Consider the following 115,343-nt stretch of genomic DNA (forward strand, 5'->3'; position numbering starts at 1 on the left):
AGATCGCCCTGGCCACGCCGTCCAGCGCGCTGGCCTACGCCGGCGGCCACCTGCACCTGACCGTGCAGGACGATGCGCACCTGGCGGCCGGGCAGACCGTGGCCGGCGTGAGCGGCGCGCACCTGGCGCTGTTCGCGCAGAAGGGCCCGCTGCGCGCCATCGCCGCCAACGGCCCACTGAGCCTACAGGCCCACGCCGGCACGCTGGAACTGCTGGCCGACCAGAGCGTCACCGTCACCGCGACCGACCAGCGCATCGACGTGATGGCCAGCAAGAAGATCGTGCTGCAGGCCGGCCAGACCCAGGTCACCCTGGAAGGCGGCGACATCACGTTCGCCTGCCCCGGCAACTTCACCGTCAAGGCCAGCGAACAGCCGTTCAAGGGTCCGCAATCCAATCCCGCGATTCCGCCGCACCTGCCGCACGAAACCGTCGTGCTGCCCGAGCACTTCGCCGTCCGCCTGAAGGAACAGTTCGGCCAGGCGTTCGTGTCTGGCAAGCCGTACAAGCTGGAGCTGGGCGGGGAGACCTTCGAGGGCAACATCCCGAGCGACGGCGTGATCTCGCACCCGATCCCGAAGGGCGTCAAGAAGGGAAAGCTGACGACCTATCCGTTCGGCGAAGAGAACGGCCCGTGGACCTGGGACCTCGACGTCCGCGCGCAAAGCAAGACCGACAAGCACGACGGTCTGCAGTCCAGGCTCAAGAACCTGGGCTTCTATCACGGTGCGATCGACGGCGATTTTGGCCCCAAGAGCCGCGCCGCGCTGCAGCGCTTCCATCGCGCCGTCGGCATCGCAGGACAGAACGAGCCGAGCGCCGAAGGAATGGGCGAGATCGGCAGCACGCACGACGTCTAGGACGACAACTCGATGCTCTATGGAAACCATAACCTCCAGCGCGGTGACAGCGATGGCAACCCGGCCGCCAATCAGCCTCCGCGCTGGGGTGCAGTAGTCAATCCGCCACCGCCGGCCGGTGCCGCGCAGACGCCGCAGAACCAGGGCGGCGCCACGATCGCCATTCCCCAGCACGTTCGTCAGCTGCAGGACGATTTGCGCACGCTGGGGTTTCTCTGCGGGGGCACGCCCGATGGCGGCTTCGGCCGGGGCACCGAATGGGCGGTGAAGGAATTCCAGATCTACGCCAGCATGACCCACGTCGCGCGCCTCAACACGCAGCGCTTCCGGCAATGGCAGCCCAACGGCGGACTCACCGCGCCGGAGATCGGCGCGCTGGGCACGCGACCCAACTCGACCCCGCCGGAGAGCTACTACGTCGGCTCGCTCGACCAGGCCGCAAACACCGCCCGCTACACCGGCCCGATCAGCGGCGTGGTCAACCAGCGCACGCGTGATGCCATCGAACACTGGCTCGACCAGAACTACCGCTGCCCGGTGGTGGTGGAGGCGTGGCTGGTCAGTCGCCAGACGACACAACGCACGGCGGTGTTCACCAACGGCGTCAACGTCTGGCAGTTCAACCAGATCACCCAGGGCACTGTGCGCAACGCGCAAAACCAGGTGGTCAGCTATGTGCGGATGTTCTACCGCGACTTCTCGACCTACTACACCTATCCGGCCGGGCGGGTTGCCACCGAGTACCACGTGCTGGGCGGCTACACGAACTACATGACGTACGGCGGACCGGTGAGCATGGTGCCGACGCACACGTGGTCGCAGGCCGAGATGACCCCGGAGCGCCTGATCGGCCCCGCCACCACCCTGGCGACACTGCAGGCGAACCTCAACGGCGCGACGACGTCCACGTACCGCGTGGTGCGCGCGACCGCCGAGCAGGAGTGCATGGGGTTCTTCGACTCGATCAACGCCTACGACGATGCGCTGATCTCGCTCGGGCCGTGCCACTGGACGATGGGCCTGTACCCGGCCAACGGCTACGACAATGGCGAGTTGCCGGGGTTCCTGGCCTACGTGCTGCACAGCAACCGGGCGTCCTACCTCACCGCCTACGGCAACTTCGGCCTGTACCCGTCCAGCGCCTGGGTCGGAAACAACGCGGGCCCGCTGTGGAACCAGGGCCAGCGCAAGTACGTGGGCTGGATCCGCAACCACATCGACTCCACCGATCCCGCGACGGCCGCGACCGCCATCCCGCAACTGGCCGAGGTCGATCGCGCGACCATCGAGGCCAACTACTACAAGACCTGGCACTGGTTCTTCCGCTGGGTGATGGCCGGTCGCACCATCCCGGCCGTCCAGCAGGCGATGTGGGGCATGGTGCGCATGCGCCTGCGCGACGTGCTGGGCATCGCGGTCAACGTCCAAGCCGGCAACATCCACGTCACCGGAACACTGGGTACGGTGTTCACGTCGGAGAAGGCCGCGGCGATCCTGTTGCGCTGGCACATCTTCCGCCCGGGCCACGTGACCGGCACCTCGGTGCGCAACTCCATCCGCAACGCGATCCAGAACAATCCCAACGTCACGTGGACGCTACCGCTGGCGCAATGGACGAACGCGCACGAAACCGCGGTGACCGATCAGTTGCTGGCCGATGCAACCGTCGTCAATGCAACCCAGGCCCATCTCGCGGCGTGGCCGACCTATCCCGGCCGCACCGGTCGCGGCTATGTTGTTGGCAACGAGCTGGGCACGCTGCGCACTGCCCGCAATTCCTTCGTCCTCGATGCGGCCGGAATCTGACCATGAAGCACGCCCCCTTGTTTGCCGCGCTGGTCGCCACGATGAGTGCCAACGGTTGTGCCAGTAGCGCCCCCGCGGGTAACGCCACCGGCGCGGATCTGGCGCGGCACTGCGCCAGCGTCGACGGCAACGAGCGGGTCGCCATCAAGGTCTACGACGGCAAGGCCGTCAGCGTCTGCCCGCCGGGTGGCGAGACGGACTGCCTGTACTCGCAGGAGGCCGGGAAGACCTTCCGGTACGCCACGCCCGACCTCAACGCAGACGGCAAGGCCGACGCGGTGATCAAGGACTTCACCGGCGCGTACGGCCAGCACGACGTCGTCCACGTCATGGCGTTCGCGCAATGCGGCGACGGCAACTACGTCAAGGTGGCCGACGACATGCTGCAGGACGTGTCGGTGGCACCGTCGGCCAGTGCGGGATGGGCCGACCTGCAGGTGACGCGCAGCTGCTACAACGAGGCGCTTGGCGACAACCAGACGCGTCGCTTCCGGCTCACCTTCGACGCAGGCCGGTTCCGTTACGGCCCACCGGACAACGATCCGGAACTGGCCGAGTTCTGCAGCGCGAAGGAACTGTCACTGCCTGCCGACCCGGCGGCGCCGTCCAGCACGGACTGAGTCCGCGGCGAGCGCGCTCGACGCACGCGGCCACTTCACTGTCGACACGGCCCGTGTCGACACCGCCCAGCGACACCGGGCTGGCTTCGCGCCAACCTCGTGCCTTGCCGGGCGCGTCCGCTCTCCGATGCAACCCTGCGCCGGAGCCTCGCGCTCCGGCGATGCCAGCGCCTGGCCTCAGATCGAGCCGGGACGCATCCGCACCGAGCGGACCACGCCGTCCCACAACTCCAGGGCCTGCTCGTCGTTGGTGAACGCCGGGCGGTACGGGTTGTCGTCGCCGACCCGGTTCTGCTTGAGCACCATCAGCTCGACGGTGATGTTCGGCTCCGCCACCGACTCGGCCTTGCCCGGCACTTCCCAGGCAAACGTGTACAGGCGTTGGCCGTCATCGCTGCCAGCAACCAAGTACTCCTCGCCGTCGATGGCCGTATCGCGGGTCTTGCCCTTGCGCAGGGTGCCGATGCCCGGCCGCGCGGCCAGCAGCGCGCCGATGCCGCCAGTACGATCCAGCAGCGACGGTTCGACCTGGTTCTGCGTGGTCGACGAAATGATCAGGCTGGCACCGGGGTGCGAGGGCAGCTTCACATGCACCTGGAAGGATTCCGGCCAGTACTCGTTGCCGGCGATGAAACCACCGTCGATGCAGAAGCCGGTGCCGGTCGGCACCTCGCTGCCGCGCGCACTGAAACCCCGTGCGAGCCCGCCTTCCTGCTCATCGGCACGGTCGGCCAGCGACGGCGACACCAGCCCGCGGCGCATGAACACGTTGCTGCCACTGACCAGGTAGGTGTCGTGCTTCCACGTGTACTCCTGGCCCGGCTGGTCCCACGACAACAGCATCGCCGAGCCACCCGCGAAGTCGGCCCGGCGCAGGAACATGCTGCCTTTGGTGGTGTGCTTCTGGGCGCGCAGTTCGCGCTCGCGCCCGTCGATGTAGCCGGCGGCATTGCCCTGCGCGGTCGCCGGCGCCTTCTCGATTGGGGCACCGCGCATCTCGTACTTGCCGTTGATGGTGGCCGCGGCGGGCAGGTCGACCAGCAACCGTCCGAAGCAGTGTGTCTTCCAACCGGTTTTTTGCATTGCGAGCGTCCTGGAGTTGCTGCACGACATCGGGGCCATGCAAAGAATGAGCACAAGCCAGTGGCTGGCCAGCCTAGGCATGCCAGTCGGCGTCCTGCGCGATCATGACGATGCCGTAGAGCGCGGCCCATTTGCTGCGCTCGTCCAGATAGCTTCCCTGGTGGTCGTAGCCCTTGGGTTCGGCCGACTCCTTGCCGTCGGGATTGCCGTGCTTGAACGAACCCTTGACCGACGCCTTGCCCGGCGCTTCGCCCGACAGGTACGACACGGTGCCGTCGCCCGCGCCGGTGGCCGGCTGGAACGACATGCCCTTGAGGGTATGCGCCGAACGCCCGGCGGCCACCGTGGCGACGTAGTCACCATTGCCGTCATCGTGGAAGACCGGCGTGGCCGTAGGCGCAAGCTGCGCCGGATCGCCTTGCCAGACGATCGTCACGAACGAACCGCGCGCACCCTCGGCGCCGTAGTGCGAGTAGGTCTGCGGGTGGTACTTGCGTTCGATATCGAGATGGAACGCCTGCACCGTGGCGATGTTGCGGATGAATTTGGCGCGGATGTCCACCGCGATCTTGTTGCTGTGCTTGAAGTCGAGGTAGCTGGAATTGTGCTGCGGCACCAGCCCGTACCATTCCGGGCTCATGTAGATCTCGTTGTAGGCATCGCCCTTGGCAGGGAACCCCAGCATCGGAGCGGCGTTCTTGTCCTTGCGCACCATCAGCCACGGCTTGCCGCTGTCGTAGTCGCGGGTGGGCAGCAACTCGAGCGCGCCCGGCGCATTGGCCACCACCGCGGTCACCTGCGCCGCGTTGCGCCCAAGGATCAGCTGCGAAGGCCCTTCGTAGCCGCAACGCATGTGGTGGTAGATGGTGGGCGCGCCCAGCGAGGGCTGGACGCCGTGGATCACGCCGAGCACCTTGTCGTACTTGTGGATCTCGGTGAGCGCGCGCGACACCAGGCCGCCCATCGAGTGGGTCACCAAGATGACCTTCTCGGCCGGCACGCCGAGCTTGCGGTAGTGCGCCAGCACGACGTCGTCGATGTAGGTGCGGATTTCGGCCGCCGACTCGCGGTTGGATTGCGGCCAGCGGTAGCCGCCCGCCCACACGTCGTAGCTGTAGTTGGCGGCGTGGCGGCGGTGCTTGTCACTCAATGACGGCAACGCGCCGCTTTCATCGCCGTACTGTTTGGGCGCGTGCATGCCGTACGTGCCCCACCAGGGTTCGGCCTTGTCGCGCTTGAGGATGTTGTTGAGCTTGACCTGCAGGTCGGCCATGAAGGGGTGGTAGCTGCCCTTCATCACGCCGCCCCAGCCGCGCTCGTAGGCCAGGTCCTTGGACAGGCCGGAGTCGGCGACGTCGATGGGTCCCTCGATATCGAGCTCGACGTTGTCCGGGCTCAGGATCTCCTGGCGCTTCTTCGCGCCGCGGAAACCCCAGGTCGCCAGCGACGAGATCACCTCGCCAATGCCGGCGAACGACAGCTCGGCGTTGGGCGGACGCCACGCCGGGTCGTCGGTTCCCTTGGTCTTGAGGTTGCTGCCCATGATGCCGGGCAGGAACACGATCGGGATCACCGCGGGCACCTTCAGCAGCACCGTCTTGTCGCGGCCGTCGGACTCGGGGGTCAGTATCGCCTCGGCCACGGTCTGACCGGTTTTCGGATCCATCCTGCCAGTCAGCACGACGTCCTTTTCGTTGCCTTGGCTCATCCCTTCGCCCCCTTCGCCTTGCCCATCACGCGCATCACCACGCGATCCATCCATTCGCTCTTCTGTTGCGGCAGACGACCCTGTGCATCGGTCACCAGCTGCATCTTCGCGCCGTCGGCGCGGGTGAGCTCCACCATCACGTTGGCCAGCGGCTCATCGGTGACTTCGTTCCTGAGCACGTAGGTGTCGTTGAAGCGGGTCTGCGGCCAGGTGTTCATCTCGCGCGACAGCTGGGTCGCAGGCAGGAAGCTCTTCTTGCCGGCATGCACGGTGATGTTGCCGGGGCAGGCGACGACGATGTTGCCGCCTTCGATCGTGATGCTGGCGCCGCCGGCCGTGGCCAGGTGCACCGTCTTGCCCGCCGCCAGTTCCACCTGCGCGTTCGCGCTCACCACCTTCAACGCATCCCGGCTCTGCAGCGTCGCGCTGTCGTGCTGCGCCTCAAACTCCAGCTTGCCCTCGCCCGCCACCAGCGCCAGCGCGTGCGCCGCGCCACCGCCCTCCTTGGCCTCCACCGCGTTCGCCAGCCATCCGATCGCCTGGCCCGCGTGGATCCGCAGGTTGCCCGCCACCGCCGTGTTCGCCGATTGGCCGCTCGCCACGCTCAGCGTCTCGCCCACCAGCCACTGCACCGACTGGCCCGCCACCATCCCGATCCCCGCCGGTGCCGCCAGACCCAGCAGCGCGTCGCCGCTGTGCGGCACCCGGCCGCTACCGCCAGCCGCACTGCGCTCCGGCGCGGCCGACTGCGCCTGCCCCAGCTCGCTGCCCGGTACCGTCGTCGATGCGCTCTTCAGCAGCGCCGCCAGCGGCGCCGCATCGGCCACCAATTGCGATTGATTTGCCCGGCTTGCGCCTTCGTGCGCGGCCAGCTTCACCGTCTTGTGCGTGCCCGCCACCTGGCTGAACGTCTTCGCCAGCGCGGTGGCCTGCTTCAGCAGCGCCGTCGCCGCCACCGCATCGCCCGCGCCGGTGTCGTCTCCGATTGCGTACGCGCTCAGCCACAACCCCGCCTGCGCCCGCACCGCGCCCCATTGGTCGCTGCGCAGCTCGAACCCTTCGCCGCGGAAACTGCCGCGGAAGTTGTCCGCCTGGTGGATCAGGTGCCCCAGGTTGAGCTGGGTGGCCGCGTGCGTGGTGGCCAGCTGCAGCCGCAACTGGCCGTCGCTGTCGTCCAGCACCAGCCGGTTGTGGCCCTCGCCACCAAACTCCTTGGACTTGATGCCCACCAGCGCCGCCGCGTTGCGGTGACCCTGCGCATCGGCGCTGCTGCCGTGCCACGGCGGCGCGTGACCGCCGGCCAGGTTGGCCTGCGCGCTGGGGCGGTGGTCGCCGGCCTGCGTGTAGGCCGTCGCCTCGCCCGCGCTGGCCGCCTTGCCCGGGCTGGGCGCGATGCCGGCTTCGCCGTGCCCGTTGTACAGCGCGCCCACCACCATCGGCCGGTCGATGTCGCCGTCCAGGAACGCCACCAGCACCTCCTGCCCGATCCGCGGCAGGAACTGGCTGCCCACGCCCGGACCGGCGTACCGCTGCGCCACGCGCAGCCAGCAGCTGTCCGCCGCTTCGCCATCGCCGGCCGACTGCTGGAAGTGGAAGCGCACGCGCACCCGGCCGAGCCGGTCGCAGTGCAACTCGTGGCTGCCGTTCGGGCTGTCGCTGGCTTCCGGGCCGACCACGATCGCGGTCTGGTAGCCCGGCGCGGTCGGCCGCGGGTTGATCCGCGCGCCGGTGCCGTCGTGCAGCACCGGGCGCCACGGCTGGTCACGCGGCACCGCGGTGAACGCGTTCGCGTAACCCACCGCCGCCGCGCGTTCGCGCACCGCCTGCCACTGCACCGACGGCAACGCCGGCGCCGCGCCATTGGCGAACGCAGGGGCCGCGCCGAGCGCGTGCTCGACGCCCTCGCGCACTGCCGCCGGCAGGTTGTTGACGCCGGCCTGGTGCACGCTGACCAGCAACACCTCATCGGGCGTGCCGTCGGCCAGCGGCGCGTTGCGCAGCGCGAACCAGCTGCCCGCGCGGAAGCTGCGCACGCAGCCCTGGCCCAGCCAGTGCCGGCGCGGCGTCTGCCGCGCCTGCGCCAGCAACCCGGCGTAGTGGTCGGCCTCGTTGCGATCGGCAAACGCGTACGCGCCGACCGGGTCGTAATCTTCCAGCGTCGCGGCGTGATCCCCGCCCGACAGCGGCACGTTCGCCGACTGCACCGACACCGCCTTGTAGTCGTCGCTCAGCACCGTCACCGCCGCCGACCCCAGCCGGCGCACCAGGCCGAACGCCTGCACCGTGTCGCTGGCTTCGGTCGCGTCGCTGCGGTGGTAGCGGATCCCGCCGCCGCTTTCGGCCGCCGCATCCTGCGGACCCTGCCCCGACTCGGCGAACACCACGATCCGGTGCCCGGCCGGCGCATCGGGCGCTTCCTCGATCCGCCAGCCCAGCCCTTCTTCGGCCAGCAGCCGTGACACGAAGGCCAGGTCGCTCTCGCGGTACTGCACGCAGTAGCTGCGCGGGCGACGCGCGTCCAGGAACGGACCGACCTCGTCGCCGAACTGCCACGCCGCCAGTGGCGCGTAGCCGGCAAACACCGATGCGACGATCTCGCTGACGCTGCGTTCCTGGAACACCCGGCTATGACGGCCCTGGCCGAGCAGCCACGTCCACGGCACCAGGCACACCCGGTAGCGCGCCAGACCGCCGTCGCCGCCGATGCACTGCGCCTCGCGGATCAACCCCGTGCGCGTGGACTGGCTACCGTCGGCGCTGCGCGTGAGCAGGCCCAGCCGTTGCCCCAGCAGACGATCCAGCGGCGCGCCGGCGTTGGTCGACAAGGCGTCGATCCACCACTCGAAGCCACCCGACAGACCGTCGGACGTGCCGCCGGGCGACAACGTCTCCCAGCCCTGCCAGCGCTCGACCACCCAATCCGTCGCACCGCCCTCGCCCCAGGCCAGGTCGTACAGCCGCTGCGCGCCGGTGTAGCGCGCCAGACCCGCCAGTGCGCTCGACACCGCCTGTGCCAGGCCCGGCGCACGCGCCAACGCGGCGCCCGGGAGGGCCGTTGCCAACCCCGCCTCCGTCGACCAGTCCGCCACCGCCTGCAAGCCCGCGCTCGTTGCGCTGGTGCGCAACGTCCCCCCCATTCCCATCCCTGCCACCACGCCCATTCCTCCATGAAAGGCCTGCGCCGACGGCTTTGCCGGGAAAACCGGACCGTCGCGCGGGTACATGCCTGACTAAAGCTAGCAGAACCTGCGTGACAGTGCTGGAGGGTATGGCGGCGGGTTCAGCAAGGGGACGGGGCGGAAACGGGACGGCCTTCAAGGAACCCGCAGAGCGGCGGCTTGGGCAACTCGGGTTTGAAGGTGTTCGGGCAGGACGATGCGGGGCCGGCTTAGGGTCGGGAGGAGTTCGGAAGATCGGGAGTGCAAGTCGGGGGCGGGGCGAGGCTTATCCGTGGTGGGTCGTGACTCCTCGATGGCACGGTGCGGAGGAACGAGAGACTTCGAACAATCGGGCACCACATCCATCAGCTGCACGCAAAACTCGTGGCTGGTGTCACGTCGCGCGGCTTCCAGCATTTCCACACTTGGACCGCTGTGGTCACCACCGTCGACGCGGCGCGCGGCCTCGACATTCTCCAGGCGCCAAAACCCCCTGCGACTGGCAGCGGAGCGTTGAGGCCCCTCCGAGGTGGCAAGCCATCCCAAGAGACAAGTGTGGAGAGGGTCAGAGGGACTTCGAAGTCGGGCCGCACTCACTCACCAGCAACACACCGACTCCCTCAAGAAGTCTCGGTTTTCGGTTTTCGGCTCTCAGATGGTCTCAGGATCAGAGGATCAGAGGAACGCCATTGGGGCCAAAGCGGATGTTCCGTATTGCCGCCTTCGCGGCCGCTTCGTGTGCCTGCACCGCTGCCTCGTGCGCGCGACGCGCCTCATCTTGCAGCCGCTCTCGCGCCCGGAAGGATTCGCCGCCCGGAAAACTCGTCCGCCAACGCAGAAACCCGAAGAGTTCGTAGGGCTCACGGCCGCTCCGCTCCTCGGGCAGGTCTCGGCCACCGGAACGGCGATACGCCTGCAGAGCTTGCTTGTCCTCTGCGCTTATCGAGGGCGGTGGCGGCGACCTCGCCGCGAACCCCGGGCTTCTAAGCGCCTGCTGCTTCCACGACTGCCAGGCGGCGTCACGGCGTTCCAACTCCACCATGCGCTCCCCCTGCTCCTGGATCCAGGCCGCTTCACTGGCGGCACCCAGCACCTTGAACCACGCGCGCGAGTCGTGCACGTAGTCGTCGAAGAGCCGCACGATGCGCGAATCCAGCGGCTGCGTTTCGTTCCAGTAAGGCTTCACCTCGAGCCATCGACGCAGCCTCTGTTGCAGCACCCACGTCGCGGCAGTCCGGTAGGCGTGAAGCTTCAGTATCGTTTGTACCAACACATTTTGTGCCGCGACCGCGAGCCCAACTCGCTCGAGCGTGACCAGGAACTGCCACTCGGAAATCAGCTCGCGATTCGCGCGAACCAGGTCTTCGTAGTCCTGTTGCTTGAACGCCTTGGCCCGGGCAACGAACGGCTGGTTGGCAAACAGCTCGGCGCCGTCCTGCATCCGCAAACGCCGCCAACGCAGGAACAGTCCGTAGTGACCCTGGACCAGCTCCCGGGTGCTCGCGCCACGCACCGACTGGCTCGCCCTGACGTAGCCGTTGAAGGCGGCGATGAGTTGCGGAGCGATGTTGAAAGCGGCCGTTGCCTTATCGGTTGCAGCATCGAGATCCAGCGGCACGCCGGCCTTGACCGCCTCCCGGTACATGTGCGCCAACGGAATCTGGGAGAGCTTGGCGGCATCACTGGCCTTGCCATCCACGTAGCCCTTTCCCTGCTCTCCCGGCCGATAGCCGCCGCCCACGTCCGAGTGCACGCCCGGGTACACCACCTCCTCGCAGTTCGAATCCCACGCGGTATCGAGCGGGAAGGAGGCACGCACCTCGTGCGCCGCAACCAGATGCAGGCAACGCTTCACATAGTCCGGGATGCGAAGGTCCGCTTCCTGCGCGTAGTTGCCGTGCCCGTCGAACACGGTGGTGATCTTGGCCACCCCGACCGATGCCACGGTGTCGAAGATGCCGAGAAAGTCGAACTCGATGGGAATGCCACACAAGTTAAGACCACCGCCGGGGGCGGGATCGCAGGCCTCGCGCAGCCAGTTGCAGAAGACCCGTGCCTCGGTTGCCCCGCGCGAGAAGCCGAACACCGAAAGCCGGATGCGCCCGATCTCGGGTTTGATCCGGGCCGCATGGCGTTGTTCCATCTGCTTCTCCAAGAGCATCCGCCGCTCGGCCAGCACCCGGCGGCGCCCTGCGTGATTGGGATCCGCGTTTGCGGTGTCGTAGGTGGCCGCGACAGATGCCGCCATGCCAACCGAGCGCAGCATCCGGATCGCCTGCGCCTCATCCGTGGCCATCTGTTCAAGCTGGTATCGGGGCAGCCCGATATCCGTGGCCATCGTGCGAACTGTTGTCGGGTCGGGTTGGCCGAGGATCTCACCCAGTTCGCGCTGGCAGAGGAATCGACTCAGATTGTCGAGAAATTTCAACAGCGCCCAGCACAGCCGTGCTTCACCGCCCCAACCGGCGGCTAGCCCCGCTTTCTGTTGCGCGCCCTGGCCTCGGTCGCCAATTTGCTTGTTGAATTCGGTACCAACCCCTGCGATGTACCGGCGCAAACGAGTCTCGTCTCGAGTTTCCGAGAAGACCTCGTGCAGACGCGCAACGTTGCTGTGTGTGAAATCTGGCGCATCACGCTTCAGGTTGTTGTTGGTGCCGTCGAAGAAGAAGCCCCAATGCAGATCGATCTCGCACTGCGCCGTTGCGCCAACCAGCGCATTGCACAATGCATCGCTGCGACCTTGAATGGAAAGGTTGGTTGGTTGCGACGAACATTCGGGAGCCGAACGAATGCGCATCAGTAGTGCCCCTCTCTAGGCAGGCGCTTTGCGTGAATGGGATTGCTTTCCCACCACTCAGTGCAGCCGGGCTGCTGCCTGCAAAAGTCCACGGGCGGGGGGAAGTCCTTTGGGGCGCCAGCCCCTCCCGGAAGATAGCTACTTGCTCGTACCCTGACCTTGCCGCCTGGCTCGAACGCGATCAGCAGGAAGCCTGCGTATATCCGTTCATACTTTGGCACCTCGAGTACCACCTCGCGCAGCGAGTTCGGATCCTTGCGCCACATGATGTCGTCCTGCCAACTCACCTTGACCTTCAGACCCGGACGCCACTTGAACGGCAGGCCAATCGCTCCGGCACTGGAATGCCCTCCCAAGTACGGCATAACCCCTCCTCCCCACTGGTCGTCGACATAGAACGTTGCGATCGGCACATCGGTGTAATTTAGGCCCTGCATGTCGAAACCGATCATGTCGTCGGCGGAGGCGCTGAACGGAATGTTCTGCTCGGGCTCCGGTCGCGAGCAGCCGCTACTGTTCGCCAGCAGCAGGCCAAGAAGCGCTGCGGTCGACAATTTCATCCAGTGCATTTCGATCTGCTCCTTGATCGGAACCGACGCGCCTCGGAATCGTTCTCGTAGATCCGCATCAGTAGTGCCCCTCTCTCGGCACGCGCTCGGAGTGAATGGGATTGCTTTCCCACCACTCAGTGCAGCCGGGCTGCTGTTGGCAAAACTCCACGGGAGGGGGAAAGTCTGGCGGCGAGTCTGGCCCTCCCGGGAGGTAATCACTTGCTCGCACCCTTACCTTCCCCCCGGGCTCAAACGCGATCAGCAGGAATCCTGCGTATATCCGTTCGTACTTTGGTACCTCGAGCTCCACTTCGCGCAACGAGTTCGGGTCCTTCTTCCACATGATGTCGTCTTGCCAACTCACCTTGACCTTCAGACCCGGACGCCACTTGAACGGCAGGCCAATCGCGCCCGTGCTGGAATACCCTCCCAGGTACGGCATAACCCCTCCACCCCACTGGCCGTCGACATAGAACGTTGCGATCGGCACATCGGTGTAGTTCAAGCCACGCATGTCGAAACCGATCATGTCGTCATCGGCGGCGCTGAACGGTATGTTCTGTTCGGGCTCGGGTCGCGAGCAGCCGCTGCTGTTCGCCAGCAGCAGGCCCAGAAGCGCTGCGGTCGATAATTTCATCCAGTGCATTTCGATCTGCTCCTTGATCGGAACCGACGCGCCTCGGAATCGCTCTCGCAGACTCATCAGTAGTGTCCCTCCCTCGGTACGCGCTCCGACAGGATGGGATTGCTGTCCCACCATTCGGGACAGCCGGGCTGCATCTGATAGAGGTGCTGGAGAGGGGAAGTCCTTCACTGTCTGCACCGAATGACCCCCGATATCAGAGGGTAGTTTGCGCAGAAATTTTGCGGGCAAACGAACTCTTCTATCTTCGCCTCACCGGCAAAAATTACCTCAGGAGTCCCGTCGTAACCCTTTGGGCACAGCTCAGTGGCGCGCTGCGACCAATATTGCCTATTGAGCTCCAAGTTGTAGTTGTAGCCGCCAATGTGCGAGTACTCAACGATGTAGCTTCCAGGCGCGAACTGCCTATCAAGATAGCCTGTGCGCCCGCCGTAAAAGGACATATCTGCCTTCTTGTACGGAGCAGCGGCACAGCCAACGAGCATGCACACTAAGCAGAGCATCAAGATTCTCAGCACCCCATAGTCTCCATGTGAATCCCAACTATTTATTTGCTCGCCCTGACTCGGTGTAGTTCAAACCGCTGTTCACCAGTAGCAAGGGGAGAAGAGCTGCGGTCGACAACTTCATCCGGTGCATTTCGATTCGTTCCTTCACTCGCCTAGGGCGCGTTGGTGCCGACGCACCTGGGCAGCGATCCCGCTTGGGTAGGCGATCGGATGGGAGCGAGCTCGCTTTCTGGAAGTTGGGGAAACCGACGACGTTCTTGCTGCAGGCGGTGCGGGGGATGGGAAGTCCGATGGGGATCCGTCCATGCCCGGTGGGTAGCTGCTCGCCCGAATGCGCACCTTGCCACCGGGCTCGAATGCCACCAGCAGGAAGCCGACGTAGATCCGTTCATAGGGGGGAACCTCCAGCTCCGCTTCGTGCAATGCGTTGGGCGCGGTTCGTCGCAGGGTGTCGTCCTGCCAGCGCACCTTGACCTTCAGGCCTGGGCGCCATTTGAACGGCAAACCGATCGAGCCGGCACTGGAACTTCCTCCGGTGTGGGGCATGACGTCACCACCCCACTCGTCGTCGACGAAGTAGGTCGCGATGGGCACGTCGGTGTAGTTCAAGGCCCGCAGCTCAAAGCCGATCGATTCATCATCGCTGACCTCGGGAGCGGGCTCTGGCGCTGGCGCGCAGCCACTGCCTTGAACGACCAACACGGCGAGCAGCGACGCCAACAGCAGTCTCATCCATCTCATCACTCTGGTTCCTCCATGAACCTTTTGCATCCTTGCATCCGCCGCCGTCATGGCGCGTCGCCTGCGTCTGGCACCACGGCGACCGATTCCTCCTGATCCGGCACTTCGAGCAGACCAGCGTCTTCCAGTGAGTGCAACATCCGACGATAGGTGTCTGCCGTGATCGCACTATCGGTATCGGAAGATTCCAGCAGGATCTTCTCCGCCGTGGCATGGACCACAGAGGGCAGTCCCGACAAGCGTCCGAACACGCGCGAGCGTGCGCGCAGGTAGTCGAGAACCGTGTCTGCCATGGCGGAGCGCTGCAGTCGGCGGATTTGTTCCCACGTCAGGCGGTAGGCCAGATCGTGATGGCCGGGACTGACGGTTGTTTCCAGTGGCAGCGATTGCAGCTGGCCGCAGCGGTCGAAGTAGAGCCAGGCGTCGATGCCGGCGGTGAAGTGCGCGCGTTGCGCATCGTCCAGCACCGCGACCCAGCTTGCGAGGCAACGCGTGTCGGCCCATCGTGCAACGAAGTGTTCGCCCGGAGGGCTGGCTGCCTCCATTCGCTGCTGAAGGTGCCGCACGAGTTCATCACGCGACAGGGCGGTCACGATGAAGGCGAGCATTGGCTGGCCTCGGCACGCATCGAGGATCGCGGACAGCCAACGCTCACTTTCGACGGGGTCTGTCGGGAGCTCGCACAAGCTCGGGGAGATTTCCGTCAGCCCTTCGCCGTTGTAGCGACCTTCGTACAGGGAGGTCAGCGCATGAAGGAAGATCGTGCGCTTCCAACGGCGCGGATCTGCGAGGCCGGATTCGAACAGGGCGTACACGCGTTGCCCAGTTTTCGCCCGCTGTCGGAGGCTGGCGTCGAGCGTCGCCGCAGCCACGCATGCCGGGTCGATCAATGCCGCGCGACACCTGCCTGGCACGTCCGTCGCGCGCACGCAGCGGCGGCACGGCTCGCCTCCAGACGGTCGCATCAGCATGCGGCGGCTGGGTATCATCGGCAGCCTGCCCTACTGCAATGGACTGCCATGCTCGAGTTGGATGCGCTGCTGGCCCCGATCCCCGGGACCGCCCCCGCCGGCGAGGACCTTTCGTTCTCGTCCGAATACGACACGATCCTGGAGGCGCGTCGCTCCGACGATCCGACCCTGGAACAAGGCGACTGGGTCACCGACCTGAAGTCCGCCGACTGGCAGGGCGTCGCCGCCCAGACCAGCCAGCTGCTGCGCGACCGCAGCAAGGACCTGCGCCTGGCTGTCTGGTGGGCCGAAGCGCACACGCAGCTGCACGGGTTTACGGGACTGGCACGCGGCTACCGGCTGGTTGCCGGGCTGTGCGACCTGCACTGGGACGATGTGCATCCGCAAGTGGAGGACGGCGACCTCGAGCAGCGCATCGGCAACCTCAGCTGGTTGCTTACCCACTCGGCCGACTGGCTGCGCAAGCTGCCGCTGGTACAGGCACCGCAGGGGCGTTTCGGCCTCGCGGACTTCGAGGCTGCGCGCGCGCGCCGTGTCGACGGTGGCGACCACAGCGGTCCGAGCCTGGAAATGCTGGAAGCCGCGCGACGCGACACCAGCCACGAGTTCTACGTGCAGCTGATGGATGTGGTGCCCGATTGCCGGTTGGCGCTGCAGGAGCTCGAACAGGCAGTCGACGCACGACTCGGCCAGGACGGACCCAGCTTTACCGCCGTGCGCGATCAGCTCGACCACATCAACGATGTCGTGCGGCGCTTCGCTCGCGAGGCCGGCGTGCTGGTCGACGGCGTCGCCGAGGACAGCCCCAGCTTGCCGATCACGCCCGGCGTTGGCGGCAGCGAGCCAGCCAACGCGGCACCGGCCGGAAACGGCGCGATCACCACGCGAAAGGAAGCCATCGCACAGCTGCGCCGGGTCGCAGATTTCTTCCGACGCACCGAACCACACAGCCCGGTCGCCTACCTCGCCGACAAGGCCGCTCGCTGGGGCGAGATGCCGCTGCATGTCTGGCTCAAGCGCGTGATCAAGGACGACAACACGCTGACCCAGATGCAGGAGCTGCTCGACATCGGCGACGCCGACAGCAGCAACGACTGAGCGGGTCCGGAACGCTGAGCGGACGGGCCGGGAAGGGCTGTCCGCCGGCTTCTTGTTGCGCTGCCTGACGTGGCCGGCGAACGGTCCGCGCGCGCCGGCATCGCGTGGCGAAGGACCAGCGCGTCGCGTCGCGTTCGTCGTGGGCAAGTGTTTCCATGCGCTTGCGCGCATACCGATCGCTATACCGACGCGCGCGCCTGGCAGCGCGACGGCACATTTTTACCTGTCTGACGTGACCGGCGACTGGCCCGCACGCGTCTGAATCACGCGGCGAAACGCCAGCGCGTCGCGTCGCGTCGCGTTCGTCGTGGGCGGTGTTTCCTTACGTATGCGCGCGTACCGATCGCCAGACCGACGCGCGCGACTGGCAGCGCGACGGCACTTTGTTACCTGTCTGACGTGACCGGCGACTGGCCCGCACGCGTCCGCATCACGCGGCGAAGCGCCAGCGCGTCGCGTCGCGTCGCGTTCGTCGTGGGCGGTGTTTCCTTACGTATGCGCGCGTACCGATCGCCAGACCGACGCGCGCGCGACTGGCAGCACGATGGCACTTTGTTGCTGGCCTGACGTGACCGGCGACTGGCCCGCACGCGTCCGCGGCGAAACGCCAGCGAGTCGCGACGCGTTCGTCGTGACCAACTGCTGGCCTACGCTTGCGCGCAGCACCCACGCCAGTCCGAGGCACGGCTGCTAGCACAGTGGCACTGAGCCCCTACCGATGGGCTGTCGTTGAAGCCCCCAAACGCAGCGGCAGCCGCCGCGCCCGCACCGAAATCGAAATCGAAATCGTGGGAGCGATTGCGCTGCCATCGCCCCCCTAGGGGACGACGATCAGAAGGCGCGATCCATCACCGGCGACGCGATCGGTGCGCGTCGCCGGTGGCAGTGACAATGGCATGAGAGGCGTTGCGGCCGCGGCGGCCACGACAGCCTCGACCGCATGCCGAATGTTCGATCAAAGCACCTTGAACTCGATCCGGCGGTTGCGTGCGCGGCCTTCCGGCGTGGCGTTGTCGGCGACCGGCTGATCGGGGCCGAGGCCCTGCACGCTGAGGCTGGTGGAGGCGATGCCGGACTGCTCGAGGTAGGCCTTCACCGCGGTGGCGCGCGACATGCTCAGCGCGACGTTGCTGGTGCGAACGCCGACGCTGTCGGTGTGGCCGATGATTTCGACGCGCTTGTTGCCGATCTTCTTCAGCGCCGCGGCCATCTCGTCGAGGATCGCAGTGCCCTGCGGAGTGAGGATCGAGCTGCCGCTCTGGAACTCGATGATTCGGCCCGCCAGCGCCTGGTCGAGCACGACCTGCTGGGTGGCGGCGATCTTGAGCGCGTTGGTCACGCGGTAGTTGTCGTTGAGCGCGGTCGACAACCGGCTGGCGACCTGTTGGCGCTGCGCCTCGTTGCCGACGTTGCCGCTGACGCGCACGTTGTTGCCGGCGATCTCCAGTTGGCCGCCGGTGACCTGCTGCAGGTCGGGGGTCAGCATGCCGAGTACGTGCTCACTCCAATTGGCCGGCGCGACCACGCTGGCAACCTCGATGCGGTCGACCACGCGGGCGGCGCCGTACAACTCGCGCAGGCGCGCCAGCACGGCGGCCTTGGTGGCCTCGTCGGGCACGGTGCCCGACGCGATCACCGGCTTTTCGGCCGGCGTGCCGATCGCGGCGGTGTTGCCCGCCGGCGCTATTGGCGCCACTGCCACCGGCGCGGACGCGGGCAACGGCGTTACCGCCGTCTGGGCGTGGGCGCCCAGCAGGGTCAGGCCGAAGCCGGTAGCAAGGAGGAAACGCAGACTCGTACGCATGACTCAGGACCCAAGGAAGGTTTCGGCGAAGGCCCGGCGGGCCACGCGCAGCGACAGCTCGTCGCGTTCGATGTAGCTGACGAGCTTGTTGAGGGCGTAGTCGCTGGCGACTTGTTCCTCGACCCATTCGGCATCGTCGACACGGATGATGTGTTCGGTCGCGAACTGCGGATCGAGCGCGGCCTGCAGGGTTCGGCCGTCCGCACCATTGAAGCCGATCAGCAGTTGCGGGTTGGCGTCGTCCTTGAGCAGGATCGCCAGTTCGTACTCGGCGCGCGCGAGGAAGCCGCTGATCAGGTCGAGCCAGAACGCGGCCACCAGCGGGCGGTACAGCGCATCACGCGGCAGCGGCAAGGCGAGCGCCTTGTCGATGCGCGCGCCGCCGCCAACCACCGGCTGCAACAGCAGGCCCAGGGCCGGCAACAGCCAGCGCAGGCGCAGTTGCGGGTGGCCGGACTGGCGCAGCAGTTCCTGCAACGAGCCGATGTCCTGCAGGTCGAGGAAATCGGCGAACGGCGCCTCGTACACGCCCGGATCGGGGCTGACTGCGACGCGGCTTTCGGCGATTTCGCGAAGCACCGGGGTAGCGTCCTCTGCCGCCACGGCCTGGCGGCCCTGGCGCGCGAGCACCGTCCACAAGCGCGACATGGCCAGCGGGCTGCGGGCGATGAACGGTAACGGCTGCGTGACCTCGAAACGGCTCGCTGCCAGGAACGGGAAGCGCCGCTCGGACGCGTCGCGGCTGGGCAGGAAATGGCCGCCGATCGCGAGCCGGCTGCGCGAGCCCAGGAACGCGAAATGGATCGGCGGCGCCCCGTCGTAGTACTGCTTCCAGCCCGGATCCTGGGCGAGCAGCTCAAGCCCGCTGCCGGCCCAGCGATCCAGCAGCAGCATCAGCTGGTGGTTGTCGGTGGTCCGCACGAAGTCACCCCGCGAGGGCAACTTGCCGAAATAGCTGACCGGCAAACCGGCGTCGACGGCTAGCATCAGTTGGCTCCCGCGGTCGACGGCGTGGCGGCGGGAGCCGGGGCGGCGGCTGCGGTGCCGGTGGCCTCGGCCGGCACGCCGCCCGGTGCGGTGGCGGCCACCGGCCCGGCGACCACGGCCGGCAGTTGCAGGCCCTTGTGGCTCTGGCCGCCTGCGCCCGTCGCGCCACCGGCGACCGGCCGGCTGACGATGCGCATCTGCACGGAGGCGGACGCACCGTCGGCGGACCAGTTCATCTGATAGAGGTTCTCGCCGATCTTGCGGCCGCCGCCCTTGGAGAACATTTCGCCGAGCGCGTCGGTGCCGGGCTGGTTCATGAGCTCGACGGTGCGGCCGTCGGTGGTGATGGCGCGGATCTGCACGCCCGGCGGGTTCGGCGGGTTCGGCACCTGGAAGGTCATCCACTGCGGCGGCGTGTTGCGATAGCGCAGTGTCTGGCCGTCGATGGTGATGCTGTACTCCAGGCCCTCGGCCGGACCCGGCATCAGTTCGAGCACGGTGCTCGACTGCGTGGCCGCGCCATTGCCGCCCACCCAGTTGGCATAGCCGCCCAGCAGTTCCGGACGCAGGTTCACGCCGATGTCGGCCCAGCGCGCGGGGTCGAGCACGGTGCCACGACGCGTGACCAGGCTGCCAAGCGCGTCACTGGCGAACTTGGCGATCGCGCCGTTCGGGCCGAAGATCGCGTCGCGGTCGGCCTGCGCGGCCTGCACCGTGGCCGTGGTGTTGTACGGCGCCATCTGGCCGATGCCGCTGCGGAAGGGCTCGTACACCTGCGCGGTCCAGACGCGGTTGATCTCGCCCTCGGTCGGACGCACCAGCGCCTGGAAGGTCTGCATCAGCGGGCGCACCAGCAGCGGGCGCAACGCCTGGCGCTGACTGTCGTTGAGGCCGTTGAGCATCTGCTCATCGACCAGACGCTGCGCGTCGGCGAGTTCGGAACCCGTGCCTTCGAGGGTTTCCTGCATGAGCTTGCGCGCGCCCGGACCCGGGTCACCCTGGGTCTTGATCGCGTTGAGTCGCGTGCGCACCTTGCCCAGCGCCTCGAAGTAGGCGTTGAGCAAGGGCGGGTTGCCTTCGCGCACGGCCATCAGGCGCGCCAGGCCTTCGAACTCCTTGCCGATCGGACCCAGCCCGACCGGCACCTGCTTGCCGGTATCGGGATTGATCTCGACGGCGAACTGGGTGGGGTTGCGACGCATGATCACGCGGTTGAACCATGCCACGAAGCCCTTCTGCGCCGCGGCGCCGAGCTGGCTGGCGGCAGCCGGGTTGTCCCAGATGGTTTCGCGGTTGACCGCCTCGAGCAGCTTGCGCAGCGGCGAGTTGGCCGGATCGCCGAGACCGTTCATCTGCGTCACGGTCTGGTCGAACGTGCCGAAGTCGGACACCGTCACGCCCTGCAGGAACTTGCGCCACTCGCGCGCGTAGTCGGCCTTGTACAGCGCCACCAGCTCGCGCTGGATGTGCTCGGGGCTACCGGCCAGGGTGAGGTCGTTCTGCACGGTCGCTTCGAGCACCCAGTCGGTGCTGCTCAGCTCGCTGTTGGCCGCTTCCTTGATGGCGTCCTTGACGTAACCCTCCCAGGCCGCGCGCGAGAACGTGCCCGAAACCTGGTAGCTGCCGGCGACTGCGGTCTTGCCGGCGTCGTCGCCGAGCAGCTTGGCGACCGTGGTCGGCGCGTACTGCACGGCGGCCTTCTGCTTGATCAGCGCATAGACGCGATCACGCGCGGGCGTGCCCTTCATGACCTGGCGCAGCGCCTGTCGGCTGTCGTCGACGAGGCTGAACTTCGGATCAAGCTGCGGCCAGGCCGGGTCGGTGGCCTGGGCGACGTAGAAGCTCATCAGGCGTTCGGCCGAACGCAGCAGTTGCTCGCGCGACATCTGCCCGCGGTTGTCCTCGAGCCAGCCTCGCCAGAAGCGGGTGAGCTGGTCGTTGAGGTGACTGCTCTCGGCGCGGCTGCGATCGCCGAGCATGAGATAGGTCTTGAGTGCGTTGTAGGCATCCTCGGCATCGGTCGGCGAGGCGTCCTGGTAGAGCTTGTCCGTGGCGGCGGGCTTGTCGGCGGCCTGCGCGGCGGCATCGCCGTTGCCGGCGGCGAACGGATCGGCCGGCGAGCCGGCGCCGGCGATCGCCACCGGGCGGATTTCACCGCGGCGGGCGATGACCTGGCTGAGGTAGGACTCGAGCTTGGCGCCCACCGGATCGAGCATCAGCTGGCGCATGCCGTTGAAGTACTCAGTGCGCAGCTTCTGTTCGATGCGATCACCCTGGTACAGGCCCAGGCCGAGTTGCAGCGGGTGCTCCTTGCGGTAGCGCTGGAGTTCTTCCATGCGGTCCTGCAGCAGCAGCAGCGCATCGATGCGCGATTGCAGGTCGACGCGACCCTTCTGCAGGCCGATTGCCTTGTCCAGGTCTCGGCCCACATTCTCGACCAGCTGGCGGTTGCCGGTGTACGACCAGGTCCAGCCGGTCAGCGCAACGCCCAGCGCGATCACCGCGCCAAGAAACGCGGCATAGCGCAGCTTGTTGCGCGATGGACTGGAGTACTGCTTGACCAGCTGGCGGTCGGCGAAGATCACCTTGCGGAACAGGCCCAGCAGGAAGTGCCCGCCGTCCGAGATCGGACCACGCTCGCCAGCCGCGGCACGCCCTTGCAGACCGAACTGGCGCGCCACGCGCTCCGACGCCGGCTGCACCGACACGCCTTCCTGCAGCGCGCTGGTGAAATAGAAACCACGGAACACCGGCTTGAACTGGTACGGGTTTTCTTCGAACAACGTGGCGATGAACGTGCGCAGCGCCGGCTTGATGCCGGTGAACTCCATCGGCAGGGTCAGCAGGCCCGGCGACACCTCGCGCCCGCGCTGCATCGCCATCTGCGTCAGGCTCATTTCCTTGAGGCCTTCGGAGAGCTGGTCGAAATGGCCATCGAACGCGGCCAGCGCATCGGTGCCGCCATTCGGGTCGTACGGCAGGGTGGCGCCCCACACGTTCTCGCGCTCGGAGGGATCGAGATTGCGGAAGAACTCGGCGAAGCCGGAGATCAGGTCGGCCTTGGTGAACACCACGTACACCGGCGCGAACACTTCCAACCGCTCGGTGAGCTCCTGCACGCGCTGGCGCAGGTTCTTGGCCAGGTCGATCGCGAACTCGGGCTTGCTGCCGGACAGCTCGGCGATCGAGGCGGCGATGATGATGCCGTTGATCGGCGCGCGCGGGCGGTTCTTCTTGAGCAGGTCGAGGAAGGTCAGCCACTCCAGGCGGTCCTCGGCGCTGACCGTGTAGCGGCCGGCGGTGTCGAGCACGATGCCTTCGGTGGTGAAGTACCAGTCGCAGTTGCGCGTGCCGCCCAGACCGTGGATGACGTTGCTGCGGTTGTCCTCGAACGGGAAACGCAGGCCCGAGTTGAGGATCGCGGTGCTCTTGCCGGCGGCCGGGTTGCCGATGATCACGTACCACGGCAACTCGTAGAGCGCCGCGTTGCCCTTCATCAGGCCCAGCTTGGAGGTCTTGATCGCCTTGACAGCCTCGGCCATGCGCTCGCGCAGCACCTCGGCGTCCGCGCGCGCGGCCGGAGCCGCACTGGCGACGGCATGGTCGGCCTGCTGCTGCACCATCGCGTCGAGCTGCCGGGCGGCCCGCCTCGATTGCATCTTGCGCACTATCCAGACGATCAGCCACACCAGCAGCGCGAACAGCGCGATGGCAACCATCCAGGCGCCGGCGCTCTTCAGCTTCTCAGCGCCGAAATACGCAAACGCGGCAACGGCCAACAAGCCGATTGCGGCCTGCACCCGGAAATCCATCAGCCAATAGCGGAGACTGCTCATTCAGACCACTTCCATACGTCGTTAGGCGGCACCCGCCGGCGCTTCGGCCGTCGGGTCGGGAGAATCAATCGGGGGTGGGGGCGACACCACGACAGCGGCGCGCGCCGCGTGGTCGGCAACGCCAAGCACGAGCACCGGCGTCTGGCCTTCGCCCACCTGGGCGGCAGCCACCGCCAGCAACGCCAGCGGCGTGACATGCGCGCCGTCGCCACAGGCCACGCCCAGGTGCAGGCATTGGCTGGACGGATCGAGTTCGGGCAACGTCGCGGCCACCGCGCCGGCGGCCTCGACCGCGCGACTGGGGCGATGGTCGGCGTCGCTGAAGACGGTGGTGATGCGATCGGGCGTGTGCACGGCGCTGGCCAGTGCGCGCTCGAGCAGGCGCGCGGCGTCGCGCGCGGCGCCACGACCGCTGCCGGCCTGGCCGTGGACGATGCGATGCAGGCGTTGCGGTTTTGCTTCGGGGTCGATGGCGCGCGACGGGCAGGCAAGCAACAGGCCGGCGGCGCCTTCGCCCGGGATCATGCCTTCGGGTCGCCCGGAGCCCAGCAGCCGCGCGGCGGCCGCGAGGTGGCTGACGCTCTCTTCGCCCAGTTGGGAGTGCGCCGCCAGCAGCAATTGCAGGTCCGGATCCGGCTGGCGCGCCTGTGCCTGGGCGAGCTGGTCGACCAGGCGCCAGACCTCGCCGGCCCCGTGCACCGCCATGACCTCGACCGTTACCTGTGCCGGAACGTGCCCGATGGCAACGGCCTTGGCCTGCAGCCAGTCCCCGCCGGTCTGGCGCGCGGCGGCAGGCCACGAGGCCGGCAACAGCAGGCGGATGCGCAGCACCGGCTCGACGGTCACCACACGCTTGCGCGCCGCATGCGCTTGCCAGGTTTCGAGCTCTTCTTCCGCCGCTGCCGGTGGCAGCGCGCGCAGCAACAGTTCGTCGGCCACCGGATCCAGTGCCGCGATCGCACGCAGGCGTTCTTCGGGGAACAGCCGCTCGAACGGTTCTTCGCTGGTGTGCGCGGCGCGCAACGGCGCCTGCACGGATTGCGCATCGACGTCCTCGACGGGTGCCGCAAACACCGGCAGACCCGCGGCGTCCTTGAGCGTGGCGTGCAACGACGGGCGCTTGGGTTCAACCAGCGCCGCGGCAACCGCCACCGGGTCGCTGCCGGCAGGCAGCATCACCGCGCTGGCCAGCAGCTGCAGTTGCATGTCGACGGGCACGCCGTCATCGACAGCACCGGGCGCGTCGCCCGCGGGCGCATCGCCGGCCGCGGGTGCAGCGGCGGCACGCGCCTTCGATCTGGCGACGGCCCAGCGTGTGATCCAGTAGCCGCCAATCAGCGCCAGCGGCAACCCGACCAGCCAGCCGGCGAGGTCGCCAGCGCTGGGGCTGATGTCCTCGACTTGCCAGTAGAACACCACAACGGCGCCAACCAGCAGGAACACGCCGATCGCGCCAATCGCGCGGCGCGCGAACGTCGCAATGTTCATTCGTTGCATCCTGCGTCCATATTCCCTTGTCGTCTCAGCTCGCATCCATTTGTCGCGAGGCACTCACATCGCCACGTCAGGCGGGGACTCAGCGACGTGGTTTCAGTGGCCGCCACCTGGTCCATCAACTCCCATGCACGACCTCGATGTCAATTTGCGATACACGCCATTGTTGCTCAGCCGTTCTGCCCAGCCGGGCCACATAGAACAACCTCGTTGGCGTTGGTGGTGGGCGACGCACCAGGACAATCTGATGTTTCCGCACGCCCAGCTCCCAGGGTCCGATGTGCGCCACTCCACCATCGAACCAGACTGCCACGACAGCCAGCTCGGCGATCAGCGGGGAAAAGTCGGTGGGATTGGCTTCTGCGCGATCTGAGAGCGCGGAGTGCAGCGCCAGCTTGATCGCTTCCATATCCCGCGCTGACACAGCAGAAGAACCTTCCGGCAGCATCAGTTTGGCCGTTTCGGCTTCACCTTGCGCTTGCATGGTTCCGCTTTCCACGTGCGCCATCGCGGAGCCAATCAGCCCCATGCACACACAGAAGGCCCAAGCGAATCTACCGGTCACGGCTGCCGCCTTCGTCCAACGATCGAGCATCGCGGGCCGCAGGTGCGGACATCGCCGATTTCACGCCCCCCCTCCTTGCCATCACGCCTTCAACGCTCCCTGTCCTTTGCGCATTCTGCATCGACGTCGCACCGAGCCCCAGGACCCGGCACGCACATCAACGTGCCGAAACCTTCTCGATGGAGACGCCCTGGACCTGCCAGATGCCACCGTCGTAGGACACTCGAGCGACGTGGAACAACATCATGGGTGCCCGCGGCATCTGTTGCCTGACCAGCACCGCCTCCCCTCTGCGGACGCCAAGCTGCCACGCGCCGATGTGACCACTCCCACCGGCGATGAAGCACTTGGCGTCGCCCAGCTCGTCTGCCAGTGCGCCGAAGTCGGCCGGGTTCGCCCTGCGCAACGCCAGCAGCAATTGCGCCTTCAGTTGCTCCAGCTCAGGCAGTCCAACCGCCACCTCGTCATTGGCCAGCGCCAGCGTGACCACGGGCCGCTCGTCATCCAGATTCGTATTCATTGGTTCCTTTCCAGCCCAAGCGGCGCATCCCGACAGCAGCAACGCAACCAGGGCAATGGTGATTGTCGACAGCGCGTTCATCACTCGTCGGCGCTGCGGAGGTCGTGTCATGTTCATTCGGACCTGCACTTCGGATCACGGCCCCGGGCATTTCCAGGCGGATTTTGGAATGGTGCGCTCGCCCTCGGTCACCTGTGGGCCGGGAATGCTGTCTCCCAGCTTTGGCGCACGGGAGCTGCCATCGCTCAGCACGACATTTCCGGCGCCATCGATAGCGGTCGGAATCGGACCCGACGGCCCTTGGGGAACCGGGTACTTTGCGCGGACGAACTTCTCAATCGCGGATTTGTCCGCGGCCCAATCGCCCGTACTGGTGCGCTGGCGGAGGTCGTCTCCTTGCTGTCCCGGTAGTCCACGACCGATCGTCCATTGCTCCGTTTTCAGGTAAGCATCGACTTCCTTTTCGGTCCAACTCATGGAGTTGGGTTGAACTTCGTGCACGATCTCATGGTAGAGCGTGGTGACAGCGGTATCGCGCGATTCGCCGCTGAGCACGGTGATCACGCCGCCGGATGACGTTCCGCCCGCTTCAAACCGTTTGGTCTGCCATTTCTTGCCGTCATAGTGCTGGTCGTCGAAGTAGACCCGGTCGACCACCACCACATCGGTCTTGGCGAGTTGATCCACCACGGCCTTGTCCTGCGGGCACAGCTCCTTGAGGACATCGGCGACCTTCCAGCCGCCGCGCGCCGAGGCGCCGCGTGCGCGTTCGATCTCGGCCATCCGCGCCGTCGCCGTTTCGGTTCCGGATTCGACTGCCGAGTTCAGGGCACCAGCCACCTGCGCGGGAGCAGCCGCCAGGGCCGCGCCCACGGCGCTGGCCACACCGGCGGCACCGCCCGAAGACGAGGCATTGCCACCGGACGGACTGCTGCTGGACTTCGCTGGCGCACCACCGCCACCGCCCCCACCGCCTCCGCCGCCGCCCGCCGAAACGTGCACTTGGGCCTGGCTGGAAATCAGGGTTGCGCCGCACGCGGTCTTGTCGCCATGCCGCGCGACGGCCTGCCCGTCGATGATCAGCGTGGCGTCGCCAGCGGCAATCGGGAAAACCCCCTTGCAGCGAGGGCACATGACTTTGTCACCCACCCTGGAGACCGGAATGCCGGCGATGTCCGTCTGCGCGGAAGCGGTAAGGACCACACCGCCGTGATCGGTCTTGTCCCCCAGGACGATGAACGGTTTCGACATTGCCTTGCTCCATGCTGGCTGGCCGAGCGGGTGGTATTCCCGCAGCATCGACGACGATATCAGGAGTTCCGCCGCGTTATCACCCTGAAGTGCGGAGATTGGCGAACGGAATGGGGAATGGTCGCGCAACCGGGGCCTCTGCCGCATTCCCCGACGACTTGGCGAGGTAATTCCCTACCCGGGTCGGGGATCCCGGCGGGGCCATGAGGGCGTCGCCGCCGCGTTGCCCGTGGCCGTCAGCGCCCCGCGGCGCGGCGTGCCGAACGGCAGGCATCCTTCATCTCCAGGTGGACGTAGTCCTTGATGCTGCGCCAGTTGCCGCCCCACTCCAGGCCGGCCTGCTGGGCCAGCTCGCCGTAGAGGAAATAGCCGCGGCGGGTCCACGGATCCTCCATGTTCCATTGCAGCTTGCCGTCGCGCATCGGCGCGCTGTCCACCGCCAGCCCGTACTGGTGACAGCTCTGACCGGCGCCGGCACGCGTCGCCTTGCCGCCGGCCGCCAGCCGCGCCTGGCGCTCGGGACTGCGATAGCCCTCGACCAGCACCATTTCGTAGCCGTGCTGGCGCATGACCTGGTAGATCGCGAGCACGCGCTGCTGGAAGTCCGGATCGATGTTGTTCCAGCGGCGATCGGCGCTGGCGATCTTCTCCGGAGCGATCACCACCTCGCCGGTGCGCTGCTGCACCGCTTCAACCTCGGCCTCGGCGGCGATGAACACTTCCGGCGGCAATTCGGGCGGCGGCACCAGGCGCTCGCCGCGCAGCAGTTCGAGGATCTGCGGATTGGAGGCGAGCATCGGCGCGTCGTCGACCGAACCCAGCGCCACGCGCTGGCGCAGCGCCAGGGTCAGCAACGGTGGCACGAGCACCAGCAGCAACGACGCGATCAGCAGCCAGCGGTGCCGCGATACCTTGCCCGCGACCCGGCCACTGGCGGCGCGCACGGCCTGCGAGGAATCCTGGGCGCGGCTGCTGGCGCCGTCCTGCCAACGGCTGAGGACTGATCCCAGCGCCGCGGCAATGCGCCCGGCGCGGTCGAACACCGCCTCGCGTGCGGTGTCGAACAGCACCAGCCACACCAGCACCGATACCACGGCGAACACCAACGCCATCCACAGCACGATCACCGCAAACACCTTCCCTGGCTGGCGGGCCGCCGTCCGCGATCAAGCGGCAAGGCGAAACCGTATTGAATTGACGGGCCGCAAACTGCGACTCAGAATCCGGGCTTGCGCGCATCCGGCCATCGCCGGATCCGGAAAGGAGTCCTAGTGGAACGGCAAGATGCCAAGCCGAACCGCCCCAGCTTGCTGGCGGGTGGTAGCAACACCGCCACGGCCACCCCTGCGCCGCCGCGAATCCTAGCAGACATGGAAAGCCGCCCGAGCGCCGCGGTGCCGCGGCCCGGGCGTGTGGCGCCGGCGCGTCTGGCATTGGGTGCACTGGTGCTCGGTCTGGTGGTGGGGACCTGGCTGATGTTCGGCTCCGGAAGTGCCAAGCACGACCCCGCGACGGCATTCGCGGCCAGTACTGCAAACCCCGACGCGATGTCGGAAACACCAGGCAGCGCGCCGGCCACCATCGTCGACGAGATCGACGGAGACCAGGCCAATCCGCTGGCCGCGGCAGCAGCGGCCGAAGACAGCCCGTTCGCATTGGCCGAGGAGCACGACCCGAGCGAACCTGCGGCCGCGATGGCCAGCCCGTTCGGACCGTTTGCATCCAACCCATCGAACACCGTCGCGAGCGCGCCGCGCCGCGCCGCGTCGGCACGTCCGGCCGGCACCGCCGCGCCGCGTGCGAACAGCAACGAACCCGACCTGCTGGCCACCCTGCTGCGCAACATCGAGCAGGGGGAGACACGCGAGCGCTCGCAGGACAACGCCGCCCTCGATGCGCTCATCGAGCGTCTGCGTGACCCCGCGGTGGCCGGCGCCAGTGGCGGCACCGCCGGCGGGTCGCCGGTGAGAACCGTCGCCGCGGCGCCTGCCGGCAGCGCTCGGACCGCCGCGCCCACGCGCTCGGAGCAATTGCAGGCGCAGCTGCGCGAATGCCCGCGCGCCAACACCACCAACGGCATCGATTGCCGTCAGCGGGTCTGCGCGAAACACGCGGGAAAAGATCCGGCCTGCCCGGCACCTTGATCGCTTCCCGTCGCTCCGGTCACAACCACGGAATCCGGCCCGCCTGAGCCGGGCGACGCGATCTCTCGCAGTTTTCGACGCGTCACTTCCGACCCACGCGCCAGCCCCTTTGCGCGCCAGGCGATGACTACACCCCGTGCTCCCGCCGGAGGCTGCGGTCGGACGCTCCCGACGCGCGCTTCAGGCAAACCGTTGCAACGGGGGCAGGCAGGTGGGTTCGCGCTGCCCGCGTTATCGGGTGCGGCGCAGCGCCCATTCAGATCGACGCATCGGACCGGGCGCCGCGTCGAATCGTCGAATCGTCGAATCGTCGAATCGTCGAATCGTCGAATCGTCGAATCGTCGAATCGTCGAATCGGGTGACGCGAACCGCCAGGCGCACACTCCGGGCCAGAACCCGCTCCACCAACAACAGAAGGCCCGCTTTCGCGGGCCTTCCGTGCAAAGCGGGCGGACAACCGGCGCTTACGCCGACACCGCGAATCGCCAGCGCCTTACCAGACGACTTCCGCCATCGAGCAGTTCAAGCCCGAGCCGATGCCGAGCAGCGCAACCCGGTCGCCCTTCTTGAGGCGGCCCATCTCGCGCAGCTTGCTGAGCACGATCGGCACCGACGCCGGACCGATGTTGCCGTGCTCGCCGAAGATCGTCAGCACCTTCTTCGGGTCGATGCCGAAGGCCTTGATGAAGGCCTGGGTGTGGACCTGGCTGACCTGGTGGATCACGAATTCGTCGAGTTCCTCGACCACCCAGCCCAACGCGCCGCGCGCGGCGATCCAGGTGCGCTGGGCGAGCTTGAGGCCTTCGCTGAGCAGCATCTTGGTGTCGGTGACCATGCGGTCGAGGTTGCCGCGGCACAGGCCGTTCCACTGGGTGGCCGCGCGCGTGACGCCGCCACGGTAACGCGGTGCGCCCGGGGCCAGCTCGGTGCGGGCCATGACCATCGCCGCCGCGCCGCAGCCCAGCGTCAGGGTGGCCAGCTCGTTGCGGAACTGCTCTTCGGTGGCTTCGGGCGAGGTCAGGCGCTCGAGCGTCTTCTCGTAGGCCAGCCCGGCGGTTTCGCCGTCGACGACCAGCGCGTAGTCGATCTCGCCGCGCTCGATCATGCGCGCCGCGATGTCCATGCCGTTGATGAAGGCCAGGCAGGCGTTGGTGACGTCGAAGTTCTGGCACGTCTCGGACAGGCCGAGGTTGCCGCTGACGATGCTGGCCGTGGACGGCTCGAGGAAATCGCGGCTGACCGAGGTGTTGACCAGCAGACCGACGCGATCGGGCTCGATCCCGGCGTCGGCCAGGGCCTTCACGGCGGCCAGGGTGGCGGCGTCGGAGGCCTGTACTTCACCGTCCCACAGGCGACGGGCGTGGATGCCGGCAATGTCCTTGAGCACGTCGACCTTGATGCCCAGGCGATCGAGGGTGGGCTTGAGCCGCACATTGATCTCGTCCGAGCTGAGGCGATGGGGAGCATCGATGTGGGCGAGGCCCGCGATGGCGACGTGTTGGAACAGCATGGGCATGAGACCGGCAACGTAGAACCATCTAGATTAACGCGTTCGCGCGGCCACTGCACCCGGGTTCGCTGCCTCAGGACGCGCCGGATCCAGGCGGGATGGCCAAGGTCGGCGGCCACCCCAGCCGGGCGCCAGACCGCCACCGCGCGCGGCGGCGGGCCCGCTGCCGGCGTCGATGTGGGCTCGGGGTGTCACAACCACGCCCAGCAACAAGGCAGTCGTGCCCAGCATCGAGAACGCCCTGGCCGATCATCCGGGCCAGGATGGCCCCTCAGAACGGCCCGTCAGAGTCCGCTCAGCGCGACCGAATCAGCGCGAAGTGCCCCCGCAGCGGTACGCCGCAAACCGCTGCGAGCCATCGCGCGGCACATCCAGCGGCTGGATCGTGTCGGCCGACAGACCCGGACCCTCATTGCGTGCCAGGGTTTCCAGCTCCTCGCGCACACGCAGGTCGTTGCGCTCATAGAAGCCCAGCCGGTCCTTGACCGACACCGAGATCTCGCCGCGCTTCTCGCAACTGGACGGAGCCGCGCCCGCGCCCAGGACGCGTACCGAGCTCGCCCCCGGCGCCATGTGCACCCAGGTGCACCCGCTGGCGAAAACGGCGGAGACAACGGCAATGGCGAACAGATGGCGCATGGCAACTCCTTGTAACGGACGGTTCGCGGCGCGCGCAGGGCAATCGCCAGCAACGAAAAGGCGGCCCGGATTGTGGCCCGGACCGCCGCTATTGAGAACGCTCGCGATGAATCGCTGGTGACCCGTCCTTGGATCGGCGCCGCGCCCCGGTCCGTCAGCGCGGACCAGGGGCGGGCGACGCAGGCCCTTACTGCCCCGCCGCCTGACCCGCCGAGGTCGACGCCGAAACCGGCTTGCCGTCTGCGTCGAGCACCTGCAGCTGGCCCAGGTCCAGCGCGCGCACCTTCTCCTGGATCTGCTTCAGATCGCCCACCACCACCCAGGTAAACGCCGCCGGATCGATGGCCTTGGCCGCTTCGGCCAGCTGCGCCGGGGTCATCGATTCGACCTCGGCATTGCGGCGGAGGATGTAGTCGTCCGGACGGCCGTAACGCACGTTGCTGGCGATGCTGCTGGCCACGGCCGCCGCCGTCTCGAACGCACCCGGCAGGCTGCGGATCTCGTTGGCCTGGATCTTGGCCACTTCCTCGGCGGTCGGCGGTGCCTTGCCGGAGGCGTAGTCGGTGACCTCGCGACGGATCTCCTGCAGCGACTCGGCGGTCTTGTCGATCTGCACCGGTGCCACCGCCAGCCACGGGCGCTGGCCCTGGGCGTCGGTGAGGATCGAACGCGAACCGTACGACCACTTCTTGTCTTCGCGCAGATTCATGTTGAGGCGCGCGGTGAACGAACCGCCGATGACCTCGTTGGCGATCTCCAGGCGCGTCGCGCCCGGGTCGCGGGTCGAGGGCATGAGTTCGCCGACAAACAGATTGGCCTGCACGGCGCCGGGCTGGTCGATCAGGAACACGCGCGGCTGCGTCGGACGAGCGACCGCGGCCACGGCCTTGCCGGCCGCCGGCGCGGCGCCGTTGCCCTTCCAGTCGCCCAGGTGCTTCTCGAGCAACGGCACCACCTCGGCGAGCGTGGTGTCACCGACCACGACCAGGGTGGCGCTTTCCGGACGCACCCAGGACCGGTGGAACGCGACCAGATCGTCGCGCGTCAGCGAATCGATCGACGCCTCGGTGCCGCTACCGCTGAAGGGGATGGCGTACGGATGGCCCTCGCCGTACAGCAGCGGCGGCAGCACGCGCAGCGCGGCGGAGTTCGGACGCGCCTTCTCCTGCTTGATGCCGGCGATCCAGCTGGCCTTGACGCGATCGATCTCGGCCTGCTCGAAGCGCGGACGCTCGAGCATGTCGGCAAACAGCCCCAACGACGGGTCAAGCTGGTCCTTGAGCGCCGACAGATACGCCGAACCGCCATCGAGCGAGGCGCCGGCGCCGAGGTTGGCGCCCAGCGACTCGGCGCGGTTGCCGAACGCCAGCGAGCTGTAGTCGCCCGCGCCTTCGTCGAGCATGCCCATCGCGAAACTCGAGGTGCCCAGCTTGGCGCCCTGATCGGCCTTGAACCCGCCGTCGAGCAGCAGGTTGAACTGCACCACCGGCACGTCATGGCGTTCGGCCAGGATGACCTTTGCCCCGTTGCTCAGGGTTGCGCGCTGCAACTGCGCCAGCTTGAGCTGCGGGAACTGCGTCGGCATGGGCACGCCGGCGCTGCGGTCGAGCGCGCTGGCGGCGGTGACGTACTTGGCATCGACCGGCGGCAGGTTGAACGGCGGCGGCGTCACCGCCGGCTCCTCGGCCAGTGCCACGCGCTCGCCCGGGAGCACGACCAGGGTGTGGTCGCCCACGCCCAGCCACTGGCTGCCGACGGCCTTGATGTCGTCGATGTTGCTGCCGGCGATGGTCGCCAGGCTGTCGCGGAAGCAACCGGCGTCGCCGGAGTAGGTGGCGCATTCGGCCAGCGCATCGGCCTTGCCGCCGAATCCGCCGATGCGTTCGATGCCACGGATGAAGCCGGCGCGGATCACGTTCTTGGCCTGGGCCAGCTCGACCGCGGTCGGGCCCTGCGCGACCAGCTTTTTGAGCTCTTCGTCGATGATCGCTTCGACCTTTGCCACGTCGACACCCTGCTTGACGTCGGCGGTGATCAGGAAGTTGGAGCCGAGCTGCGAGCCATAGGCCGCCGCGCTGACGCTGTCGACCAGCTTGTCGCCGTGCAGCAGGCGGCTGTCCAGGCGCGAGCTCTTGCTGCCACCCAGCACCTGCGCCAGCAGCTGCAGGCGATCGAGGTCGGGCGTGCCCGTCTGGGCCACGTTCCACACGCGGTAGATGCGCGATTGCGGGACCTTGTCCTGCATCGTCTCGCGGGTGGACTGGCTGCGCTTGGCGACGTCGACAGCCGGCTGGGCCATGGTCGGCGTGGCCGGGATGTCGCCGAAGTACTTGGCGACCTTCTCGCGGGCGGTGGCCACGTCGATGTCGCCGGCCAGCACCAGCACCGCATTGTTGGGGCCGTACCAGGTGCGGAACCAGGTCTTCACGTCGTCCAGCGACGCCGCGTTGAGGTCGGCCATCGAGCCGATCACGCTGTGGTGGTACGGGTGGCCCGCGGGGTACATGGCCTGGCCGAGCTTGTCCCAGACCTGGCCGTAGGGCTGGTTCTCGCTCTGGCGCTTCTCGTTCTGCACCACGCCGCGCTGCTCGTCGAGCGTGGCCTGGTCGATCGCACCCAGCAGGTGGCCCATGCGGTCCGACTCCATCCACAGCGCCATGTCCAGCGCGGTGGTCGGCACGTTCTGGAAGTAGTTGGTGCGGTCGGAGTTGGTGGTGCCGTTCATGTCGGTCGCGCCGACCCGTTCGAAGGGCTCGAAGTATTCGCCCGTGTGGTTCTCCGAGCCGTTGAACATCAGGTGTTCGAACAGGTGGGCGAAGCCGCTGCGGCCCGCCGGCTCGTCCTTGCTGCCGACGTGGTACCAGATGTTGACCGCCACGATCGGCGCCTTGCGGTCGGTGTGCACGATCACGCGCAGGCCATTGGGGAGGGTGAATTCCTCGTGGGCGATGTCGACCGTCGCCGCCGGGGCGGCAACGGCGGTCACCGGCGCGAATCCGACGCTGCCGATGGCGGTGGCAAGGGCCAGGGCGAGCACGCCCCGGTTGAACACGGTGGCGCGCGGGCGGGCGGAAGTGGACATAGGAAGACTCCAGGAAGGGATCGGCCGGCGGCCGGCGAAGGGCACGGCACGGGCACGCAGACGACTCTTGATCCTAACCAGCCGGGCGTTGCAGGGCACTAGGCCACAAGTCTGGGTAGGGAGGTGGGCGGGACGACGAATCGAGACGGCGGGCGGGCCGGTCCGGCCACCGCCCTTTGCCCCTCGCGCGCCCTACACTGGCCCTTCGCCCTGCCAGGGAGGCCCGCCAGATGACCAGACCCCCGCAGCAACCGCGCCGCTGCGTGGTCACGGGCGCCAACCGCGGATTGGGACTCGAATTCACGCGCCAGCTGCTGGCCCGCGGTGACCGTGTGGTTGCCACCTGCCGACATCCAGGCAAGGCGCAGGCGCTCAACCGGTTGGCCGGCGAACACCCCGGCCGGCTGCACGTGCTGCCGCTCGATGTCGCCGAACCGAAATCGGTGGCACAGCTCGCGCGCGAGTTGCCGCTTCTGGCAGGCCTCGACGGCGAGGACGACGGCGCTCGCATCGACCTGCTGATCAACAACGCCGGCGTCCTGCATTCGGGCGAGCGCTTCGGCCAGGTTCCCGCGGCAAACCTCGATGACAGCCTGCGCAGCAACGCCACCGGCCCGTTCCTGCTGACTCAGGCTCTGGCGCCATTGCTGGTCGATGGCGATACGACGCGTCGCGGCGCCACGGTCGCCAACCTCTCCTCCGGCTGGGGCTCGATCGGTCTGCTCGAGGCGTTCCGCACGCCCAGCTACGCCATTTCCAAGGCGGCGCTCAACATGGCCACCGCGCTGCTTGCGCACGGCTTGCGCGATCGCGGCATCACCGTGCTGGCGCTCAATCCAGGGTGGGTGCGCACCGACATGGGCGGGAGCGATGCCGACCTCGGCGCCGACGAGGCGGTGGCCGCGCTGCTGGCCGTGATCGACGCATCCACGCTCGCCGACAGCGGCCGGTTTCTCGATCGTCGGGGCGGCACGGTGGCGTGGTGAGCACCGCTCGGGCGGCATGCCGGCTGCGGCAGGCGTCGCCTCGCCCCGCATAATGGCGCGATGTTCGACGTCATCCTGTTCCAGCCCGAAATCCCGCCCAACACAGGCAACGTGATTCGCCTGTGCGCGAACACCGGCGCACGCCTGCACCTGATCCGGCCGCTGGGGTTCGAACTCGAAGACCGCCAGCTGCGCCGCGCCGGCCTGGACTACCACGAGTACGCGCGCCTGCAGGTGCACGACGACCTGCCCACCGCATTGGCCGCGATTGCCGACGCCAACCGGGCCCGCGGCGATGCCCCACCGCGTGTGTTCGCGCTCAGCACGCGCGGCCAGGTGCGCTTCGATGGCCCTGCCTATCGCCCCGGCGACGCTTTCCTGTTTGGCCCGGAAACGCGCGGCCTGCCGGCCGATGTCCTGGAGTCGCTGCCCGAGGCGCACCGCCTGCGCCTGCCGATGCAGCCCGACAATCGCAGCCTCAACCTCTCCAACACCGTCGCCGTGGTCGTGTTCGAAGCCTGGCGACAGCACGGGTACATGGGCGGCAGCTGATCGCTTTCGCCGGTTGCGGCAAGGGCGCCAGCTTCTGTCCGGAGTCGCCCGAAATTGGGCCGGCGTTCGGACGAATTGTCAGGTGTTGCCGGGCACATTGATGGTGGCCTGCATGACCGCAATGGTCTCGCGCCGCGTGCCTTGCTCGCCGATCACCTCGCCCTGACACACCGTCAAGGTCTTGCCCGCCTTCGTCACCTTGCCGATCGCCACAGATCGATCGGCAACCGCGGGCCGGACGAAATTGATCTTGAACTCGACGGTAAGGACGTCCGCGCCCCTGGGCGGCGAAGCTTGCGGAGATGCGCTGTTGCATATCAGGCACCTGGCTTCTCCGCGTAGCACTCATCGCCGAATCCAGCCAAGCCACGAAGCGGCCTCGGGCTTGAATGGAGGATTAGACGCCGCCGCGCCAAAACTGCGGAACCCCGGGGCAGCGGTAGCTTCCGGATGGATAGAACTTCTTGATCGTTGTGTCACTCAAGAGCAGAGGCTGGCGAACCAAAATAAAGCTCAGCGCGGCGGCTATCAGAATGCATAGCGATACTTTGCGTTTGAAAAATGCATTCTCGCCCGAGTAAACGTGATCGATGATCAGGGCCGTGCAGACTACAGCCACCTGCAGTGCCATCGCGAAACCAAGACGGGGCCAGTCGATCGGAGGGCTGCTTTCGCATCGAAGTGACAAAAGCCAGCCATCCATACCCACCATGAGAACGAGAGCAATTAATGCAGCAAGGCGAATGGACATTTCTTAGGTCTAACTCCCGGATGACGCTAAGCCGTGAAGCAGCTTCAAAAATTATGACTGGCTACGTGAAATGCCGCATACGGTACTCAAGGGCATCTTCTCCGACAACCTCGAATCCCAGCCTCTCATACAGCCTCCTGGCCGGATTGGCTTTGAGTACGCCAAGCGAGACGTCCGCGCCGGCAGCGGCCGCGTCGGCGAGCAATTCTTCAAGCAACGCGCGGCCAATACCCTGACCCTGAAAGTCCCGGCTCAGTTGGATTTGTATGATCTGCCACTCATCGGGGAATCGCTGCAATTTGAGCAGCCCCACTGGGTGTCCATTGCGGGTCAAAACCTCAGCGCAATCGAAGTGGTACATGAGCCGAGCGAGATGGGCCTCCTCGGTGGTGCTGCCACCGCTCGCCATCAGATGGCCATCCATCGTCTCCCGCCGCAGCGAAAGCAGAAAAGGAATGTCACCTTCGCTGGCAGGGCGTCTATCAAGTCGCATGATGGCTCCTATGCCGCCAAACGCCGAATAAAACCGAGTCGCGAAGCGATTTCGGCCTGCAGGCTTCGGCTTGGACAAACTGCTAAACCACACGCGAGCGAGTGAAAGCTGCGTAGCCGACATACGACCAGAAACAAATGACCATGCCCAACCATACGAAGCTGACTTTGAAGCAGCTGGCGGCAAATTGGATGAAGCTGAATGAGTTTCCAGGGTGCTCGCCCCGCAAAAGTGGCCACCCCTCGATCTGCCAGAACGTCAGGTAGATATCCACTCCCATCCAAAGCGGCACAAGCCATCCAGCGGAAAGGACGGCTACCGCTACGGGGAAAAATCTATGTCGTGTCATTTGCAGGCTACCACCTGAATTTGAACCGATCCCCCGAAGCGGTTCGGGCTGGAAGAACTGTCAGTCGCCAACTGCAGCGCCATGCCATTTGTACAGCAAGGCATTCGCGCGCGGCGTAGCCAGCAACCCAGTCTTGTGCAGATGCCAGACCAGGTGGATCCCAAGCAGTTGCATTTCACCAAACGCGAAGAGGTCTCTTTGCGAGGTAAATGCGTCCAACGTGTGCCTGACGGGTGGATAATCGAGATTGCCCGCGTCGGATGTGCGAATCCAGGGTTCAAGCCCCACGTTTGCGCCGAGGGCCATGCGCTGCAGCGCCTCCGTTGTCGCGACACTGCCGACCATGATCTCGATGCACGCGTAGCCGTCGCCCAGCTCGCTGCCTAGAACCTCAACCTCGGGAAGTTCTCCCAGCAGGCCGCAAACCTGCTCGAGTGTTTGCTGACAGCCGTCTTTCGCGGCCCGGCCAGCATCTATGCGTTGAAATGTTTGAGGGTCCAGCGGAAACGTCTCCAATTGTACGTCAGATGCTTCAATCACCCAGCGCGCCTCCTTGTCGAGCGAGCCTGCCCATTCGATCTCGTGGATCACGTTGCCCTTGTCGCTGAGTCGGATCTCGCTGTACCGCCAGTCAAAATGACCCGCCACCGAGCAGGGGTTGGTCATGGCGTAGGAGAAGACCTGCGGGTAGAACAACTCTATGAATCGATCGTGGTAGGCGCCCAGCAGGCGAACCCGAAGGCTCAATGACCTGATCTCATCACGCTCGCCCTCCGCGGCCTCCTCGAATTTTGCCCACTCGAGCCAGCCGTCGTGAGGGCATCGAGGATCGTTTGCGTTGAGCAACAGACCGGATGACGCCAGTCTGTACGCAGCAGTTGGAAATCTTGGGCGGTTCCGCCTCAAGTACTCCGTGTACCGCTGAAACGGGATGCTTGGGTCGCCTTCGGTGTCGGTGTCGAGCTGCTCAGAGAGTACGTACATGAGGTCTTGGTCCGATTTGAGGCGAGCCTCTGAGCGCTAGCCGGAAGGAATTGTCAGGGCCCATTGAGCGCCACCGAAATCGCCTGCCTTAGGAGTTTCTCATCGTCCACAAGCTGACGATAGCCGGCGTGCGATAGCTGGCCGTCGTTGACTTGCCGCTCAATGAACAGTGCCAGGCGCCGCTCATCCGGGTCCGGCTTATCAAAGTCTAAATCAATACCTCCGACATCCGGTGACTTGAAAATGTCCACGCCAATGCCGTGTGGCCGAACAAACCAGCATGTGTTTGGAATGGCCTGGAAGTGGCGCTCCCCGCTAAGAATGTCCTGAGGCTCCGCCAGTCCGAATGAGCGAACAAGAAGTTGCTTGGCCCAGGCCACGTTGGCGTACCAGAGTGGGATGGCTTGTCTTCACTCTCACTGCTCATCCTCCGGACGCAGCGGAGAATACCGCCAGTCGAACCGGTCGATGAGTTGCCGGGCCAGGGGATCGAGCGCCGCATGATAGTGGTGGGTGTGAGGCGCAGGCACCACGGGCTCACCGGGCCCGAATCCAAGTGACCTGAGCCCAGCGGCGAAACATTCAAGGTGGCCGTACGCGTGCAGAAGGTTGTGGCGATCCCAAACGAGGGTGGCTCGTTGTTTGGGAGAGTAGACCCACAAGTCAAACCGGGCGTCGGCCGACAGGAATGAGCTGAACTCCGCGAAGAAGCCTTCGACTTCTTGCAGAGAAAGCTCCGGGCTCTGGTAGCGCCCGAGCTCGGCTTCACCTCCGCTGGTATGAAGGACATAAAGCAGGACCAGCGGCCCCTCCAGACAGCGCGTCAGGCGCAGCAGAACGTCTGGATCGGAGCCTGGAATGCCGGCGAGAATTCGTTGATATGGCGCTTCCGGCGCTGGCATAAGAAAGACGCGCGGGTGTGAGTATTCCGCCTCCTGCGCGTCAATGAAGTGCCCGAGTCTGTACATGCCACCAACCTGAACTTGGGGGCGCCGCGAGCGGTCGCCGTTTGGCCACGCCGGCGGCTCAAGACGCGCAGTACGCGCCACCGGTATCGCAGCGCAGCATCCGCATCACAGATGAAGAGCCGAGCGTGCCGTCGGCTGCAGCTGCATCGATTGCGTGGCGCCGGCAAGACGAGGCTCAAGTGTAGGGGAGACTTCCTGATCCCACGAGCCGCCGTTGACGAAGGTTTCGTAATGCACGGCATCGCGGAATACGGCGATGCCTACGAGCACGTACTCCCCAGTGCGGACGGGCAATTTGGGGAAGTTGTTCGCAGTTTCCTCGGTGATGTACCAGGCGATATCGTGCGCACCGCCACGGGCGAGCGCTGCCGTCATGGAATCCCTGCAAAAGGCGAGCAGCTTTTCGTCGGCAGGGCCGGCCAAGGGGAAAACCGTGATGTCGACGAGACCCGGCGGAATCGCCGAGGCTCCGTGCCCGGCGCGACGATCTTTTGCTAAGCGGAGGCCGGATCCGGCCCAGGCCGGGCGCAACAGCAGCACGTTATCGGAGTCGACCATGGTGGCATTGGCCTCGTTCCGGTGCGTCTGCCATATCGGGCCGGTGTAGAAGCCCGCTAGCGCCGCCGGGCGCGCCGACATGTCCGCGAATCCTCGCAGCCAGACGAACATGTCCGGATTGTCGGGAATGCGGAATTGCCCAAACAGGGCCATGCCCAGCGCTTCCTGGGACTCCACGAACGCTCGATCGAACAACTCGATCAAGACGTCGCGCATTCCCGGATGGAGGGTGTATTGCCGAAGTTCGACGACGCTGCATTCATTCGCGGCATCGCTTCCGCAGGAATCGGGGCCGACGGGCAGGGCGTCGGGGATGGAGGTGTTGTTCATGTTGGATCCTGCAATGGAAGTGGATTGGGCGGCTGAGGCCATGGGCTGCCATCACCAACGTCAGGCAGGCCAACAGGCGGAGGGAGTCATTCAAGGGCCTGAGTGGCCCGCCGGCAGGCTAATTTCCATCCAGGACAAGATCCGCCCTGTATCGGCGCGGGCTCTGCGGATGGAAGCCACTACGTGGATATGCAGGGCGGGTTTCAAAACCCGCGTCTCGCGAGTTGTCCCAAACCCACGCGCCGTGGCGACCGCGCCGTCGCGACTTAGTTCCTGAACTTTGCAGTTCACAATTCAGGCCGGATTGGGAGTCGCCGCGGATACTGCGACGCACCGGGGCACCGGCACTCCGTGCCAGGCACCGGCCCGATACCGAAAAATAACGAGAGGCCTAGACCTTATGAAGCGCTCCCTGCTCGCCCTTACCCTGATGGCTGCCCTGCCCTTCACGGCCTCCGCGGCCGAAGGCATTTCCTACAACTACATCGAAGGCGGTTACGCCGCGACCAACACCGACGGCGGCGACGCTGACGGCTGGGCGCTGGCGGGCTCGGGCGCGATCGCGCCGAACTTCCACATCTTCGGCAACTTCAGCAAGCAGGAGATCGACGACACCAACATCGATTTCGACCAGTACCGCGTCGGCATTGGCTACAACCACGAGCTGAATTCGAAGGTCGATCTGCTGACCCGCGTTGCCTACGAGAAGTTCGACGCCGGCGCTGGCGCTGACTTCGACGGCTACAGCGTCGAGGCGGGCGTGCGTGGCGCGATGGCCCCGAGCTTCGAAGGCTATGCGCTGGCCGGCTACGAGGATGGCAGCGACTACGACGGCGACTTCTACGGCCGCCTGGGCGCCACCGTGAAGTTCAACAAGACCTGGGGCATCAACGGCGACGTGAAGTTCGCCGACGGCGACACCCAGTGGTTCGTCGGCCCGCGAATTACGTTCTAAGTACCGACAACCATCGCGAATCTCTCTCTCCCCCGAAAATCGCGATGTTGAAGCCCGGCTCCGGCCGGGCTTTTTTTTGCCAGCCCGGGCAGACATTCCGTCAACGTGCGGTCAACGTGCCGCCATCTGCAACATGAACAGGCGCATACCGATGCGGTCGATGGTCACTTCTCAAATGTAAATTTCTCGTTATCCTGCGCCGCAACCGCCACAGAGCGGCCTCTCCCAAGAAAGCAGGAATTCCCCCATGAAGAAGCTTCTCGTGCTGGCGCTGACGCTGGCTGCCGCGCCTTTCGCCGCCACCGCTGGCGAGCACAGCTACACCTACGTCGAACTCGACGCGAACCGCCAGGTCATCGAATCCACCGGCAGCGATCTCGACCTCGACGGCTTCGCCGTGAAGGGTTCGTTCGAGTTCGCCGAAAGCTTCAGCGTGTTCGGCGGCTACCAGCGCGGTGAAGAGTCCCTGCGCTCCAACTTCGGCCCGTCCGTCGACTTCACTGGCGAGCAGGCCCACATCGGCCTGGGCTACCACCACGGCGTGTCGGACAGCACCGACCTGCTGGTCGAGGTCAGCTACATCAAGTCGCAGGCCGACATCGAAGGCTTCGAGGTCATCGACGGCGACGACGGCCGCGTGTCGGTCGGCGTGCAGTCGGCCCTGGGCGAGAAGGTCGACGCCTGGGTCAAGGCCAACTACACCGATGGCGACGTGTACGACAGCGAGTTCAGCGCCACCGCCGGCCTGCTGGTCAAGTTCAACAAGACCTGGGGTCTGGTTGGCGAGATCGAAGCCGGTGATGACGTCACCAACTACGGCATCGGCGTGCGCGCCAGCTTCTGATCCACCGAAGCGATGCAGGAGCCCGGCTTCGGCCGGGCTTTTTTTTGCTTGCACTGGCTCCCTGGCGACGCGGCTGGGACCCGGGCGATTCGCCCCCAACAGGCATGACCGCAGGGCTTTGCGGATCCGTGAAACTTTCGTTATCTTGCGCGGCCGCCGAAGAGCGGGTAACGAAAATTTCACCTCAGGGGATCCCATGAAGAAGCTTCTCGTGCTGGCGCTGTCGCTGGCTGCCGCACCGTTCGCCGCCTCCGCTGGCGAGCTCAGCTACACCTACATCGAAGCCGGCTACAGCGAGTCCAAGGCCGAAGACCTGACCCTGGACGGTTTCTCGGTGAAGGGTTCGCTGGCGTTCGCCGACAACTTCTACGGCGCCGTCAACGCGCACCAGAACAAGTACAACGGCGACAACCGTGTCGAGCCGATCGAGCTCGCGCTCGGTTACAACAAGACCATCGGCGCCAGCAAGGTCGATTTCGTTGCCGAAGTCGGCTACCTCGGCTTCAACTCCGAGCTGGGCGGCGAAGATTTCCACAACGACGGCTTCCGCGTCGGCACCGGCATTCGCGCCGCGGCTGGCAAGCACGTCGAGCTGGGCGCCAAGGTGACCTACACCGAGATCGAGAACATGGACTCGCTGGTTGGCGTGAACCTCAACGGCCAGGTCAAGATCAACAAGACCTGGGGCGTGGTCGCCGAGTACCACTTCAACGAGTACAACTTCCTGGGCACCGACGTCGACACCTGGAACGTCGGTATCCGCGCCAGCTTCTGATCCAACGAAGCACAGCGGTACAGGACCAGCAACAAGAAACCCGGCCTAGGCCGGGTTTTTTGTTGGTCCGTGTCGTAACGAACACGTCAGTCGAACAGGCCACTGGGGTACTCGGGCTTCTGCTCGCGCGACAGCAGCAGACGCAGGCCTTCGGCCGGCGTGATCTCACCGTGCAACACCGCCTGCACGGCGCTGGAGATCGGCAGCTCGATGCCATGCCTGTCGGCCTGGCGCATGACCTCGTCGGCGGTCTGCACCGACTCGACCACCTGGCCGATCGCACGCACCGCGTCCTCGATCGATTGGCCTTGGCCCAGCGCGAGGCCGAGTCGACGGTTGCGCGAGAGATCGCCGGTGCAGGTCAGCACCAGGTCGCCCAGGCCGGCAAGGCCCATGAGGGTCTCGGCCTTGCCGCCGATGGCCTGGTTGAGGCGCAGCATCTCGTTGAGACCGCGGGTGATCATGCCGGCACGCGCGTTGAGACCCAGCTGCATGCCGTCGGCAACGCCGGTGGCCACTGCGAGCACGTTCTTCATCGCGCCACCGAGCTCGGCGCCCAGCATGTCGTCGCCGGTGTAGGCGCGGAAACTGGGACCGTGGTGGACATCGGCCACCAGTTGGGCGAAATCGGGCCAGTCCGAGTGCACGGTCAGTGCGGTCGGCAAACCTATTGCGACTTCCTTGGCGAACGAGGGTCCGGTGACCACCGCCAACGGCACGTCGACGCCGAGCACTTCCTCGGCAACCTCGTGCAGGAAGCGGCCGCTGCCGGGCTCGAAGCCCTTGGTCGCCCATGCCACGCCGGCGTGGCCCGGACGGTACGGGGCCAACGCGCGCAGGGTTTCCGCGAACGCATGCGACGGCACCACCACCAGGACCAGGTCGACCTCGGCCAGTGCCGCGGCCAGGTCGGTGGTCGCACGCAGCGATGGCGGCAACGCGATGCCGGGCAGGTAGCGCGGGTTCTCGTGGCGCTGGTCGATCGCCGCGATGCCATCGGCATCACGGCCCCACAGCACGGTCGGATGACCGTGCCGGGCGATCAACGCGGCAAGCGCGGTGCCCCAGGAACCGGCACCGAGCACGGCGACGGACGGCTTGCCAGCTTCCGCAACGGCGGGATCCGTCATGCGGCCGACTCAGGCGTTGCCGGCGGTCTCGGCGTCGGCAAGGCCACCGGCCTGCTGCGACGCGCGCTGGCGCAGACCTTCGGCGTACAGCGCGTCGAAGTTGATCGGCTGCAGGAAGAACGGCGGGAAGCCACCGGCCTGGATGAGATCGCTGATCAGCTGGCGCGCGTACGGGTACAGCACGTTCGGGCAATGCGTGCCGAGCATGCCATCGAGCGTGGCGGCGTCGAAGCCGGCCAGACCGAACACGCCCGCCTGCTTCACCTCGACCAGGTACATCGGCTTGTCTTCGGCATTGCAGGTCAGCGTGATGCCGAGCACGACTTCGTAGGCGTTGTCGTTGAGACGGGTCACGCTCTGGTTGAGGTTCATCTGCAGCTGCGGCTGGGCCTGCTCGTTGAACACGGCCGGCGCACCGGGAACCTCGAACGAGACGTCCTTGACGTACAGCTTCTCGACGGTGAACGCCGGACCGGCTGCTTCAGCGGGGGCGGCGGCGCCGTTCACGTTTTCTTCGGACATCTCGTTAACTCCAGCAGAAGGCGGAAAGGGGTCGATTATGGCACGCGCATTTGCGGCGCCTGCCATCCAGTCTGGGGGCTGTCGATGACGGCACAAGGGACGGCGCAAACGAAAGCCGGCAGGCTTCGCGACCGGCGTCACCGATCTCCTGCTCTCGCGCCTGGCGTCGAGGGCGTCCGAATGGACTCACCATTGCGCGACACGGCGGCATTTCCACGTCGCGCCGCGCTTCTGGACCGCTATGCCGTCACCGACACGCGTGGTCGCGATCGAGATTCGATACACGGCGCCGGAGCGCGGGCACCGCTGTCGCGGCACGCGCGCACGGGAAGACTCAGGCGCGGCCCTTGACCAGCGGCAGATCGGCCTGCTGCCAGGCCTGGACGCCGCCATCGAGCCAGTGGACCTGGGTGAAGCCGGCCTTCTTGAGGCGCTTGGCGGCATCGGCCGAGGCCTGGCCATTGCGGCAGACCACCACCACCGGCAGCGCCTTGGCGCTGGCGAGCAGCTTGCTCTCGGGATCGAACTGGGCGATCTGCACCGAACGGCTGCCGGCGATGTGGCCGCCGAGGTAGTCGTTGGTTGCCGAGAGATCGACCACCAGCGCGTTGTCGCGGTTGATCAAAGTGGTCAGTTCGGCCGGGCGCAGGGCCTTGTAGCCGCGCATCAATCGCGCCAGCTCGGTGTAGATGATCGCGATCGTCAGGCCGGCCAAAGCCAGCGACAGGTAGGGATGGCGCTCGGCGAAAGCCAGCAGTTCGGGAAGGGTCACGGGGTCACGACGGGTGGCACGGGGCCGGGATTGTCGCAAAAACCGGCGCCGGAAGGGTTGGCATCGTCGATCGGCCAGCCGCCGTCGCGCGGTCAGCCCGCGCGCGACGCCCGCGCCTCGGCCGCAGTTACTGCCCGGCCCAGAGATCGGGCAGCGAGCTGGTCAACCACCACACCTGGGCCGTGGGATCCCATTTCCAGGTTTCGCGGTAGCGGACGGTGCGTTCGGCCATCGTGTGCCGGTTGATGACGCCGATCTCGATGTCGCGCATCGCGGTGCCCGCTTCATTGTCGCGGGTGGCGCCGACATCGCGGTACGCGGAAATCTGCACCTGCTTGTAGCGCTCCAGTTCGATCGCGCCAACGGGATTCGCGTCGCGCACGCGCGGGTCGATGAGGTTCATCGCGCCCTCGAAGTCGCCCCAGCGGATCGCTCCGGACCAGGCGTACTGGTTACGGTCCAGCCCGTCGTTCTGCTTGGTATTGCTGGGGCAGCCGGTCAGCGCCAGCACGCAGGCCAGCAACAGCATCCACGCGAACGCCAGCGGCGCCCGGCGGGTCGATACGGCGAGCGGCGGTGACAGGGACATCGGGCAACTCCGGCGACTGGGGGCTCAGGGGCACCATGCTAACGGCTGGCAGCCCGCGTGGCAGGCACTTCACCGCGCGACGTGCCCGGCACGGCCGACGCGGTGGTCGGTCTCAGGTCCGCGCGATCGCGACGTAGCGGCCGTTGAACGTCGTGGCCAGGCCGCCGTCGGGCAGGCGTGCACTGGCGGCGAGCTGGATGCGGGCCCGGCCGCGCTCACGCAACGTGGCGACGAACGATGCCGGATCGGCGTCCTCGCCGAAGCGGGCCTCGACGTCCAGGTCGGTGAACAGCGGTGCGAGGTACCGCACCTGGCTGTCGGCGACGTAGACGTCGGCCTGCAGGCCGGCGGCCTCGAGCTGCAACGACACCAGCCCCCACGAGGCCAACGTCATCATCGACGCCAGGCTTCCGCCAAACGCGCAGCCCTTGTCGTTGACGTGCGCTGCCAGCGGTGCGTGCAGGCGCAGCGCGCGACCGTCGTATCCGGCGATGCCGACCTGCATCGCCGCCACCGGCGGCATCGACTGGTAGTGGTGGTCCAGACGCTGCAGCGCGTCGGCGTGGAGCTCGTCTCGGGTGTCGATCATCGCGGCCATGGAAGCGGTGTGCGGGGTGTGGCGCGAACGGAGGCTGTGCCAAGCTGACGGCATGTCCATACGAACGCCGCCGGAATGGTACGTGATCTCGCTGCGCCCGAGCGGGGAGCATGCGGCCCTGCGTCGCGCGGCGGCGCGTCGCGGGGCGGGCCTGGTCGCGCTGTCGCCGTGGCGCCTGGAACAGCTCGACGACGACGCCACGCGCGATGCGCTGGCGGCGGCACTGGCGGCAAGCCACGTCGTGTTCACCAGTCCCGGTGCAGTGCGCGCCGCCGCATCGTTGCTGCCGCTGCGAGCGGGCGCGCGGCAGCAGTGGTTCGCGGTCGGCGCCGGCAGTGCGAGTGCGCTGCGTCGTGCCGGTGTCGCCGGCGTGGTCGCACCGGCGCGCATGGACACCGAAGGCCTGCTGGGATTGCCGGGACTGCAGGTGGGCACGGGCGACAGCGTCGGGCTGGTCACCGCACCGGGCGGTCGCGGCGAACTGGCGCCAGCGTTGCAGGCACGCGGCGCGCTCGTGCTGCGCGCCGATGTCTATGCACGCGTGCCGGTCGCGCCCTCGCCCAAGGCGTTGGCAAGCCTGCGCGCGCTGGGCGCGCTGGCACCACGGGCGCGCCTCGCGCTGGCGCTCAGCAGCGGCGAGGCCTTGCAACGATTGATGGCCACGGTCCCCGACGACGTCGCGGCGATCCTGCGCCGGGCGACCGTGGTGGCAGCCAGTGCGCGCCTGGCATCGCTCGCCCACGGATTGGGTTGCGCGCACGTCCAGCTGGCCACCGGCCCGCGACCGGCGATGTTGGTTTCCGCGGCGGCGCGTGCACTGGCGACCCGACCGACGTAGCACCGTGCGGTACCTGCGGCGCGCACTGCGCGCATTGCCCGACGGGGCTTCCGGTAGCATGACGCCTTCCCCCCGCACGGATCCTCCCGCCGTGGCAGTTTCGAGCACCGACAACGCGCCCGCCGCACCACCTGTCGCACCTCGCCGAAAGTCCCACGCCTGGCCGTGGCTCCTGCTGCTGGTCGCGCTCGGCCTGGCCGGCTGGTTCGGCCGGAACTGGTGGCAGGCGCACGACGCCCGCCAGCGCGACGCCGTGATCGGCACCGACCAACGCCTTGAGGCGCTCGACGACCGCGTCGACGGCCTGCGTCGGGATCAGCGCGCGCAGAACCAGCGCCTGCAACAGGCCGACGCCACCAACCGCGTGCTGCGCGACGAACTGCTCGGCATCGGCCAGCGTTCGACGCTGATCGAGGACTCCGTCGCCAAACTCGCCGACCCGGACCGCCATGGCGCGCAGGCGCTGCGTCTGGACGAGGCCGAATTGCTGCTGACGATGGGCCAGCAGCGCCTGCAGGTTGCCGGTGACCTCGACGGCGCACGTCGCGCCTACGCACTGGCCGCCGGCGTGCTCGACGGCGTGGACGACCCGGCCTACCTGAGCTTGCGCCAGACGCTGGTGCAGGAGCGCGCCGGACTCGACGCGGTCGGTGCCGAACCGCGCGTTCGGGCGATGGCGCGACTGGAAGCGTTCGCCAACACCCAGACGGTGCCACCGTCGCGTACCAGCGCCGCCACCGACACCCGCGCCCCGTGGTGGAAGCGCGCGTTCGGCAGCATCGTCCAGGTCCAGCCCACCGATCGCGCCGTCGCGGTGCATCCGGCCGATCGCAGCGCCGCACTGGCCGGCCTGCAGCTCGAGATCAGCCTCGCGCGCGCCGCGGCCGAACGCCGCGACCAGGCGGGCTATCGCGCCGCGCTCTCGCGCGCCGATGCCTGGCTGACGCGGCTGCATCCGGAATCGGCGGCGCTGCGCAATCTGCGCGATGAACTGCGGCAGATCGGCGCCATGCCGCTTTCACTCTCCCTGGCCACGCTGGGCAGCACTCTGCAACAGCTACGGCAGCTGCGCACCGCGCGCTAGGAAGGCATCCCATGAACCTGTTCCGTAACCTGCTGTTCTGGATCGTGCTGGCCCTGGTCGGCGCGTTGGTCGCGCAACTGCTGGTGCGCGATCCCGGCCACGTGCTGGTGCGCTACGGCGGCTACGACTACACCATGACGGTGGTCGATGCGCTGCTGATGGGCGTGGCGGCGATCGCGCTGGTGTGGGTGCTGTGGAAGGGCCTGAGCTTGCCGCTGTCGGCCCTGCGCCGGCACCGCAAGAAGCATGCGCGGGCGCGGCTGGTCGAAGGCCTGGAGGCGCTGCACCAGGGCCACTGGGCGCGCGCCGAGAAGGCCTTGTCGCAGGCCGCCCAGCCGCAGCGCGTCGGCCGCAACGAAGTCGCCGCGATTGCCCACCTCGCCGCGGCACGCGCCGCCGATGCACGCGGCGACGACGACGCCGTCGCGCGCCACCTCGATGCCCTCGCCGCCGAACGCCCACTGGACGCGGCCATTGCGCGCGCGCAACGGCAGCTCGATGCCGGCACCTTCGAGAGCGCGCTCGAGACCCTGGATACCGCGCCGCAACCATTGCCGCCGCGCGGACTGGCGTTGCGCGCGCAGGCGCTGGCGGCACTGGGCCGCAGCGGCGAGGCGTACGGACTGCTGGGCGCACTGCGCCAGCAGCATGCGCTTCCGACCGCGGAACTGGCGCGTCTGGAATCGAGCTGGGCCGAGGCGGGGCTGCGTGAAGCCGCCGACGCAAACGTGCTCGCCGATCGCTGGGAAGCGCTGCCCAAGCCCTTGCGCAGCGACCCGGCCGCAGTCGCCGCGTACGCCGAACGCGCTGCCGCGCTGCGCTGGGACGAAGCCGCCACGCGCAGTGTCGAACAGGCACTGGACGCGAACTGGAGCGATTCGCTGGCGTCGCTCTACGGGCGGCTGCCGGTCGGTCGTCTCGAAGCACGTCAATCCAATGCCGAACGTTGGCTGCAGCAACACCCGGCGAGCCCGGCGCTGCTGCTGGCACTGGCCCGCCTGCTGCGTGCCCAGCGTCGCTGGCCGCAAGCCGAGGGCTACCTGCACCGCGCGATCGCCCAGGGCGCCGGCAGCGAAGGCTGGGAAGAGCTTGGCCACGGCTTCGCCGAAGCCGGTGACGAGACCCTCGCGCGCCTCAGCTACGCCAACGCCCTGTGCAGCGCGCGCGACGAGGCGATCGTCGAGTTGCCGGGCCGCGACCTGCGGCAACGGATCTTCGACGAGGCCGCGATCGAGGAACGCGACGAGCACGGCATGCCGCGACTGCGCGGTTAGGTCGCGTCCTGGGAGCTGCGCGGGACGACGCGTGGCCATCGTGCGGGTGCGGTTCCGCCCGCTCTGTGGCGACGGAAACGCGGCGGCAGGCTGGCGAGGATGCAACGCGACGGCAGAGGGCCCGCGCCGCGGATCTCCCGCTGGTAGCCGATATGCATGCAACAGCCGGTATCGCTGGACTCCTGCCGCGATGGGTCGGGAGTCTGATACGGATGATGGGCGGACACGACGGTGACTCCCTGGCCCGCAGCCGAGCGCCGGTGCGCGTGGCACCGGCGCGGTCGATGGCATCGCGGCGGCCGGCGAAAGCCGGCCCGCCTGGCTAGCTCAACTCAACGCTCGAGGATCGCCACCACGCCCATGCCGCCGGCGGTGCAGATCGACAGCAGGCAGCGTCCACCGCCGCGTGCCTTGAGTTCCTTGGCCGCGGTCGCGACCAGGCGCGCGCCGGTCGCGGCGAACGGATGGCCCGCCGCCAGCGAGGAGCCGTTGGGGTTGATCTTCGCCGGGTCGATGCGACCCAGCGGCGCGTCCAGGCCGAGGCGATTCTTGCAGTACTCCTCGCTCTCCCACGCGCGCAGCGTGCACAACACCTGTGCGGCGAACGCCTCGTGGATCTCGTAGAAATCGAAATCCTGCAGGGTCAGGCCATTGCGCTTGAGCATCTCCGGCACGGCCACCGTCGGCGCCATCAGCAGGCCTTCGCCGTGCACGAAATCGACTGCCGCCACGTGCGCGTCGCGCAGGTAGCAAAGCACCTCGTGACCATGGGCCTGCGCCCATTCGTCCGACGCCAGCAGGCAGGCGCTGGCGCCATCGGTCAACGGCGTGGAATTGGCCGCGGTGAGGGTGCCACGGCCGGAGGTCTTGTCGAACGCCGGCTTGAGCGTCGCCAGCTTCTCCAGCGAGCTGTCGGCGCGCAGGATGTTGTCGCGCGAGACGCCGCGGAAGCTGACCACCAGGTCATCGAAGAAACCGCGGTCGTAGGCGGCGGCGAGCTTCTGGTGCGATGCCAGCGCCCACTCGTCCTGCGAGTCGCGCGAGATGTTCCACTCCTTGGCCATGTCCTCGCAGTGCTCACCCATCGACTTTCCGGTGCGCGGTTCGGCCACGCCCGGGAAATCGGGTTTGAGCTCGCGCGGCGAGAAGCCCTTGAATGCGGCCAGTTTGGCGCCGGTGGTCTTGGCGGCCGCGGCGGCCAGCAGGCGACGGCGCAGCGACTTGCCGTACACGATCGGCACGTCGGAGGTGGTGTCGGAACCGCCGCCGATGCCCGCTTCGATCTGCCCGGTGGCGATCTTGTTGGCCACGGTGATGATGCTGTCCAGCGAGGTGCCACAGGCGCGCTGCAGGGTGATGCCCGGCGTCAGCGGCGACAGGCCCGACGACAGCGCGGCCTCGCGACCGAGGTTCCAGTCATTGGAGTGCTTGATCACCGCGCCCATCGCGACCTCGCCCAGCTGCTGGCCGTGCAGGCCGAACTTCTCGACCAGCGCACCGAGCGTGCGCACCGACATGCCGAGGTTGCCAACGTCCGCATAGGCGGTGTTCTGGCGGCAGAACGGAATGCGGACGCCACCGAGTACGGCGACGGGACGGGCTGAACGCATCGGGACACCTCGCAGGGGGGACCCGCGGCAGTCGCGCGGGCCCGTTTGAGACCGGCCCGCGTTGATCGGCGGGCATAATGGCCGCAGTGTAACCCCGCCCTTGCGCCCCTCCAAACGCCAGCGTACTGAAATCCCGCCAATGACCGACACCCGCCCGCTCCCCTCCGCCCCGCCGGCACTGCACGTGCTCGGCGCGCTTGCGCTGGAACTGCGCGGCGACGCCCCGGTCGCGCACGTTGCGCTGGCGCAGGCCCAGGTCGGCGAACTGGCGGCGCTGGTCGCACGTGATCTGGCGAAATTTTCGCCGGAGGCGGCGACGCTGGAACTGGTCACCGTGGGCGCGCACTACGATCCGGTCGAGGTGTTGCGTCCCGGTTGGCCGCTGCACCACGAACTCGATCAGCTGGCCGCGCGCGCGCCACGCGACGGCGGATTGAAAACCGGCGGACGCGTCATCGCCTTTGGTGCACACGAAGACCGACTGCCCGGCAATCTCGCGCCATCGCCGGATTTCGCGGGCGGTCCGCTGCGGCTGGTGCCGCTGCTGCTGGGCGGCGATGCGGACGCGGTGGCGCGCGTGGGCGATGCGTTCGAGCGCGATCTGCTGGAAACCGGCATGGCCGGCGCGGACACCGCGCTGGCTGCGCAGCACGCGTTCGGCCTGCAGATCGAACACGCGCGCTATCTCACGGTGCACGACCTCGCCGCGATGATTGCCATGCAGTACGAACACGCCGGCCTGGGCGCGCTGTGGCCGATCCTCGAAACCGCGCTGCTCGAACCCGATGGTGAGCACTGGCTGGACGCCCCGCCCGAGCCGCTGGTGCACTACGCGCAGCGCGAAGCGCGCATCGCGATGTTCGAGACCAGCGCGTGGAAGCAGCGCTACGCCGCCGACGCGGACTGCAGCGACCCGCAGGTGCGCGAGCGACTGTCGCGCCAGCACGACCAGTTCCAGGCACGGCAGCGCCAGATGGCGGCGGTGCTGCAGGCGCACGCGGTGGCGGTGACGTTCGTGCACTGCCCGAGCACCCAGGCCGACGTCCGCGCAGATCTCTAGGCGCACGCGCCTGCGCCCAGCGCCGGATTGCGGGCCCTGACCGCATCGCCTCAGGTTCACTGGACATCTCCGAGACCTGCCTCACGGCAATCACGGACGCGTGTTCGAGCAAACAGTATTCGGGCGAGTTCGAGGCCGAGTCGCGTCAGCAGGTGCTAGGTGTCTGCCAAGCCCGGGATGATTCGAAGTGCGATGGAGAGACAAGGGACAACTTGGATGCGTCGAGCAGTTCATAAGGTGGCGGAGGGAGTACTCGTGCTGGCATTAGCCGGATGCGTTACAACTCAGGGATCCACGTCGATGACCACACAGGCTCAAGCGCCAGCACAAGCTTTGCTCGCACTTACAGAAGGAACACGAGCTGTTTCGCAGCAGGATCTGGAGCAGATCAAGATCGCTTTGATTGAACAGCTCAGGAGTCAGCCAAAGAACACCGACTTCTCCGCGTTGGAGACCGTCACCAGTCGGGAGACGTGCTTTATCGACCAGGGCGGCATCGCGCACATCGGTGCTTGGGCGCTCCGCGTGAGAGATGGCAAGGCAGTGCTGGTCCGCAGCGGGCCGAGGGCTCCGGTGATGATGGTTCCCATCGCCTACCTGACCTACGTCGACGGTCGTTGGGACGTCACCGAGATCGACTTGTCGACTGTTCGTGGGCGCTGAACGTTAAGTCTCAGCACCTACGGGATGTTGATAACGACGAGCTCCATGCGGGTGGCTCTGCTGAACAGCGAGCCCGTGGGCATCACCGGGCGGGATTGGTTATGACGCCATTCGCGATGTAGTCCTCGATCGCTTCGAGTTGATCCAGCGCTTCCGGTGCGAACTGGACGGTGTAACTCACGCCTTGCCAGCGCCCGTCCGGCGGCGCTTTGTCGTCAGGCGTTCGCGCACCTGCCCCGCGGACAATGCACGGCTGGGGTCAGCCTTGAGGGCTTGGGCGGCGGGAATGACCTGCTCGCGCAGCCACGCATCCATGGCTTGGTCCCGGGCCAGTAGCGTGCGCAGGCCATCGCGGATGACTTCGCTTTCGGTCGCGTACTCGCCGGCAGCAACTTTGGCTTTCACCAGGTCGGCCATTTCGTTCGGCAGGGTGATGCTGAATTGTTGGGTCGAGCGCATGGCTACTCTCTCTCCGTTGATAGGATTTAATCCTACGCCCGCTGGCACGGGACACAAACGCACGAATTCCTGCCGCCCCGCGGGCACCGCGCATTGCGCGCGGCCCGGACTTGCGCGGTGGATCCCCCGTGCGAATCCGCCCGGGGCGTCCTCACCACGGATCGATGCCGCAGATCAGCGCTCGAACTCCGCCTCGCACACCGCGTAGCCCGCGTCGTCCATGCCCAGCGCCGCGTAGGTGCGTTGCGCGTCGACGTTGCCGTGCTCGACGTACAGTCGCAGGCCCACCACGCCCGGCGTGGCGCGCGCCAGCGCTTCGACGTGCCGGTACAACGCCGCGAACACGCCGCGGCGCCGGTGGGTGGGAGTCACGTACACGCTCTGGATCCACCACCAGTCGCCGTTGCGCCAGTCGCTCCATTCGTGCGTGAGCATCAGCGTGCCCACCGGCGCGGCGATCGTCTCGCCGCCAGCCACCACGGCCTCGTCCATCGCGATGAAGTAGCGTGCCTTGGCCGGATCGGCGATGCCGGCGGCGATGCCGGCACGCACGGTCGCACGGTCGAGGTGCCGTTGTTCGGTCTCCATCGCCATCGTGATTGCCCACTGCGCAAGCAGGTCACGGTCGCTGGCGTGGGCGGTGCGGATTCGCAGTTCGGTCATCGTGGGTCCTGCCTGCTTGCCGGTTCGCGTGGTCGAGCCTGTCGGCGCCGCGCGGCGGTTGTCACTGCTGGATCGTGATCACCGCGCACGCCACGCGCGCGCCGGCGTTGCCGGCCGGCTGGCTGCTGTAGTCGTCGGGTGCGGCGTGCACCACCAGCGCGCGTCCGGCGATGTCGTTGGCCGCGCCGCCGCCCAGGGTGACGCCTTCGGCATGCACGTCCACGCGCGCGACGCCGTCGGCACTGGCGACGATGTTGTCCATGTCGCCGGCGTGGTGGGCACCGCCACCGACCTTGCCGTGCGTGGCCGCAGCCGGGTTGAAGTGGGCGCCGGCGCTGCTCGCGTCGGCCGCGCTGCAGTCGCCCTTCTCGTGGATGTGGATCGCGTGCGTGCTGCCCCTGCCCAAGCCGCCCAGCTCACCGCTCACGCGTACGCCGCCGGTCATCGGGGTGAGGCTGAGCTTGCCGCTGACCAGGCTGCCCGATGCCGGCGCGACCGTCGCGCTGGCCAGCTGGGCGGTGGACACGGAGGCGGCGCGGTAGTCCGCCGACGTTGGCCGCGACGGCGCGCTGCCGCAGGCGGTTGCCAGCATCGCCAGCAACGTCGATGCGACGGCGGCAGCCCGTGCGGGGTACCGCGGTCGGGTGGATGGGCGGTCAGGCAATCGATCGGTCTTCATCGCGATCCTCCATTGATTTGCGAGCAACGATCAAGCTAACGCGTCGAAGCTTTGACGGCGGTGAACGACCGCGCGGCACCGGCAATACGCCCGATGCCGCACGGTGCGGACCGTGTTCGTCATGTGCGCGGCGTGCGTCCCGGCCCGAGCTTGCGCGACAGCGTGTTGCGGCCCAGTCCCAGGCGCGCGGCGGCCTCGCTGCGGCGACCACCGCTTCGCTCCATCGCCACGTCCAGCAGCACGCCCTCCAGCGTCTCGCGGGCCCGCTCCAGGATGCCGGGTGCGCCGGCGTCGAGTTCGGCACGCGTCCAGGTGGCCAGCGCCGCTTCCCATCCCGTCGCGCCGCCCTGGACCGCGGTGCCGGTGGCCATGGCCGCGTCGAGGTCGGCGGCCGTGACCGTGTCGGCCGGTGCCAGCGCGGCCAGCCGCCAGCACAGGTTCTCAAGCTCGCGCACGTTGCCCGGCCAGGTGTGCGCCAGCAGGCGCTCCAGTGCGGTCCGGGCGAACCGCTTGGGCGGCGCATCGAATCGCGCGGCGGCAGCGGCCAGGAAGCGCTCGGCAAGCTGTGGCACGTCCTCGACGCGCTCGCGCAGCGGCGGCAGGCGCAGGCGTACCACGTCCAGGCGGTGCAGCAGGTCGGCACGGAAACGTCCATCGGCCACCAGCAGTTCCAGGTGCTGGTGGGTGGCGGCGATCACGCGAACGTCGACGCGGATCAGCTCGCGGCCGCCGACGCGGAAGAACTCGCCCTCGGCGAGCACGCGCAGCAGTCTGGTCTGCAGCGGCAGCGGCATGTCGCCGATCTCGTCGAGGAACAGCGTGCCGCCGTCGGCTTGCTCGAAGCGACCGATGTGGCGTTTGCTGGCGCCGGTGAATGCCCCGGCTTCGTGGCCGAACAACTCCGACTCCAGCAGCTCGGACGGAATGGCCGCGGTGTTGAGCGCAACGAAGGGCTTGCCCGCACGCGGCGACTCGCGGTGCAGCGCGCGCGCGACGAGTTCCTTGCCGGTGCCCGTCTCGCCGGTCACCAGCACCGACAGCGGCGCCTGCGCGAGGCGGCCGATCGCGCGGAACAGGGTGCGCATCGCCACGGTCGATCCGACCAGCGTCGGCGCGGTGTCGACGTCAGCCGACACACTCGCTGCGGTGGCGACATCCTCGTCGCCCGTCGTGGTGCCTTCCAGCACGCGCGCGGCCAGCGCCACCGCATCGTCCAGGTCGAACGGCTTGGACAGGAATTCGTGCGCGCCGCCGCGGAAGGCGCCGGCCGTGCTGGCCACGTCGGTGTAGGCGCTCATCACCACCACCGGCAGCTGCGGCGCCTGTGCCTTGAGTTTGTCGAGCAGCACCAGGCCGCCGTCGCCGGGCATGCGCACGTCGGTGAACAACAGGTCCGGCGCGCCCCGCTCGGCCATCGCGGCCAGGGCATCGGCACTACCGCCGAATTCGTCGACGCGATAGCCCGCCTCGCGCAGCGCGGTGGCCAGCACGAAGCGAACGCTGCGGTCGTCATCGACAACCCAGACGGTGGACGGGCGGGCACTCATCGGCAGGTACGCGGCATCGGCTTGCGCGGCATCGGTCCGCGCGGCGGGGCCGTCACGACAGCGATGTTGGCTCGCGCCCGGCAGGGAAGAGGGCGAAGCGGATGCAGCATGGGCGAGCCTCGTGCGGTGCGGGTTCCGGTTGCCAGAGCTTAAGGTGCCCCCGCCTTCCCTGCAGGCCTGTGAAGCCGTGCGACCGCATCGGCGCGGTGCGTCTGGACCGGGCAGTGCGAACGCCGCCGGTGACAGCGCCACGCGGGCACGGCCTATCCGCCGCCGCGAGCAGCCTCGTCCGCCATGGGCAACAGCAGGGTGAACAGCGTGTGTCCCGGGCGTGAGCGGTAAGCCAGCGAGCCGCGGTGTTCGCGCGCGACCTGCTGCGCGAGCGCCAGGCCCAGGCCGCTGCCCTCGGCGCGACCGGACACCAGCGGCAGGAACACCTGCTCGGCCAGTTCCTCGGGCACGCCGCGGCCGTCGTCGACGATCTCCAGGCGCAACGCCACCGGGTGCAATTCGTCGCCGATGCGCACGCCGTGCTCGGCACGCGTGCGCAGGCTCACGTTGGCCGCGCCGGCCTCGATCGCGTTGCGCACCAGGTTCCACACGGCCTGCACAAGGCGATCCGGGTCGCCGGAGAACTCCGGCAGGCTGGGGTCGTAGTCTCGCACCAGGCGCACCGCCCAGCCGGCTTCGCTCTCGGCCAGCCGCAGCACGCGTTCGAGCACCGCGTGGATGTTGGTCGGCTGGTGCGCGCGCGGTGGCGCGGGGGTCAGCAACTGGTCGAGCAGCGCGCCCAAGCGCGCCACCTCGTCTTCGATCAGGGTCATCAGCTCGCGCGAGTTGGCGTCGTCGCCGACCCGTCGCGCCAGCAGTTGCGCCGCGCCCTTCAGCCCGGCCAGCGGATTGCGCAGCTCGTGCGCCAGTCCCTTGAGCGAGGCCGACAACGCCGACGGCAGCAGCAGCGCCGGATCGTCGCCGGGAAACTCGTCGACCGGGTGCGCCTCGACCAGCCACCCGCCACCGTCGCGCCGGCTCAGCCACAGGTCGGCGAAGTGCTCGCCACCGTCGGCGCCACGCAGGCGCGCACGGCGAAGGCGCAGTGGCGCCAGCGCGTCGTCCCCGTCCTGCAACGGCCGGGCGAGCACCTCGGCCAGCCGGCCGTTATCGCCGTCGAGCGCGGTCAGCGGCGAGCCCAGCAACCGCCGCGCGCTGATCCCCAGCCAATGCACGAACGCCGGATTGGCCCCGGTGAGCGTGCCCGCGCCATCGGTCCACGCCAGCGGCGTGGTCAGGCTGTCGAGGTCCGGTACGGCAGGCGGTTCGGGCGGCATGGCGCCATGGTAGGGCAAGGCCACCGGGAAACCGGCACGGTGACTCGCGCGTCACTCGCGTCGCCGCACGCCCGCCTCGAAACCGCCGCGCGGATCCCCAACGTGCCTACGCGCCAGAGGGCGTCGCGAATCGACGATCGGCGCATGACGCCTCGACAGTGGGGAATCCGGCGCAATGCCCTTCGGTTATTGCGCCCTACGTCTGCGACGTCCGCCGTCGACAAAAAAGTGGCCCGGATCGCTCCGGGCCAAACGAGATGACGGGGGGAGGGGAATCCCGTTCTCGGCTCAACTCTCGTAGGCGGTTTCGCCGTGCGTGGTGATGTCCAGGCCTTCGCGTTCGCATTCGACGCTGACGCGCAGGCCGACCGTGGCGCGTGCGACCAGCATCGACAGCACCGACACCGTGCCAATCCACGCCACCGTCATGCCCACGCCAAGCGCCTGCAGGCCGAGCTGGGCCAGCATGTCGAAGTCCTCGCCGCCCTGGCCGCCCAGTGATGGCGCGTAGAACACGCCGGTCAACAGCGCGCCGACGATGCCGCCCACCGCATGCACGCCGAACACGTCCAGGCTGTCGTCGGCGCCGAGCAGGCGCTTGAGGCCGTTGACGCCCCACACGCACACCACGCCCGCCACCGCGCCGATCACCATCGCACCCAGCGGGCCGACCAGACCGGCCGCCGGCGTGATGCCAACCAGGCCGGCCACCGCACCCGATGCCACGCCCAGCACCGACGCCTTGCCCTTGACCAGCTTCTCCGCCAGGCCCCAGCTCAACACCGCCGCGGCGGTGGCCACCAGCGTGTTGATGAAGGCCAACGCGGCGCCGGCGTTGGCCTCGAGCGCCGAACCGGCGTTGAAGCCAAACCAGCCCACCCACAACAGCGACGCGCCGATGAAGGTGAAGGTCACGTTGTGCGGCTTGATCGCCTCGCGTCCGTAGCCGGTTCGCTTGCCGATGAAGTACGCGCCCACCAGGCCGGCGACGCCGGCGTTGATGTGCACCACCGTGCCGCCGGCAAAATCGAGGGCCCCCTTCTCGAACAGGTAGCCGCCCGCGGCCCACACGATGTGCGCGATGGGCAGGTAGCCGAACGTGAACCACAGCACCACGAACACCAGCAACGCGGCGAATTTCACGCGCTCGGCAAACGCGCCGACGATCAGCGCGCCGGTGATGCCGGCGAACGTCGCCTGGAACGCGATGAACACGTACTCGGGAAGTTTCACGCCTTCGCTGAAGGTGTCGGCCAGCGAATCGATGCCCACGCCGGCCAGGAACAACTTGTCGAAGCCGCCCAGCCACGCGCCGCCCCCTGCGAACGCCAGGCTGTAGCCGTAGGCAATCCACAGCACCAGCATCAGCGAGAACACCACCAGCACGTGCGCCAGCACCGACAGCACGTTCTTGCTGCGCACCATGCCGCCGTAGAACAGCGCCAAGCCCGGCACCGCCATCATCAGCACCAGCAAGGTCGAGGTCAGCATCCACGCTACGTCGCCCTTGTCGACGCTGGCCTGGACCACCGGGGTCGCGGCTTGCGCGAGGTCCTGGGCGTGCGCCGGCATCGCCAGTGCCAGTACGGCGGACGCGGCAAGCACGATGCGCGCCGGCGCGCCGCTGGCAAGGCCGCGATTTGTTGCGTTCTTGGAGCCAGTCGCCCGTTCGCGCGGGCGGACAGAGGTTTCGAGGTTCGTCATGTCGTTTCTCGCGTGAGGTTCACAGGGCGTCTTCGTCGAGTTCGCCGGTGCGGATGCGCAACGTGCGCTCGATCGCGCTGACAAAGATCTTTCCGTCGCCGACCTTGCCGCTGTGCGCGGCGTCCTGGATGCCTTCCATTGCGGCCTCGAGCATCGCGTCGGGCACCGCGCACTCGATCTTGAGCTTGGGCAGGAAGTCGACGACGTACTCGGCACCGCGGTACAGCTCGGTGTGGCCCTTCTGTCGACCGAAGCCCTTCACCTCGGACACGGTGATGCCGGACACGCCGACCTCGGCGAGCGCCTCGCGCACCTCGTCGAGCTTGAACGGCCGGATGATGGCGGTGATGAGTTTCATCGCGTGGCTCCTGTGCGGGATGGAGGATTCGTCATCGCTCAGAACGCCTTGCTGGCGGTGAGCGTGAAGGCCGAGTCGGCGATGTCGTTGCCATAGGCGTTGCGATACAGCGCCGGGTCCGCGTCCGTATCGCTGTAGGCGGCGGTCAACGAGATGCCGTTGTCGAACGCCTTGCTGACACCGACCTTCCAGTCGGCGTACGCGAAGTCGGCGTTGTTCTCGATCCACTGTTTGCCGCCGTGGACGTTGAGCGTCCAACCGGGCACGAACTGCCAGTTGAGGCTGAGGTCGAGGTAGCCGCTGCCGTCCGAGTCGGCAAAGCCGAACAGGTCGGTGATGGCATGCGAGTACTTCGCGCCCAGCGACGCGGTGTCGGTCAGCGAGACGGTGGCGCCGACCAGGACTTCGCCGGTATCGGGGCTGTTGAAGCCACTCGGGTAGTCGCCCGGGTACGCGTAGTACAGCGCGCCGACGTCATAACTGACGCGCTGGCCGAGCTTGCCGCGATAGCCGGCGTAGGCATCGAGCTCGACGCTGTTGGATACCGGCGCGCCCACCGCGGAAAGATCCGACAGCCAGCTGACGTTGCTTCCCCAAGCGCCCGCGTAGAAGCCGCTCCCGGACGCGGGCGCGAACTCGATCCCGCCCTGCAGCGCGGGCTCCCGATTGGTTTGCGAGACGCCGCGGAACACGTAGTCGCTGGTCACGGCGACCGATCCGGCGATGCCCGCCTGCGCGTCCGTCATCGCCATGACGAGCGCGAGTACCGCGAGTGTTGCGATGGTGCTGGCACGAGACTTCATAACGCAGGCTCCTCATACGTGGCGCCCCTCCCGGTTATGTCTTGTCTCCTGGTGCGCGGGCATGGCTTCGCCCGCGCTGCCGCGGTGCGGCCTGCCCAGGCAGGTCACGCCCGCGATTGCGTCTTTCCCTGTGCGCTTCTTTGTGCGCTCTTGTGGGTGTCTCTAGTTCTTGTAGTTGTTGCGGTGTTGCCGCTGGTGCGTCGCGGTACGGCTGCACAACTTGCCGTCGCATCCCTTGCCGTCGCGCGACGGCAAGGGAGCGGTGACGCGCGGTGCTCGTCGTACGCGCCAGTTAGATCGCGTAGTACATCTGGTACTCGAGCGGGTGCGTGGCACCGCGGTACTTCTGCACTTCCTGCATCTTCAGGGTGATGTAGGCGTCGATGAAATCGTTGGTGAACACGCCGCCGGCGGTGAGGAACTCGCGATCCTTGTCGAGGGCTTCCAGCGCCTGGTCGAGGCCATGGCACACCGTCGGGATGTTCTTCTCTTCTTCCGGCGGCAGGTCGTACAGATCCTTGTCGCTCGGAGCACCCGGGTCGATCTGGTTCTTGATGCCGTCGAGGCCGGCCATCATCAGCGCCGAGAAGATCAGGTAGCCCGAGTTCATCGGATCCGGGAAGCGGAACTCGATGCGGCGCGCCTTCGGGTTGGACACGTACGGGATGCGGCACGAGGCCGAGCGGTTGCTCGCCGAGTAGGCCAGCATCACCGGCGCCTCATAGCCCGGCACCAGGCGCTTGTAGCTGTTGGTGGTGGAGTTGGCGAACGCGTTGATAGCGCGCGCGTGCTTGAACACGCCGCCGATGTACCACAGCGCCATCTGCGACAGGCCGCCGTAGCCGTCGCCGGAGAACAGGTTCACGCCGCCCTTGGCCAGGCTCTGGTGCACGTGCATGCCGCTGCCGTTGTCGCCGACGATCGGCTTGGGCATGAAGGTGGCGGTCTTGCCGTTGCGGTGCGCGACGTTCTTGACCACGTACTTCAGCATCTGCAGCTCGTCGCCCTTGCGGGTCAGCGAGTTGAACTTGGTGCCGATCTCGCACTGGCCGGCGTTGGCGACTTCGTGGTGGTGGACCTCGACCTCGATGCCGATCTCTTCGAGCGTCTTGCACATCTCGGCACGGATGTCGTGCAGCGAGTCCAGCGGGGCCACCGGGAAGTAGCCGCCCTTGATGCCGGGACGGTAGCCGCTGTTGCCGCCTTCGTATTCACGGGCGGAGTTCCAGTGCGCTTCTTCCGAGTCGATGTGGAAGAAGGTGTGGCCCATCTCGTTGGCCCAGCGCACGCTGTCGAAGATGAAGAATTCCGGCTCCGGACCGAAGAAGGCCTGTTCGGCGATGCCGCTGGACTTCAGGAACGCCTCGGCGCGCTTGGCGATGCCGCGCGGGTCACGCTCGTAGGCCTGCATGGTGGCCGGATCGAGGATGTCGCAGGTCAGCACCAGGGTCGGGTCGGCGGTGAACGGGTCCAGGAACGCGGTGCCCGCGTCGGGCAGCAGCACCATGTCGGACTGGTGGATGCCCTTCCAGCCGCTGATCGAGCTGCCGTCGAACATCTTGCCGTCCTCGAACAGCGCCGGCTCGACGATCGACTTGGGGAAGGTCACGTGGTGCTGCACGCCGCGCATGTCGGTGAAGCGAAGATCGATGAACTCGACCTTGTGGTCCTTGATCATTTTTTCGACGTGTTCGAGCGACATGGCGGACTCCGATGGAATGACGGGGTAGGAAAAAGGGCGCGCATACGGTGGCGACATGGATATCCAAGCAGCTTCCGTGCCAAGCCGTTGCGCAGCCCAACACATTGATTTCACTAGGGCAGGGCGGAGGAAAACTCCGGATATGCACCAACGTGGTGCATCACGCCGCCGCTGTGCACCAATGTGGTGCATAACAGTGGGACGGGGCGCCGCTTCCCGATCCTGCCCGTGCAGACGGGGCCGAGACGGCCCGGCATCCGGACGTGACAACGTAGCGCGGACGACAACGCGCGGGCCTCGCTGCCCACCAGGCGGCGCCCGGCGGCTCCGTTGTCAGCGCGATCGGGAGCTGTGTCCGTCGTTGCCGCCACGTTGCGCGCTTGGCTCAGCGGCGCCGGCGCTTCATGCTTGCCGACTTCCTGGACCAGACCCCCGACGCCCCGCCCAATGACCGATCTGCTCGCCGCGCTGCTGCTCGGCATCATCGAAGGCATCACCGAGTTCCTGCCGATCTCCAGCACCGGTCACCTGCTCATTGCCGAGCGCTGGCTCGGGCATCGCAGCGACCTGTTCAACATCTCGATCCAGGCCGGCGCGATCCTGGCGGTGGTGCTGATCTACCGGCATCGCCTGTGGCAGCTTCTCCACGCGTTCCTGCGGCCAATCACGACCGAGCAGGTGTTCGGCCAGCAACCACGCGACTACGCCTACAAGCTCATGGCCGCGTTCGGAACGACCGCGGTGCTGGGCGTGGTGGTCAAGAAGATGGGGTTCGAGCTGCCCGACACGGTGGCGCCGATCGCCTGGGCGCTGGTGCTGGGCGGCTTCTGGATGATCGCCGCGGAACACTTCGCGGCCAAGCACGCGGCCGCGATCGGCGAGCGCAGCACCGTCACCTGGACGGTCGCCATCCTGGTGGGCGTCGCGCAGGTCGCCGCTGGCGTGTTCCCGGGTACGTCGCGCTCGGCCGCGACGATCTTCGTGGCGCTGCTGGCGGGCACCACCTGCCGCGCTGCGGCCACCGAGTTCGCCTTCCTGGTCGGCATCCCGACGATGTTCGCCGCCACCGCCTACGAAGTGTGGGACATCGCCGGCACCCCGGAAGCCGCGCACGAGGACTGGACCCAGCTGGCGGTGGCGTTCGTCGCCTCGGCGGTCACCGCGTTCGTGGCGGTGAAGTGGCTGCTGCACTACATCCAGCGCCACCGATTCACCGTGTTCGCGATCTACCGCTTCGTGCTGGGCGGCGCCCTGCTGTTGCTGGTGCCGGGCGAGGGTTGATCGCCCGGCGGATCAGGCCGGCTCGACTTCCACGTCGGCCGGCTCGCCCGCCTGCATGAGATCGAGCGACTCACTGGCCAGCGCCGCCTGCGCTTCGGCTGCCAGCGCCTCGTCCGCCGCATCCTGGTAGCGCTTGCGGTCCGGGCACTGCAGCTGCATGTAGTCGACGTCGAAATTCAGCCGTTCGACGAGGAAATCGACGAACGCGCGCACCTTCGGCGATTGCACCTGGCCACGCGGGAACAGCGCGTTGAGGTCGAACTCCGGGCCGGTCCAACCGGCGAGGATGCGGCGCACGTAGTCCTGCGCGACGTACGGTTTGATCATGATGTCGCTGGCCAGCATCAGCCCTTCGCCGCACAGCAGTGCGCCGCGAAGCGCGGCGGGGTCGTTGGCGACGAACACCGGATCGACGCGGAATTCGGTCTCGCGCGTGCCATCGTTGAGCGGCCAAACGAACCCGCCGTTGCGGCGCTGCTTCTGCATCGCCAGCGCCCGATGGTGCTGCAGGTCGTCGGGGTGCAGCGGTTCGCCGTGGCGGTCGAGGTAGCGCTGGCTGGCGTAGACCTGGGTGCGCAGCACCGCCAGGCGCCGTGCGACCAGGTTGGAATCGGGCAGGTTGCCCACGCGCAGGGCGACGTCGATTTCCTTGTCGATCAGGTCGAGCGGCTCGTTCGTCAGCACCATCTCGACGCGCACCTCGGGATGGCGCGCGTGGAACTCGCCGAGCAACGGCGCCACCCATTCGATGCCCATCGAGTACGGCGCGGTAACCCGCAGCCAGCCGCGCGGGCCGCCCTGGAGCTGGCCGACCGCGCTCTCGGCTTCGTCGAGCTCGCGCGCGATGCGCTGGCAATGTTCGAAGTAGATGTTGCCCGCCTCGGTCAGGCCGAGCTTGCGAGTCGTGCGATGCAGAAGTTGCGCGCCGAGGCGCGTTTCGAGGTCCTGCACCTTGCGGCTGACGGTGGTCTTGGGCAGCCGCAGCGACCGCGCCGCGGAAATGAAACTGCCGTGTTCGACCACCTTGACGAAGATCAGGGTGTCGTTGAGATCGCGTGCCATTCGGGACTCCGGAGGGGGAGGAACCAGATCCGGCGGGGACCGGAGGTGGCGGGTTCGTGCGCGGGACGGGCGACCAGGGGGCCGTGCGGGGGCCCAAGCGGCGCTCACTGCGGTGCGCTGGATTGCACCAGGGGACTACGGCGCTGAAGTGTACGGTCGGGTATTGGCCCGACTTCGGGACAATTATTCCCTGAATCCGCGGCTAATCAAGTGCCGGTCGGAGGCCTAACCTGTGCCCCACTTCCCCCAAGGGTCACCGACATGTTGTCCTCGCGCCGCGTACGTCTCGGCCTCACCTGGTTGCTGTTGGCCGCCCTGGCCGGCCTGTCCTGGCTGGCGCTGGTCGCGTTCCGTCAAGCACTTGCGGCGGGCGCTGGCGAGGCGTGGATGACGGCCTGGGTGCTGGCCTTCGTGGTCGCCCTGCCGGCGGCGATGGGACTGGTGGCCGTGGCGCGCTGGTGGCAGGCCCAGGCCAGCGCCCGGCGCATCGTCCCGTTCACGGGAGAAAAAATCCCGGGAGCGGGACAATGAAATCCCCCCTCGTCATCCTCGGTGCGACCGGCGTGGTCGGTCGCGGCATCGTCCAGGCCGCCGTCGAGGCGGGCCGGCCGGTGATCGCGGTGGCCCGTGACGCCGCCGAACTGGGCCGCCTGCAGGCCTGCCATGCCGGCGCCGACATCACCACACTGGTCGGTTCCGTCAGCACCGACGCCGACAGCGCCGAGCTGGCCCAGGCCCTGCGTGGCCTGCGCCGTCCGCTGGCCGGCGTGATCGTGACGATTGCCGGCAGCGGCACCCGTGGGCGCCTGCTCGACCAGCCCGTCGACGCGCTGCGCCAGCAATTCGACGAAGACCTGCTGCCGCACCTGGCTGCCGCGCGCCACCTGCTGCCGCTGCTCGCCAAGGCCGAACGTGGCGCCAGCTACCTGCTGATCGGCGGTCCCGGCAGCGAGTTGCCGTGGGCAGGCTACGGCCATCGCTCGGTGGCCTCGGCAGCGCAGCACATGCTGGCGCGCGTGCTGCACGACGAGGCCCGCACGTTTGCGGTGCGCGTGCAGCTGCTGGCGGTCGACATGCCGGTGTGCAGCGACGACAACCGCGCGCACGCCTGTCCGCAATGGCCCAGCGCGGTGGCGATCGGCCGGCGCGCACTGGCGCTGCTCGACCAGCGCGACGGCAACCAGACGCCGCGCGCGGTGGTGCGTTACGGCTCGCCGCGCAGCACCGCGCCGACGCCCCCCCAACGTCGCGCGGACAGCCCCTTGACCTCGAGTGCACTTGAGGTCGGATCCTTGCCGGCCGCAGAACCCGTCACCCCCGTCGCCCCCATCACCGCGTCGCCCGGCAACGTCCTGCCCGGCAGCTGCCTTCTCGACGCACGCGACCTGCTGCGTTCGCTCCTCCCCCCGAATCGAAACCAGGAAACCTCGTCATGACCCCCCGCAACATCCGTTCACGGCCCGTCATCGGGCTCTCCGTCCTCGCTCTCGCGGCGAGCATCGTGTTGGCCCTGGCCGCGGCCGGTTGCGGCAGCAAGGCCGCCACCGCCGAAGGTGGACCGCCGGCACCCCAGGTCAGCGTCGCAACCGTCGTCGCCAAGCCGGTGCGGCAGTGGGACGATTTCACCGGGCGCATCAGCGCGGTCGAGACCGTCGAACTGCGGCCGCGCGTCAGCGGCTACGTCGAACGCGTCGCGTACGAGGAAGGCCAGCAGGTCAACAAGGGCGACCTGCTGTTCGTGATCGACCAGCGCCGCTACCGCGCCAACCTCGACCGCGCGCTCGCCGACCTTGAACGCGCCCGCAGCGAGGCACGCCTGGCGCAGACCCAGGACGTTCGTGCGCAGACGCTCGTCGACGCCAAGGCGATCTCGCGCGAGGAGTTCGAGACCCGTCGTGCCGCCACCGCCCAGGGCAACGCCGCCGTGCGCGCCGCCGAGGCCGCGGTCGCCAGCGCGCGCCTGGACCTGCAGTTCACCCAGGTGCGCTCGCCGATCTCCGGCCGTGCCGGTCGCGCGCTGGTCACCGTCGGCAACCTGGCCCAGGCCGACGCCACCACGCTGACCACGGTGGTGTCGCTGGATCCGGTGCACGTCTACTTCGAGAGCGACGAGCAGAGCTTCCTGCGCTACAACCAGGCCGCCCGCGATGGTGATCGCGACGATTCCAACAACAAGGTGCGCGTCGGCCTGGCCAACGAAGACGGCCATCCGCACACCGGCACCGTGGACTTCGTCGACAACCAGGTCGATCCGCGCACCGGCACGATCCGCGCCCGCGCGGTGCTGGCCAACCCCGACCACCTGTTCACGCCCGGTCTGTTCGCACGCGTGCAGCTGGAGGGCAATGCCGAGAGCACCGCGCTGCTGATCGACGACAAGGCGGTGCTCACCGACCAGGACCGCAAGTACGTGTACGTGTTGGGCCCGAAGAACACCGCCGTGCGCAAGGACATCGTGCCCGGTCGCATGGCCGACGGCCTGCGCGTGGTCACCTCGGGTCTGGCGCCGGGCGACAAGGTCATCGTGCACGGCGTGCAGAAGGTGCTCTTCCCGGGCATTGGCGTGGCACCGAAGCAGATTGCGATGGGCGCCCCGGCGCCGTCGCTGCAGGTCGCGGGAGCGGCGGGTGCGGATTGAAGCGGTCCTCCTCGTCCGTCTGAGGCCCGCACCACCGTCCGTGATTTGAGGCTGTCGACCCTCCCCGCTCCCTCCCCCCCGCGGGGAGGGTCGGCAGGACCTCATCTCCCGACCTTGCACTACCCCCTCACCTCCCCGCTGTCGCGGGTGGGCTGGAGCAACTCATGCGGCGCACGCGCCGCGCAAGGAACACACCATGGATTTTTCCAGGTTCTTCATCGATCGCCCGATCTTCGCCGCGGTGTTGTCGATCGTGATCTTCGCCGCCGGCCTGATCGCGATCCCGATGCTGCCGATCAGCGAATACCCCGAGGTGGTGCCGCCGACCGTGCAGGTACGCGCGGTCTATCCCGGCGCCAATCCCAAGGTCATCGCCGAAACCGTCGCCACGCCGCTTGAGGAAGCCATCAACGGCGTCGAGAACATGATGTACATGAAGTCGATCGCCGGCTCCGACGGCGTATTGGCCACCACCATCACGTTCCGTCCCGGCACCGATCCCGACGAGGCCCAGGTGCAGGTGCAGAACCGCGTCAGCCAGGCGCTGGCGCGGTTGCCCGAGGACGTGCGCCGCCAGGGCGTGACCACGCAGAAGCAGTCGCCGACGCTGACGTTGGTGGTGCACCTGTTGTCGCCCAACGGCAAGTACGACTCGCTGTACCTGCGCAACTACTCCACGCTGAAGATCAAGGACGAGCTGGCGCGCCTTCCCGGCGTCGGCATGGCCCAGCAGTGGGGCGCGGGCGACTACGCGATGCGCATCTGGCTGGACCCGAACAAGGTCGCCTCGCGCGGTCTGACGGCCGGTGACGTGGTGCGTGCCGTGCGCGAGCAGAACGTGCAGGTCTCGGCCGGCCAGCTCGGTGCCGAGCCAACCCCGGACGCCAGCGACTTCCTGGTCTCGATCAACGCCCAGGGCCGCCTGCAGTCCGAAGAGGAATTCGGCGCCATCGTGATCAAGAGCGGCGCGGACGGCGAGATCGTCCGCCTGTCGGATGTCGCGCGCCTCGAACTGGGCGCCAGCGACTACACGCTGCGCGCGCAGCTCGACAACAAGGACGCGATCGGCATCGGCATCTTCCAGACCCCGGGCGCCAACGCGATCGCGTTGTCGGACGCGGTGCGCGAGAAGATGGCCGAACTGTCCACGCGCTTCCCGGAAGGCATGACCTACGACGTGGTCTACGACCCGACCGTGTTCGTGCGCGACTCGATCAAGGCCGTCGTGACCACGCTGCTGGAAGCGGTGCTGCTGGTGGTGCTGGTGGTGATCCTGTTCCTGCAGACCTGGCGCGCCTCGATCATTCCGCTGATCGCGGTGCCGGTGTCGGTGGTGGGCACGTTTGCCGCGCTCTACGTGCTGGGCTTCTCGATCAACACGCTGACGCTGTTCGGCCTGGTGCTGGCAATCGGCATCGTGGTGGACGATGCGATCGTCGTGGTCGAGAACGTCGAGCGCAACATCGAGGAAGGCCTGACGCCGCTTGCCGCGGCACACCAGGCAATGCGTGAAGTGTCCGGGCCGATCATCGCGATCGCGCTGGTGCTGTGTGCGGTGTTCGTGCCGATGGCGTTCCTGTCGGGCGTGATTGGCCAGTTCTACAAGCAGTTCGCCGTCACCATCGCCATCTCGACGGTGATCTCGGCGATCAACTCGCTGACCCTGTCGCCGGCGCTTGCCGCACTGCTGCTCAAGCCGCACGGCGCGGCCAAGGATGCACCGACCCGCCTGATCGACAAGTTGTTCGGCTGGATCTTCCGTCCGTTCAACCGCTTCTTCGGCAGCAGCTCCGAGCGTTACCAGGTGGCGGTGTCGAAGTCGCTCAACAAGCGCGGCGCGGTGTTCGCGGTGTATGCCGGCCTGCTGGTGGTCGCCGGCCTGATGTTCCAGATCGTGCCGGGCGGTTTCATTCCGACCCAGGACAAGCTGTACCTGATCGGCGCGGTCAAGCTACCGGAAGGCTCGTCGCTGGAGCGCACCCACCAGGTGATCCGCCAGATGAGCGAGATCGGCATGAACACCGAGGGCGTGTCCAACGCCGTCGCGTTCCCGGGTCTCAACGCGCTGCAGTTCACCAACACGCCCAACACCGGCGTGGTGTTCTTCCCGCTCAAGCCGTTCAACGAGCGCACCCGCAGCGCCGAGGAGATCAACGCCGAGATCAACCAGAAAATCTCCGGCATCCAGCAGGGCTTCGCGTTCGCGTTCATGCCGCCGCCGATCCTGGGTCTGGGCTCGGGTTCGGGCTACTCGCTGTTCATCCAGGACCGCGCGGGCATGGGTTACGGCGCCTTGCAGAACGCGGTGAACGGGTTCTCCGGCGCGGTGTCGCAGACCCCGGGCATGCACTACCCGATCAGCACCTACCAGGCCAACGTGCCGCAGCTCGACGCCCAGGTCGACCGCCTCAAGGCCAAGGCGCAGGGCGTGCCGTTGACCGAGCTGTTCGATACGTTGCAGACCTACCTCGGCTCGGCCTACGTCAACGACTTCAACCGTTTCGGTCGTACCTACCAGGTCATCGCGCAGGCCGACGGCCCGTACCGTGACGGCGTCGAGGACATCGCCAACCTGCGCACCCGCAACGCGAACGGCGAGATGGTGCCGATCGGCTCGATGGTGAAGATCAGCGAGAGCTACGGTCCGGACCCGGTGATCCGCTACAACGGCTACCCGGCCGCGGACCTGATCGGCGACGCCGACCCGCGCATGCTGTCGTCCAGCGAGGCGATGGCCAAGATCACCGAGATGGCGCCGCAGGTGCTGCCCAACGGCATGAGCATCGAATGGACCGACCTGAGCTATCAGCAGGCGACCCAGGGCAATGCGGCGCTGGTGGTGTTCCCGTTGGCGGTGCTGCTTGCCTTCCTGGTGCTGGCCGCGCTGTACGAAAGCTGGACCCTGCCGCTGGCGGTGATCCTGATCGTGCCGATGACGCTGCTGTCGGCCCTGGTGGGCGTGTGGCTGACCGGTGGCGACAACAACGTGTTCGTGCAGGTGGGCCTGGTGGTGCTGATGGGTCTGGCGTGCAAGAACGCGATCCTGATCGTCGAGTTCGCCCGCGAACTGGAGATGCAGGGCAAGGGCATCGTGGAGGCCGCGCTTGAATCGTGCCGCCTGCGCCTGCGTCCGATCGTGATGACCTCGATCGCCTTCATCGCCGGCACCATTCCGCTGGTCCTCGGCCACGGCGCCGGTGCGGAAGTGCGCGCGGTCACTGGCGTCACGGTGTTCGCCGGCATGCTCGGTGTGACCCTGTTCGGCCTGTTCCTGACGCCGGTGTTCTACGTCGGCCTGCGCAAGCTGGCCGGTGGCAAGAAGCTCGTGCAGCACGTGGCGGGCGACCACGCCACCGTCGACCCGGCGCACGCCTGATCGATTTCCCGACAAGGCCCGGCTGGCATCCGCCGCCGGGCCGCCCCTCCCCCATTCATTTCAAGGGATTCCCCCATGTCCACGCAGCATGCTTCCAAGATCGCCCTGATCACCGGCGCCACCCGTGGCATCGGCTTTGAAACCGCGCGTCAGCTGTCCACCGCCGGCGTGCGTGTCCTGCTTGCCGGCCGTGATCACGGCAAGGCCGTCGAGGCCGCACAGAAGTTGCAGGCCGACGGCCTGCCGGTTGAGGCCATCGCCCTGGACGTGACCGGCGATGACAGCATCGCCGCCGCGGTCGAGGCGGTGACGCGCCAGCACGGCAAGCTCGACATCCTGGTCAACAACGCCGGCATCTTCCGCGACGACGCCAGCCGCAAACCGTCCGAGCAGTCGCTCGACGCGTGGCGCGAGACGTTCGAAACCAACCTGTTCGGCCTGGTGGCCGTGACCCAGGCGTTCCTGCCGCTGCTGGGCAAGGCGCCGGCCGCCCGCATCGTCAATCTCTCCAGCGTGTTGGGCTCGCTTGCGCACCACAACGACCCGGCATCGCCGATCTACGACTTCAAGGTACCGGCCTACAACGCATCCAAGAGCGCGGTGAACGCGTGGACCGTCCACCTGGCCTACGAACTGCGCGACACGCCGATCAAGGTCAACGCGGTGCACCCGGGCTCGGTCAAGACCGACATGAACGCCCACGGGGACATGGAGATCGAGCAGGGCGCCAGCACCAGCGTGGCAATGGCGCTGCTGGACGAACACGGCGCCACTGGCAGCTTCGTGCACCTGGGCGAGGTGCTGCCGTGGTAACCGGCCCGCTGATCCGCCCCCTGGTGCTGGGCCTGGCCGCAGCGCTGCTCAGCGCATGCGCGGTCGGCCCGGACTATGTCCGGCCGACACCTGCCGCGCCCGACCACTTCGTCCAACAGCCGGCTCTGGTGTCGGCCGACGACGCGACACCGCGGGCCGACGCCGAGTTCTGGCGCGGCTTCGGCGACCCGCTGCTGGAGCGGCTGGTCGACGAAACGCTGGTGGCCAACCACGACCTGCGCATCGCCCTGGCGCGACTGGACCAGGCCAACGCGCTGCTGCGCAATGCCCGCATCGACCGCTACCCGACCGTGACGGCCAGTGCGCAGGCCAGCGAGTCGCGCGCCAGCAGCGACCAGGCCCCCGGCGTCGCGCTCGGTGATCGCGATGTCGAGAGCTACTCGGTGGGCATCAACGCCAGCTGGGAGCTCGACCTGTTCGGTCGCGTCCGGCGCGGCGTCGAAGCACAGCGTGCCCAGGCCTGGGCCAGTGCCTCGGACCTGGATGCCTTGCAGGTGTCGGTGGTCGCCGAGGTGGTGCGCGGCTACTTCGACCTGCGCGGTCAGCAAGAGCGCCTGCGCGTGGCACGTGGCAACGCCGACAACCAGCGCGAAACCCTGCGCCTGGTCGAGGCGCGGCTCGACGCCGGACGCGGCACCGAGTTCGACACGGCGCGTGCACGTGCCCAGCTCGAAGCGACGCTCGCACGCGTACCGGCGCTCGAGGCCGATGTCGCCGTGGGCATGCACCGCCTGGCGGTACTGAGCGGCCGCACGCCCGACGCCCTGATCGCGGAACTGGAAGCCCCGCGTGCGCTGCCGGTGCTGCCGGCCAAGCTCGACGCCGGGATTCCGGGTGAGCTGCTGCGTCGCCGGCCGGACGTGATCGCGGCCGAGCACCGCCTCCACGCGGCGACCGCGCGCATCGGCGTGGCCACGGCGGATTTGTTTCCGCGCTTCACGCTCGGCGGACTGATCGGCAGCCAGGCCATCGACAGCAGCGCGCTGTTCGAACGCGCCAGCGAAACGCGGCTGGTCGCCCTGGGCATCGACTGGTCGTTCCTCGACATCGGCCGCGTGCGCGCACGTATCGCCGCGGCCGATGCCGACGCCGAAGGCGAACTGGCGCGCTACCAGCAGTCGGTGCTGCTGGCGCTGGAGGACACCGAGAACGCCCTGCTTCGTCATGGCCGCGCACGCGTCGAGGACGCGCACCTGGAACGCGCCGCGGCCGACAGCGCCCGCGCTGCGGAACTGGCACGGCTGCGCTTCGAGGCCGGTGCGGCCGACCTGTTCGAGGTGCTGGACGCCGAACGCACCCGGTTGCAGGCGCAGGATGCGTTCGCGGCCGCGCGCACACGCACGGCAACCAGCGTGGTCGCGCTGTACAAGGCGATGGCGGGCGGCTGGCCGCAGTACCAGCCACGCCGCGAGGCCGTCGCCGGTCGCTGATCGCGGCCCCGGATCGCGCGGCCACGGTGCCGCGCGAATCGGCACGCTGGTTGCAGTCGCGCTGGCAGCAGGCACGGTCGCAACCGGCACCGCGCGCACGGCAGCAAGCCCGATCCAGGTCGGGCTCGCTGCATGCAATCTGGATGGCGTGCATCGCCAGCCCTGCGCTACTGATCTGCGTTACTGGCCTGCTTCATCGGTCAAACACCGCCGGGCCGGCGCAGTCGGCCCCGGCGTTCCCGGATCGGCGATCCACGCCGGCCGATTGCGCAAGCGCGCGCAACTGCGCCAGCCACGCCAGCGCGAAGGCCTGCAGGAACAACACCTGGGCCGCCAGCTCCAGGCACTCCTCGATGGTCTGTTCGAGCCGTTGCATCGGCACCGTCAAGCGCGACAGTTCGAACGCGTCCAGGCCCACCGCGACCATTGCCACCGCGACACCGGCCAGCATGCGGCGTCGTGCGGCGCGTTCGCCGAACACGTTGCGCAACAGGCGCGGCAGCATCAGCAGGCCGCACACCGCGAAGCCCAGGACGATGAAATCGCCCGGGCCGATCCAGTCGATCCACGGCAGGCGAATGTCGCGCGGCGCCAGCACGCGGTCGCGCAGGCGTTCGTGCAGCGCGAAGCGGTCGTCGAGTGCGAAGTAGCCAAACGCCATCGCCAGCACGGCCCAGTCGCGAGCCCGCGGATGCCGGTACACCCAGGCGTGCGCACCGGCCGCAGCCGCGACCAGCGCGCTGGTGTACATCACCGCGACCTCCAGCGAGGTCATCGGCGTGTCCTCGAAGTTGATCCACATCCAGTACTCGGGCCAGCGCAATGCCAGCAAGACCGCCACGAACACCACCGGCAGCACGGCACTGAGCCCGATCGCCGCGTCACCAACGCGCTGGAGGCGCGCGGCGTCCATCAGCCGGCCTCCGCCGGCAGTGGTCGCGACTGCAGCACCGTCGCCAGCGCAAGCAGTTCCTGCGTCCACGCCTCGATGCCGGCGGCGATCGCCTCGTCGGAGTACCAGGCGGTGTGCGCGCTTTGCAGGATGCGTCCGTGCTCGACGCTGGCCAGTTGTTGCGCATCGAACACGCTGTCGTCCACCGCATAGCCGGCCAGGTGGCCGCGCGCGACTCCCGCGAGCACCGCGCCGTTGTCGACCAGCCCAGGCCGCGCCGGGTTGAGCAGCACGGCGCCGGGTCGCATGCGCGCGATGAGATCGGCATCGAACCACGCCGGCCGCCCGCGTTGCAGACTGCACGCCAGCACCACCACGTCGGCGGTCGCCAACACCGCATCCAGCGGCAGCGACTCGGCGGCGGTCGTGGTCACGGCCTGTGTGTCGAAGTACACCACGCGCATGCCGAACGCGCCGGCCAGCCGTGCGACCTCGCTGCCAATCCGGCCCATGCCGATGATGCCCAGCGTTCGGCCGTGCAGTTCCCAGCCGCGCAGCGAGATGTCACTGCCAAATTCGCCGCGCGCCCGACGGTCGCTCAGGTGCAGCCGCCGGCTCATGCTCAGCAACAGGCCCAGCGTGTGCTCGGCCACCACGCGCGTGGCGTAGCCGGGCAGACTGGCCAGCAGGATGTCGCCATCGTGCAGTGCCTCTTCGTCGACCCATTCGCGCCCGGTGGCGTGGATTGCCAGCCCGCGCAGGCGCGGCAGCGCCGCGATGATGCCGGCGTGCACGTCCTGCGTCGCACGGCGGGACAAGCCGACCACATCGGCACCCGCGCACAATGCCACCAGATCGGCATCGGGCAATCGCTCGGGCACGCGTTCCACGTGAAGTTGCGCAACCGCCTCCAGCGCGTCCAGCTGCGCCGTGCTGAAGGTCTCGCGACCGCGCGCGCTGAGCACGGTCATCGTGATGGTGTGCGTCCCTGCCATTGCGTGTCTTCCTGGTGAGCTTGTGTTGTCGAGTGCGCCCGGGCGGCACGCGTCCACGTGCCGTCGGCGTCATCCCGCTACGGTGTTCGCGCCGTTCGATGGCCTCACATCGTGCCGCTACCGCCGGGCGCCGCGGGAACGCGAAGCCACGGCGAGCGCCGGCGTCGATCGCGACCGATCCGCGACCCGTCGTGGCCGCGTCCCGCGATCAGCCCTTGACGTCGGCGTTGAGCGAGTAGGTTGCGTGGATCGTCGCCTCGGCCAACACGTGACCGTGCATGGCCGACAGCGCCTGCGAACCGTCGAAGCGCTCGGACAGCGGCAGCCGCTCGATGTCGAGCGCGTACACGCGGAAGAAGTACCGGTGCAGGCGCAGGTCGTTCGGCGGCGGGAACGGACCGTCGTAGCCGAGGTAGTCGCCGGCCATGTCGGCGTCGCCGGCAAACCAGCCGGTGTAGTCGTTGCAGCCCTGGCGACTGCCGGCGGGACCCTGCGGCGCAGCCTTGCCGCGCGCGGTGAAGCCGTCGCTGCAGGCGCCCGCGGCAAGCGCGCGCACGTCCGCGGGGATGTCCACCATCACCCAGTGGTAGAAATCGCATCGCGGCTGATCGGCTGGGATCAGCACGCCGTCCTTGCCCACCATCTCGGCAACCGTCGGCACGTCGGGGTCGATGCACAGCAACGCGAACGATTTCGTTCCCGGCGGCACGTCGTCCCAGCTCAGCTGCGGGTTGCGGTTGGGCGCGAAACCAAAGCCCTCGCCCGTGGCCTGTCCGGCCGCATAGGCGACCGGCAGGCGGGCGCGGTGTTCGAAACTGTCGCTGTGGATGCGCATGGGACCTCCGCTGTCGCCCGGGCAAGGGCACCGCCACCGGCAAATCGGGCCGCCGGCCGGTGGCGTGCCGGCGGCCGTGCCGTCCCTTTGCCGGGACGGCGTGGTTCAAGATGCGATCAGGCTTCCGGGTATCCCAGGCGCACCGCGACCGGCGTCAGCACCGCAAACGCATCGGCCAGCGGCTCGGCAAACGCACGCCAATGGTCCCGCGGGAAATGCTGCGGGCCGAACATCCCCGGCGGCGTTGCGTTGATCGGAATGTCGAGCGCATCGGAAATCGCCTGGGCGATCGCGATCGGGTCCTCGGCGATCTCGTCGAGCTTGACCAGGCGATGCGGGAAGAGGTCCCGCTCGTGCAGGTCGGCGATCTGCGCCAGCACGTTCGCCATCCATTGCGCACCGGCCAGCGGCGATTCCAGTGCGAACGGCACCGGGCCGCCCCAGGCCAGCCAGTCCAGCAACATCTCGCGCGGGTCGCGCAGCACGACCATCAGCACGGCTTCGGGCAGGTGCGGGCGCAGCGCCAGCAGCAGCGCGTTGTCCCACCACAACAGCCAGTCGAACACCTGACCGTCGTTGATGCCCCGGCCCGGCAACGCGGCCCGCCACTGGTTGACCAGATAGCTGCCGTCCAGCGAGCCGTCGACCAGCGCCTGGGTGGTGCCATAGCGCTGCAGCGGATCGCGCGGCGGCTGGGCGCCCAGGCGGTCGGAGCGCAGCGGGCCGCCAGCGGCTTCGAAGGTAAAGGCGATGCGCTCCACCAGCGAACCCGGCGGACCCCACAGCAACAGCACGCCAGGCGCCGGATCCGGCAGTGGCGCCAGCGGCGGCCACTCGCCCTTGGCCTCGGCCGAGGTGGGCAGCGGCAGGCGCTGCGGTGCGGCCTCGGCCTGCAGTTCGACCCAGGTCGCGGCGGCCGCATCGGGCTGGCCGGCGACGTCGAGGGTACGACCCAGCAACTGGCGCAGGCTGCGCTTGACCGACTCGTCGGTGGCGCGTGCCAGCAGGCTCTCGACGTAGTTGACCGCCTCTTCGGGATCGCGGTGCATCAACGCGTCGACCACGCGCAGCTCGGCCTGGGTGTGGCCGGGTTGCAGTTCGGTGATGCGACGCGCCAGCGCCTCCGCCTGGTCGTTCTCGCCGTGGCGATCGTGGATGGTCAGCATCGCGCCCAGCGCGGGGATGAAGTCCGGCATCGCCTGTTGCCAGCGCGCGACGATTGCGCGCGCGGCGTCACCGGCGAACTCCTCGAACAGCAGGCGCGCATTCCACAGGTCGTCCGAAGCCGGGTGATCGGCCAGCAGGGCATCGAGCGTGGCACGTGCGTCGTCGGCGGCGCCCAGCCGGCGCCAGGCCTCGACCGCGGCGACCACGTTGCGACGGTCGCCAGGCTGCTCGGTGACGGCGGTACGCAGCAGTTCCAGCGCGCGCTCGTTGCGCCCGGCGGCGAGTTCGAGCTCGCCCACCACGCGACGCATCGCGGTGGTCGCGTCGGGGCGATCAAGCAGCGCCGACAGCATCTGCGCCGCATCGGAGAAACGGTCCTGGCGACGCAGCAGGTCGGCGACCAGGGTGCGCAGCGGCACCGAGTCGGGATCGCGTTCGAGCAGGCTGCGGAACGCCTGTTCGGCGAAAGCGAAATGGCCCTTGGCCATGTACGCGAAGCCCAGCGCGTGGCGCAGCTGCGGCTCGTCGGGATGGCGCTGGGCCGCGGCACTGAGCAGCGCCAGTGCGCGGTCGGCATCGCCGCGGCGCAATGCAAGATTGCCGTCGACGGCCGCCACGTGCGGGTGGTCCGGCGCGATGCGGGCGGCGGTGCGTGCCAGGCGCTCGGCTTCGTCGAAGTCGCCGCGGCCAAGGGCGATGTGGGCCTGCATGACGTAGGCCGGGAACTGGTTGGGGTCGAGCCCGGTCGTGCGGGCCAGCGCCGCCTGGGCCTCGTCGAGCTGGCGCTCCTGCAGCAGCAGGCCGGCGCGTTCGAGGTGCAGGTTGGCGTCGTCGGGCGCCAGGGCCACGGCCTGGTCGATTGCCGCCAGCGCGGCTTCACGGTCGCCATCCAGGCGCAGTGCGGCCGCCAGCAGACGGTGCGCGGTCGGGTCTTGCGGCTGCGCGGCGACCGCGTCGCGGGAGGCGGCCACGGCTTCAGCGGCGGCGCCACGGCGGAGGGCGTCGAGGATGGCTTCGTGCATGGATTACTCGAGAAACTACGGGCGAAGCGCCGATTGTACTGGCGGCGAGGCCCGCGGGGCCGCGGACGGGAAAAGCGAAATCGGGGCCGGCGCTACCCGGGATTTCCGGGGGCCAGTTCGTCCATTGGGCGCGCTGAATCACCGGGCCGTGTGCCCAGACCGGGGAGCGGCAACCGCTGTTCAGATCTGCTCTCGGGAACACCGCCACCACTGCGGCAGCGGCGCACGTTCGCGCCGGCGCGAGGCGCGCGGTCACCCCAGCCGATGGGCGATCCAGCGCTCGGCGAACCCGCTCATGCTGGCGTTCTCCAGGAAGCCGCAGTGCCCACCCCACGGTGAAATCTCGACGCGCAGCGATGGCAAGGTGGCCAGTGCATCGAAACCGGCAACCGGAATCACCGGGTCGTCAGCGGCCATCAGCACGCTGCCGGGCACCTGCAGCGCGGCAAGCCGGTCGCCGGCGATCGAGTAACCGTCGAAGTAGCGATCCAGCGTGCCGAAATCGGTGTGGCGCTCGACCATCCACTGGGTCAGCGGACGCATGCTCAGGCCCAGCGTGTGATCGTCGAAGGCGTGCTCGTTGGGAAACAGTTCGCGCTTGCGCGCCAGCGAGCTGCGCCACTTCCGCTCGAAGTACCACAGGTACAACGGCAGGCCATGCTCCATCGCGTCCATCGTGCGCGCCGGATCGAGCACCGGGCACACCGCGGCCACGTGCGCCAGTTGCAGGCCCACTTCCGGCGCACGCAGGGCCAGGCGCATCGCGAAGTTTCCACCCAGCGAGTAGCCGGCCACGCTCAGCGGCCGGCGCGGGAAACGCGCGGCGACATCGCAGGCGGCGTGCACCACCTCGTCGATGCGGTTGGAGTGGAACAGCCCCTCGTTGAGGTGGTGGGTGTCGCCGTGGTCGCGGAAGTTGAGGCGGAAGACCTCGAAGCCGTCGCGCAACAGTTCGGCCGCGGTAAGTCGCATGTAACTGGAATCCACGCTGCCCTCCCACCCGTGCAGCAGCAACACCAGCCCGCGCTCGCCGGTGGTTCCCGGGACCACGCTGTGGACGCCCTGCAGTCGCACGCCCCCGCCGCCGTCGACGAGGTGCGCGGTGTGCGTCGCGCCCAGCGCGGCCAGGCGGCGCTCGCCGTATCGGCGCCGCAACGGGCTGGACCCGACCACGGATTGCACGTGCGGGTTGCGGAGCCAGCGTGGCGGTTGGTAGTCGGCGGCAGTCAGCATGGCAGACGGCGAAAGACGGCTCCGGGTAGCGAAAGCGTGGCGGCGTGGCGGTGAGTACGGCGTCGGGCCCTGCCCTTCGGCTCCCCACCCCGCGTTGGTGACAACGTGCTTTCCCGCCGCAGCCTGCCGTCCGCACCACCGTCGCCGTCGATCGTGGCGCCGCGCTGGCCCGTCCGGCGTGGCAGCCCAAGGGCGCCGCGCGAATGCTTCGAGTCCGGACGGCCCTTCACCATGGGCCCTTGGCTAGTCGCCGTTCATCGCGTCGATGATGCGCGAACGCGCCAGTTCCGCGATGCGGCGCCGGCCGTCGGTTTCGCCGGGCAGGATCGGCTCGAGGAAATGCACCTGCGCCAGGCGCGGGGGTTCGCCCAGCAGGCGCAGGAAGTTCGCAAAGAAGCTCTCGCCCGGGCCGAATGCCACCACGCGCTGCGCGTTGCCGCGCTCGCCGTAGACCAGCGCGACCGGCTGCACCGGTGCGCCCGCCTCGACCGCGGACAGGAAAATGCGTGCGTGGAAGGGCCCAACCTCACCACCGCCTCGCGTACCGCCTTCCGGGAACACGCCGACCGAACGGCCGGCGCGCAGTCGCGCGAGCATCTCGTGCAGCACGCCACCCAGCGACTCGGTGCTGCCGCGGGCGTGGAAGATGGTTTCGCCACGCGCCGCCAGCCAGCCGATGAGCGGCCACTGCGAGATCTCGCGCTTGGCGACGAAGCCCATCATGCGCTGGCTGTGCAGGATCTCGATGTCGACCCAGCTGACGTGGTTGGCCACGAACATCGTCGCGCCCGGCAACGGCGTCCCGACCCGCCGCAGGCGGAACCCGAACACGCGCATCAGTCCGGCAGACCAGGCGCGGATCAGACGGTGCTCCAGGCGCTCGTTGCCGATCCGGATGCCGGCGGTCAGCGGCGTGATCATCAGCAGCGTCAGCGGCAGGTGCACGGCGACGTGCCACAGCAGCATCGGGGTGCGCACGAGGTAGCGCAGCAGGCGCGCGGACGACGCGCCGGACGGCGCGGCCGCGCCGGTGTGGGGAACGGGCGCATTCATCGTCGAAACGATACCGGAGGGGCCTCCAATCGCGAAACGCCACGTGATGCGCCGCCGGACGGGGTTCAGGCCCGCGCGTCGCGTGGCGACGCGCGAAATGGCCACGACAGGCCACGGGACCGGCGGTTGCGCCATGCCGGGCGGGGCTTGCGGCCGGTCGCGGGGTGCGGATCAGCGCGCGTTGCCGCGCTCCACCACGGCCAGGGTGATGCGGGAAATGCAGATCAACCGGCCGCCATCGTCCTCGATGCGGATTTCCCAGACCTGGGTGCGCCCGCCGACGTGAAGCGGCCGCGCGGTACCGGTGACCACGCCCTGGCGCACGGCGCGCAGGTGGTTGGCGTTGATCTCGATCCCGACACAGATCCGTCCGTCGCCGATGCAGAGGTTGCCGGCGCTACTGCCCAGGGTTTCGGCCAGCAGCACCGACGCGCCGCCGTGCAGCAGTCCATACGGCTGGCGGGTGCGTTCGTCGACGGGCATGGTCGCGCGCACGTAGTCGGCGCCGACTTCAGTGAACACGATGCCCAACGGCTCCATCGCAGTGCCCTGCGAGAGCGCGTTGAGCTGGTCGGGGGTGGGGTTGCCGCGGAACAGTGCGGCGGAGGGGGCGGTACTGGTTTCGGTGGTGTCTGTCATCGCACCACGATAACGGAGCGGCTCAGCCGGCGACCAGCGCACTGCGCGAGGGGAGGGGCGCGCAGCGCGCCGGTCGGGACTGGTGACAGGGGGCCATGCGGGATCCGCCTGGCGAATTACGCGAAACGGAAGCGCGGCTGGGCCCATTCGGTGGTGTAGCGACGGTTGCTGGCATAGCCGCTGCTGTTGCCGTAGCCGACGCCGAAATCGCGCTGGCGGTGGATGTGGCGGATCGGGGCGGCAACGGCGGCCGGACGCGCGGTGTTGGTGGTGGTGACGACGGTGCGGTTGGACAGGTTCTGGACGTTCATGGCGATTCCTCGGGGGGCTGGGGGTCGGTGCGTCTTGGTGTGTTGGTAAAGTACAACACCAGATCAATTCCGCCATGGGCCAGAAGTCACCCCACCGAAGGCACCCTTGTCCGAGGGCCTCGCCGGGCCAGCAGCAGCCGGGCGGAACAGCCTTTGAGATGCGCCGAGAGCCGCCCAGGTTGCCGTGACCGATGGCAGGGGCATGGCCTTGGGAGGCGCGGCGCTGCGCGGCCGCCCGCTCCCCGGTCGGAGCGTGACGTGGCGCCGCCTGGAGGACGGGGGACCAGCCCGGGGCCGAGGGCCCTGAGGGCTGTGCGACGCAGGGGCTCGGCCACCCGAGGGAAGTCCGCTCCGGGTCGGAGCGCGGCGTGGCATCGCTTGGAGGACGCGGGGCCAGGCCGCGCCGATGGCGCCTTGGGGTCAGCGGCACCGGGCGATTCGACCGCCCGAGGGGCCCGCCCGCTCCCGGTCGGAGCGTGGCGTGGCGTGGCTTAGAGAATGGGGGCCAGGCCCGCGCCGAACGCGGTGAAGATGCGCGTGGTCAGGCCTTTGAGGCCCAGCCGCACTTCCGGAAAGTCCCCGACCGGCCGGTAGCAGGCGCGGAATCCGGGCGCATTGGGCGGCAACGGCTGCGGGCAGGCCGGTCCGGGCACGAATTCGTAGCTGGTGGCGTAGCGCACCGGCCACAAGTCGAACAACGGCAGTTGCTCGGACGCCTTGGACAGCGAGTACTCCAGACCGGAGAACACCGGCGGCTTGTCGCGCCGCGCGATCACCCAGGAGTTGGCCGGGGCGATGTCACGGCGGATGCTCTGGGCCAGCGCGCGCGCGAAGTCCGGGTCGGCAATGACCACCGCGCTCTCGGTGTTGTAGTCGTCGCCGCGCGGATCGAAATTGTGGGTGCCGATGACGCCCACTCGCTCATCGATCACCAGCGACTTGGCGTGCAGGCCCACGCGAACGCCACCGCGTCGCAGCGGCACCGGGCGGTTGGCACCGGACGAGCCATAGCGCAGCGCGCCGTACTCGCGCGACAGGGGCGCGCGATAGGTGCCGTTGCCGTACACGCTGCGGCGGTCACGACGGGCGCGGCCCGCGCGCTTCGCACCGGCAACCGGTGCGGCGTGTTCATTGCCGGACCCGACAGGTGGGGGCTCGGGCAGCTCGCCGGCAGGCTTCTCGATGTCCATCGGCACGTCACGCGGAAACGGCTTGAACTCGTAGATGTGGAAGCCGAACTCGCGCAGATAGCGGCGCTTGTACTTGTACGACAGCGCGTAGGCGATGAACGCGTCGGTTGCGGCCAGGCTGTTGGTGGAAACCACCACGCGCGGTGCGCGTTCGCGCTGGTGCAGGTCGCGGAACATCTGCTGCGCCGGCTTGGACAGCACCAGGTACGGCGTCTGCAGCAGCACCTCCTCGTGCGCCGATTCGATCAGGCCGCGCAACGAACGCGATGCCAACGCGCCACTGCCACCGTCATCGGCGTGCTTGGACGGACCGTCGGTGACGTAGTCGACCGCGCCGACCGGCAATGCGTGGTCGGCCAGGCGCTGGCGCACCAATGCCGCGTCGCTGGCTTCCTCGCGCATCGTCTGCGCGCGCCTGGGACGGGCGAAGTGCGGTGCCGGTACCGGCGGCACGCCCGCGTCCAGCAGGCGTCGCCCAACATCGGTCAGGTGCTCGACGCGCACGCTGCGGCCGTCGTTCCAGAACTGCTCGAAGTCGGCTTCCATCGTGCGCGCTGCTGGGCCGGCGACCAGCAGATCCCGGTCGCGGAAGTTGTATTCCGGGTCCCAGTCGTAATAGTCGTCCTGGTAGTTGCGCCCGCCGGTGACGCCCACTGCGCCATCGACCAGCAGCAGTTTGGTGTGCATGCGCTGGTTGAGTTTGCGCCAGCAGCACGCGGCAGCGAGGGCGTACTGCGGATAGCTGGTGCGCGCGCGGTTGAACATCGGGTTGTACACGCGCAGCTCGAAGTTGCGATGCACCCCAGCCAGCGCGGCCAGCGTGTCGACATGCTCGAGCGCGGCCAGCTGGTCGATCAGCACGCGCACGCGCACGCCCCGCCGGGCGGCCGCCAGCAGCTCGTCGAGCACCAGTTGGCCAGAATCGTCCTCGTAGAAGATGTACGTCTGCAGATCGATCGCGGTGGTCGCGCTACGCAGCAGGTTGATACGCGCCAGCAACGCGTCCCGCCCCCGGTCGAGGATCAGCGCGTAATGGCGTGGCGCGGCTTCGCTGGATTCGACGAAGGCGCGCGCGGCCAGTTCGCGCAGCGGCGACGGCTGCGCGCAGGCGTCGTGGCGATCGCAGTCGACCTGCGTCGGGCGTGCCGCCTCGGCGATTGCAGCGGCACGGTCGCGCTGCGCCGGCGACAGCGTCGCGCACGCCGACAGCGTGGTCGCCAGCACGATGGCCAGCACGCGTGCGAACAGGTTCATGGTGATGCTTCCTGCAGCCGCAGGCGCAGGTCGAAGCGCACCGGGTTGGCCAACGCGAAGCGCCACCCGTCGAGACCGTAGTCGTCACGACTGATCACGCCGCTGGCGACGACGTCGCAGCCCACGCCGGGGTCCGCACAGCCGGCAGGCTGCAGCGCGAACGACTCGTTCCGCCGTACACCGTGCAGCGTCAGGACGCCGCGCAGGCGTCCGCCATCGCGGGCGAGGCGTCGCGGGTGGGGCTCGGAGACGAATTCGATCATCGGGTAACGCTGGGCATCAAAGAAATTCTCGCCGCGCGCAAGCGCGGTGTAACGCTCGGAACCGGCCACCACCACGTCGGCGCTGGCGAGCCGGATCCGGACTTGTTGGCGGCCGTCGGGCAACCGGACGACCTCGCCGTCGTAACGCGGGAACGCGCCGCTGACGCGCAGTCCCCAGCGCGTGCGCAGCTCGAAACCGAATCGACTGCGCACCGGGTCGATGCGTAACGAATCGATGCGCACCGGTTCCGTATGCAGCGGCGCGACACGTGGCGGCGCCGGACTGGAAGGCTGCTGTGCGTGCAGGCGCGCTGCCGAAACCAGTCCGACCAGCGCGAACGATACGGCGATGAGCGTGAAGCGCAAGCCTTGTGTCACGGCCACCAGAACGCGCTGAGTTGGGCGACGCCCGGTTCCAGCGCGGCATCGGCCGGCACCGACAGCACCGCGATCGCGGCCGGCGGCATGCCGCGGTAATCGCCGGACTGGCCGCTGTGCAGCAGCGCGGCCAGGCGTTCGAAGCCCGGGTTGTGCCCGACCAGCATCAGCCGGCCCACCTCGGCGTTGGCGTCGGCCAGCGCGATCAGGGTGCCCGGGCTGGCTTCGTAGATCGACGGTTCGATGCGCTGGTCGACATAACCCACCGCCCCCAGCACCGCCTCCAGCGTCTCCCGCGCGCGGCGCGACGGCGAGCACAGCACGCTGTCGGGCACGAGGTTGTTCGCTACCAGCCAACGCCCTGCCGCCTCCGCTTCGGCAAGCCCCTCGGCCGACAGGGGACGGTCGAGATCGGCCTGCCCGTTGGCGGCGGGTTCGGCGTGGGCGTGGCGGAGCAGGATCAGTTCGCGCATGTCAGGTCCGGGTTGGGAAAGGGGTGTTGGTGGGCGTGGAACGGTTGGAACGGTGCGGTGGGGCGGTCGCGGCGGGGCTGCAGGGCCGCGTCGTCCCGATCGCCTACTTGCGCAGCCACCTCAGCAGCGGCGCCCAGTCGGCCTGATGTTCGCGCACCTGCGCGGAGTGGTAGTCGAACAGACTTTTGCCCAGTGCGGTCATCACCACGTAGGCCTGGCTGTCGCGCAGTTGCGCGACCAACGGGTACGGCCACTGCCGGAGCAGGTCGACGGACTGCTGCGAGGCGTGCGTCCAGGGCTTGAGCTTGTTGCCCAGCAGCCCCACCCGCAGCGCGCCTTTGCGCACCCGCGGGTGGCGGGCCAGCGAGTCCAGGAACGGCACGGTCGCCTCGATGTCGAGCGTCGACGGCTGGATCGGCACGATCACCGCATCGGCGAGGTCGAGGAACACCTCCAGCTCCTCGGCCATCGCCCCGGCCGGCGCGTCGATGACCAACCGCTGGGTGTCGGCCGGCAGCTGCCGGTTCCAGCCCTTGCGGCGGGTGCCGTCGAGCGGCAGCACGGCCGATTCGAGCGCCGCACGGCGCTGCGCCCAGCGGGTCGAGGAGTTCTGCGGGTCGGCGTCGACGAGCGCGGTCTGCAGGCCCTCCAGCGCCGACTGCGCGGCAAGGTGGGTGGCAATCGTGGTCTTGCCGACACCGCCCTTGGAACTGGCCACCAGCACGGTCTTCATGCGCCCGCCTCGATCCGGTTGGAGATCGCAGGTTAACCCAGCCCCGACGAAGCGGCCATTGCCGCGCGGGGGCGCGGCCAACCCGCACCCGGAATCGCGCCAGCCGGCCTATCCCTGCACCAGCCACGCCCACAGCGGCAGCGTGCCCAGCGACAACAGCAGGCCGTAGCCGACCATCGCCGCGGCCAGGCGCGGGGCCAGGTTGTGGGCGATGGCGAGCGCGCCGGCAGTCACCATCGACGGCATCGCCGACTCCAGCACCGCGGTCCGCGCGGCCTCGCCGTGCAGGCCCAGCGCCGGCAGCATCGCCCAGGCCAGCGCCGGCAACACGAGCAGCTTGAGCGCCAATCCGGCCGCGAGCGGGCCCAGTTCCTCGCGCGGCAAGGTCAGCCGCACCGACAGGCCGATGGTCAGCATCGCCAGCGGCAACAGCGCGTCGGACAGGCGCTGCAGGCCGCCGGCGATCCAGCTTGGTGGCTCGTTGGGCATCACCGTGAACCCCAGCGCCAACGCCCACAACGGCGGAAACCCCAGCACCCGCCGCAGCATCGTGCGCGGGCCCGGCACCACGTCGCCTCCGTAGCGCGCCAGCACCCACAGGCCGAAGGTCGACAGGATCAGGAACGCGCCGAACTGGTCGTACACCACCGCGTAGGGCAGCGCGTGTTCACCGATCAGGGCGCGCGTCAGCGGGTACCCCAGGAAACTGGTATTGCCCAGCGCGACGGTCAACAGCAGCACGGCGTGCTCGTCCCGTCGCAGCGTGATCAACCGCCCCACCAATCCGACCAGCGGCACCGTCGCGACCAGCAGCAACCACGGCACCGCGGCCACGCCCAGCAGCGCCGGCTCCAGCTGCAGGCGCGGTGCGTAGCGCAGGACCGCCGCCGGCAGGCACACGTACAGCACCACCAGGTTGAGGGTCTGGGCGGCGTTCTCCGGCAACACCCTAAGGCGCTGGAACAGGTAACCCAGCACCAGCATCGCCAGCACCAGCGCAAATGCGTCGAGGGCCATCGCAATCACGGCAGGGGAGGAACGCCATCGTCGCCATTGATCGGCGCCGGCTCAAGCGCCGGACCGGGAAGCGCCACAGCGGTGCCCGGGCCCGCCGGCCACCGCGGGCGCCCGCTATCATCGCCAGCCCGAACCCGATTTCCCCGCGCGATGAGTGAGCTGCAGGACCTGGTTGCGCTGATCCGCGCCAACACCCCCTTGATCGTGATCGAGACCCGCGACGAGGCACGCGTGGTCGAACTGCTGCGGCAGGCGATGATGCAGGTCTGGCGCGCGATGTACCGCTGGTCGATCACCGAAGGCCTGCGCCGCATCGACCTGGACCACGAGGACCCGCCCGAAGGAGCGCCCGACGTCTCCAGCACCCTGCTGGCGATCCGCGACGCCAGCCAGCGCGGCATCTACCTGCTGTTCGACATGCACCCTTACCTGGGCTCGGCGATGACCCAGCGCCAGCTGCGCGACCTGATCCAGCGCCGCGGCAGCGAGCCGCACGTGATGGTGCTGGTGGGCCACAAGGTCGAGCTGCCGGTCGATCTGGACTCGCTGGCCGTGCGCTATCGCCCCAGCCTGCCCGACGCCAACGCGCGACTGAAGATCGTCCGCGAAGAAGCGCAGGCCTATGCCCGCGAGAACGGCGGCCGCCGCGTCGAGATCGACGGCGAGGCGATCACCCAGATCGTGCGCAACCTGCGCGGGCTCGACCCGATCGACGTGCGGCGCATCACCCGCCACCTGATCTACCACGACGGTGCGCTGGGCCCGGACGATCTGCCGCAGTTGGCCAAGCTCAAGTTCGAACTGCTCAACCGCAGCGGCCACCTGCACTACGAGTACGACCGGGCGAGCCTGCACGACGTCGCCGGCGCCCGTCGTCTCAAGCGCTGGATCGAGCAGCGCCGCTCGGTGTTCGCCGTCACCGACCAGCCGCTCGCCATTGCCGGCGAAGGCGCCGGTGCGGCGCCCGCCCCCTATCGGCTCGAACCGCCGCGCGGCGTGCTGCTGCTGGGCGTGCAGGGTTGCGGCAAGTCGATGTTGGCCAAGGCGGTTGCGCAGGGCTTCGGCGTGCCGCTGGTGCGACTGGATTTCGGCGCGCTGTACAACAAGTTCCACGGCGAGACCGAGAAGAACCTGCGCGAGGCGCTGTTTGCCGCCGAGCAGCTCGAGCCGTGCGTGCTGTGGATGGACGAGATCGAGAAGGGCCTGGCTGCCGATGAGGGCAACGGCGATGGCGGCGTGTCGCGGCGCGTCCTGGGCTACCTGCTGACCTGGATGGCCGAGCACCGCGCGCGCGTGTTCCTGGTGGCCACCGCCAACCAGGTCGATGCGCTGCCGGCCGAACTGTTGCGCAAGGGCCGCTTCGACGAGACGTTCTTCGTGGATCTGCCCGATGCGTCCACGCGCGTCGAGCTGTTCACCCTGCACCTGGCCAAGCGTGGCCTGCCCGTGGCGGGCTTCGATCTGGACGCCCTGGCCGCGGCCAGCGACGGCTTCTCCGGCGCCGAGATCGAACAGGCGATCGTGTCGGGCCTGTATGCCGCGCACGCCAGCGGCGCGCCGCTGTCGGAGTTCACCCTGCGCGCCGAACTCAAGCAGACCCGGCCGCTGTCGGTGCTGATGGCCGAACAGGTCGAAGGCCTGCGCGAATGGGCACGCAGCCGCACGGTGCCGGCGGACTGAGCGACGCGTCGCGGGACGTGGGAAGACCGCGGCCGGAGCCAACCGGCTCTTGGCTGCCCAGTGCCCCGCACCGCCCGCGTCTGCCTTAGGCCGCCGCCAGGTCGAACGAGATGCTGATGCGCTCGCCGCTGCCGTGGTACGGCAACGTGCGGTGGAATAGATAGGACGGGAACAACAGCAGGTCACCGACCTGCGGACAGATCCGGCGCAGCGCGTCCTCGGGCCAGGCGGGCAGGTGTGCGTACGGGCGGCCGAACTCGATCCAGCCGGCGTGCGTCGGGTCGTCGGCCCGGATCGCCGGTGGCAGCTCGACGTAGTACGCGCCCGACAGCCACGATTCCTCATGGATGTGGGTGTCGATGTAGCCGGTCTCGGCGGCCTGGGTGGCCCACACGTGCAGGCGATAGCGCTGGGGCACGTTGCGCAGGAAGACGTCGCTGCCGGCGTCGTCACCCGCGGCCTGGCAGCGCGCGATGAAGGCATCGATCGCGCCGCGCAGCGCCTGCTCGAAACCGATGATCGCCGCGCTGCGGTCCGCCAGCAGGTCGCCGCTCAGGAACGCGTTGCGAGCGGCCAGGCCGACTGGCTCCCAACGTTGCTGGCTGTGCTGACGGATGTCGGTCGCGAGCGCTGCGTGAAACGCGGCGTCATCGGGAAATTCCGCGGGCGTTGGCAATCGCACGGCGTGCACGTGGCGGTGCAGACCGATCAGCGACGCCGCCACATCGAGCCGCTGGCTGGCCGCGAGCGCGACGCCCAGATGGGCGATGGCGCGCTGGTCGTCGGGCGCGGCACGCAGGCTGTCGCGCAGGGTCGCTTCGGCCGCTTCGGGTTGCCGGTTCAGCAGTTGGGCGATGCCGTGCTGCCGGCGCATGGCCGGCGTCGCCACGCCGCCTGCGGCGGCATCGGCATAAACCTTCACGGCTGCATCGGTCTGGCCGCTGGCGAGCAGCTGCTCGCCAAGTACCTCGATCGTGTCCGGATCGAGCGGTGCGATCTCGACCGCGCGGCGCGCGTGCCGCTCGGCCCGATGGGGCTCGCCGAGCCGGCGCAGGATCACCGCGGCGGTGCGGTGCGCCTGGGCGAGATTGGGCTCCAGGCGTAGCGCCGCTTCGGCGCAGCCCAACCCTTCGAGCAGCTCCTGGCGATCGAACCGGTTCGACAGCAACGCCGCCAGGGCCTGGTGCGTACTTGCGGACTGCGGCCGCAGTTGTTGCGCCTGGCGCGCGGCGGCGATTGCCTGCGGATACTCCTGCAATTGGCCGTGGGAAGCGGCGAGGTTGTTCCAGGCTTCGACCCACTGCGGATCACGCTGCGTCGCGGCGGCGAAACCGTGCACCGCCCGCGTGTGGTCGCCGACCATGAACGCGGCGGTGCCGTAGCGGAACGCCGCGCGCGGCTCGGCGGGCAACGCGTCCAGTGCGACCTGCAGGACCGGGAGCGCGTTGTCGGCATCGCCGGCCTGTAGCAGCAGGCTGCCGAGGTCGAGCGCGGTTGCGCCGTCATGCGGCCGCAGGCCGTGCGCCTGTGCGAGCGCGTCGCGACAGCCGGCTGCATCGCCCAGTGCCTGGCGGGCCACCGCAAGCAGCCGCCAGCCATCGAACGACTCCGGCGCCTGATGCACGGCTGCTTCGCACGCCACGCGCGCCTGCGCCGGCTGGCCACGTTGCAGGGCCGCCCACGCGTCGCGCAGCAACGCGCCCGGTGCGTTGCCGCTCACGTCAGCAGCCAGCCGGTGATGGCCAGCCGATCCTGCGCGGCCCAGGGTGCGACCAGACTGACCGCGTGCCCGGCCGGCACGGCGAACAACGACAACGAGTTCCAACGCGGCATCAGGCTTTCGGTCACGCGGCCCTCGGCGTCGATGAACTGCAACAGCCCGCCCCAGTCGGCATGCCAGCCGCGACTGAGGTTGAGCACGTAGGCGTACAGACGTCCTTCGCCGTGTTCTTCGTCGGTGTGGTAACGCAGGAAGTGTCCGGGCCGATAGCGCGTGGCCTGCGCGTTGACGCGACGGATGCGCTCGTCGCCGGTCAGGGCGCGCACGAAGCCGATGTAGTCGGGCGAGTTGAACAGCTCCAGCACGCGGTGCAGCAGCAGCCCCGGATCGCGGCGCTGCTGGTAGGCGGAGACCATCATGTAACTGTCGTACGCGAAGCGGAACGCATCGCCGTCGCGCGCGCCGCTGGCGGTGTCGCGCAGCAGGGCGTCGATCGCCGCGGGTTCCATCGCCGCGTAGCCCTCGTGGTCGATGGTGCGCGCGCCACCGGCGTCGCGCAGTGCCAGCGTCCAGCGCACCTCGTGCTGCAGGCACTCGCGCAAGCGCAGCGCCGCGTCTGGCTGCAGGTAGTTCTCCACCTGTACGCGGCCATCGCGTTGCAGACGGTCGCGCCAGGCATCGAGATCGAGAGCGGGATTGATCATGTGTGGCGGGACCTTGCGCGTCGTCAGTAGCCGGCCGCGTGGCCGTCCTTGCGCGACTCGCTGGCGCCGATCCAGCCGCCCTGCGGGTTGACCATGATGGCCTGGTAGCCGCCGTACGGGCCATCGGCGAAACGCACGCTGTGACCGCGCCGCATCAGCTCGCGCACCACCGCATAGTCGAAGCCGGTTTCCAGATCCAGCTCGCCGCCCTGGCGCATCGGCGTCGCCTGTCCGGCCGGTTCGGTGCTGCCGTCGTGCTGGATGCGCGGAGCGTCGCCGGCCTCCTGAAGGTTCATGCCGAAGTCGATGAGGTTCATCAGGATCTGCGCGTGGCCCTGCGGCTGCATCGCCCCGCCCATCACGCCGAAACTCAACCACGGCTTGCCCTCGCGCGTCACGAACGCCGGGATGATGGTGTGGAACGGACGCTTGCCGGGCTCGAACGCGTTCGGGTGGCCTTCCTGCAGCACGAACTGCTCGCCGCGATCCTGGAAGATGAAACCCAGCCCCGGCGGGGCCATGCCGCTGCCCATGCCGCGGTAGTTGGACTGGATCAGCGAGACCATCATGCCGTCGGCATCGGCGACGGTCAGGTAGATCGTGTCGCCTTCGTCCAGTTGCGCCGGCGTGGCCGGCTGGACCTCACGCAGGGCGCTGTCCATCGAGATCAGCGCGCGGCGGCGCGCCGCGTAGTCCTTGCTGATGAGTCGCGCCACCGGCGCCGGATCGAACGCCGGATCGGCGTACCAGCGCGCGCGGTCGGCAAACGCCAGCTTCTTGGCCTCGGTGAACAGGTGCAGGTGCTCGACGCTGCCGAACCCGTGCGCCTTGAGGTCGAAGCCCTCGAGGATGTTGAGGATCTGCAGCGCGGCGATTCCCTGGCCGTTGGGAGGCAGTTCCCAGACGTCGAAGCCCCGGTAGTTGGTCGACACCGGCTCGACCCATTCGCCCCGGTGACTGGCGAGGTCGTCGTACGAGAGATAGCCGTCGTTGGCCTTGAAGTAGGCATCGACGGTGCGCGCGATGTCGCCCTGGTAGAACGCGTCTCGTCCGCCGTCGGCAATGGCCTGCAGGGTGTTGGCGAGGTTGGGGTTGCGCCAGGTCTCGCCCGTGCGCGGCGCGCGCCCGTCGATCGTGAACTGCTCGGCGAAGCCCGGCCATTTCGACAGGCGCGGCACCGAACGGTCCCAGTAGTAGGCGATGGTCTCGTGGACCGGATGGCCGTCGCGGGCATAGGCGATCGTCGGCGCGAGGTTCTGCGCCATGCTGCGCCTGCCGAACCGCTGGTGCAGGGCGAACCACGCATCGACCGCGCCGGGCACGGTCACCGGCAGCGGGCCGTGCGCCGGAATCTCGGTCAGGCCGCGGCGCTGGAACTCGGCCAGGCTCAGCGAACGCGGCGAGCGACCCGAGCCGTTGTAGCCATGCAATTTCTGCGTTTTGGGGTCCCACACGATGGCGAACAGATCGCCGCCGATGCCGCTGCCGGTTGGCTCCATCAGGCCCAGCACGGCGTTGGCGGCGATTGCGGCATCCACCGCGCTGCCACCGGCGCGCATCGTGTCGAGCGCGATCTGCGTGGCCAGCGGGTGCGAGGTCGCGGCGATCGCGTGCGGCGCGTAGACCTCGCTGCGCGTCGCGAACGGCGCGCCGGTGACTCGATCGGCCGCCGAGGCGACGGTTGGCGATGCCAACAACGCCGCCGCCAGCGCCAGACCGCACAGGCTCAGCGAACGGGGTCGGGGCGTGCGACGCGGCACATCGACGCAGGGCACGTGAACGGGCGGCAGGCGCATGCGGTCACCGGGCGGGGACGGGACCCGCATGCTAGCGCGGCCGGCACACGCGCGGCACGCCAGGATCGGCACGATGCGCGATCGATACGGACGAAGGCACGACCGGTGGGCACGATCCCGTCTCAGCCACTGCGACAGCGCCCGTTACACTGCACGCATGCCTGAAACCTCCCTGCTCCTGGTCGTGCTGCTGATCGCCGTGCTCGTTGCGATCGTGTTGCTGGTAATCCTGCTGTTGCGCCGCCCCGATGCCCTGCTCGATGCCCACAACGCACGGCTGGAACAGGCACTGCGCGCCGAACAGCGCGACGGCCGCGGCGAGTTGCGCGCTCAGCTCGACAGCCTGTCGGCGCAGCAGGAACAGCGCATCGAGGGCTTCAGCACGCGCCTCAACGAGGTGGCCGCGCGGACCGACCAGCACCTGCGCGGGCTCAGCGAGCGCACTGACGCGCGCCTGGATCTGCTGCGCGACGCGCTCGGCGAAGACGCACGCAAGTCGCGAACCGAGGCCGCCGAGCTGCAGCAGCGCTTCGCCGACGTGCTGGGCCAGCGCCTGGCCGAGTTGACCCAGCGCAACGAGCTGCGCATCGGCGACATGCGCGCCACGCTCGAACAGAAGCTGGGCGAGCTGCAGGACAGCAACACCGCCAAGCTCGAGCAGATGCGCGCCACCGTCGACGAAAAGCTGCAGACCACGCTCGAAGCGCGCCTGGGCGAATCGTTCCGGCTGGTGTCCGAGCGCCTGGAGCAGGTGCAGCGCGGCCTGGGCGAGATGCAGCAGCTGGCGGTCGGCGTGGGCGATCTCAAGCGCGTGCTGACCAACGTCAAGACGCGCGGCACGTTCGGCGAGGTGCAGCTGGGCGCCCTGCTGGAGCAGGTGCTGACCATCGAGCAGTACGACTGCAACGTGATCACCGTGCCCGGCAGCAACCAGCGCGTCGAGTTCGCCGTGCGACTGCCCGGTGCGCACGCCGACCAGCCGGTGCGCCTGCCGATCGACGCCAAGTTCCCGCGCGAGGACTACGAGCGCCTGCTCGATGCGCAGGATCGCGCCGACGTCGACGCCATCGCGCTGTCGTCGCTGGCGCTGGAGCGGCGGATCAAGGAAGAGGCGCGCAAGATCCAGCAGGGCTACGTCGCGCCGCCGCACACCACGGATTTCGCGTTGATGTTCCTGCCCACCGAAGGCCTGTACGCCGAGGTGCTGCGCCGCCCGGGCCTGTTCGACGTGCTGCAACGCGAGTTCCGCGTCACCGTGGTCGGCCCGACCACGCTGCTGGCGCTGCTCAACAGCCTGCAGATGGGCTTCCGCACGCTCGCCATCGAGCAGCGCTCCAGCGAGGTGTGGCAGTTGCTGGGCGCGGTGAAGAGCGAGTTCGGCAAGTTCGCCACCGTGCTCGAGAAGACCCACAGCCAGCTCGACACCGTGCGCAACAGCATCAAGGCCGCTGGCGTGCGCACGCGCGCGATCGAGCGTCAGCTCAAGGGCGTGGAGTCACTGCCGGTGGAAGAAAGCCGGCGTCTGCTCGGCGATTTCGTCGAGGAAGACGAGTAGCGCCCGCCGCTGCCGGTCCGCGCGTGCACGCGACATCGCGTCGCGCCATTGCTGGGGCAGACCGGTCACGCGATGCCGTCGTCGCGCGGCACCGCGGATTGCCGGCTCTGGCGAACCGCTAATTGCCGTCGGTCGGCATCACCGGCATGGCACCAACGGGCACCTGAGGATTGGTGTCGTCGAGCAGATAGTCCGGCAACTGCTCGTCGCCCGGGCTCATGCGGTCGCCGAAGATCTGGTACGCGCGGCGCTGTGACCACGCATCGCGAACCAGGCTGTAGTCGTCCTCGGCGCCCTCGCGCAGGCTGTCGGTGGAAAGCAGCTGCGCGCGCACGTCGACCAGTTGCACGCCCTGCAACGGAATGCGGATGCGATCGGCCTCGACCTGGCGCAGCGGGCTCAACGGCGCATCACCGAACATGCCCAGGCTGTCGCGCAGCGTGCGCGGTCCGAACAGCGGCAGCTCGACGTAGCGCGAGCGTTTCCAGCCCCACACGCCCAGCGTCTGGCCGAAGTCTTCGCTCTTGTTGGGCAACTGGGCATCGCTGGCCGGATCGAAAATGCCGCCGATGCCGAGCGTGCTGTTCAACGCAAATCGCCCCAGCGACTGGGCGGCCTGCTTCGGCCGGCCCTGCAGCAGCGCGTTGACGGCCGATACCGGCTGGCCGAGGTTGTTGAAGAAGTTGCCGACACCCAGCCGGATCGGTCGCGGAACCACGCGCACGTAGGCGCGTGCCAGCGGACGTGCGACCCGGCGATCGACCGCGTTGTTGATGCGGTGCATGCGCCGGTTGTAGCGCTCCCACGGATCGTAGGTGCCCGGCAGAACGGCCGGTTCGGGCAGGGTCGGGTCGGCGACGGGGTTGTAGCCTTCCTGGTCGACTGGCGCGGCGGAGCTGGTGGTTGCGTCCTGCGGTTGCTCGGCCTCGACGGGCGGCTGGGCATCGGCCACCGCGGGCGTGCCGGCGTCGGCCGGCTCGCACGGCACGGCAACGCCGTTGGCGTCCAGCCTGATGCACGCGGCGGCCGGCGCATCGGCCACCGGCGTGCCTTGCGGATTCTGGGCGGCGTCGACCGGGCCGGACTCGGCGTCGGCACCGGACTCGGCGGTGCTGGCTTCGACGGTGCTGGCTTCGGCAGCGCGTGATTCGACGGTCGTGGACGGCGCGTCGGCAACCGGGGCATTTTCGCCAGCCGGCGCCGCCATCTCCGAATCGGGCGCCACGGGTGACATCTCGACCGGCGCGGACACGTCGGCCGACGCGATCGGCTCGGCCGCCGCATCGGCGGCAACCGCTGCCGTCGGTTGCGCAGCCGCAACGGGCTGGTCTGCTTCCGCCGCGATCACCGGCGGTGCCAACAGGGCCAGCGCGAGGAGACTCGCAGTCGCAAACTTGGGGCAACGGCGCGCTGCGTGCCAGAGGGCAGCGCGCGACGACGGATCGGGGGAGGTTCCGGGAATGCGCATGGGGGCAGTCTAGTGGGCTGGATTGGCGACGGCCACGCCGCACGCGACCGGCGTCGCATGACGGTCGGTCGCCGAGGGCAGGCGGATGGCGACGCGCAGGTCGCGTTGAATGTTCACGGCGGTTCCTTCCGCGCGCGGATGCCCGGCCAGCCTCAGCTGGCGAAGCCCAGCGCGTCGTCGAGGCGGTAGGCGGCGCGCAGGGAGGCCAGGCCGGTCGGCTCGCCGGTCACGATGGTGCCGGGATGGCGCGCGGCCAGCTCGGCAACCAGCGCCAGGCCGGCGCTGTCGACGCGTTCGACGTCGTCCAGCGCGATCACGCGGGCGCCCGCGAGCAGCGGCTGCGCCTGCTTCCACAACGCCGCGCAGGCGGCGCGGTCGAGCGTGCCGGTGAACACCAGCCGCTCGCCGTCGCGGCGCAGGGTGGCGGCCATGTTCAGTTGCTGCTGCCGCCGGCTTGCAGGCGACCGGCCTGCAGGTCGGCAGCCACGGCGGCGATCGACTTGCGCTTGAGCGGGCCATCGAACTGGCTGCGGAACGTCGACACGAAGCTGACGCCCTCGACCATCACGTCGAACACCTTCCACTGGTTGCCCACCTTGTGCATGAGGTAATCAACCGGGATCGGCTCGCCGCCTTGGCGCACCATCTCCGAGGACACCTTCATGATCGCGCCGCCCCGCAGCGGCGACTCGGACTTCACGCGCACCTGCAGGCGGGTGTTGAAATCCAGCAGCGAGGAACCGTAGCGCTGCATGAGGTTTTCGCTGAGCGCGATGGCGAACTTCTGCACGTCGGCATCGGCGGCACCGCGGCCGTGCACGCCCAGCACCAGGCGTGCGGCGTAGTCGCGGTCGAACATGTTGTTGAACTCGCCCGAGACAAAGCGACTAAGCGCGGCGCGGTCGCGGGTGAACTCGGCGCGACGCGATTCCAGGGTGCTGAGGATGCGGGTGCTGTTGGTCAGCACCAGCTGGCTCGGCGAGCCCGCGCGAGCGGCGCTGGCCGGTGCGGCCTGGGCCAGGACGGTGGCCGGCGCGCCGGTCAGCAGGGCCGAGGCGATGACGATGGCGAGGAAAGTGCGCTTCATGGGGTGGACTCGTCTTTGGGGGCGGCGGCTTCGCCCTGGAGGTAATCCGGCACGCCGGCGTCGGCGTCTGCGGGGGCACTATCGCCGCCCGGTTTGCCACCGCCGCTGAACATGTACTTGCCGACCAGCTGGATCAGGTCGACGGCCGGCTGGGTGAGGAAGATCTCGTCGCCGGGCTTGAGCGGGGTCGGATCGCCGCCCGGCGCCAGCGCGATGAAGCTTTCGCCGAGCAGGCCGGCGGTCAGGATGCTGGCCGAGGTGTCGGCCGGCAGGTCCTTGTAGCGGTTGTCGATGGCCAGGGTGACCACCGAGTCGAACTTGACCGGGTCCAGGCGGATGTCCTCGATGCGGCCGATCGCGACGCCGCCGATCTTGACCGGAGCACTCGCGCGCAGACCGCCGATGGTGGTGAAACGCGCGGTCAGCGGGTACGTGCCACTGCCGAATCCCCACTTGGCGTTGGTGGATGCGAACGCCAGCACCAGCAGCGAGGCCAGCGAGAGCAACAGGAACGCGCCGACGGCGAATTCGATACGGGGGCTACGTGCACTCATGGTGTCTGGATCCGGTCGGTGGCCCGCGCGCCTGACGGTGCACGGGATGGTTCGGTGTTTCCCCGCGACGTGGCGCGCGGGTCGGTGCGAAGCGGGCGCATCATCGGAACAGCAGCGCCGACATCACGAAATTGAGCATCAGCATCAGCAGCGAGGCGTTGACCACGGCCTTGGTGGTCGCCACCGACGTGCCCTCGATGGTCGGCTCGGCGTGGAAGCCCACGTAGGACGCAACCAGCGCCGCGGTGCCGCCGAACACGGCCGACTTCATCAGCGCCACGCAGAAGTCGTCGACGAAGTCGACGCTGTCGCGCAGCACCGGCCAGAAGTAGCCCGGGTCCAGTCCGATCACGTGCACCGCCTCGAAGTAGCTGGCGCTGATCGCGAAGCTGCAAAACAGCCCGGTCAGCAGCGGCACGCAGATCACCGCGGCCCAGAAGCGCGGCACCACCGCCTTCTTGACCGGATCGATCGCCATCAGCCCGAGTGCGGTGACCTGGTCGGTGGCGCGCATCAGGCCCAGCTCGGCCGCGATCGACGAACCGGCGCGGCCGATGAACAGCAGCGCGGTCAGCACCGGACCCAGCTCGCGGTACAGCGACAGGCCCAGCAGCGTGGCCAGCGAATTGCTGGCGCCGAATTTCTCGAACGCCCGGTAGCCCTGCAACGTCAGCACCAGGCCGACGAACGCGCCGCCGACGGCGATGATGGGCAGCGAGCGGCCGCCGATCTTGTAGATCTCGCGCACGAGTTCGCGGAAGAAGTCCGCGTCGGGCTTCGACGCGCGCAGCACCGACAAGGTGAACAGGCCAGCACGACCGAGCGAGCGGGTAGCAGCGACGAAGGGCATCAGATGACTCCCGCCGGTGCATTCCCGGTGAGCGCGGAATCGGCGAAGCGTGGCGCGGCATCGAAATGGATCGGGCCGTCCGGTTCGCCGCGCAGGAATTGCCGCACCAGCGGATCGGTGCTGGTCTCCAGCTCGGCGGGTGAGCCCGAGAACACGATCGCGCCGTTGGCGATCACGACCGCATGGTCGGCGACCGGCAGGGTTTCGTGGACGTGGTGGGTAACGATGATGCTGGTCAGGCCCAGGGTGTCGTTGAGCCGGCGCACCAGGTCCATGACCACGCCGCTGGCGATGGGGTCCAGACCGGTCAGCGGCTCGTCGTAGATCATCAACGGTGGATCGAGCGCGAGCGCGCGGGCCAGCGCGACACGACGCGCCATGCCGCCGGACAACTCGCGCGGAAACGCGTCGGCGGCGGCGCGCAGGCCGACCGCGTGCAACTTCATGCGCACCAGCCGGGCGATCACGGCGGCCGGCAGGTCGGTGTGCGCGCGCAGCGGCAGGGCGACGTTCTCGGCGGCCGTGAGATCGGTCAGCAGGCCGTTGCCCTGCAGCAGCACGCCGATGCCCTTGCGCAACTCCAGCAGTGCGCGCTTGGCCTGCGGGACCACCTGGCCGAGCACTTCGACGGTGCCGGCGGCGGGCGCCAACTCGCCGGTCAATGCCGCAAGCAGGGTCGACTTGCCACTGCCGGAGGGCCCGAGCACCGCGATGACCTGCCCGCGCGGCACGCTGAGGTTGATGTCGCGCAGCACCGTGCGCCCACCCCGGTCGAGGCGGACGTCGGTCAGTCGGACAATGGGCGTGGCGTCGGTCATCCGGTCTCGATTCATGGCGCCAAATGGCGCAAAGCGGCGGCAGCTTGGCGGTGCTGGCCTGAACGGGCTTGTAGCGGCCGCGCATTGTCGCAGAGTCGGCCGCGGGGCTCGCGATGGGGCCTTCGGGCGGCCTGGCACGTGTCGCCGCGCACCGGCCCGGGTGGGGCGGGCTGCCGCCGCGTGGGCGGCGCGGTATTCGCGACCGGCGCGCACCCGGTCGCCGCGAACGGGTTGTTGCGAGTTCGCCCGGCCCGAGGCCGCTCCCGAGCCTCGCCGCGCGTTTCCTACGCAGCGTCGCGGGCTTGCCCGACACGCACAAGCACTCCCGCGTCTCACCGCCTGCGACGCGCTCGGTCACAATGGTGCACATGCCTGCGCACCCGGACTTCCGCCTCTACCACTCCAATTCATTGGAAGTGCTGGCGGGGCTGCTGGCCGACGAACTGCGCAGCCCCGCGCCCGGGCAGGCACTGCTGGCGCCGGACCTGGTGCTCATCCCGCAGGTGGCGATGCGCCGCTGGTTGCAGGCCACGCTCGCGCAGCAGCACGGCATCGCGGCCAATCTGGAGTTCCTGACGCCCGGCGAGTTCGTGCAGCGCGCGCTGGACGCCAATGTCGCCGGACGCGACGAGGACCTCGATGCGCAGGCCTTGCAGTGGCGCCTTTACGCGGCCCTGACCGACCCCGCCGTGCTGCGCGATCCGGCGCTGCGGCCGCTGCGCGGCTACCTCGGCGGCAACGGCGATCCGCTCAAGCCCTGGTCGCTGGCGGCCGAGCTGTCCTCGGTGTACGAGAAGTACCAGGCCTGGCGCCGCGACTGGCTGCTCGGCTGGGAGGCCGGGCAAGGCCCGCGCGACCCGCAGGCGGCGCTGTGGCGTCGCGTCGCCGGTGGTGGCCGGCACCGCGCCCGGCGCATCGACGACTACCTGCGCGGCCACGCCGACGATACGGCGCCGCTGCCGCGCGGTCTGCCGTCCCGGCTGTTCGCCTTCGCCACCCTCAACGTGTCCCCCGACGTCCTGCGCGTGATTGCCACCCAGGCGCGCGTGGGCGTGTTGCACTTCTACCTGCCCACCCCCACCCGCTCCTACTGGGGCGATCTGCAGACACTGGGCGAGCGGTTGCGCCATGAGGCCGCCGACCCGTTTGCCTCCGCCGACGGGGAGAACCCGTTGCTGCAGGGCTGGGGCGCGTCCGGCCGCGACTTCATGGCCGTGCTGGGCAGCTACGAGGTGGTGCACCCGTCGGGCGAGATCGCTGCCTACGACGACCCCGAGCAGCGTGAGGGCGGCCTGCCGCTGGCGCAGGGCGGGCTCGCCGACAGCCTGCTCAAGCGCCTGCAGTGCGACCTGTTCCATCGCCGGCCCGCGCCTGACGTGCCCCCGCTTGACCACGTCGACCGCCACGACCCCAGCCTGCAGGTGCATGCCTGCCACACCCGCCTGCGCGAGATGCAGGTGCTGCACGACCGGTTGCGCGGTCTGCTCGAACCCGACTCACCGGAAGGCCGCCGGTTCGACCCGCCGTTGCAGGCGCGCGAAATCGCCGTGCTGGCGCCCGACATCGATCCGTACGTTCCCTACATCGACGCGGTGTTCGGCGCGCTCGCCGGCGGTCCGGACTTCATCCCGTACGCGCTGGCCGACACCAGCCCGCTGGCGGGCGAGCCGCTGGCCGAGGTGTTCCTGCGCCTGCTTGCGCTGCCGGTGTCGCGCTTCGGCCTCAACGAGATCCTCGACCTGCTCGCCAGCCCGCCGATCCTGGCCGCCGCACACCTCACCGGTTCCGACCTCGAGCGACTGCACGCCTGGTTGCGCGTTGCCGGCGCGCGCTGGGGCATCGACGCCGGTCAGCGCGCGCGCCACCAGGCGCCGCGCGACGATGCCTACACCTGGGTTTTCGCGCTGGACCGCCTGCTGCTCGGTCACGCCAGCGGCGACGACGGCGACATCGCCGGCGTTGCGCCATGGCCGGACCTCGAGGGCGGCGGGCTTGCCGCGCTCGACACGCTGATCCGCTTGTTGCGCGTGCTGGCGCGGTACGAACGCGCCTTCGGTGAAGCCATGCCCGCCGCGCAGTGGCGCGAACGCCTGCTTGGGCTGCTCGACGCGCTGTTGCCGCAACCGCCGCAGGACCCCGCCGACCAGCGCGCACTGGAGCGCCTGCGTGGCCACATCGACGGCTTCGCCGATGCCGCGCGGCGGGCCGGTTTCGAGGGCCCGGTGCCATCGGACGTGGTGCGCGCGCACTTCGGGGCGCAACTGGCCGAGGCGGACACGCGCGCGCCGCTGCTGACCGGCGGCATCAGTTTCGGGCGCATGGTGCCACTGCGGCTGCTGCCGTTCCGGGTGATCTGCGTGCTCGGCATGAACGATGGCGACTACCCGCGCCGCGATCCCGCCGCCGGCCTCAACCAGCTGACCGCCGAACTGGGCACTGACCGCCGCCGCCACGGCGACCGCTCGTTGCGCGACGACGACCGCTTCCTGTTCCTGCAACTGTTCGCGTCGGCTACGGACGTGTTCTATCTCAGCTACCTCGGCGCCGACCCGCGCGACGGCAGTACGCGCCAGCCTTCGTTGCTGGTGACCGAGCTGCTCGACGTCGCCAGTCGCCACCACGTCGATGCCGACGCCGCCCGTCGCGCCCTGGTTGTGCATCACCCGTTGCAACCGTTTGCCGCGGCCGCGTTCGGCGCCGGCGACGGCCAGGACGGCGACGAGCCGCGCCGCTTCAGCTACCGCGGAGAATGGCACCCGGCGGCCAACCGCACGGGCGCTCCCCGCCGCGAACTTGGCCGCTGGCTGGACGCGCCGTTGCCGGCCGTGGAGGCCGCCGCGACGGTGTCGCTGACCGAGCTGCGCGGCTTCCTGCGCGACCCCGCCGACGCGTTCCTGCGCCAGCGCCTGGCCATCCGTCTGCCCGAGACCGCTGACGCGGTCGACGACTGCGATCCGCTCGCCCCGCCCCCCCGGGGGCTGCAGCGCTGGCAGCTGCAGCAGGCAGTGTTCGATGCCTGCGTGGAAGGCGTGCACGGCGACCTGCACCGCCGCCTGCGCGCCCGTGCACTGCTGCCATCCGGGCCGCTGGGCGAGCGCCAGCTCAGCGGCCTGCTCGCGCAGGTGCAGCCGTATGCCGACGCGTTCGTGCACTGGCGCGGCGATGACGCGCCGACATCGCAGGCATTCGATCTCGACGTCGACGGCGTTCGCTTGCACGGCCGCATCGAGCAGCTGTATCGCAACGGCCTGGCGCGCTTCCGCTTCGACACCCTGCACGGCCCCGCGCAGATCACGCACGGCCTCGACTGGCTGGTGCTGGCCGCGCTCGGCGACGGCCGCGCCCTGGCGCAGTTCTGCGACACCGGTCGCGGGCCGGGCCCGCTGCTGCGCCCGACGGGCATGGCCACGGCTCCGCGCGAGGCGCTGGCCGCGCTGCTGCGCCTGCGCGCACGTGGCCTGTGCGAGCCGCTGCCATTCGCCCCGCGCGCCGGCTGGCTCTGGTACGACGGCCAGGCGCGGATTGCCGCGGGCGAACAACCCCGCGCCAACAGCAGCACTCCCTGGCAGCGCGCGCACGACCAGTGGCACGCCGAGCGCGGCTTCAGCGAAGGCGGCACCGACAGCGCGCGGCTGGCCTTGCGCGGTCGCAATCCGTTCGACGATGCCGAACTGGGCGAAGACTTCCGCGCAATCGCCCGCATCGTGTTCGACGCGGTGGTGCACGGCCGCGACGGAGAGGCCGCATGAACCTCGCCGCCGCACCGCTCGACCCCGCCGATGCCTACCTCGACATAGCGCTCGACGGCGTGCAGCTGATCGAGGCCAGCGCCGGCACGGGCAAGACCTTCACCTTGGCCACCCTGGTCACCCGCCTGGTGGTGGAGCGCGGGCTGCGGCTGGGCGAGATCCTCGCGGTGACCTTCACCGAGGCCGCCACCCAGGAGCTGCGCGCCCGCCTGCGCAAGCGCCTCGTGCTGGCCGCAGACATTGCCGGGCGGCTGGTCGCCAATCCCGATGACGATGGCGATCCCGTCGCCGTCGCTGCCGACGACCCCGAAACCACGCTGACCGCGCAGATCATCCGCCGCCAGTTGCTGCGCGAGGACGGCGCCAGCCTGCGCGCGCGGTTGCGTCGCGCCGAACACGAGATCGACCTGGCCGCGACGTTCACCATCCACGGCTTCTGCGCTCGCGTGCTGACCGAGCACACCCTGCAGACCGGCCAGGCGTTCGCACCGCCCACCCTGGTCGGCAGCGAGCGCGACCTGCACGACGAACTCGCCGCCGATCTGTGGCGCACGCACGGCGCGCAGGCCCACGAAGCCGACCTGCTGCACGTGCTGTGGAGCGGTCCGGACGCGCTGGCACAGGATCTGGGCGCCCTGATGCGGGCGGCAAGGTTGCTGCCGGCGCGACCTGTCGACAGCCCCGATCCGCGATCCGGACTGCAGCAGTCGTTCGAGAATCTGCTCGATGCGCACGCTCGCCATGGCGAACAGGCACGCACCGATCTCGACGGCGCCATCGCCGCCAAGCACATCGACGGCCGCAAGGCGCGCCCGGCCAGTTACGACAAGGCCTGGGACGCGCTTGCGACCGGCCTGCGCAACGGCCGTCTGGCGCACGACGACGATCACCTCGACAAGCTGACCCCGGTGCGGCTTCGCGAGTGCGCCAAGGCCGGCAGCGAGGAACGCTTGCCCCACTCGCCATTGTTCGATGCGCTGGCGCAATGGCTCCAGGCCGACCGCTTGCACCGGCAATGGCTGGCCGAGCAGGCGCTGCGGTTGCTGCATCACATCCGCCAGGACGCCTCGCTGCGCCTGGCCGAACTCAAGCGCAGTCGCCGGCTGCAAAGCTACGACGATCTCATCGACGGCGTCGCCGACGCGCTTTGTGGCCCGCACGGCGACGATCTCGCGCGACAGCTGCGTGCCCAGTACGCGATCGCGCTGGTCGACGAATTCCAGGACACCGATACGCGCCAGTGGGCGATCTTCCGCCGCGTGTTCGGCCACGACGGCGACCGTGCCACGGACGCCGATCTTGCGGCGCTGTCGGCCGAGCAGCGCGACGCGATCGATCATGACCCGACGGTGGCCGTGGCCACCCGCGGCGCCGACCCGTCACCCGGCCACGCCACACCGGCACGGTCATCGCCTGCCAGCGACGCCGTGGACGCCACGCACCTGGGCGCCGCGCACGATCACGACACGCACGAGCGCGGTGCCGATGCCGACGCCGGCACGATGCAGTCGAACCCGACGCAGTCGAAGGCCGCCGGCCGCGATGCCAACGCGCCACCGGCCCTGTTCCTGATTGGCGACCCCAAGCAGGCGATCTACGGTTTCCGCGGCGGCGACGTGCACACCTACCTCGCCGCACGGGCCACCGCGCGCATCGCCCCACCGCTGGCGCACAACTTCCGCTCCCGTCCCAGCGTGCTGAGGGCCATCCAGGCGCTGTACGAGCAGGCGGGCCCGGCGGCGTTCGTCGACGAGCGCATCGGCTTCCGCGCGGTCGAGCCCGGCGCGGGAACCAGCGACGCGGACTACCAGCGCGACGGCCAACCCGCGCCGGCCCTCGTGTTGCGGGTGTTGCCCGGTCCCGGCGGCGGGCGCAGCGGCAAGTCCTGGAGCGCACCGGAGTCGCGTGACCACGCCACCGCCGCGTGCGTGGCCGAAATCCACGCCGTGCTCGGCGACGCGCGTGCCGGGCGCGCGCTCATCGGCGCCAAACCGGTGCAACCGGCCGACATCGCGGTGCTGGTGCGCAGCCACAGCGAGGCCGCGCGCGTGCAGGCTGCGCTGGTCGCGGCCGGCGTGCCTGCCGTGGCGGCCGGCAAACAAAGCCTCTTTGCCTCCGATCAGGCCGGCGAAGCGCTCGCCGTGCTCGAGGCGCTGCTGCAACCGGCCGACGAAGGCCGCCTGCGCGCGGCGCTGTCCACGGTACTGCTCGGCGTCGACGCCGCCGGCATCGACCGGCTCGATCACGACGACGACGCCCGCCGCGCGCGTCAGCTGCAGGTGTTGGCATGGCGCGAACGCTGGCAGCGACACGGGCCCCTCGCCCTGCTGTCGGATCTGTGCGCGACCAACGCCGAGCGCCTGCTCGACCTGCTCGATGGCGAGCGCCGGCTGACCAATCTCATGCAACTGGGCGAACTGCTGCAGCAAGCCGCTGCGCGGGCGCTGGGCATGCCCGGCCAGGTCGACTGGCTGCGCGGTCGCATCGCCGAAGCCGATCCCAACGACGAACAGCAACTGCTGCGGCTGGAATCGGACGCGCGACGCGTGCAGATCCTGACCCTGCACAAGAGCAAGGGCCTGGAGTTCGGTCTGGTGTTCCTGCCGTTCGTGGGCATCGGCCGGAGGGACGAGAAGCCATCGCGGCAATGCCAGCTGCCGGGCGAGGACGGCCGGGTGCTGCACTGGAAGCTGGGCCGCGACGACGACTCGTCCCGCTGGTCCGAGGCTGTCGCGGCCAGTGAACGTGAGCAGCGCGCCGAGGACGCGCGCCTGCTCTACGTCGGGCTGACCCGCGCACGCCACGCGCTGTGGCTGGCGCATGGGCCGCTGTTCCGTGCCGAGGGCACCGCGCTGGCACCGATGCTCGCCGGGCTGGATGGCCTGCGCGGCGATGCCGACATCGTCATCGACGAAAGCCCGCTGCCGGGCCCGTTGCCGGCCCTGCCCCCACCGCCAGCCGAGCCGGTGCCCAACGCACGCCAAGCGCGCCGCGTGCTGCCGCGGGACTGGTGGGTGTACAGCTTCACCCAACTCAGCCAGGCCCATTCCGGCGATCCCGGCGACGGCGGTGCCACCACCGCCGCGGCCCTGGCCGGTGAGCGCCGCGCCGACGACGAACCCGAACTGGCGGCCCTGGCCGGCGCCGCTGTCGGCGCGGGTGCGACGAGTGCAGGTGCGGGCGCCACCACCGAAGACGCCGGCGCGCCCGACACCTTCGACCGCCGCTTCGGCGGCAGCCGGTTTGGCAACGTGCTGCACGATGCGCTCGAGCATGTCGACTTCGCGGCCTGGCGACATTGGCGCGGTGGCGCCGCGCCCGCCGGCGAGCACGAACCGCTGCGTGCCGCCCTGCGCGCCGGCGGTTACGCCGACGCCGACCTCGACGATGGTGTCGCCGAACTCACCCACCTGGTGGGCCAGACCCTGACGGTCGAGCTGCCCGAAGGCGGGCGCCTGTGCGAGCTGCCGGGCGACGCCCGCCGCGCCGAACTCGAATTCCATTTCGCCCTGCAGCCGACCTCGGTCGATGCCCTGCTGGCGCTGCTGCACGCCCACGGCGTGCTGCGCGAGCGCCAGGCGTTCGGTGCGCGGCATCGTCTGGAAGGCCTGATGACGGGCAAGATCGACCTGACCTACGCCAACGGCGGGCGCTGGTACGTACTGGACTACAAGTCCAATCGCCTGCCCGCCTACGACGCGGCCAGCCTTGCCAGCGCGATGGCACACAGCGAGTACGACCTGCAGGCGCTGATCTATACCGTCGCACTGCACCGCTGGCTGCGGTTCCGCCTTGGCGACGCCTACGACTACGCGCGCGATTTCGGCGGGGTGCGTTACCTGTTCTGTCGTGGCCTGGATGCGGGCAGCGGCTCGGCCGCCGGCGTCCACGCCGACACGCCGGCGGTCGAACTCATCGACGCCCTCGACAACCTGTTTGCCGGTCGTGGCAGCAGCGGCCCGCACGCGCCGCGCGGTGGTGACGCATGAGCCTGCTCGATTCCCTGTTCCGCAGCGGTGCACTGCGCGCTCTCGACCACGCCCTCGCACAGGCACTGCGCCGGCTCGACCCGGCCACGCCGGACGCCGTGCTGGCCGGCGCGGCGCTGGCATCGCTTGCGGTGGGCAGCGGGCACGCCGCGTTCGATCCCGCACGACCGTGGCTCCTGCTCGACGGCACGATCGAGTGGCCGCAGGCGCAGCCGTGGCTCGACTCGCTGTCCGCCTCGCGTTGGGTCACTTTGCCGGCGAAGTCGGACACCGCCGCCACCGATGCGCCGCTGGTGCTCGACGGCGGCCTGCTGTACCTGCGCCGCTATCGCGAGTACGAACGACGTCTCGCCGCACGCCTGCAGGGCATCGCCGCGCACCCGCCTGCCGCCGGGGCAACCACCTCGGGCGACGTTGCCGCGCTGGCGCCGCTGTTCGCCGCGCTGTTTCCGCAGGCACACCAGGGCGACGATCGCCAGGCACGCGTCGCGGCGCTCGCGCTGCGACGGTCGCTGCTGCTGGTGACCGGCGGCCCCGGCACCGGCAAGACCACCACGATCACGCGCCTGCTGGTGCTGCTGGTCGCGCAGGCCCGACTCGCCGGCGCCGCGCCGCCACGTATCGCGCTGGCCGCCCCCACCGGCCGCGCCGCCGAACGCATGGCCGGTAGTCTGCGCAACGCCCTCGCGCAGCTGCGCGACCTGCCCGGCGTCGACCGGGCGCTGTGCGACGAGTTGCCTGCCTCGGCCAGCACCCTGCACCGTCTGCTTGGCACCCTTCCGGACAGCCCGCGCTTCCGTCACGACGCCGCCCACCCCTTGCCGGTCGACGTGGTCATCGTCGACGAAGCCTCGATGGTCGACCTGCCGTTGATGTGCAAGCTGGTGGAGGCAGTGCCCGACGGCGCGCGCCTGGTGCTGCTCGGCGACCCGGACCAGCTGCCGTCGGTCGAGGCGGGCGACGTGCTGGCCGGCATCCTCGCGGCTGCCGGCGCCGGTGACGCGTTGTCTGTGGACGATGCCCACGCGCTGGCGGCGCTGATCGGCGAGCCAGCGAAAGTGGCCGGCGACGCTGGCAGTGGCCCTGCGGCGCTTGCCGGTCATCGCGTGCAACTGCAGCGGGGTTATCGCCAGGCCGAGGTCTTCCATCTGGCGCCGTTGGCCAATGCCGTGCGCGACGGTGACGCCGACCGCACCCTGGCGCTGCTGCGCGGTGGCGAACTGGCCGGCGTGCACTTCCATGAGGACCTTGCCGACCCACTCGACGACCACCGCGACGTCCTGCTGGGGCACTGGCGCGAACTGGCGGCCGCCGCCACGCCGGCCGACGCCCTGGCGCGCGCCGGCGAGCTGCGCCTGCTGACCGCCTTGCGCGACGGGCCGCAGGGCGCACGCGGCCTCAACGCGCGCATCGAAGACGCACTGCTGGGCCGAACGCGCGGCAACGGGACGCCGTTCCATGGCCGCTTGCTGCAAATCACCGAGAACAGCTACCGCCATCGCCTGTTCAACGGCGACATCGGCATCTGCCTGCGCGACGGCAACGGCGCACTGGTGGCGTGGTTCGCCGACGGCAGCGAGGCCGGCGTGCGTGGCTTCCATCCGGCCGCGCTGCCCGCGCACGAAGGCGCGTTCGTCACCACTGTGCACAAGGCGCAGGGCTCGGAGTTCGACGCGGTCTGGCTGCAGCTGCCGCGACAGGACAGCCGGGTGCTGTCGCGCGAGTTGGTCTATACCGCGCTGACCCGCGCACGCCGCGAGCTGCACGTGTGCGCCAGCGAGGCCGTGCTGCGTGCCGCGCTGTCGCGTCACGCGCAGCGCGTGTCCGGCCTGGCGCGCCGATTGGCGTGAGCATCGCGGACAGCGCCCGGTAGCACCCGTCGAACGGACTGTTGCGTTTGTGGCCGCAGCGGCAGGTCGTGCGGCGCGTCGTAGAATGGCCGCCCCCACGACGCCACGAGACCAGGCCCATGGCCGACTCAGACAAGCCGACCCGCGAGCAGGCCGAGGCCGCAGTCCGCACCCTGCTCAGCTGGGCCGGCGACGATCCCGCCCGCGAGGGCCTGCTCGACACCCCCAAGCGCGTCGCCAAGGCGTACCGCGACTGGTTCAGCGGTTATGCCGACGACCCCGCCGAGTACCTCCAGCGCACCTTCAAGGAAGTCGAGGGTTACGACGAGATGATCGTGTTGCGCGACATCGAGTTCGAGAGCCATTGCGAGCACCACATGGCGCCGATCATCGGCAAGGCGCACGTGGGTTACCTGCCCGACGGCAAGGTGGTCGGCATCAGCAAGCTCGCGCGAGTGGTCGAAACCTACGCACGCCGCCTGCAGGTGCAGGAAAAGATGACCGCGCAGATCGCCCAGGTGATCCAGGACGTGCTGCAGCCACGCGGCGTCGGCGTCGTGGTCGAGGGCGCACACGAGTGCATGACCACCCGCGGTGTGCACAAGCGCGGCGTCAGCATGATCACCTCCAAGATGCTCGGCAGCTTCCGCGAAGACGCCCGCACGCGCGCCGAGTTCCTGCGCTTCATCGATGTGGGGCCGGGCCGCTGAGCCCGTTGCCGAGTCAAACCTGACGGCGGACGCCCCGGTTCTGTGTGGGGCGCCATGCTCAAGGCGGCCGCTCCGCGTCCCATCAGGCGTCAAAGTGCCCGGTCACTCGTCGGGGTGAGCACACCCCGGTGCGCCCTCCACTCGGCGCGGATGCCGCAGGGCGCAGCGCGGGAGCACTCGCGCAGGCCCTGCTCTCCCGGCACCGCACCGACGCGCGCCGCTACACCGTCTCCAGGGCGATGTCGGCAACCCGCACCGGTTGCGCCAGCAGGCGCACGATTCCTGACGCGGCCTCACGGCCCTCGAAAGTGGCGGTCACCACCAGGTCCGCACCGCGCACGGCATCCCCGCCGGCGAACACGCGCGGGTGACCGGTCTGGAACGGCAGCGCGCCGTGCTCACCACTGGTGACGATGCGGCCGTTGCCGGTGAGCGCAATGCCGTGGGTGGCAAGCCAATCGGGTGGGTCGGGCTGGAAGCCGAACGCGATGATCACCACGTCCGCGTCCAGCACCGTCTCGCTGCCGGCAATGGCCTCCGCGTTGCGGCGACCGCCGGCGTCCGGCTCGCCCAGGACGGTCTCGACCACGCGCACGCCGCGGACAGCGCCATCCCCGAGCAGCGCCAGTGGCTGGCGGTTGAACAGGAACTGCACGCCTTCCTCGCGCGCGTTGGCCACCTCACGCGCCGAGCCGGGCATGTTGGCTTCGTCACGCCGGTAGACGCAGTGGACGCTGGCCGCACCCAGCCGCACCGCGCTGCGCACGCAGTCCATGCCGGTGTCGCCGCCGCCCAGCACGACCACCCGCCGTCCGCGCAGGTCTGGCAGGGCGATGTGGTCTTCCCAGCCCGCGATCGGCCGGCTGTGCACGCCGGGCTCGACGCCCACGTCGGCAAGGCCGGCGCGGTGCACGATCCGCCCGTTCTGCACCAGGAACGGCAATGCCGGCAGCACGCCATCGAGCTCCTGCCCGGGCAGGCCGCCGTCGGTGTAGCGGTAGCTGCCCAGACCGAGGAACACCGCGTCGAACTGCGCCAGCAAGGCGTCCAGCGTGACGTCGCGGCCCACCTCCACGCCCAGCCGGAACTGCACGCCCATGCCTTCGAGCACCTCGCGACGCATCGTCATGATCGACTTGTCGAGCTTGAAGCTGGGAATGCCGAACTGCAGCAGTCCGCCGATGGCCTCGTAACGGTCGAACACCACCGCCTGCACGCCGGCCCGCGCGAGACGGTCCGCGCACGCCAGGCCGGCCGGCCCGGCGCCAACCACCGCGACGCGCTTTCCGGTCGCGCGCACCTTGCCCAGGTTCGGCCGCCAGCCTTCGGCCAGCGCGCGATCGACGATGTACTTCTCGACCGCGCCGATGGTCACCGCACCAAAGCCGTCGTTGAGCGTGCAGCTGCCCTCGCACAATCGATCCTGCGGGCACACGCGCCCGCAGATTTCCGGCAGCGGGTTGGTCTCGTGGCACAGCTCGGCGGCTTCGACGATGCGTCCCTCGCGCGCCAGCTCCAGCCATTGCGGGATGTAGTTGTGCAGCGGGCACTTCCAGGCGCAGTACGGGTTGCCGCAGTCCAGACAACGACCCGCCTGATGGCAGGCCTCGGCCTCGTCGAAGCGGCCGTACAGCTCACCCCAGTCGCCGTCCTGGCGAAGCTGCAGCGGGATGCGCACGGGCATGCCTCGCGGCTGGTTGCGGAACTGGAAGACGTCCTTGCGCGGGCTGTCCTTCTTGCTCATGCCGCCCTCCGCAGGGTGTCGACCAGCGATTCCAGGCTGGCCGCCTTGGGCTTCACCAGCCAGAACTTGCCGAGGTAGTCGCGCATGTCGGCCAGCAGCCGCAACGCCCAGGCGCTGCCAGTCAGGGCAACGTGCGTTTCGAGCAGCCCGCGCAGATGCGAGCGGTGGTGCTCGAAGCCGTCACCGGCGATGCGCAGGATGTCGACGAGTTCGTGGTTGTAGCGATCGACGAAGTCGCGATCGAGGTCGAGCACGTAGGCCATGCCGCCAGTGAAGCCCGCGCCGAAGTTGAGCCCGGTGCGACCGAGCACGGCAACGACGCCGCCGGTCATGTACTCGCAGCAGTGGTCGCCGGCGCCCTCGACGACCGCCGTCGCGCCGGAGTTGCGCACCGCGAAGCGCTCGCCGGCGCGGCCGGCCGCGTACAGCTCGCCGCCGGTGGCGCCGTACAGGCAGGTGTTGCCCAGGATCGGCGTCTCGTGCGCGATCCAGCGCGCGGCCTGCGGCGGGCGCAGCACGATGCGCCCGCCGGCCATGCCCTTGCCGACGTAGTCGTTGGCCTCGCCTTCCAGCTCGTAGTTCAGTCCGCCGGCATTGAACGCACCGAAACTCTGCCCAGCGGTGCCGGTGAAGCGCAGGTGGATCGGCGATTCGTCCATGCCGTTGTTGCCGTGCAGGCGCGCGACGCGGCCGGACAGGCGCGCGCCGATGCTGCGATCGGTGTTGCGGATCGGGTAGTGGAACGTGCCGCCGCGCTTGTGTGCGATCACCTCGCGCAACTCCACATCGAGTTGCGCGGACAGACCGTCGGCAGGTTCGCGCGGCGCCGGCACACCGCAGTGGCCACCGTGCGCCAGCCCGCTGCCGGCCAACAGCGGCGACAGGTCCAGGCGGCGTTGGCGCGGCCCGCTGGCATCGTTGGAGGCGCCGTTGGACGACCGCGCGGCCCGCTGCTCGAGCAGGTCGACGCGGCCCACGATCTCGCCCAGCGACCGCGCGCCCAGTTGCGCGAGCGTGCGTCGCACTTCCTCGGCAAGCAGCCGGAAGAAGTTCTCCACGCGCTCTGGCAGGCCGGTGAAGTGATCGCGACGCAACGCCTCGTCCTGGGTCGCAACGCCGGTGGCGCAGTTGTTGAGGTGGCAGATGCGCAGGTACTTGCAGCCCAGCGCGATCATCGGCGCGGTGCCGAAACCGAAGCTCTCGGCCCCCAGCAGCGCGGCCTTGACCACGTCCAGTCCGCTCTTCAGGCCGCCGTCGGCCTGCAGGATCACGCGGTCGCGCAGGTCGTTGGCAAGCAGCGCCTGGCGCGCCTCGGCAATGCCCAGCTCCCACGGCGTGCCGGCATAGCGGATCGACGACAACGGGCTCGCGCCGGTGCCGCCGTCGTGGCCGGAGATGGTCACCAGGTCGGCACCGGCCTTCGCCACGCCCGCGGCGATGGTGCCGACACCGGCGTGCGATACCAGCTTCACCGAGATCAGCGCCTTCGGATTGACCTGCTTGAGGTCGTGGATCAGCTGGGCGAGGTCTTCGATCGAGTAGATGTCGTGGTGCGGCGGTGGCGAGATCAGGCCGATGCCGGGCATCGCGTAGCGCAGCCGCGCGATCATGGCGTTGACCTTGTGGCCCGGCAGCTGGCCGCCTTCGCCGGGCTTGGCGCCTTGCGCGATCTTGATCTGCAGCACCTCGGCGTTGACCAGGTATTCGGGCGTCACGCCAAAGCGTCCGGATGCGATCTGCTTGATCTTGCTGACCTTGTCACTGCGGTAGCGCAGCGGGTCCTCGCCGCCTTCGCCGGAGTTGCTGCGTCCGCCCAGGCGGTTCATGGCGATCGCCAGCGCCTCGTGTGCCTCGGGCGACAGCGCGCCCAGGCTCATCGCCGCCGAATCGAAGCGACGCACGATCGCCTCGATCGACTCCACTTCCTCCAACGGAATCGGACCCGTGGTTATGCGCAGCTGCAGCAGATCGCGCATCGCCGCGGCCGGGCGGTCGTTGACCGCGCTGGCGTAATGCTGCCAGTCGCTCCACTGCCCGGTGTGCACCGCGCGCTGCAGCCGCGTGACGACGTCGGGGTTGAACAGGTGGTATTCGCCGCCGGGCGTGTAGCGCAACAGTCCGCCGATCTCCGGCAGCGCGCTGGCGTCCCACGCCTGCCGCGCGAGGGTCTCCGCGTCGGCCTGCAAGGCGTCGAACCCCGCCCCGCCGATGCGCGCCGCGGTGCCGGCGAAGCACAGCGCCACCACCTCGCGATCCAGCCCGATGATCTCGAACAACTGCGCACCGCGATAGCTGCCGATGGTGCTGATGCCCATCTTCGAGATGATCTTGAGCAGGCCCTTCTTGATGCCGCGCCGGTAGCTCCGACCAATCTCGGTGACCTGGCCGCTGAAGGTCTTGAGGATGCCGCGCGTGCCCAGGTCGTGCAGTGTCTGGTAGGCGAGGTACGGGTACACCGCCGTGGCACCGAAGCCGATCAGGCACGCGAAGTGGTGCGGGTCGCGGGCGGTGCCGGTCTCGACGATGAGGTTGGAATGGCAACGCAGGCCGGTGCGCACCAGGTGCTGGTGCACGGCGCCGGTCGCCAGCAGCGCGTGCAGCATCACGCAATCGCGCTGTGGGCGGCGGTCGGTGAGGACCAGCAGCACGTGGCCGTCGCGCGCGGCGGACTCGGCCTCGGCGCAGACGCGGCGCAGCGCCGCTTCCAGTCCTTCGCCGGGCGTGTAGTTGAGGTCGATGTAGTGGTGCGAACTGTCGTACGGCGCCATCGACAGCAACTGCTTGAGCTTTCGCTGCGCCAGCACCGGCGAGTTCAGCACGACGTGGTTGACGTTGCCGGGACCGTCGACGAACACATTGCCCTCGCGTCCGATCTGGGTCGCCAGGGACATGACGCAGTCTTCGCGCAGCGGGTCGATCGGCGGATTGGTGACCTGCGCGAAGGCCTGCCGGAAGCAGTCGTACAGCGGCCGCACGCGCTGGCTCAGCACGGCCATCGGCACGTCGTCGCCCATCGAGCCGGTGGCCTCCTGCTCGGTCTCGGCCAGCGGGCGCAGCACCAGTTCGCGCTCCTCGCGGGTTAGCTGGAACAGCTTCTGGAAACCGGCGAGGGTTTCCTCCTCGAACGGGTCGGCGGTGAGGTTGGGATCGATCAGTTCGGTCTGCAGGTAGGTGGTGCCCTGCTTGAGCCAGCGCTTGTAGGGCGCGCGCGCGCGGTTGATGCGGTCGATCGCTTCGCTGTCCAGCAGCTCGCCCGAGTACAGATCCACCGCGATCATCTCGCCGGGGCCGAGCTTGCCCTTGGCTTCCACCTCTTCGGGCGGCACGTCCCACACGCCGGCCTCTGAGGCCACCATGAAGTGGCGATCGCGCGTGCGCAGCCAGCGCGCCGGGCGCAGGCCGTTGCGGTCCAGCGTGCAGGCCGCATGGCGCGCGTCGAGGGTGACGATGCCGGCGGGACCGTCCCAGGGCTCGGTGTTGAGTCCGTAATACTCGTAGAACGCGGCGAGGTCGGCGTCCTTGTACTCCAGCGACTGGGTGGCCGGCGGGATCAGGATCCGCATCGCCTTGAGCAGGTCCATGCCGCCGGCCAGCAGCACCGCCAGCATGTCGTCCAGGCTTTGGGAATCCGAACCGGTGGTGGTAATCACCGGATCGAACTCGCGCAGGTCCAGCGCCGGTGTGCGCCAGGTGTGTGCACGCGCCTGCGCCCAGGCCCGGTTGCCGGCGATGGTGTTGATCTCGCCGTTGTGCGCCAGCAGGCGGAACGGTTGGGCGAGCGGCCAGCGCGGCGTGGTGTTGGTCGAGAAGCGTTGGTGGAACACCGCCACGCTGGCGGCCAGTTCGGCGCGCTGCAGGTCCGGAAACAGTTGCACCAGCCGATCCGGAAGCACCATGCCCTTGTAGCCGATCGCCGACGCCGACAGGCTGACCACGTAGAAGTCGACCATCGCGCGCAGGCATTGCTCGGCGCGGCGGCGTGCAAGGAACAGCGCGCGCTCGAAGCCCAACGCGTCCGAGCCGCCGCCAGGCGTCACGAAGATTTGCTCGATGCGCGGCATCGATGCTTTGGCCAGCGCGCCGCAGGCGTTCGGGTCCAACGGCACATCGCGCCACCCGGCAACCACCAGCCCTTCGTCGGCGAGCAGTCCGGCGAGCGTCGTGCGTGCGTGTTCGGCGTCGGCGGTGTCGTGCGGCAGGAACACCAGGCCCGAGGCGAAGTGGCCACGCAGCGCGATACCGTTTTCTTCGGCCAGCGTGCGCAGGAACACCGTCGGCTGACGCAGCAGCAGGCCGCAGCCGTCGCCGCTGAGCCCGTCGCGGGCGACGCCGCCACGGTGGGTCATGCGTACCAGTGCCGCGATCGCGCGATCGACCAGGGCCCGTGCGGGCGTGTCGTCCAGGTGCGCGATCAGACCAAAGCCGCAGGCATCGCGTTCGTCGCGAGGGTCGTACAAGGAGGCGGCTGGGGCGTGCATTGCAGCGGTTTCTCCGGGCAGGGCGCGGCCGCCGGCGCAGCGACCGGAATCCGGTGCTGGCAGGCGCTTGAACCAACGGCGAGCCCCGACTAAATCACAGATTGTGCGCTGCCGCAAACGGGCAAATAGTTGAAGATGAAACGATTTTTCCGAATGCGGTCGCAAACCCTACGTATGCGTACGTTTCCGCTGCCGGCGTGCGTCGTGGG

Annotated in this window: 93 protein-coding genes and 1 pseudogene; 28 read left to right on the forward strand and 66 right to left on the reverse strand. The window is 68.7% G+C overall.

Annotation, left to right across the window (positions count from 1 at the left end):
- The 3 genes from EER27_RS17090 to EER27_RS09210 form a co-directional block, all read left to right on the forward strand.
- A partial coding sequence (locus EER27_RS17090) for a DUF2345 domain-containing protein (protein ID WP_190285727.1) occupies window positions 1-860 on the forward strand: 860 nt, incomplete at its 5' end.
- 12 nt (window positions 861-872) lie between these two features.
- The gene (locus tag EER27_RS09205; RefSeq protein ID WP_123087824.1) at window positions 873-2,666 is read left to right on the forward strand and encodes a peptidoglycan-binding domain-containing protein; all 1,794 of its coding nucleotides are present in this window, start codon (window positions 873-875) and stop codon (window positions 2,664-2,666) included.
- 2 nt (window positions 2,667-2,668) lie between these two features.
- A complete protein-coding gene (locus EER27_RS09210; protein WP_123087825.1) occupies window positions 2,669-3,286 on the forward strand; it encodes a hypothetical protein in 618 nt (205 codons plus the stop codon).
- A 177-nt stretch (window positions 3,287-3,463) separates the two neighbouring features.
- On the opposite strand, the gene EER27_RS09215 is transcribed toward EER27_RS09210, so the two are convergent.
- The 8 genes from EER27_RS09215 to EER27_RS09255 form a co-directional block, all read right to left on the reverse strand.
- A complete protein-coding gene (locus EER27_RS09215) occupies window positions 3,464-4,369 on the reverse strand; it encodes a T6SS immunity protein Tli4 family protein (protein WP_123087826.1) in 906 nt (301 codons plus the stop codon).
- Window positions 4,370-4,442: 73 nt separating this feature from the next.
- Window positions 4,443-6,077 (reverse strand): esterase/lipase family protein, encoded by a 1,635-nt coding sequence (locus EER27_RS09220; protein ID WP_123087827.1) that lies wholly within the window; start codon window positions 6,075-6,077, stop codon window positions 4,443-4,445.
- Window positions 6,074-9,139, reverse strand: coding sequence for a type VI secretion system Vgr family protein (locus tag EER27_RS09225; RefSeq protein WP_425480829.1), 3,066 nt, complete (start codon window positions 9,137-9,139; stop codon window positions 6,074-6,076). The genes EER27_RS09220 and EER27_RS09225 overlap by 4 nt, the downstream gene beginning before the upstream one ends.
- Window positions 9,140-9,902: 763 nt before the next feature.
- Complete coding sequence (locus EER27_RS09230) at window positions 9,903-12,032, reverse strand: T6SS phospholipase effector Tle1-like catalytic domain-containing protein (RefSeq protein WP_123087829.1); 2,130 nt, start codon at window positions 12,030-12,032, stop codon at window positions 9,903-9,905.
- Window positions 12,032-12,601: a DUF3304 domain-containing protein gene (locus EER27_RS09235; protein ID WP_123087830.1), complete on the reverse strand. Its 570-nt coding sequence runs from the start codon at window positions 12,599-12,601 to the stop codon at window positions 12,032-12,034. The genes EER27_RS09230 and EER27_RS09235 overlap by 1 nt, the downstream gene beginning before the upstream one ends.
- Before the next feature lie 58 nt (window positions 12,602-12,659).
- Window positions 12,660-13,286 carry a DUF3304 domain-containing protein gene (locus EER27_RS09240; protein WP_223807254.1) on the reverse strand — a complete coding sequence of 209 codons (627 nt, stop codon included), beginning with the start codon at window positions 13,284-13,286 and terminating at the stop codon, window positions 12,660-12,662.
- A 593-nt stretch (window positions 13,287-13,879) separates the two neighbouring features.
- Entirely contained in the window at window positions 13,880-14,467 is a 588-nt protein-coding gene (locus EER27_RS09250) for a DUF3304 domain-containing protein (RefSeq protein ID WP_190285728.1), read from the reverse strand.
- A gap of 56 nt (window positions 14,468-14,523) precedes the next feature.
- Window positions 14,524-15,366, reverse strand: coding sequence for a DUF4123 domain-containing protein (locus EER27_RS09255; protein ID WP_190285729.1), 843 nt, complete (start codon window positions 15,364-15,366; stop codon window positions 14,524-14,526).
- 129 nt (window positions 15,367-15,495) lie between these two features.
- On the opposite strand from EER27_RS09255, the gene tssA reads away from it, so the two are divergent.
- Window positions 15,496-16,545, forward strand: a complete 1,050-nt coding sequence (gene tssA, locus EER27_RS09260) for a type VI secretion system protein TssA (RefSeq protein ID WP_123087834.1) — start codon at window positions 15,496-15,498, stop codon at window positions 16,543-16,545.
- A 955-nt stretch (window positions 16,546-17,500) separates the two neighbouring features.
- Here the strand turns inward: tssA and EER27_RS09265 are convergent.
- From EER27_RS09265 to EER27_RS09300, 8 genes are all read right to left on the reverse strand, one after another.
- Window positions 17,501-18,349: an OmpA family protein gene (locus EER27_RS09265; protein ID WP_123087835.1), complete on the reverse strand. Its 849-nt coding sequence runs from the start codon at window positions 18,347-18,349 to the stop codon at window positions 17,501-17,503.
- Window positions 18,350-18,352: 3 nt separating this feature from the next.
- Window positions 18,353-19,336 carry a type VI secretion system-associated protein TagF gene (gene tagF / locus EER27_RS09270; RefSeq protein ID WP_123087836.1) on the reverse strand — a complete coding sequence of 328 codons (984 nt, stop codon included), beginning with the start codon at window positions 19,334-19,336 and terminating at the stop codon, window positions 18,353-18,355.
- Window positions 19,336-23,172, reverse strand: coding sequence for a type VI secretion system membrane subunit TssM (gene tssM / locus EER27_RS09275; protein WP_123087837.1), 3,837 nt, complete (start codon window positions 23,170-23,172; stop codon window positions 19,336-19,338). The genes tagF and tssM overlap by 1 nt, the downstream gene beginning before the upstream one ends.
- 21 nt (window positions 23,173-23,193) lie before the next feature.
- Entirely contained in the window at window positions 23,194-24,660 is a 1,467-nt protein-coding gene (locus EER27_RS09280) for a beta-ketoacyl-[acyl-carrier-protein] synthase family protein (RefSeq protein WP_123087838.1), read from the reverse strand.
- A 124-nt stretch (window positions 24,661-24,784) separates the two neighbouring features.
- Window positions 24,785-25,195 carry a hypothetical protein gene (locus EER27_RS09285; protein ID WP_123087839.1) on the reverse strand — a complete coding sequence of 137 codons (411 nt, stop codon included), beginning with the start codon at window positions 25,193-25,195 and terminating at the stop codon, window positions 24,785-24,787.
- Window positions 25,196-25,388: 193 nt separating this feature from the next.
- Window positions 25,389-25,832 (reverse strand): hypothetical protein, encoded by a 444-nt coding sequence (locus tag EER27_RS09290; protein WP_123087840.1) that lies wholly within the window; start codon window positions 25,830-25,832, stop codon window positions 25,389-25,391.
- 54 nt (window positions 25,833-25,886) lie between these two features.
- A complete protein-coding gene (locus tag EER27_RS17590) occupies window positions 25,887-27,002 on the reverse strand; it encodes a PAAR domain-containing protein (protein ID WP_425480830.1) in 1,116 nt (371 codons plus the stop codon).
- Window positions 27,003-27,238: 236 nt separating this feature from the next.
- Window positions 27,239-28,138 (reverse strand): M15 family metallopeptidase, encoded by a 900-nt coding sequence (locus EER27_RS09300; protein ID WP_223807255.1) that lies wholly within the window; start codon window positions 28,136-28,138, stop codon window positions 27,239-27,241.
- 234 nt (window positions 28,139-28,372) lie between these two features.
- Between EER27_RS09300 and EER27_RS09305 the strand changes: the two genes are divergently transcribed.
- Window positions 28,373-29,146 carry a hypothetical protein gene (locus tag EER27_RS09305; RefSeq protein ID WP_123087841.1) on the forward strand — a complete coding sequence of 258 codons (774 nt, stop codon included), beginning with the start codon at window positions 28,373-28,375 and terminating at the stop codon, window positions 29,144-29,146.
- A 494-nt stretch (window positions 29,147-29,640) separates the two neighbouring features.
- On the opposite strand, the gene EER27_RS09310 is transcribed toward EER27_RS09305, so the two are convergent.
- The 3 genes from EER27_RS09310 to EER27_RS09320 all read right to left on the reverse strand — a co-directional run bounded on the left by EER27_RS09310 (window position 29,641) and on the right by EER27_RS09320 (window position 34,378).
- The gene (locus EER27_RS09310) at window positions 29,641-30,657 is read right to left on the reverse strand and encodes a 3-oxoacyl-ACP synthase III (RefSeq protein ID WP_123088153.1); all 1,017 of its coding nucleotides are present in this window, start codon (window positions 30,655-30,657) and stop codon (window positions 29,641-29,643) included.
- A 309-nt stretch (window positions 30,658-30,966) separates the two neighbouring features.
- A complete protein-coding gene (locus EER27_RS09315; protein ID WP_123087842.1) occupies window positions 30,967-31,296 on the reverse strand; it encodes a DUF4156 domain-containing protein in 330 nt (109 codons plus the stop codon).
- 187 nt (window positions 31,297-31,483) lie between these two features.
- Window positions 31,484-34,378 carry a M16 family metallopeptidase gene (locus EER27_RS09320; protein WP_123087843.1) on the reverse strand — a complete coding sequence of 965 codons (2,895 nt, stop codon included), beginning with the start codon at window positions 34,376-34,378 and terminating at the stop codon, window positions 31,484-31,486.
- Between the two features lie 230 nt (window positions 34,379-34,608).
- On the opposite strand from EER27_RS09320, the gene EER27_RS09325 reads away from it, so the two are divergent.
- Both EER27_RS09325 and EER27_RS09330 read left to right on the forward strand, forming a co-directional pair.
- The gene (locus EER27_RS09325; RefSeq protein WP_123087844.1) at window positions 34,609-35,364 is read left to right on the forward strand and encodes an SDR family oxidoreductase; all 756 of its coding nucleotides are present in this window, start codon (window positions 34,609-34,611) and stop codon (window positions 35,362-35,364) included.
- A 60-nt stretch (window positions 35,365-35,424) separates the two neighbouring features.
- Window positions 35,425-35,916: a tRNA (cytidine(34)-2'-O)-methyltransferase gene (locus tag EER27_RS09330; protein ID WP_123087845.1), complete on the forward strand. Its 492-nt coding sequence runs from the start codon at window positions 35,425-35,427 to the stop codon at window positions 35,914-35,916.
- A 78-nt stretch (window positions 35,917-35,994) separates the two neighbouring features.
- Here the strand turns inward: EER27_RS09330 and EER27_RS09335 are convergent, their stop codons facing one another.
- From EER27_RS09335 to EER27_RS09370, 7 genes are all read right to left on the reverse strand, one after another.
- Window positions 35,995-36,261, reverse strand: a complete 267-nt coding sequence (locus tag EER27_RS09335; RefSeq protein ID WP_123087846.1) for a PaaI family thioesterase — start codon at window positions 36,259-36,261, stop codon at window positions 35,995-35,997.
- 52 nt (window positions 36,262-36,313) lie between these two features.
- Window positions 36,314-36,667 carry a hypothetical protein gene (locus EER27_RS09340; RefSeq protein WP_148040990.1) on the reverse strand — a complete coding sequence of 118 codons (354 nt, stop codon included), beginning with the start codon at window positions 36,665-36,667 and terminating at the stop codon, window positions 36,314-36,316.
- Between the two features lie 61 nt (window positions 36,668-36,728).
- Window positions 36,729-37,160 carry a GNAT family N-acetyltransferase gene (locus EER27_RS09345; RefSeq protein ID WP_123087848.1) on the reverse strand — a complete coding sequence of 144 codons (432 nt, stop codon included), beginning with the start codon at window positions 37,158-37,160 and terminating at the stop codon, window positions 36,729-36,731.
- Window positions 37,161-37,569: 409 nt separating this feature from the next.
- Window positions 37,570-38,493: a hypothetical protein gene (locus EER27_RS09355; protein ID WP_123087850.1), complete on the reverse strand. Its 924-nt coding sequence runs from the start codon at window positions 38,491-38,493 to the stop codon at window positions 37,570-37,572.
- Window positions 38,494-38,546: 53 nt separating this feature from the next.
- A complete protein-coding gene (locus EER27_RS17335) occupies window positions 38,547-38,744 on the reverse strand; it encodes a hypothetical protein (protein WP_223807256.1) in 198 nt (65 codons plus the stop codon).
- 165 nt (window positions 38,745-38,909) lie between these two features.
- Window positions 38,910-39,461, reverse strand: a complete 552-nt coding sequence (locus tag EER27_RS09365; RefSeq protein ID WP_123087852.1) for a hypothetical protein — start codon at window positions 39,459-39,461, stop codon at window positions 38,910-38,912.
- 105 nt (window positions 39,462-39,566) lie between these two features.
- Complete coding sequence (locus EER27_RS09370; RefSeq protein ID WP_123087853.1) at window positions 39,567-40,349, reverse strand: NIPSNAP family protein; 783 nt, start codon at window positions 40,347-40,349, stop codon at window positions 39,567-39,569.
- A 400-nt stretch (window positions 40,350-40,749) separates the two neighbouring features.
- Between EER27_RS09370 and EER27_RS09375 the strand changes: the two genes are divergently transcribed.
- The 3 genes from EER27_RS09375 to EER27_RS17095 all read left to right on the forward strand — a co-directional run bounded on the left by EER27_RS09375 (window position 40,750) and on the right by EER27_RS17095 (window position 42,923).
- Entirely contained in the window at window positions 40,750-41,304 is a 555-nt protein-coding gene (locus EER27_RS09375) for an OmpO family porin (RefSeq protein ID WP_123087854.1), read from the forward strand.
- 247 nt (window positions 41,305-41,551) lie between these two features.
- Window positions 41,552-42,148, forward strand: coding sequence for an outer membrane beta-barrel protein (locus EER27_RS09380; RefSeq protein ID WP_123087855.1), 597 nt, complete (start codon window positions 41,552-41,554; stop codon window positions 42,146-42,148).
- Between the two features lie 196 nt (window positions 42,149-42,344).
- Window positions 42,345-42,923, forward strand: a complete 579-nt coding sequence (locus tag EER27_RS17095) for an outer membrane beta-barrel protein (protein WP_190285730.1) — start codon at window positions 42,345-42,347, stop codon at window positions 42,921-42,923.
- 86 nt (window positions 42,924-43,009) lie between these two features.
- Here EER27_RS17095 and EER27_RS09390 read toward each other — a convergent pair whose 3' ends face one another.
- From EER27_RS09390 to EER27_RS09410, 5 genes are all read right to left on the reverse strand, one after another.
- The gene (locus EER27_RS09390; RefSeq protein ID WP_123087857.1) at window positions 43,010-44,053 is read right to left on the reverse strand and encodes an NAD(P)H-dependent glycerol-3-phosphate dehydrogenase; all 1,044 of its coding nucleotides are present in this window, start codon (window positions 44,051-44,053) and stop codon (window positions 43,010-43,012) included.
- A 9-nt stretch (window positions 44,054-44,062) separates the two neighbouring features.
- A complete protein-coding gene (secB, locus tag EER27_RS09395) occupies window positions 44,063-44,575 on the reverse strand; it encodes a protein-export chaperone SecB (RefSeq protein WP_123087858.1) in 513 nt (170 codons plus the stop codon).
- 334 nt (window positions 44,576-44,909) lie between these two features.
- A complete protein-coding gene (locus EER27_RS09400; RefSeq protein WP_123087859.1) occupies window positions 44,910-45,347 on the reverse strand; it encodes a rhodanese-like domain-containing protein in 438 nt (145 codons plus the stop codon).
- Between the two features lie 127 nt (window positions 45,348-45,474).
- Window positions 45,475-45,936, reverse strand: coding sequence for a hypothetical protein (locus EER27_RS09405; RefSeq protein ID WP_123087860.1), 462 nt, complete (start codon window positions 45,934-45,936; stop codon window positions 45,475-45,477).
- Between the two features lie 112 nt (window positions 45,937-46,048).
- Window positions 46,049-46,534, reverse strand: a complete 486-nt coding sequence (locus EER27_RS09410) for a YiiD C-terminal domain-containing protein (RefSeq protein WP_223807257.1) — start codon at window positions 46,532-46,534, stop codon at window positions 46,049-46,051.
- A gap of 52 nt (window positions 46,535-46,586) precedes the next feature.
- Between EER27_RS09410 and EER27_RS09415 the strand changes: the two genes are divergently transcribed.
- The 3 genes from EER27_RS09415 (at window position 46,587) to EER27_RS09425 (ending at window position 49,730) form a co-directional block, all read left to right on the forward strand.
- Window positions 46,587-47,372 carry a uroporphyrinogen-III synthase gene (locus EER27_RS09415; RefSeq protein WP_123088155.1) on the forward strand — a complete coding sequence of 262 codons (786 nt, stop codon included), beginning with the start codon at window positions 46,587-46,589 and terminating at the stop codon, window positions 47,370-47,372.
- Window positions 47,373-47,463: 91 nt separating this feature from the next.
- On the forward strand, window positions 47,464-48,456 hold the full coding sequence (locus EER27_RS09420) for a uroporphyrinogen-III C-methyltransferase (RefSeq protein ID WP_425480831.1): 993 nt from the start codon (window positions 47,464-47,466) through the stop codon (window positions 48,454-48,456).
- A gap of 11 nt (window positions 48,457-48,467) precedes the next feature.
- Entirely contained in the window at window positions 48,468-49,730 is a 1,263-nt protein-coding gene (locus tag EER27_RS09425) for a heme biosynthesis HemY N-terminal domain-containing protein (RefSeq protein WP_123087862.1), read from the forward strand.
- Window positions 49,731-50,062: 332 nt separating this feature from the next.
- Here EER27_RS09425 and EER27_RS09430 read toward each other — a convergent pair whose 3' ends face one another.
- Entirely contained in the window at window positions 50,063-51,355 is a 1,293-nt protein-coding gene (locus EER27_RS09430; RefSeq protein ID WP_190285748.1) for an acetyl-CoA C-acetyltransferase, read from the reverse strand.
- A gap of 124 nt (window positions 51,356-51,479) precedes the next feature.
- On the opposite strand from EER27_RS09430, the pseudogene EER27_RS09435 reads away from it, so the two are divergent.
- Together EER27_RS09435 and EER27_RS09440 are read left to right on the forward strand one after the other, a co-directional pair.
- Window positions 51,480-52,405 (forward strand): annotated as a pseudogene (locus tag EER27_RS09435) (hypothetical protein); the annotation flags it as partial.
- A 295-nt stretch (window positions 52,406-52,700) separates the two neighbouring features.
- The gene (locus EER27_RS09440; protein ID WP_148040991.1) at window positions 52,701-53,063 is read left to right on the forward strand and encodes a hypothetical protein; all 363 of its coding nucleotides are present in this window, start codon (window positions 52,701-52,703) and stop codon (window positions 53,061-53,063) included.
- Window positions 53,064-53,240: 177 nt separating this feature from the next.
- Here EER27_RS09440 and EER27_RS09445 read toward each other — a convergent pair whose 3' ends face one another.
- From EER27_RS09445 to glnA, 9 genes are all read right to left on the reverse strand, one after another.
- A complete protein-coding gene (locus tag EER27_RS09445; protein ID WP_123087866.1) occupies window positions 53,241-53,522 on the reverse strand; it encodes a ribbon-helix-helix domain-containing protein in 282 nt (93 codons plus the stop codon).
- Between the two features lie 174 nt (window positions 53,523-53,696).
- The gene (locus EER27_RS09450; RefSeq protein WP_123087867.1) at window positions 53,697-54,185 is read right to left on the reverse strand and encodes a GNAT family N-acetyltransferase; all 489 of its coding nucleotides are present in this window, start codon (window positions 54,183-54,185) and stop codon (window positions 53,697-53,699) included.
- Window positions 54,186-54,246: 61 nt separating this feature from the next.
- Entirely contained in the window at window positions 54,247-54,777 is a 531-nt protein-coding gene (locus tag EER27_RS09455) for a superoxide dismutase family protein (protein WP_123088156.1), read from the reverse strand.
- Between the two features lie 206 nt (window positions 54,778-54,983).
- Complete coding sequence (gene ntrC, locus EER27_RS09460; RefSeq protein ID WP_190285749.1) at window positions 54,984-56,417, reverse strand: nitrogen regulation protein NR(I); 1,434 nt, start codon at window positions 56,415-56,417, stop codon at window positions 54,984-54,986.
- 257 nt (window positions 56,418-56,674) lie between these two features.
- A complete protein-coding gene (locus tag EER27_RS09465) occupies window positions 56,675-57,739 on the reverse strand; it encodes a two-component system sensor histidine kinase NtrB (protein ID WP_123087869.1) in 1,065 nt (354 codons plus the stop codon).
- Window positions 57,740-58,027: 288 nt separating this feature from the next.
- Complete coding sequence (locus EER27_RS09470) at window positions 58,028-59,311, reverse strand: ammonium transporter (RefSeq protein WP_223807283.1); 1,284 nt, start codon at window positions 59,309-59,311, stop codon at window positions 58,028-58,030.
- 151 nt (window positions 59,312-59,462) lie between these two features.
- Window positions 59,463-59,801 (reverse strand): P-II family nitrogen regulator, encoded by a 339-nt coding sequence (locus tag EER27_RS09475; RefSeq protein WP_123087871.1) that lies wholly within the window; start codon window positions 59,799-59,801, stop codon window positions 59,463-59,465.
- Between the two features lie 38 nt (window positions 59,802-59,839).
- Window positions 59,840-60,604: a TorF family putative porin gene (locus EER27_RS09480; protein ID WP_123087872.1), complete on the reverse strand. Its 765-nt coding sequence runs from the start codon at window positions 60,602-60,604 to the stop codon at window positions 59,840-59,842.
- 292 nt (window positions 60,605-60,896) lie between these two features.
- Window positions 60,897-62,306, reverse strand: a complete 1,410-nt coding sequence (glnA, locus tag EER27_RS09485; RefSeq protein ID WP_123087873.1) for a type I glutamate--ammonia ligase — start codon at window positions 62,304-62,306, stop codon at window positions 60,897-60,899.
- A gap of 447 nt (window positions 62,307-62,753) precedes the next feature.
- Here glnA and EER27_RS09490 point away from each other — a divergent pair, with 447 nt between their 5' ends.
- Window positions 62,754-63,587, forward strand: a complete 834-nt coding sequence (locus tag EER27_RS09490) for an undecaprenyl-diphosphate phosphatase (RefSeq protein WP_123087874.1) — start codon at window positions 62,754-62,756, stop codon at window positions 63,585-63,587.
- Window positions 63,588-63,599: 12 nt separating this feature from the next.
- On the opposite strand, the gene EER27_RS09495 is transcribed toward EER27_RS09490, so the two are convergent.
- The gene (locus tag EER27_RS09495) at window positions 63,600-64,649 is read right to left on the reverse strand and encodes a LysR family transcriptional regulator (protein ID WP_123087875.1); all 1,050 of its coding nucleotides are present in this window, start codon (window positions 64,647-64,649) and stop codon (window positions 63,600-63,602) included.
- A 261-nt stretch (window positions 64,650-64,910) separates the two neighbouring features.
- Between EER27_RS09495 and EER27_RS09500 the strand changes: the two genes are divergently transcribed.
- The 6 genes from EER27_RS09500 to EER27_RS09525 all read left to right on the forward strand — a co-directional run bounded on the left by EER27_RS09500 (window position 64,911) and on the right by EER27_RS09525 (window position 72,927).
- Window positions 64,911-65,180, forward strand: coding sequence for a hypothetical protein (locus EER27_RS09500; RefSeq protein WP_123087876.1), 270 nt, complete (start codon window positions 64,911-64,913; stop codon window positions 65,178-65,180).
- Entirely contained in the window at window positions 65,177-66,085 is a 909-nt protein-coding gene (locus EER27_RS09505) for an SDR family NAD(P)-dependent oxidoreductase (protein ID WP_123087877.1), read from the forward strand. Before EER27_RS09500 ends, EER27_RS09505 begins: the two co-directional genes overlap by 4 nt.
- The gene (locus EER27_RS09510; RefSeq protein ID WP_123087878.1) at window positions 66,082-67,287 is read left to right on the forward strand and encodes an efflux RND transporter periplasmic adaptor subunit; all 1,206 of its coding nucleotides are present in this window, start codon (window positions 66,082-66,084) and stop codon (window positions 67,285-67,287) included. The genes EER27_RS09505 and EER27_RS09510 overlap by 4 nt, the downstream gene beginning before the upstream one ends.
- A gap of 196 nt (window positions 67,288-67,483) precedes the next feature.
- Window positions 67,484-70,663, forward strand: a complete 3,180-nt coding sequence (locus EER27_RS09515) for an efflux RND transporter permease subunit (RefSeq protein ID WP_123087879.1) — start codon at window positions 67,484-67,486, stop codon at window positions 70,661-70,663.
- A 75-nt stretch (window positions 70,664-70,738) separates the two neighbouring features.
- Window positions 70,739-71,476 carry an SDR family oxidoreductase gene (locus EER27_RS09520; RefSeq protein WP_123087880.1) on the forward strand — a complete coding sequence of 246 codons (738 nt, stop codon included), beginning with the start codon at window positions 70,739-70,741 and terminating at the stop codon, window positions 71,474-71,476.
- Window positions 71,470-72,927, forward strand: a complete 1,458-nt coding sequence (locus EER27_RS09525) for an efflux transporter outer membrane subunit (RefSeq protein WP_223807258.1) — start codon at window positions 71,470-71,472, stop codon at window positions 72,925-72,927. The genes EER27_RS09520 and EER27_RS09525 overlap by 7 nt, the downstream gene beginning before the upstream one ends.
- Window positions 72,928-73,120: 193 nt before the next feature.
- Here EER27_RS09525 and EER27_RS09530 read toward each other — a convergent pair whose 3' ends face one another.
- The 13 genes from EER27_RS09530 to EER27_RS09590 all read right to left on the reverse strand — a co-directional run bounded on the left by EER27_RS09530 (window position 73,121) and on the right by EER27_RS09590 (window position 86,382).
- On the reverse strand, window positions 73,121-73,840 hold the full coding sequence (locus tag EER27_RS09530) for a hypothetical protein (RefSeq protein WP_123087881.1): 720 nt from the start codon (window positions 73,838-73,840) through the stop codon (window positions 73,121-73,123).
- A complete protein-coding gene (locus tag EER27_RS09535) occupies window positions 73,840-74,814 on the reverse strand; it encodes a 2-hydroxyacid dehydrogenase (RefSeq protein ID WP_123087882.1) in 975 nt (324 codons plus the stop codon). Before EER27_RS09535 ends, EER27_RS09530 begins: the two co-directional genes overlap by 1 nt.
- A gap of 208 nt (window positions 74,815-75,022) precedes the next feature.
- Window positions 75,023-75,649 (reverse strand): YbhB/YbcL family Raf kinase inhibitor-like protein, encoded by a 627-nt coding sequence (locus EER27_RS09540; protein ID WP_123087883.1) that lies wholly within the window; start codon window positions 75,647-75,649, stop codon window positions 75,023-75,025.
- 116 nt (window positions 75,650-75,765) lie between these two features.
- Entirely contained in the window at window positions 75,766-77,838 is a 2,073-nt protein-coding gene (locus tag EER27_RS09545; RefSeq protein WP_123087884.1) for a tetratricopeptide repeat protein, read from the reverse strand.
- Window positions 77,839-78,090: 252 nt separating this feature from the next.
- Entirely contained in the window at window positions 78,091-79,068 is a 978-nt protein-coding gene (locus EER27_RS09550) for a YheT family hydrolase (protein ID WP_123088158.1), read from the reverse strand.
- A gap of 246 nt (window positions 79,069-79,314) precedes the next feature.
- Window positions 79,315-80,124 carry a lysophospholipid acyltransferase family protein gene (locus EER27_RS09555; protein ID WP_123087885.1) on the reverse strand — a complete coding sequence of 270 codons (810 nt, stop codon included), beginning with the start codon at window positions 80,122-80,124 and terminating at the stop codon, window positions 79,315-79,317.
- Window positions 80,125-80,295: 171 nt separating this feature from the next.
- Window positions 80,296-80,664 carry a hotdog fold thioesterase gene (locus EER27_RS09560; protein WP_223807285.1) on the reverse strand — a complete coding sequence of 123 codons (369 nt, stop codon included), beginning with the start codon at window positions 80,662-80,664 and terminating at the stop codon, window positions 80,296-80,298.
- A gap of 215 nt (window positions 80,665-80,879) precedes the next feature.
- Entirely contained in the window at window positions 80,880-81,074 is a 195-nt protein-coding gene (locus tag EER27_RS09565; RefSeq protein ID WP_123087887.1) for a hypothetical protein, read from the reverse strand.
- Window positions 81,075-81,565: 491 nt separating this feature from the next.
- On the reverse strand, window positions 81,566-83,518 hold the full coding sequence (locus EER27_RS09570; protein WP_123087888.1) for a phospholipase D family protein: 1,953 nt from the start codon (window positions 83,516-83,518) through the stop codon (window positions 81,566-81,568).
- A complete protein-coding gene (locus EER27_RS09575; protein ID WP_223807259.1) occupies window positions 83,515-84,147 on the reverse strand; it encodes a YceI family protein in 633 nt (210 codons plus the stop codon). The genes EER27_RS09570 and EER27_RS09575 overlap by 4 nt, the downstream gene beginning before the upstream one ends.
- 8 nt (window positions 84,148-84,155) lie before the next feature.
- On the reverse strand, window positions 84,156-84,632 hold the full coding sequence (locus EER27_RS09580; protein WP_123087889.1) for a SixA phosphatase family protein: 477 nt from the start codon (window positions 84,630-84,632) through the stop codon (window positions 84,156-84,158).
- Window positions 84,633-84,735: 103 nt separating this feature from the next.
- Window positions 84,736-85,365 carry a ParA family protein gene (locus tag EER27_RS09585; RefSeq protein WP_123087890.1) on the reverse strand — a complete coding sequence of 210 codons (630 nt, stop codon included), beginning with the start codon at window positions 85,363-85,365 and terminating at the stop codon, window positions 84,736-84,738.
- A gap of 108 nt (window positions 85,366-85,473) precedes the next feature.
- Entirely contained in the window at window positions 85,474-86,382 is a 909-nt protein-coding gene (locus EER27_RS09590; RefSeq protein WP_123087891.1) for an AEC family transporter, read from the reverse strand.
- A gap of 150 nt (window positions 86,383-86,532) precedes the next feature.
- Here EER27_RS09590 and EER27_RS09595 point away from each other — a divergent pair, with 150 nt between their 5' ends.
- Entirely contained in the window at window positions 86,533-88,062 is a 1,530-nt protein-coding gene (locus tag EER27_RS09595; RefSeq protein WP_123087892.1) for an AAA family ATPase, read from the forward strand.
- An 85-nt stretch (window positions 88,063-88,147) separates the two neighbouring features.
- On the opposite strand, the gene EER27_RS09600 is transcribed toward EER27_RS09595, so the two are convergent.
- Genes EER27_RS09600 through ggt form a run of 3 tightly spaced genes read right to left on the reverse strand, consistent with a single transcriptional unit; the run spans window position 88,148 to window position 92,282 of the window.
- Window positions 88,148-89,782: a putative 2OG-Fe(II) oxygenase gene (locus EER27_RS09600; protein ID WP_123087893.1), complete on the reverse strand. Its 1,635-nt coding sequence runs from the start codon at window positions 89,780-89,782 to the stop codon at window positions 88,148-88,150.
- Window positions 89,779-90,486, reverse strand: a complete 708-nt coding sequence (locus EER27_RS09605) for a 2OG-Fe(II) oxygenase (RefSeq protein WP_123087894.1) — start codon at window positions 90,484-90,486, stop codon at window positions 89,779-89,781. Before EER27_RS09605 ends, EER27_RS09600 begins: the two co-directional genes overlap by 4 nt.
- Before the next feature lie 23 nt (window positions 90,487-90,509).
- Window positions 90,510-92,282: a gamma-glutamyltransferase gene (gene ggt / locus EER27_RS09610; RefSeq protein WP_123087895.1), complete on the reverse strand. Its 1,773-nt coding sequence runs from the start codon at window positions 92,280-92,282 to the stop codon at window positions 90,510-90,512.
- A 157-nt stretch (window positions 92,283-92,439) separates the two neighbouring features.
- On the opposite strand from ggt, the gene EER27_RS09615 reads away from it, so the two are divergent.
- Window positions 92,440-93,837 (forward strand): DNA recombination protein RmuC, encoded by a 1,398-nt coding sequence (locus EER27_RS09615; protein ID WP_123087896.1) that lies wholly within the window; start codon window positions 92,440-92,442, stop codon window positions 93,835-93,837.
- 118 nt (window positions 93,838-93,955) lie between these two features.
- Here the strand turns inward: EER27_RS09615 and EER27_RS09620 are convergent, their stop codons facing one another.
- The 6 genes from EER27_RS09620 to EER27_RS09645 all read right to left on the reverse strand — a co-directional run bounded on the left by EER27_RS09620 (window position 93,956) and on the right by EER27_RS09645 (window position 98,614).
- Complete coding sequence (locus tag EER27_RS09620; RefSeq protein ID WP_425480835.1) at window positions 93,956-95,071, reverse strand: MlaA family lipoprotein; 1,116 nt, start codon at window positions 95,069-95,071, stop codon at window positions 93,956-93,958.
- Between the two features lie 386 nt (window positions 95,072-95,457).
- On the reverse strand, window positions 95,458-95,736 hold the full coding sequence (locus EER27_RS09625; RefSeq protein ID WP_123087897.1) for an STAS domain-containing protein: 279 nt from the start codon (window positions 95,734-95,736) through the stop codon (window positions 95,458-95,460).
- 2 nt (window positions 95,737-95,738) lie between these two features.
- Complete coding sequence (locus EER27_RS09630; protein ID WP_123087898.1) at window positions 95,739-96,392, reverse strand: MlaC/ttg2D family ABC transporter substrate-binding protein; 654 nt, start codon at window positions 96,390-96,392, stop codon at window positions 95,739-95,741.
- Window positions 96,389-96,946: an outer membrane lipid asymmetry maintenance protein MlaD gene (mlaD, locus tag EER27_RS09635; RefSeq protein ID WP_123087899.1), complete on the reverse strand. Its 558-nt coding sequence runs from the start codon at window positions 96,944-96,946 to the stop codon at window positions 96,389-96,391. The genes EER27_RS09630 and mlaD overlap by 4 nt, the downstream gene beginning before the upstream one ends.
- Before the next feature lie 100 nt (window positions 96,947-97,046).
- The gene (locus EER27_RS09640) at window positions 97,047-97,796 is read right to left on the reverse strand and encodes an MlaE family lipid ABC transporter permease subunit (RefSeq protein ID WP_123087900.1); all 750 of its coding nucleotides are present in this window, start codon (window positions 97,794-97,796) and stop codon (window positions 97,047-97,049) included.
- Window positions 97,796-98,614, reverse strand: coding sequence for an ABC transporter ATP-binding protein (locus EER27_RS09645; protein ID WP_123087901.1), 819 nt, complete (start codon window positions 98,612-98,614; stop codon window positions 97,796-97,798). Before EER27_RS09645 ends, EER27_RS09640 begins: the two co-directional genes overlap by 1 nt.
- Before the next feature lie 368 nt (window positions 98,615-98,982).
- Between EER27_RS09645 and recC the strand changes: the two genes are divergently transcribed.
- From recC to folE, 4 genes are all read left to right on the forward strand, one after another.
- A complete protein-coding gene (gene recC / locus EER27_RS09650; RefSeq protein WP_123087902.1) occupies window positions 98,983-102,363 on the forward strand; it encodes an exodeoxyribonuclease V subunit gamma in 3,381 nt (1,126 codons plus the stop codon).
- Entirely contained in the window at window positions 102,360-106,352 is a 3,993-nt protein-coding gene (locus EER27_RS09655; RefSeq protein ID WP_123087903.1) for a UvrD-helicase domain-containing protein, read from the forward strand. Before recC ends, EER27_RS09655 begins: the two co-directional genes overlap by 4 nt.
- Window positions 106,349-108,202 (forward strand): exodeoxyribonuclease V subunit alpha, encoded by a 1,854-nt coding sequence (gene recD, locus EER27_RS09660; protein ID WP_123087904.1) that lies wholly within the window; start codon window positions 106,349-106,351, stop codon window positions 108,200-108,202. The genes EER27_RS09655 and recD overlap by 4 nt, the downstream gene beginning before the upstream one ends.
- A gap of 119 nt (window positions 108,203-108,321) precedes the next feature.
- Window positions 108,322-108,912 (forward strand): GTP cyclohydrolase I FolE, encoded by a 591-nt coding sequence (folE, locus tag EER27_RS09665; protein ID WP_123087905.1) that lies wholly within the window; start codon window positions 108,322-108,324, stop codon window positions 108,910-108,912.
- Between the two features lie 220 nt (window positions 108,913-109,132).
- Here the strand turns inward: folE and EER27_RS09670 are convergent, their stop codons facing one another.
- Window positions 109,133-110,656: an FAD-dependent oxidoreductase gene (locus EER27_RS09670; RefSeq protein WP_123087906.1), complete on the reverse strand. Its 1,524-nt coding sequence runs from the start codon at window positions 110,654-110,656 to the stop codon at window positions 109,133-109,135.
- A complete protein-coding gene (gene gltB / locus EER27_RS09675; RefSeq protein WP_123087907.1) occupies window positions 110,653-115,134 on the reverse strand; it encodes a glutamate synthase large subunit in 4,482 nt (1,493 codons plus the stop codon). Before gltB ends, EER27_RS09670 begins: the two co-directional genes overlap by 4 nt.
- Between the last annotated feature and the right edge of the window lie 209 nt (window positions 115,135-115,343).

The sequence above is a fragment of the Montanilutibacter psychrotolerans genome (genome assembly GCF_003719825.1).
Classification (GTDB): domain Bacteria; phylum Pseudomonadota; class Gammaproteobacteria; order Xanthomonadales; family Xanthomonadaceae; genus Montanilutibacter; species Montanilutibacter psychrotolerans.

Bases quoted from the DNA above. Each gene is read 5' to 3' on its own strand.
- EER27_RS09240 (WP_223807254.1), bottom strand. From the start codon at position 13,286: ATGAGTCTGCGAGAGCGATTCCGAGGCGCGTCGGTTCCGATCAAGGAG.
- EER27_RS09630 (WP_123087898.1), bottom strand. From the start codon at position 96,392: ATGAAGCGCACTTTCCTCGCCATCGTCATCGCCTCGGCCCTGCTGACC.
- EER27_RS09450 (WP_123087867.1), bottom strand. From the start codon at position 54,185: ATGACCGAACTGCGAATCCGCACCGCCCACGCCAGCGACCGTGACCTG.
- EER27_RS09330 (WP_123087845.1), top strand. From the start codon at position 35,425: ATGTTCGACGTCATCCTGTTCCAGCCCGAAATCCCGCCCAACACAGGC.
- EER27_RS09375 (WP_123087854.1), top strand. From the start codon at position 40,750: ATGAAGCGCTCCCTGCTCGCCCTTACCCTGATGGCTGCCCTGCCCTTC.
- EER27_RS09310 (WP_123088153.1), bottom strand. From the start codon at position 30,657: ATGCTGTTCCAACACGTCGCCATCGCGGGCCTCGCCCACATCGATGCT.
- EER27_RS09315 (WP_123087842.1), bottom strand. From the start codon at position 31,296: ATGCGCCATCTGTTCGCCATTGCCGTTGTCTCCGCCGTTTTCGCCAGC.
- secB (WP_123087858.1), bottom strand. From the start codon at position 44,575: ATGTCCGAAGAAAACGTGAACGGCGCCGCCGCCCCCGCTGAAGCAGCC.
- EER27_RS09545 (WP_123087884.1), bottom strand. From the start codon at position 77,838: ATGCACGAAGCCATCCTCGACGCCCTCCGCCGTGGCGCCGCCGCTGAA.
- EER27_RS09305 (WP_123087841.1), top strand. From the start codon at position 28,373: ATGGAAAGCCGCCCGAGCGCCGCGGTGCCGCGGCCCGGGCGTGTGGCG.
- EER27_RS09590 (WP_123087891.1), bottom strand. From the start codon at position 86,382: ATGGCCCTCGACGCATTTGCGCTGGTGCTGGCGATGCTGGTGCTGGGT.
- EER27_RS09370 (WP_123087853.1), bottom strand. From the start codon at position 40,349: ATGAACAACACCTCCATCCCCGACGCCCTGCCCGTCGGCCCCGATTCC.
- EER27_RS09345 (WP_123087848.1), bottom strand. From the start codon at position 37,160: ATGCGACTTGATAGACGCCCTGCCAGCGAAGGTGACATTCCTTTTCTG.
- mlaD (WP_123087899.1), bottom strand. From the start codon at position 96,946: ATGAGTGCACGTAGCCCCCGTATCGAATTCGCCGTCGGCGCGTTCCTG.
- EER27_RS09510 (WP_123087878.1), top strand. From the start codon at position 66,082: ATGACCCCCCGCAACATCCGTTCACGGCCCGTCATCGGGCTCTCCGTC.
- EER27_RS09290 (WP_123087840.1), bottom strand. From the start codon at position 25,832: ATGAACGCGCTGTCGACAATCACCATTGCCCTGGTTGCGTTGCTGCTG.
- EER27_RS09235 (WP_123087830.1), bottom strand. From the start codon at position 12,601: ATGCACTGGATGAAATTGTCGACCGCAGCGCTTCTTGGCCTGCTGCTG.
- EER27_RS09535 (WP_123087882.1), bottom strand. From the start codon at position 74,814: ATGGCAGGGACGCACACCATCACGATGACCGTGCTCAGCGCGCGCGGT.
- EER27_RS09265 (WP_123087835.1), bottom strand. From the start codon at position 18,349: ATGCGTACGAGTCTGCGTTTCCTCCTTGCTACCGGCTTCGGCCTGACC.
- EER27_RS09470 (WP_223807283.1), bottom strand. From the start codon at position 59,311: ATGCCGGCGCACGCCCAGGACCTCGCGCAAGCCGCGACCCCGGTGGTC.
- EER27_RS09410 (WP_223807257.1), bottom strand. From the start codon at position 46,534: ATGGCCGCGATGATCGACACCCGAGACGAGCTCCACGCCGACGCGCTG.
- EER27_RS09390 (WP_123087857.1), bottom strand. From the start codon at position 44,053: ATGACGGATCCCGCCGTTGCGGAAGCTGGCAAGCCGTCCGTCGCCGTG.
- EER27_RS09250 (WP_190285728.1), bottom strand. From the start codon at position 14,467: ATGAGACTGCTGTTGGCGTCGCTGCTCGCCGTGTTGGTCGTTCAAGGC.
- EER27_RS09625 (WP_123087897.1), bottom strand. From the start codon at position 95,736: ATGGCCGCCACCCTGCGCCGCGACGGCGAGCGGCTGGTGTTCACCGGC.
- EER27_RS09555 (WP_123087885.1), bottom strand. From the start codon at position 80,124: ATGAATGCGCCCGTTCCCCACACCGGCGCGGCCGCGCCGTCCGGCGCG.
- ggt (WP_123087895.1), bottom strand. From the start codon at position 92,282: ATGCGCCTGCCGCCCGTTCACGTGCCCTGCGTCGATGTGCCGCGTCGC.
- EER27_RS09445 (WP_123087866.1), bottom strand. From the start codon at position 53,522: ATGCGCTCGACCCAACAATTCAGCATCACCCTGCCGAACGAAATGGCC.
- EER27_RS09440 (WP_148040991.1), top strand. From the start codon at position 52,701: ATGACCACACAGGCTCAAGCGCCAGCACAAGCTTTGCTCGCACTTACA.
- EER27_RS09585 (WP_123087890.1), bottom strand. From the start codon at position 85,365: ATGAAGACCGTGCTGGTGGCCAGTTCCAAGGGCGGTGTCGGCAAGACC.
- EER27_RS09405 (WP_123087860.1), bottom strand. From the start codon at position 45,936: ATGTCCCTGTCACCGCCGCTCGCCGTATCGACCCGCCGGGCGCCGCTG.
- tssM (WP_123087837.1), bottom strand. From the start codon at position 23,172: ATGAGCAGTCTCCGCTATTGGCTGATGGATTTCCGGGTGCAGGCCGCA.
- EER27_RS09560 (WP_223807285.1), bottom strand. From the start codon at position 80,664: ATGGAGCCGTTGGGCATCGTGTTCACTGAAGTCGGCGCCGACTACGTG.
- EER27_RS09500 (WP_123087876.1), top strand. From the start codon at position 64,911: ATGTTGTCCTCGCGCCGCGTACGTCTCGGCCTCACCTGGTTGCTGTTG.
- tagF (WP_123087836.1), bottom strand. From the start codon at position 19,336: ATGCTAGCCGTCGACGCCGGTTTGCCGGTCAGCTATTTCGGCAAGTTG.
- EER27_RS09495 (WP_123087875.1), bottom strand. From the start codon at position 64,649: ATGGCACGCGATCTCAACGACACCCTGATCTTCGTCAAGGTGGTCGAA.
- glnA (WP_123087873.1), bottom strand. From the start codon at position 62,306: ATGTCGCTCGAACACGTCGAAAAAATGATCAAGGACCACAAGGTCGAG.
- gltB (WP_123087907.1), bottom strand. From the start codon at position 115,134: ATGCACGCCCCAGCCGCCTCCTTGTACGACCCTCGCGACGAACGCGAT.
- EER27_RS09570 (WP_123087888.1), bottom strand. From the start codon at position 83,518: ATGAACCTGTTCGCACGCGTGCTGGCCATCGTGCTGGCGACCACGCTG.
- EER27_RS09540 (WP_123087883.1), bottom strand. From the start codon at position 75,649: ATGCGCATCCACAGCGACAGTTTCGAACACCGCGCCCGCCTGCCGGTC.
- EER27_RS09280 (WP_123087838.1), bottom strand. From the start codon at position 24,660: ATGAACATTGCGACGTTCGCGCGCCGCGCGATTGGCGCGATCGGCGTG.
- EER27_RS09320 (WP_123087843.1), bottom strand. From the start codon at position 34,378: ATGTCCACTTCCGCCCGCCCGCGCGCCACCGTGTTCAACCGGGGCGTG.
- EER27_RS09230 (WP_123087829.1), bottom strand. From the start codon at position 12,032: ATGCGCATTCGTTCGGCTCCCGAATGTTCGTCGCAACCAACCAACCTT.
- EER27_RS09655 (WP_123087903.1), top strand. From the start codon at position 102,360: ATGAACCTCGCCGCCGCACCGCTCGACCCCGCCGATGCCTACCTCGAC.
- EER27_RS09580 (WP_123087889.1), bottom strand. From the start codon at position 84,632: ATGCGCGAACTGATCCTGCTCCGCCACGCCCACGCCGAACCCGCCGCC.
- EER27_RS09520 (WP_123087880.1), top strand. From the start codon at position 70,739: ATGTCCACGCAGCATGCTTCCAAGATCGCCCTGATCACCGGCGCCACC.
- EER27_RS09475 (WP_123087871.1), bottom strand. From the start codon at position 59,801: ATGAAACTCATCACCGCCATCATCCGGCCGTTCAAGCTCGACGAGGTG.
- EER27_RS09220 (WP_123087827.1), bottom strand. From the start codon at position 6,077: ATGAGCCAAGGCAACGAAAAGGACGTCGTGCTGACTGGCAGGATGGAT.
- tssA (WP_123087834.1), top strand. From the start codon at position 15,496: ATGCTCGAGTTGGATGCGCTGCTGGCCCCGATCCCCGGGACCGCCCCC.
- EER27_RS17095 (WP_190285730.1), top strand. From the start codon at position 42,345: ATGAAGAAGCTTCTCGTGCTGGCGCTGTCGCTGGCTGCCGCACCGTTC.
- EER27_RS09415 (WP_123088155.1), top strand. From the start codon at position 46,587: ATGTCCATACGAACGCCGCCGGAATGGTACGTGATCTCGCTGCGCCCG.
- EER27_RS09365 (WP_123087852.1), bottom strand. From the start codon at position 39,461: ATGTACAGACTCGGGCACTTCATTGACGCGCAGGAGGCGGAATACTCA.
- EER27_RS09645 (WP_123087901.1), bottom strand. From the start codon at position 98,614: ATGACCGACGCCACGCCCATTGTCCGACTGACCGACGTCCGCCTCGAC.
- EER27_RS09325 (WP_123087844.1), top strand. From the start codon at position 34,609: ATGACCAGACCCCCGCAGCAACCGCGCCGCTGCGTGGTCACGGGCGCC.
- EER27_RS09210 (WP_123087825.1), top strand. From the start codon at position 2,669: ATGAAGCACGCCCCCTTGTTTGCCGCGCTGGTCGCCACGATGAGTGCC.
- recD (WP_123087904.1), top strand. From the start codon at position 106,349: ATGAGCCTGCTCGATTCCCTGTTCCGCAGCGGTGCACTGCGCGCTCTC.
- EER27_RS09480 (WP_123087872.1), bottom strand. From the start codon at position 60,604: ATGAAGTCTCGTGCCAGCACCATCGCAACACTCGCGGTACTCGCGCTC.
- EER27_RS09490 (WP_123087874.1), top strand. From the start codon at position 62,754: ATGACCGATCTGCTCGCCGCGCTGCTGCTCGGCATCATCGAAGGCATC.
- EER27_RS09505 (WP_123087877.1), top strand. From the start codon at position 65,177: ATGAAATCCCCCCTCGTCATCCTCGGTGCGACCGGCGTGGTCGGTCGC.
- EER27_RS09670 (WP_123087906.1), bottom strand. From the start codon at position 110,656: ATGAGCAAGAAGGACAGCCCGCGCAAGGACGTCTTCCAGTTCCGCAAC.
- EER27_RS09285 (WP_123087839.1), bottom strand. From the start codon at position 25,195: ATGGGGCTGATTGGCTCCGCGATGGCGCACGTGGAAAGCGGAACCATG.
- EER27_RS09595 (WP_123087892.1), top strand. From the start codon at position 86,533: ATGAGTGAGCTGCAGGACCTGGTTGCGCTGATCCGCGCCAACACCCCC.
- EER27_RS09355 (WP_123087850.1), bottom strand. From the start codon at position 38,493: ATGTACGTACTCTCTGAGCAGCTCGACACCGACACCGAAGGCGACCCA.
- EER27_RS09565 (WP_123087887.1), bottom strand. From the start codon at position 81,074: ATGAACGTCCAGAACCTGTCCAACCGCACCGTCGTCACCACCACCAAC.
- EER27_RS09640 (WP_123087900.1), bottom strand. From the start codon at position 97,796: ATGCCCTTCGTCGCTGCTACCCGCTCGCTCGGTCGTGCTGGCCTGTTC.
- EER27_RS17590 (WP_425480830.1), bottom strand. From the start codon at position 27,002: ATGTCGAAACCGTTCATCGTCCTGGGGGACAAGACCGATCACGGCGGT.
- recC (WP_123087902.1), top strand. From the start codon at position 98,983: ATGCCTGCGCACCCGGACTTCCGCCTCTACCACTCCAATTCATTGGAA.
- EER27_RS09215 (WP_123087826.1), bottom strand. From the start codon at position 4,369: ATGCAAAAAACCGGTTGGAAGACACACTGCTTCGGACGGTTGCTGGTC.
- EER27_RS09620 (WP_425480835.1), bottom strand. From the start codon at position 95,071: ATGTCACCCGTGGCGCCCGATTCGGAGATGGCGGCGCCGGCTGGCGAA.
- EER27_RS09340 (WP_148040990.1), bottom strand. From the start codon at position 36,667: ATGTCCATTCGCCTTGCTGCATTAATTGCTCTCGTTCTCATGGTGGGT.
- EER27_RS09465 (WP_123087869.1), bottom strand. From the start codon at position 57,739: ATGCCGCCCGAACCGCCTGCCGTACCGGACCTCGACAGCCTGACCACG.
- EER27_RS09530 (WP_123087881.1), bottom strand. From the start codon at position 73,840: ATGGACGCCGCGCGCCTCCAGCGCGTTGGTGACGCGGCGATCGGGCTC.
- folE (WP_123087905.1), top strand. From the start codon at position 108,322: ATGGCCGACTCAGACAAGCCGACCCGCGAGCAGGCCGAGGCCGCAGTC.
- EER27_RS09205 (WP_123087824.1), top strand. From the start codon at position 873: ATGCTCTATGGAAACCATAACCTCCAGCGCGGTGACAGCGATGGCAAC.
- EER27_RS09380 (WP_123087855.1), top strand. From the start codon at position 41,552: ATGAAGAAGCTTCTCGTGCTGGCGCTGACGCTGGCTGCCGCGCCTTTC.
- EER27_RS09605 (WP_123087894.1), bottom strand. From the start codon at position 90,486: ATGATCAATCCCGCTCTCGATCTCGATGCCTGGCGCGACCGTCTGCAA.
- EER27_RS09615 (WP_123087896.1), top strand. From the start codon at position 92,440: ATGCCTGAAACCTCCCTGCTCCTGGTCGTGCTGCTGATCGCCGTGCTC.
- EER27_RS09455 (WP_123088156.1), bottom strand. From the start codon at position 54,777: ATGCTGGCAACCGCCTGCGGCAGCGCGCCGTCGCGGCCAACGTCGGCG.
- EER27_RS09425 (WP_123087862.1), top strand. From the start codon at position 48,468: ATGAACCTGTTCCGTAACCTGCTGTTCTGGATCGTGCTGGCCCTGGTC.
- EER27_RS09515 (WP_123087879.1), top strand. From the start codon at position 67,484: ATGGATTTTTCCAGGTTCTTCATCGATCGCCCGATCTTCGCCGCGGTG.